81 protein-coding genes and 2 pseudogenes (1 of these 83 running past the window's edge) are annotated in these 115343 nt (G+C 35.3%); 11 read left to right on the forward strand and 72 right to left on the reverse strand.

Annotation, left to right across the window (positions count from 1 at the left end; genetic code table 11):
• A partial coding sequence (locus tag I7822_RS17280) for an IS3 family transposase (protein WP_207978019.1) occupies positions 1 to 88 on the forward strand: 88 nt, incomplete at its 5' end.
• A 74-nt stretch (positions 89 to 162) separates the two neighbouring features.
• Here I7822_RS17280 and I7822_RS17285 read toward each other — a convergent pair.
• From I7822_RS17285 to I7822_RS30480, 5 genes are all read right to left on the reverse strand, one after another.
• A complete protein-coding gene (locus I7822_RS17285) occupies positions 163 to 1839 on the reverse strand; it encodes an ABC transporter substrate-binding protein (protein ID WP_207980365.1) in 1677 nt (558 codons plus the stop codon).
• 72 nt (positions 1840 to 1911) lie between these two features.
• Positions 1912 to 2823: a carbohydrate ABC transporter permease gene (locus tag I7822_RS17290; protein ID WP_207980366.1), complete on the reverse strand. Its 912-nt coding sequence runs from the start codon at positions 2821 to 2823 to the stop codon at positions 1912 to 1914.
• 12 nt (positions 2824 to 2835) lie between these two features.
• On the reverse strand, positions 2836 to 3807 hold the full coding sequence (locus I7822_RS17295) for an ABC transporter permease (protein WP_207980367.1): 972 nt from the start codon (positions 3805 to 3807) through the stop codon (positions 2836 to 2838).
• A 454-nt stretch (positions 3808 to 4261) separates the two neighbouring features.
• Positions 4262 to 5809, reverse strand: a complete 1548-nt coding sequence (locus I7822_RS17300; protein ID WP_207980368.1) for a response regulator transcription factor — start codon at positions 5807 to 5809, stop codon at positions 4262 to 4264.
• Positions 5809 to 7608 (reverse strand): sensor histidine kinase, encoded by a 1800-nt coding sequence (locus I7822_RS30480; protein WP_307847792.1) that lies wholly within the window; start codon positions 7606 to 7608, stop codon positions 5809 to 5811. Before I7822_RS30480 ends, I7822_RS17300 begins: the two co-directional genes overlap by 1 nt.
• Positions 7609 to 8141: 533 nt before the next feature.
• On the opposite strand from I7822_RS30480, the gene I7822_RS17310 reads away from it, so the two are divergent.
• The gene (locus I7822_RS17310; protein WP_207980369.1) at positions 8142 to 9104 is read left to right on the forward strand and encodes a D-2-hydroxyacid dehydrogenase; all 963 of its coding nucleotides are present in this window, start codon (positions 8142 to 8144) and stop codon (positions 9102 to 9104) included.
• A gap of 248 nt (positions 9105 to 9352) precedes the next feature.
• On the opposite strand, the gene I7822_RS17315 is transcribed toward I7822_RS17310, so the two are convergent.
• The 7 genes from I7822_RS17315 to I7822_RS17345 form a co-directional block, all read right to left on the reverse strand.
• Positions 9353 to 15229 carry a TIM-barrel domain-containing protein gene (locus I7822_RS17315; RefSeq protein WP_207980370.1) on the reverse strand — a complete coding sequence of 1959 codons (5877 nt, stop codon included), beginning with the start codon at positions 15227 to 15229 and terminating at the stop codon, positions 9353 to 9355.
• A gap of 179 nt (positions 15230 to 15408) precedes the next feature.
• Positions 15409 to 16605, reverse strand: coding sequence for an ROK family transcriptional regulator (locus I7822_RS17320; RefSeq protein ID WP_207980371.1), 1197 nt, complete (start codon positions 16603 to 16605; stop codon positions 15409 to 15411).
• Positions 16606 to 16843: 238 nt separating this feature from the next.
• Entirely contained in the window at positions 16844 to 17710 is an 867-nt protein-coding gene (locus I7822_RS17325; RefSeq protein WP_207980372.1) for a peptidylprolyl isomerase, read from the reverse strand.
• Between the two features lie 126 nt (positions 17711 to 17836).
• Entirely contained in the window at positions 17837 to 19627 is a 1791-nt protein-coding gene (locus I7822_RS17330; RefSeq protein ID WP_207980373.1) for an endo-dextranase, read from the reverse strand.
• Between the two features lie 200 nt (positions 19628 to 19827).
• Positions 19828 to 20688 (reverse strand): hypothetical protein, encoded by an 861-nt coding sequence (locus I7822_RS17335; protein ID WP_207980374.1) that lies wholly within the window; start codon positions 20686 to 20688, stop codon positions 19828 to 19830.
• A gap of 163 nt (positions 20689 to 20851) precedes the next feature.
• A complete protein-coding gene (locus I7822_RS17340) occupies positions 20852 to 23395 on the reverse strand; it encodes a glycoside hydrolase family 31 protein (RefSeq protein ID WP_207980375.1) in 2544 nt (847 codons plus the stop codon).
• A gap of 63 nt (positions 23396 to 23458) precedes the next feature.
• Complete coding sequence (locus I7822_RS17345) at positions 23459 to 26134, reverse strand: glycoside hydrolase family 31 protein (RefSeq protein ID WP_207980376.1); 2676 nt, start codon at positions 26132 to 26134, stop codon at positions 23459 to 23461.
• Positions 26135 to 26954: 820 nt separating this feature from the next.
• Between I7822_RS17345 and I7822_RS17350 the strand changes: the two genes are divergently transcribed.
• Genes I7822_RS17350 through I7822_RS17365 form a run of 4 tightly spaced genes read left to right on the forward strand, consistent with a single transcriptional unit; the run spans position 26955 to position 31506 of the window.
• Entirely contained in the window at positions 26955 to 28643 is a 1689-nt protein-coding gene (locus I7822_RS17350; RefSeq protein WP_207980377.1) for a cache domain-containing sensor histidine kinase, read from the forward strand.
• Positions 28644 to 28646: 3 nt separating this feature from the next.
• Positions 28647 to 28874: a response regulator gene (locus I7822_RS17355; protein WP_207980378.1), complete on the forward strand. Its 228-nt coding sequence runs from the start codon at positions 28647 to 28649 to the stop codon at positions 28872 to 28874.
• Complete coding sequence (locus tag I7822_RS17360) at positions 28875 to 30221, forward strand: response regulator transcription factor (RefSeq protein WP_207980379.1); 1347 nt, start codon at positions 28875 to 28877, stop codon at positions 30219 to 30221.
• Positions 30214 to 31506, forward strand: coding sequence for an extracellular solute-binding protein (locus I7822_RS17365; RefSeq protein ID WP_207980380.1), 1293 nt, complete (start codon positions 30214 to 30216; stop codon positions 31504 to 31506). The genes I7822_RS17360 and I7822_RS17365 overlap by 8 nt, the downstream gene beginning before the upstream one ends.
• A 551-nt stretch (positions 31507 to 32057) precedes the next feature.
• Here I7822_RS17365 and I7822_RS17370 read toward each other — a convergent pair.
• The 4 genes from I7822_RS17370 to I7822_RS17385 all read right to left on the reverse strand — a co-directional run bounded on the left by I7822_RS17370 (position 32058) and on the right by I7822_RS17385 (position 36331).
• On the reverse strand, positions 32058 to 32681 hold the full coding sequence (locus I7822_RS17370) for a YesL family protein (protein ID WP_207980381.1): 624 nt from the start codon (positions 32679 to 32681) through the stop codon (positions 32058 to 32060).
• Between the two features lie 180 nt (positions 32682 to 32861).
• Entirely contained in the window at positions 32862 to 34409 is a 1548-nt protein-coding gene (locus I7822_RS17375; protein WP_207980382.1) for a type 2 periplasmic-binding domain-containing protein, read from the reverse strand.
• Between the two features lie 17 nt (positions 34410 to 34426).
• Positions 34427 to 35347: a carbohydrate ABC transporter permease gene (locus tag I7822_RS17380; RefSeq protein ID WP_243459520.1), complete on the reverse strand. Its 921-nt coding sequence runs from the start codon at positions 35345 to 35347 to the stop codon at positions 34427 to 34429.
• A gap of 15 nt (positions 35348 to 35362) precedes the next feature.
• Positions 35363 to 36331, reverse strand: coding sequence for an ABC transporter permease (locus tag I7822_RS17385; protein ID WP_307847793.1), 969 nt, complete (start codon positions 36329 to 36331; stop codon positions 35363 to 35365).
• 309 nt (positions 36332 to 36640) lie between these two features.
• Here I7822_RS17385 and I7822_RS17390 point away from each other — a divergent pair, with 309 nt between their 5' ends.
• Both I7822_RS17390 and I7822_RS17395 read left to right on the forward strand, forming a co-directional pair.
• On the forward strand, positions 36641 to 38335 hold the full coding sequence (locus I7822_RS17390) for a sensor histidine kinase (RefSeq protein ID WP_207980383.1): 1695 nt from the start codon (positions 36641 to 36643) through the stop codon (positions 38333 to 38335).
• Between the two features lie 7 nt (positions 38336 to 38342).
• On the forward strand, positions 38343 to 39965 hold the full coding sequence (locus I7822_RS17395; protein WP_207980384.1) for a response regulator transcription factor: 1623 nt from the start codon (positions 38343 to 38345) through the stop codon (positions 39963 to 39965).
• Positions 39966 to 40095: 130 nt separating this feature from the next.
• Here the strand turns inward: I7822_RS17395 and I7822_RS17400 are convergent, their stop codons facing one another.
• The 12 genes from I7822_RS17400 to I7822_RS17455 form a co-directional block, all read right to left on the reverse strand.
• Positions 40096 to 40929 carry an FxLYD domain-containing protein gene (locus I7822_RS17400; protein ID WP_207980385.1) on the reverse strand — a complete coding sequence of 278 codons (834 nt, stop codon included), beginning with the start codon at positions 40927 to 40929 and terminating at the stop codon, positions 40096 to 40098.
• Positions 40930 to 41219: 290 nt separating this feature from the next.
• The gene (locus tag I7822_RS17405) at positions 41220 to 42197 is read right to left on the reverse strand and encodes a sugar ABC transporter substrate-binding protein (protein ID WP_207980386.1); all 978 of its coding nucleotides are present in this window, start codon (positions 42195 to 42197) and stop codon (positions 41220 to 41222) included.
• Between the two features lie 146 nt (positions 42198 to 42343).
• Positions 42344 to 43333: an ABC transporter permease gene (locus I7822_RS17410; protein WP_207980387.1), complete on the reverse strand. Its 990-nt coding sequence runs from the start codon at positions 43331 to 43333 to the stop codon at positions 42344 to 42346.
• Position 43334: 1 nt separating this feature from the next.
• Positions 43335 to 44828, reverse strand: coding sequence for a sugar ABC transporter ATP-binding protein (locus tag I7822_RS17415; RefSeq protein WP_207980388.1), 1494 nt, complete (start codon positions 44826 to 44828; stop codon positions 43335 to 43337).
• Between the two features lie 155 nt (positions 44829 to 44983).
• Positions 44984 to 45988, reverse strand: a complete 1005-nt coding sequence (locus I7822_RS17420) for a LacI family DNA-binding transcriptional regulator (RefSeq protein WP_207980389.1) — start codon at positions 45986 to 45988, stop codon at positions 44984 to 44986.
• A gap of 307 nt (positions 45989 to 46295) precedes the next feature.
• Positions 46296 to 47732 (reverse strand): D-xylose transporter XylE, encoded by a 1437-nt coding sequence (xylE, locus tag I7822_RS17425; protein ID WP_207980449.1) that lies wholly within the window; start codon positions 47730 to 47732, stop codon positions 46296 to 46298.
• A 206-nt stretch (positions 47733 to 47938) separates the two neighbouring features.
• Positions 47939 to 48766 (reverse strand): sugar phosphate isomerase/epimerase family protein, encoded by an 828-nt coding sequence (locus I7822_RS17430; RefSeq protein ID WP_207980390.1) that lies wholly within the window; start codon positions 48764 to 48766, stop codon positions 47939 to 47941.
• 163 nt (positions 48767 to 48929) lie between these two features.
• On the reverse strand, positions 48930 to 49946 hold the full coding sequence (locus I7822_RS17435) for a Gfo/Idh/MocA family oxidoreductase (RefSeq protein WP_207980391.1): 1017 nt from the start codon (positions 49944 to 49946) through the stop codon (positions 48930 to 48932).
• A gap of 441 nt (positions 49947 to 50387) precedes the next feature.
• The gene (locus I7822_RS17440; protein ID WP_207980392.1) at positions 50388 to 51590 is read right to left on the reverse strand and encodes a Gfo/Idh/MocA family protein; all 1203 of its coding nucleotides are present in this window, start codon (positions 51588 to 51590) and stop codon (positions 50388 to 50390) included.
• A gap of 126 nt (positions 51591 to 51716) precedes the next feature.
• The gene (locus I7822_RS17445; RefSeq protein WP_207980393.1) at positions 51717 to 53141 is read right to left on the reverse strand and encodes a sugar porter family MFS transporter; all 1425 of its coding nucleotides are present in this window, start codon (positions 53139 to 53141) and stop codon (positions 51717 to 51719) included.
• Between the two features lie 26 nt (positions 53142 to 53167).
• Complete coding sequence (locus I7822_RS17450; RefSeq protein WP_207980450.1) at positions 53168 to 54145, reverse strand: sugar phosphate isomerase/epimerase family protein; 978 nt, start codon at positions 54143 to 54145, stop codon at positions 53168 to 53170.
• 403 nt (positions 54146 to 54548) lie between these two features.
• On the reverse strand, positions 54549 to 55481 hold the full coding sequence (locus I7822_RS17455; protein ID WP_207980394.1) for an AraC family transcriptional regulator: 933 nt from the start codon (positions 55479 to 55481) through the stop codon (positions 54549 to 54551).
• 845 nt (positions 55482 to 56326) lie between these two features.
• Here I7822_RS17455 and I7822_RS17460 point away from each other — a divergent pair.
• The gene (locus I7822_RS17460; protein ID WP_207980451.1) at positions 56327 to 58036 is read left to right on the forward strand and encodes a GMC family oxidoreductase; all 1710 of its coding nucleotides are present in this window, start codon (positions 56327 to 56329) and stop codon (positions 58034 to 58036) included.
• 250 nt (positions 58037 to 58286) lie between these two features.
• On the opposite strand, the gene I7822_RS17465 is transcribed toward I7822_RS17460, so the two are convergent.
• The 12 genes and pseudogenes from I7822_RS17465 to I7822_RS17515 all read right to left on the reverse strand — a co-directional run bounded on the left by I7822_RS17465 (position 58287) and on the right by I7822_RS17515 (position 70326).
• A complete protein-coding gene (locus I7822_RS17465) occupies positions 58287 to 58592 on the reverse strand; it encodes a hypothetical protein (RefSeq protein WP_207980395.1) in 306 nt (101 codons plus the stop codon).
• 132 nt (positions 58593 to 58724) lie between these two features.
• A complete protein-coding gene (locus I7822_RS17470) occupies positions 58725 to 61085 on the reverse strand; it encodes an alpha-L-arabinofuranosidase family protein (protein ID WP_207980396.1) in 2361 nt (786 codons plus the stop codon).
• Complete coding sequence (locus I7822_RS17475) at positions 61085 to 62005, reverse strand: family 43 glycosylhydrolase (protein ID WP_207980397.1); 921 nt, start codon at positions 62003 to 62005, stop codon at positions 61085 to 61087. Before I7822_RS17475 ends, I7822_RS17470 begins: the two co-directional genes overlap by 1 nt.
• 18 nt (positions 62006 to 62023) lie before the next feature.
• Positions 62024 to 62848, reverse strand: coding sequence for a glycoside hydrolase family 43 protein (locus tag I7822_RS17480; protein WP_207980398.1), 825 nt, complete (start codon positions 62846 to 62848; stop codon positions 62024 to 62026).
• Positions 62793 to 62948, reverse strand: coding sequence for a hypothetical protein (locus tag I7822_RS17485; RefSeq protein ID WP_504739652.1), 156 nt, complete (start codon positions 62946 to 62948; stop codon positions 62793 to 62795). The genes I7822_RS17480 and I7822_RS17485 overlap by 56 nt, the downstream gene beginning before the upstream one ends.
• Positions 62949 to 62970: 22 nt before the next feature.
• Positions 62971 to 63148: pseudogene (locus I7822_RS30695) on the reverse strand (alpha-N-arabinofuranosidase); the annotation flags it as partial.
• Between the two features lie 94 nt (positions 63149 to 63242).
• Positions 63243 to 64445 carry a glycoside hydrolase family 88 protein gene (locus tag I7822_RS17490; protein ID WP_207980400.1) on the reverse strand — a complete coding sequence of 401 codons (1203 nt, stop codon included), beginning with the start codon at positions 64443 to 64445 and terminating at the stop codon, positions 63243 to 63245.
• 159 nt (positions 64446 to 64604) lie between these two features.
• Entirely contained in the window at positions 64605 to 64766 is a 162-nt protein-coding gene (locus I7822_RS17495; protein ID WP_207980401.1) for an aspartyl-phosphate phosphatase Spo0E family protein, read from the reverse strand.
• 108 nt (positions 64767 to 64874) lie between these two features.
• Positions 64875 to 66320, reverse strand: a complete 1446-nt coding sequence (locus tag I7822_RS17500; protein ID WP_207980402.1) for a glycosyl hydrolase family 28 protein — start codon at positions 66318 to 66320, stop codon at positions 64875 to 64877.
• Between the two features lie 1433 nt (positions 66321 to 67753).
• Positions 67754 to 68413 carry a 3-oxoacid CoA-transferase subunit B gene (locus I7822_RS17505; RefSeq protein WP_207980403.1) on the reverse strand — a complete coding sequence of 220 codons (660 nt, stop codon included), beginning with the start codon at positions 68411 to 68413 and terminating at the stop codon, positions 67754 to 67756.
• A gap of 20 nt (positions 68414 to 68433) precedes the next feature.
• Positions 68434 to 69123, reverse strand: a complete 690-nt coding sequence (locus I7822_RS17510; protein ID WP_207980452.1) for a CoA transferase subunit A — start codon at positions 69121 to 69123, stop codon at positions 68434 to 68436.
• Positions 69123 to 70326: pseudogene (locus tag I7822_RS17515) on the reverse strand (acetyl-CoA C-acetyltransferase). The gene I7822_RS17510 and the pseudogene I7822_RS17515 overlap by 1 nt, the downstream one beginning before the upstream one ends.
• 146 nt (positions 70327 to 70472) lie before the next feature.
• Between I7822_RS17515 and I7822_RS17520 the strand changes: the two are divergent.
• Together I7822_RS17520 and I7822_RS17525 are read left to right on the forward strand one after the other, a co-directional pair.
• Positions 70473 to 71348: a LysR family transcriptional regulator gene (locus I7822_RS17520; protein WP_207980404.1), complete on the forward strand. Its 876-nt coding sequence runs from the start codon at positions 70473 to 70475 to the stop codon at positions 71346 to 71348.
• 187 nt (positions 71349 to 71535) lie between these two features.
• The gene (locus I7822_RS17525) at positions 71536 to 73215 is read left to right on the forward strand and encodes a GGDEF domain-containing protein (RefSeq protein WP_207980405.1); all 1680 of its coding nucleotides are present in this window, start codon (positions 71536 to 71538) and stop codon (positions 73213 to 73215) included.
• Positions 73216 to 73368: 153 nt separating this feature from the next.
• Here the strand turns inward: I7822_RS17525 and tpx are convergent, their stop codons facing one another.
• The 32 genes from tpx to I7822_RS17685 all read right to left on the reverse strand — a co-directional run.
• Entirely contained in the window at positions 73369 to 73869 is a 501-nt protein-coding gene (gene tpx, locus I7822_RS17530; RefSeq protein ID WP_207980406.1) for a thiol peroxidase, read from the reverse strand.
• A 126-nt stretch (positions 73870 to 73995) separates the two neighbouring features.
• Positions 73996 to 75276, reverse strand: a complete 1281-nt coding sequence (locus I7822_RS17535) for a TRAP transporter large permease (RefSeq protein WP_207980453.1) — start codon at positions 75274 to 75276, stop codon at positions 73996 to 73998.
• A gap of 9 nt (positions 75277 to 75285) precedes the next feature.
• Positions 75286 to 75759 carry a TRAP transporter small permease gene (locus tag I7822_RS17540; protein ID WP_207980407.1) on the reverse strand — a complete coding sequence of 158 codons (474 nt, stop codon included), beginning with the start codon at positions 75757 to 75759 and terminating at the stop codon, positions 75286 to 75288.
• Between the two features lie 74 nt (positions 75760 to 75833).
• A complete protein-coding gene (locus I7822_RS17545; RefSeq protein ID WP_243459522.1) occupies positions 75834 to 76847 on the reverse strand; it encodes a DctP family TRAP transporter solute-binding subunit in 1014 nt (337 codons plus the stop codon).
• A 112-nt stretch (positions 76848 to 76959) separates the two neighbouring features.
• Positions 76960 to 77985 carry a zinc-dependent alcohol dehydrogenase gene (locus I7822_RS17550; protein ID WP_207980408.1) on the reverse strand — a complete coding sequence of 342 codons (1026 nt, stop codon included), beginning with the start codon at positions 77983 to 77985 and terminating at the stop codon, positions 76960 to 76962.
• Positions 77986 to 78580: 595 nt separating this feature from the next.
• Positions 78581 to 79288 (reverse strand): FadR/GntR family transcriptional regulator, encoded by a 708-nt coding sequence (locus tag I7822_RS17555; RefSeq protein ID WP_207980455.1) that lies wholly within the window; start codon positions 79286 to 79288, stop codon positions 78581 to 78583.
• A gap of 284 nt (positions 79289 to 79572) precedes the next feature.
• On the reverse strand, positions 79573 to 80022 hold the full coding sequence (gene rpiB, locus I7822_RS17560; RefSeq protein ID WP_207980409.1) for a ribose 5-phosphate isomerase B: 450 nt from the start codon (positions 80020 to 80022) through the stop codon (positions 79573 to 79575).
• A 114-nt stretch (positions 80023 to 80136) separates the two neighbouring features.
• Entirely contained in the window at positions 80137 to 80268 is a 132-nt protein-coding gene (locus I7822_RS17565; protein ID WP_207980456.1) for a GapA-binding peptide SR1P, read from the reverse strand.
• Between the two features lie 211 nt (positions 80269 to 80479).
• Positions 80480 to 81238 carry an SDR family NAD(P)-dependent oxidoreductase gene (locus I7822_RS17570; protein WP_207980410.1) on the reverse strand — a complete coding sequence of 253 codons (759 nt, stop codon included), beginning with the start codon at positions 81236 to 81238 and terminating at the stop codon, positions 80480 to 80482.
• 44 nt (positions 81239 to 81282) lie between these two features.
• Positions 81283 to 82233 (reverse strand): transketolase family protein, encoded by a 951-nt coding sequence (locus I7822_RS17575; protein WP_207980457.1) that lies wholly within the window; start codon positions 82231 to 82233, stop codon positions 81283 to 81285.
• Positions 82233 to 83081: a transketolase gene (locus I7822_RS17580; protein ID WP_372442172.1), complete on the reverse strand. Its 849-nt coding sequence runs from the start codon at positions 83079 to 83081 to the stop codon at positions 82233 to 82235. Before I7822_RS17580 ends, I7822_RS17575 begins: the two co-directional genes overlap by 1 nt.
• 168 nt (positions 83082 to 83249) lie before the next feature.
• The gene (locus I7822_RS17585; protein WP_207980412.1) at positions 83250 to 84518 is read right to left on the reverse strand and encodes a TRAP transporter large permease; all 1269 of its coding nucleotides are present in this window, start codon (positions 84516 to 84518) and stop codon (positions 83250 to 83252) included.
• Complete coding sequence (locus tag I7822_RS17590; protein WP_207980413.1) at positions 84515 to 85036, reverse strand: TRAP transporter small permease; 522 nt, start codon at positions 85034 to 85036, stop codon at positions 84515 to 84517. The genes I7822_RS17585 and I7822_RS17590 overlap by 4 nt, the downstream gene beginning before the upstream one ends.
• Before the next feature lie 41 nt (positions 85037 to 85077).
• Positions 85078 to 86076 (reverse strand): TRAP transporter substrate-binding protein, encoded by a 999-nt coding sequence (locus I7822_RS17595; RefSeq protein WP_207980414.1) that lies wholly within the window; start codon positions 86074 to 86076, stop codon positions 85078 to 85080.
• Positions 86077 to 86876: 800 nt separating this feature from the next.
• Positions 86877 to 87617: a response regulator transcription factor gene (locus tag I7822_RS17600; protein ID WP_207980415.1), complete on the reverse strand. Its 741-nt coding sequence runs from the start codon at positions 87615 to 87617 to the stop codon at positions 86877 to 86879.
• Between the two features lie 13 nt (positions 87618 to 87630).
• Positions 87631 to 89445: a sensor histidine kinase gene (locus tag I7822_RS17605; RefSeq protein WP_207980416.1), complete on the reverse strand. Its 1815-nt coding sequence runs from the start codon at positions 89443 to 89445 to the stop codon at positions 87631 to 87633.
• Positions 89446 to 89536: 91 nt separating this feature from the next.
• Complete coding sequence (locus I7822_RS17610) at positions 89537 to 90562, reverse strand: TRAP transporter substrate-binding protein (protein ID WP_207980417.1); 1026 nt, start codon at positions 90560 to 90562, stop codon at positions 89537 to 89539.
• A 62-nt stretch (positions 90563 to 90624) separates the two neighbouring features.
• Positions 90625 to 91920 (reverse strand): TRAP transporter large permease, encoded by a 1296-nt coding sequence (locus I7822_RS17615; protein ID WP_307847794.1) that lies wholly within the window; start codon positions 91918 to 91920, stop codon positions 90625 to 90627.
• Position 91921: 1 nt separating this feature from the next.
• Complete coding sequence (locus I7822_RS17620) at positions 91922 to 92419, reverse strand: TRAP transporter small permease (RefSeq protein WP_207980418.1); 498 nt, start codon at positions 92417 to 92419, stop codon at positions 91922 to 91924.
• A 320-nt stretch (positions 92420 to 92739) separates the two neighbouring features.
• A complete protein-coding gene (locus tag I7822_RS17625; RefSeq protein WP_207980419.1) occupies positions 92740 to 93342 on the reverse strand; it encodes a YesL family protein in 603 nt (200 codons plus the stop codon).
• Between the two features lie 29 nt (positions 93343 to 93371).
• A complete protein-coding gene (locus I7822_RS17630) occupies positions 93372 to 94868 on the reverse strand; it encodes a glycoside hydrolase family 32 protein (RefSeq protein ID WP_207980420.1) in 1497 nt (498 codons plus the stop codon).
• 89 nt (positions 94869 to 94957) lie between these two features.
• Entirely contained in the window at positions 94958 to 96589 is a 1632-nt protein-coding gene (locus I7822_RS17635) for an ABC transporter substrate-binding protein (protein WP_207980459.1), read from the reverse strand.
• A 45-nt stretch (positions 96590 to 96634) separates the two neighbouring features.
• Positions 96635 to 97543 (reverse strand): carbohydrate ABC transporter permease, encoded by a 909-nt coding sequence (locus I7822_RS17640; RefSeq protein ID WP_243459525.1) that lies wholly within the window; start codon positions 97541 to 97543, stop codon positions 96635 to 96637.
• Between the two features lie 18 nt (positions 97544 to 97561).
• Positions 97562 to 98518, reverse strand: coding sequence for an ABC transporter permease (locus I7822_RS17645; RefSeq protein ID WP_207980421.1), 957 nt, complete (start codon positions 98516 to 98518; stop codon positions 97562 to 97564).
• Between the two features lie 296 nt (positions 98519 to 98814).
• Positions 98815 to 99798 carry a LacI family DNA-binding transcriptional regulator gene (locus I7822_RS17650; protein ID WP_207980422.1) on the reverse strand — a complete coding sequence of 328 codons (984 nt, stop codon included), beginning with the start codon at positions 99796 to 99798 and terminating at the stop codon, positions 98815 to 98817.
• 317 nt (positions 99799 to 100115) lie between these two features.
• A complete protein-coding gene (locus I7822_RS17655; protein ID WP_207980423.1) occupies positions 100116 to 105596 on the reverse strand; it encodes a GH32 C-terminal domain-containing protein in 5481 nt (1826 codons plus the stop codon).
• A 445-nt stretch (positions 105597 to 106041) separates the two neighbouring features.
• Entirely contained in the window at positions 106042 to 107070 is a 1029-nt protein-coding gene (locus I7822_RS17660; protein WP_207980424.1) for a LacI family DNA-binding transcriptional regulator, read from the reverse strand.
• 225 nt (positions 107071 to 107295) lie between these two features.
• Positions 107296 to 109521 (reverse strand): GH32 C-terminal domain-containing protein, encoded by a 2226-nt coding sequence (locus I7822_RS17665; protein ID WP_207980425.1) that lies wholly within the window; start codon positions 109519 to 109521, stop codon positions 107296 to 107298.
• A 119-nt stretch (positions 109522 to 109640) separates the two neighbouring features.
• Entirely contained in the window at positions 109641 to 111242 is a 1602-nt protein-coding gene (locus tag I7822_RS17670; protein ID WP_207980426.1) for an ABC transporter substrate-binding protein, read from the reverse strand.
• 595 nt (positions 111243 to 111837) lie between these two features.
• On the reverse strand, positions 111838 to 112680 hold the full coding sequence (locus I7822_RS17675; protein ID WP_207980427.1) for a PRD domain-containing protein: 843 nt from the start codon (positions 112678 to 112680) through the stop codon (positions 111838 to 111840).
• A 56-nt stretch (positions 112681 to 112736) separates the two neighbouring features.
• Positions 112737 to 114137, reverse strand: a complete 1401-nt coding sequence (locus I7822_RS17680) for a sucrose-specific PTS transporter subunit IIBC (protein WP_207980428.1) — start codon at positions 114135 to 114137, stop codon at positions 112737 to 112739.
• Positions 114138 to 114303: 166 nt separating this feature from the next.
• A protein-coding gene (locus tag I7822_RS17685; protein ID WP_207980429.1) for a glycoside hydrolase family 68 protein crosses the window boundary here: on the reverse strand, positions 114304 to 115343 show its 3' portion. 307 nt of this gene lie beyond the right edge of the window; 1040 of the gene's 1347 nt are visible here — the last part of the coding sequence; the start codon falls outside the window, past its right edge; its stop codon occupies positions 114304 to 114306.

Here is a 115343-nt window from a genome sequence, read left to right on the forward strand (position 1 = left end):
TATGGTTTACTATAACAATTACCGTTATCAATGGAATTTAAAAAAGATGACCCCTAACCAATATAGGAATCATCTTCTAGTTGCGTGACTCTTTTTTTCTTGTGTCCTTGACACGGGTGCCAGTTTATAATGCTGGACCCTTGAAATTTCACCCTAAATGAATTATTTACTCCATAATTCAACTATATCTTTAACTATTTTTGTGAATTCATCTTCTGCTTCTTCCACTCCAGCTTTATCTAAATCATCCATAAACTGTTCCCAGACTTCATCAAATTCTTCTGGATCAGCAAGAATTGCCTCTGGAATACGTTTAAAGGTTATATCTATCATTCTTTTATTTGTTACTTCAAGATTTGAACCTGCAGGGATTGCAAGATTGTAGGCTGCTCCCCATGGTTTTACTGAAAAATCTTCGGTTGGTGGGTATAAATCTTTCCATAATTCAGCATCATAATTTTTCAGTACTTCTTTTTCAACATCTGTCAATCCTTCAATCGCTAGTTCACGTGTGTTAACCGTATATGTTTGACCTGTTGAGTCTTCTACACCATCACCATAGCGTGGTGCAAACCTTTGGAAATTATAACCAATCCCTGTTTTCTTTAAATAATCTTTATCATTACGGCGTTTTTCCCATTCATCTTCAGGAATAACTCGCTTGCCGTCTACAATATTATAATGTTCGCCTTCAATTCCCCAATTCAGCATAATTTGCGTTTCTTCTGATACTAAATAATCAAGAAATTTAATGGCGCGAACAGGATCTTCACAATCTACTGAAATTCCAATTCCCCAGCCTACTTGGAAACCATTGCTTTGATAAGCAGTATGTTTATACTTTTCGCTTAATGTAATTGGATAAAATCCATACATTCTTTCATACTTACCTGCATCACGTAAAGCATTTTGTGCATCATAGATCATATAGTCTGGTGCGATAGTAGCTAACGCACGTCCTGTAGACAATTTTGCTAGCCATTGGTCATGTTTTTGAACAAAAGATTCTTGATCTAACAATCCTTCAGCATTCATTTGGTTATACCAACGGTAAACCTCTTTCTCAACTGGACGGCGATAATGTAATGTTGCTTCAAATGTCTCAGGATCAATATAATATTCACCATCATCTGAAGCACCAGTCATCATAAATCCACTATTTAACGTAGAGGCTTGAAAACGCCATCCATCAGATTGAAGGGTTAAAGGAATGGTTGGTTGTCCATCAATTTCAGGATGTAGTTTATAATATTCGCTAATAACATTTTCTAAATCTTCCAGTGTTTTCATTTCTGGGTATCCTAATTCTTTAACGACGTCATGCTGGACAAGTGCTGCAAAACCAGGGGTCATAGCTTCATTATCGACTGCTGTATTAGGTAAAACATAAATAGAAGGATCATCCTTACTCCATTTCATCCGGTTTATTTCATCACCTAGCATTTTTTTAATGTTAGGTGCATGCTCTTCAATCAATGGAGCAAGATCAATTAAGGCACCTGCTTCTACAAGCTGACTAGCGCCCTTAGATGTAATCAGGTCAGGATATTCCCCACTTGCAACCATCAATGGAATCTTTGTTTGTCCACCTTCCATATCAAATTCAGGTTCAAGTGTTACTCCTGTGTCTTCCTTAATTTTTTTACCTACTGGGCTCTCCATATTCTCCCAATCAGGGTTCGCATCAGAATCAAAGACCGTAAAGGTGATTGATCCATTTTCATTAGAAGTGCTATCAGAATCTGTTGAAGCATCTTCATTCGAAGCTTGGCAAGCAACCATAACGGATAAAAGAACTGTTATAAAGACCAAACTAAAAACCTTTTTAAAAGACTTCATATCATGTTTCCTCCCTTTGTTTATGTTCATTTATCGTATAAACAGTTGAATCTGTTGATACCATATGAATGGTTACTGTTTTACTGCTCCTAATGTCATCCCTTGAATAAAAAACCTTTGGACAAATGGATAAACCAACATAATTGGTATAACAGTAACCATGGTGATGGCCATTTTAATCGATTCCGGTGATACCATGTTCGTTTGCTGTTCATTAGGCCGCATTTGATTGGCATTCACATTTCCACCCATCGAGGTATTATCCAAAATTTTCATAAGCTCATACTGTAAAGTTGTTAAATTTTCATTCATACTGTTATATAAATAAGTATCAAACCAACTATTCCACTGTCCGACTGCCACAAATAAGCAGATAGTTGCTAAAACAGGTTTACAGAGTGGTAAGATAATGCGATAAAAGATTGTAAAGTCATTCGCACCATCCATTTTTGCTGATTCTTGAAGTGAAAATGGAAGGCCATCCATGAATGAACGAATGATAATAATATTAAAAGCACTTACTAATCCTGGTAGGATATAAACCCAAAATGAATTCATTAAACCTAAATCTCTTATCAGCATGTATCCTGGAATTAACCCGCCAGAAAAATACATCGTTAATACAATAAACGTAGATATAAATTTTCTACCTTGAAAATCAGCACGACTCAAAGTAAAAGCAACCATTGCTTGTGCAAAAACGCCTAACACGGTACCTATTACTGTTCGTAAAACAGAGTTTACAAAACCAGTTACTAAATTATCGTACTTCATTATTTCTAAATAATTATTCAAGGTAAATTCACGTGGCAATATATAAATACCACCTCTAACTGTATCGGTTGAATCATTTAAAGAAATAGCTAATACGTTTAAAAAAGGATAAAGAGTCACAATCATAACAATTGTTAAAAGCGCATAATTAAAAATATTAAACAGATAATCTTTGTTCGTTAACTTAATCATAGCTCGATTAGATGCCATTAAAATCCCCCCTTACATGACACTTTGATTGGAATATCGCTTAAATATACCGTTAGCTAGAAACAATAAGGTAATACTTACTACAGAATTAAAAATTCCGATTGCCGTTCCGTAAGAGAATTGTCCTAAACCAATCCCGTAATTAAGCGCATACAAATCTAATACCTCAGAATAATCAACAACTAGGGAATTTCCTAGTAGCATCTGTTTTTCAAATCCAATACTAATCAAATGACCTATATTTAAAATAAGAACAACTAGAATAGTTGGTCGGATACCTGGTAATGTTACATGCCAAATTCTTCTTAACCTTCCGGCTCCATCTACTTTTGCAGCTTCATATAGTTGGGGGTCAAGACCTGCAATAGCCGCTAAGAAGATAATGGCATTCCACCCCATCTCTTTCCATATATCTGAAACCGTAACAATTCCCCAGAACCACGTACCTTGAGCCATAAATTGAAAAGGTTTATCAATAAAACCAAATTTTAATAATAGATCATTAACAATACCACCATCAATAGATAACATTTTTGTGACAATACCTGCCACAACTACCCAAGATACAAAATGCGGTAAATAGGTTATTGTTTGCACAGTTCTCTTAAATAAAGAGTGGCGTACTTCATTAAGCAATACAGCAAATAATATTGGAATGGTAAACCCTACTATTAAACCAAGTAAACTCATTGCAAGCGTATTTCTAAGTGCCATGAAAAATCGTTCATCAGTAAACAAAGTGATAAAATGGTCGAGACCTACCCACTCCTGTTCAAAAAACGATCTGCCTGGTCTGAAATTTTGAAATGCCATCGTCCATCCCCATACAGGAAGATAATTAAAAACAAAAACCCAAGCAACAAAGGGTAATGACATCATATAAAGTGTTTTTTGACTTTTAAATACTTTCCAAAAACCGTTTCTCTTTTCTTTTTTCTTCGGTAAGCTTAACTTTGTAATCGCTTTCTCTTTTGCAGTTTCCATTGAGCCTCCTCCTTTTCTGTTACTTTATTTTAAATCAGATATAAACTAAAGGATACCTTAATAATTTTCACAAAATTCATATAATAATTTCAGAAAGCGTTATTATCAATAAATTAATTAGAATTTTTTAGCAAAGTTATCTAATTTCCTTCACAAGAACAAAAGCGCAAGCGCCTTGAACAGCCCCGACAAGCATAAGACGCTTAAGAATAGAAGGTGTTCTTTACCTTCAATTCTTAAGTGGCTTATGACCTCGAGGGGCTAGGCGCTGGAGCTGGATGCCAAGCGCTTATCCACAGTACAAGAATTTTATAATTTCCTAGACAAATAAAAAGTGCCAGAACATATATGGTCCTGGCACTTCTTCTGGTACAACAGCAAAGAAACTTAAATAATTATGAAGACTTTTTATACTTGTTATATAATACTAGATTTTGAGCATAAGCGTATACTGTTAATTCATCATTTTACTTTTGCGATAAGTAGATGGTGACATTCCTTCGTACTTTCTAAATTTACTATGAAAGTAGTCTACATTTGAGAAACCAATTCGTTCTGCAACTTGATATACTTTAAGTCCTTGTAATAACAAATTCTTCGCATTTTCAATTCTTACTTTATCGAGATAAGTATTAAAATGCTCTCCTGTATAGTCCTTGAATAGCTTACCTAAATATGCTCTATTATAATTAAGAACCTTTGATAACGTATCAAGTTTTATGTTTTTGTCATAATTACGCTCTATCAGATTAATCATTTTTTTTACTAGAACATCTGTATTCTTCACGTCCATTTTCCCCAGAATCTCTGCAAGTAGGGAATTCACAAAGGTCAGAAGCTGTCTTATTTTTGGTTGATTTTCAATTTCAAAAACCCTTGAAAACATATTTGATAAAGTTTCTCGTATATCTTGATATTCATACATTAGTTTATTTAATAAGGAAGAAATAATTTGAATAAAGTTCTTCTTAATTAAATTCTCTGAATAATTTTCATCGATCATCCTCATTCCAATTTCATTACATATTCTCTCAATTGCATTTAAATCACCTATCTCCATTGCAAATAATAATTTATCAACTACACTTGTCATTTTGAAATGTTCTGCTTCATACTGAGAATCTTGTATTTCGACCTTTATAGCAGGCTCTGAACTTTCATTCAATAAATAACCTTCATCAAAGAAAAATTGTTGATTAATTAAAGTGGATGTCGATTCATAAGATGCGAAAATATCTGTTATTTTGTCAAAAGTATTAGATATAGCAGCTGTAAAATGGGTGTAGTTATTATGAAACACCTTTCGTAATTCTTTGTATAAATGATCGTCTTGACCACTAAATTCAAGCTCACCATTTAACAAAATACCGATATAAGAATTATAAATAAAAACGATGCCAATATTTCTTTCTTCAAAAAACTCCCTTAAACTATTTTTAAGATTCATTAAGTCAGAGTTACTTTGTTCATCCACACTAATTAATAAAACACGATATTTATTCCATTTTAAAAAATGATCAGAACAATATTCAACTTCATCTATTCTTTCACCCTCAAGCGCAAAATGAATGATACGTTCTTTATTTTCTTCATCTTTTTTTACTTTTATATGATTATATTCTAGCGCCTCTATTAATTTTGTATTTATATCTTGTAAATAACAAATTAATTCGTCTTCCTCGACAGGTTTTAAAAGATAACCTTTCACATTATTACTAATTGCTTTCTTTGCATATTCAAATTCAGCATGTCCACTTAAAATTAAAAACTGAACAGAAGAATCACTTTCCCTTATCCTCTCAATAAGTTCAATTCCTGACATTCCAGGCATTCTAATATCAATGATCATTAAGTTTGGTGAAAGACTACTATATTTTTCAATAGCTTCGTTACCATTAGCTGCCGTACCAACTACCTCAAACCCGTAAGATTCCCATGGGATAAGCATAACTAATCCTTGACGGGTGATCGGTTCATCATCCACAATCAATACTTTAAACATCACAACTCCTCCTCAATAGGTATGATAAAGGATATTTTTGTACCAATCCCTTCCTTGCTATCAATAGTTAAACCAGTTATCTTGCCATATCTAAGTTGGAGTCTTTGATGGACATTTCGTAAACCAATGCGAATTCCTTCTTTTTCTTCTTGTTCATTTAACAATATATTAATAGCCTTTTGTTTCTCTTCACTTATCCCAATACCATTATCTGTTACGTCAACAAGTAATCCTTCTTCTATCATTTTTGTATTAACACATACTTCTCCCCCACATTCATTGTTTTCCAAGCCATGAATCACAGCGTTTTCTACTAATGGTTGGATGATAAGTGGAGGGATAGGAATATTTTTTGAAAGTGTGTCAATCGTTAATTGATAGTTTAACCGATCACCATGTCGAAATTTTTGTATTTCTAGATAGGAACGAACGACTTCCATTTCACTGTTTAGCTTGACATTACCAGTTCCAACCTCAATACTATTACGCATCAATTTACCAAGTAATTTTACAACTTGAGAAATCTCTTTCTCTCCGTTTATATGTGCCTTCATTCGGATCGATTCGAGTGCATTAAATAAAAAATGTGGATTTATTTGACTAGCCATCATTTTAAATTTAATTTCATTCTGTTTCCGCTCCAATAATGTTTTCTGTCTATTAGATTCATATACTTCGTTGAGAAGTTTTCTGGTATTGTTAACCATTAATTCTAGTTGTTTTGATAACTGTCCAATTTCATCTTCTCCATCTATTAATATACGAGTATTAAAGTTCCCTTTTCCTACTAGGTTAATTTGTTCACTTAATTTTATTAATCTGTTTGAAAGTAGTTTTGAAATATAGTAGATCAATAATAAAGCAACACAAACACTTACAGCTGCAACAATTACGCCCATCCTTCTAAACCGATTGGCATTTCCAACAATATCCTCATCTGCAATAATAGATACAATTCTCACTTTATTCAGACTATTCTCCAAAGGTATAGCCTCAACAAAAATGTGTGTAGGTTCTCCTTCTGAATTCCCCTGAAAAATACCAGTTTGTCCATCTAATATATTTTTAGAACTAATCATTGTATTCAATTTCTTCCCTAAATAATCTGGTTGATTCGTGCTGATTATATTATTTTGATCATCCACTAGCATCGTTGGTTGAGATTCTTGTGACAAAATCAAATTTAATGCTTTAGTATTTATATTGATAACTAGCACACCATTTGTATCAAACTCAAGAAAGTCTACCCTACGCACTAAACTTAAATACTTATGATCGTTATTCGTTTCATCCTCTAGATATAACCAACTTGTTAATCCTTTTCCCTCCTTTACAGTGGTATACCAGAACGAATTCTGTACCTGTTGATCAACAGGTATGATTTCCCAATCATTCAGCAATGTTGAATTTTCCATATAAAAACGAATATTAACTATCTCTTTATTATAAATGTTTCGATAATTTTGAAACGTGTTGTATTCTCGGTATGATGAAACAACCTCATAAATAGATTCATATTCTGTGTTAACAATTTGTTTTAAACGTTGATCAAAAAGAATATTATTTGAAATATATAATGGCACATTCATGACTTCTAATGTTCTTTCTTTTACTCTTTCCATATTGGCCGACGCTTGTTTTTTGGCATCCTTCAGCGCAAATTGTCTTAATTCATTTGTTAAAAATCCTCCTACAATGAAGACTGGAATAAACACAACAAAAATAAACGAAATAAGTAACTTATTTCTAAGCTTAATGTCATTGATTTTTTTCTTAATTGTTGAAAGTATTTTCCTCACCACCTTGAGTAACCTTGTAAAATAAGTAATCGTTATCCTTAGAAAAGAACTTGCCCACTATTCTGCACAATAACGCTTTCCACAGAAAATGTATGCCCTTTCATTTCTAATTAAAGTACTTCTCTGTCCTTACCTTAATAGGTATATGAACCTGATCATACATCCTTTAAATTCTCTCTTTCATCCTGTTATTATATTCCATCTTACCATATATTTAAAATTCAAAAAGTTATATTGTAAGCTTCTAAATACTTCTAATGACTTTATTTAATAATAAAGTTAGTAAAAATTCGAACTGGGAATTTTTTTAAACTCAACAAATTTCGCAGCTATCTTACTAACCCTTCTTTAAGATAAGAAATGATAGCCAATCAAGTCGATATTTTGTTTATGTATATTAAGCAATTATTTTTGTAGTTGGTATTATCCTCTAGGTAGACAGGTTTATTAAGATTATATGACCTATTAAGGTAGTGAATCTTTTCAACCAATAATATAATAGAATAAACTGAACATACTTGGGAGTTGGAGAAATGTCAGAAAGAAAGCTTATCATTAGCCAAAATATTGATGATTCATTATTAGGAAAAATAAAAGAACTCATTCCAGATTGGACCATAATCGTCGGGAGTGCTCCAACCATTTGGGAATCGCATGTAGCCGATGCTGAAATCATTGCCGGTTGGAAAAAGGAAATGAAGGAAATTATCAATACTAAAGATGCAAATCTACAATGGCTTCAAACATGGAGTGCGGGAGTTAATACTCTACCACTTAAGCGATTACAATCCACCAATGTAAATATTACAACCGCAAACGGCGTACATGCTTACCCGATTTCAGAAACAATCTTTGCTTTAATGCTTGGATTAACAAGAAAAATTCATACATATGTGAGACAGCAATTAAACCAAACATGGCACCATGCATCGATGAACCAGGAAATTCATGGAAAAACTGTCGGGATCATTGGGGTTGGAAATATCGGCTTCGAAACCGCAAAAATTGCAAAAGCATTTGGAATGACTGTTCTAGGAATTAGAAATTCTGGGCAGGCGGAAGAATATGTCGATGAAATGTTTACACCAGCTGATTTACATACGATTCTTCCCCAATGTGATTATGTCATTGTAACCTTGCCATTGACTCCAAAAACAAAAGGCCTCTTTGGAAAGCATGAATTTCAATTAATGAAGTCTTCTGCTTTCTTTATCAATATTGGGCGTGGAGCGATTGTGGAAGAAAATGAACTAATAGAAGCTCTCGAGGAAAAACAAATTGCTGGAGCTGGGCTAGATGTTTTCGAAATTGAACCGCTTCCACAGAAAAGCCCAATTTGGGAAATGGAAAATGTCATTATTACTCCACACACTTCTGGCAGTACGGAATACTACAATAAACGGGTAATCGAAGATATTTTTGTCCCGAATTTGAAAAGCTATCTCAACGGACAAGTCCCAAGGATCAATTTACTTGATTTTGAAAAGGGGTATTAAATTATTAAACAATATTACTTACATATAAATACCACTAAAAACCAACTTCCCAATTTAGAGACTCGGGAAGTTGGTTCTTAGAGTTTTTTATAAAGATTCCCTCAATAATAGGTCGGCTGTCTCATATTCCCCAGTAAAGATGTGAAAGATAACTACATGTTACTTGGAAAATAGTTATTCCTCAATTACATTCATTTTTTCGAGTCGTATTTTTCACCTTTACTTTGGCTTTATTATTGCTAGTAGCCTTAATATTTAACCTTACCCAATGTTTTTCCCTTAAGATCAGTAGTAATCACTTGTGCTTCGGAAGTAGATACCTCTTCCGTTTTCACATATAACAATTCTGTTTTTGAGTCGTAGTACCAAACATCATTGCCTTTTTCTACTGCTTCTTTGGAATCAACTAATTTTATTTTTTTTCCGTTACGTTTAACAGAGTTAAGTCCCCTATCACCGGCGTTAACTTTTATTTTTGCTGCCCAGGTTCTATTTTCAATATGCCCTTCAAAACTGCCCTTCATCGCTGAAATTTCAAGTGTAACATTCTCCCCATTGGAGGAGGCGGTGATCTCTGTATCAGCTGATTCGCCTTTTTCATATTTGTAGGTTTGCCCATCATCCTCATATAAGTTGAAGCTTGAAGCTTCACCAGTTTGCTTCGGATAAACGTTCAATGTCATCATTGTTGCCGGTTTTTCATTGGTATAATTTTGTATCTCACGCTGTGGAATAATCGCTCCTTCTTTTACAAATACCGGAATCTTAGACAAATCAGCTTCGTATTCAATTGTCTGTCCTCCTACAAATGTTTTCTGAGAACTCCAGTCATACCATGTACCCTCTGGAAGGTAGATGCTTCTTTTAGAAATACCCTCCAAAGAAATAGGCGCGACTAGCATATTTGGACCAAACATCCATTGGTCTTCAATCCCATATACATTTGCATCTGTTGTATAATCCATTACAAGCGGTCTCATTAATGATACATTTCCATCTGTTGTTTGCTTGGTCGCGGAATAAATGTATGGAAGAAGTTTATAACGCTGTTCAATGCTTTGTTTTACAATGCCTTCTGCTTTTTCGCCAAACGCCCATGGCTCTCTTGTGTTCGTTGGATCACCACATTCGCAATTATGAGCACGGAAAATTGGCATAAATGATCCTGCTTGCATCCAGCGTGTATAAAGCTCAGCAGTTGGTTTGCCGTTAAATCCACCAATATCCGTTGTGAAATAAGGCATTCCAGACATCGAGGAGCTTAATCCCAATTGTATATTGTGTCTAAAGGACTCCCAGCTTGCATCGATATCTCCGCTCCATACGGTTGCTCCATATTCTTGAATTCCTGAAAACCCCGATCGTGACAGGCTCCATAGACGGTCATCACTGTAGCTTCTATGACCATTATAGAACGCTTTTGCTTCGTTTAATGCATACACATTTCTAATCTCAGCTGCACTTCCTTTAGAGAAATGGTGTCTTAACGAATCTGTTGCCTTCTCTGGTTCATTTAAATCAATCCAATACCCTTTAACACCAGCATCATGTAAAGATTTAACCTGTGCATTGAACCATTCGACAGCTTTTGGATTAGTGAAGTCCACTAAGCCTGATTTTCCATACCAAGCATCATAAATAATTGTTTTACCTGAAGCATCTTTTACAAAATAACCATTTTGGTCACCTTCGTTAAAGTTGTTTGCCGTTACTTGAATGTACGGATCGACTATCGGCACTGTCTTGATTCCTTTTTTCGTTAACTCCTCCATACTTTCTTTTGGATTTGCAAAAGCTTCAGACCAAGTCATGTCAAAGTAATGATTTTCTTTTGCCCAATAAACATCGAGTATCATTCCATCTATAGGAATTTGCTTTTGGCGGAATGTGTCTACAATCTTATTTACTTCCTGCCAGCTCTTATATCCAAACTTGGACTGGATGTAACCTAATGCCCATTTCGGCGGTATTGGTGGCTTACCTGTTAAATCTGCAAAGCTATTCATTATACCGGTTAGAGTGCTCTCTTTTTCACCAGTCATAAAGTAGTAAATCATTTCGCCGTTTGGTGAATGAAAGGAATACGTCTCTTTGTCTGTCAAACCCATGTCAAAGGTAGCATTTTCATATGTGTTATCAAAGTAAAGACCATACCCCTTCGTACTAGTAAAGAACGTACCAGAAATATCAGATGTATTTCCGCCAAATCCCCCTTTCATTCCATTGTTCATTACAACCTTATGGCCTCTTCGATCAAAGGATTGAGAGTCACGATCCATACCAAGGCCAAAAAAATGCTCTTTTGAATCTAGCTTCAAGGTAGAATATACTCCAGTATCTCCGTCATAACCTAATCCGTTTCCTTCACTATGCTCTGTTAACAACTTAGTATTCCAAGGATCATAGTAAGCAAGCTTAAATGGGGACTTATAAGCTCTCAAACTCATTTTTTCTGTTTGAATTAATACATAATCCTCTTTATTAGTTACCTTTGGAACGATACTTGCTGCCTCTTGATCGACAACAAAGGATGCCTTCTTCTTAAATGTTCCAGTCGGTTCCATCCATATTTTAGCCGTATCCTCTTGAACGAATTCGACCTTAACCTTTTCCTGGTTCGTTGAATTCATCACGACGGATGTTCCATCATTACTTATTGTATAAGGTGTGTCTGCATCCAAACTTTCAATATATGAAACACTTTGATACTCTGATGGGTCTTTTTCAATCATTTTAACGCTATCAAGATCAAGAACACTTTCAGCCTGACCTTCTGCGATCACCCCAACCTTTACAACTTCATCAGCCATTAACTGAATATTTGGGACTCTTACTTCCTTCCAATCATCACTTGCAGGGATTGGAACTTCTTTTGTCCCTCCAGAGTAACTGACATAAAGTGTGGCATTGTTAAAATTTCCAGATTTGCGAGTGTTAATTGATAATTGATAGTTTCCATCAATTGGGGCATTACCAAATTGCCATAGATCAGAAGAATAATCATCCTTGCCCGAAATACGGACAAATGACTTTTCATCTGCTGATTCAATTGATTGGTTGACCATATTTGTACGGCTCCAACCAGTGTATCCTTGTTCAAATTCTTTGTTATACAGATTGACCTCTACCTTCTCAGGTACTTCAGAGTTTGCTGATTGAAGCAGCACATTATCAAGCTGCAAGGATGTATCTGCTTTAGGTGCTCCCATATAGAACTCTAACGTTAATTCACCTTCCGTGACTTTAATCGTATCTGTACTAAATTTTTTATACTCAAAGTCATCAGCGTTCCATTTTTGCTTTATAGGACCATTTGGATCTTTTAGATTAGGTTCAATGTTCACTTCTATCTTCTCTTGGCCAGGCTGGGAAACAATCATTTTAGCAACTCCGCCCGTAAATGTCGGATCCAAATGCGGCATTAGTTTCGCCATTGCTGAAATCGTATACTCGCCATCCTCTAATCCAACAATCTTTTGCTTTGAGGTAACTTTGCCGCCTTCATTAGGAGAATACAAGTATTGCTTATACCCTTCATAAGCATCATTTTTATCTACGCCATGCCATACAGTTGTGCCAAATGTATCAATTGTCCAGCCAGTTTCATTTCCCATTTCAAAATCACCGTTAATGAGCTGACCTGTACTTGAGCTGAACTGAATGGAATCAATTAATGTCGAGCCCGTATCTTCACCTGTAAATTCCATGATGATTAAATTTACCCCTTTGTTCAATTGTACAGATTGTTCGATCGTTCCCCATCTATCGCCTGTAACTGGGAACGACACCTTAGATGGTGCGTCAATTACATTCATTTTTTTATCTTCTACAGAAAGAGATAAGGTACTAGCCTCTGCATTTCCATTCCCGTATTTTATTGATATTGGAAACTGCCCTTCTTCAGGCATTTCAACGACAATTGTTACTTTTGATCCTTTTTTGTTCAAGCCTGTTAGATAACCAAAACCATCATAGCCCATTTGTTCGTTATCAAAGATGGCTCCTCCTTGATAAGAAGCGACTTCTGTTTGATATATTTTCTTTGTTGTTTTTGGAATTAGTTTCAATACTGTCGTATCATGAGGTTCGAGCATTTCAGAATACATCGTGCGGTAGCCGAGATCCTTATGCTCCCATAGATTGCGGGTAAAAGCTTCATCTTTGATTCCAAGGTCTTTTTTGAAATCCATTGATAGCCCTTTGCTTGTGTCACTGCGATTAAAGAGAGAAACGACCCAAGATCCGTCTGGCAACTGTCCAGCCCATCTTTCACTGTCGCGACTTACATTGTTCTTATAATGCTGATTTGAATAAAAAATTGGCTTTCCTGCAAAACCAAGCTTATTCAATTCAATCAATTCAGAGTTTTGATAATATTTGTAATTATCTCCAATAGTGTCATATTGATCTGCAATGGTTATTGGAGAACCTGCCATTGTGAATAATGATATTGCTGTTTTCTTTTCATCCTCAGCATAACGTCCCTTAAACGTGTTTAACTTTAAGAAGTCACCGTCATTAATCAATGATCCACGTCCCGATATATCAGCAAATCCAGTAAATCCTTGGAATGGATTGGCCCATTGAGACCAATTATTTGTCCACTCTTGTCTTCGTCCCGAGATATGCTCCCAACCACCACTGAAGGCATCCTCATCAATTCGAATCATATCTCCGTATTGATATTCATATTCACCATGGTTTTTTAAGTCAGGCATGACTAAGCTAAGGAATACATCATTCTTTTTAGTAGCTTCATCCATCCATTGAAGAGCTTTGCGATACTGTTCTCTTGTGTGACCTGTGCCAATTTGGCCAAGCCCTTTATCGTAACCGCTTTCATACCAAGATAAAAAGTCCACACGTAAATACGAGGCTCCTTGTTCTGCAAAGAAGTCTACATATCCTTTCAAAAATTTTTCGGCATCTGGATGGTCAACATTTAACCAATAAAGCGCTCTTTCGCCACCTTGCCCCCCATCAAAGCGATCTCCTTGAAGTATTTTACCACCGCCAATATCTTGTGGTTCTGTAATAACAAGATCAGCGACTGGTGTATTTGTCCCTTTAACTTTGTATTTATCCGGATTTTTCACAACTTCTGGACTAATCCAAAGCGGATTATAGTAGATTCCAAACTTCATCCCTTTGCTTTTCACATATTCTGCCCAATGTTTCCATGTATGTCCTTCTGGATAACGCTCGTGAGGGTACCCCTGCCAAACTTCTGTTTCGACTTGCTCAAAGCCTCCGTTATCTACTACATTCCCCTCAGGAATTGGAGGTTGTTCAGAATCTACAGCTGTAAATGTAATGTCATCAAGCTGCAATGAAGCATTTCCCTTTTTTGAATCAATAACAAATTCAACAGTCAATTCAGTCCCAACAGATTTCACATCAATTAAATAGTTTTTATATTTTGAACTTAACTCGATTGGTACCTTCTTTATTACTTCTCCATTTTGGCTGACCCGCATTTCAGCATAGCTGCCAATCACCTCATCAGTAAACTGATTTGACCCACTAAAATCCCCTAAAGTTGCCCACGCGGAGAAACGATATGTTTTATCCTTCTCTAGTCCAGTCACGGTTTGACTCAAGGTTGCATCAAACGGAGCATTTTTATAAAAATAAAACTTAAAGTTATTTCGGGCACCAGACTTATCGACTTCAGAATCAGCATTTCCCTTGATATCCCACCCTTCGGTGGTAGCGTATTCGAAATCACCGTTAAATAACTTTCCTGGTTTAATATATGGTTTCTCGCGACCATCCATATATATTGGATCACTCATCCATCGATCATTATGTGAAACGACGTACCCATTTTCATTTAATAGAGTTGCCCCCTCTATCCACCCATCAGTACTAATCATGTCATAACCATATGGTTGGAAGTTTTTAGCCATCCAATCAATGTTTTCTTTAAGACGATGTTCTGGCATAAACACATCTTTTCCATATTGATGCTCATATGTAATCCAGTACATCGGCCCAGCACCTTGTCTAGTAAACTCACTATCTCTTGCAAACCCAGAACGAACCTCAAATGCAGAAAAGACCAAATAAATCATAATTGATAGGATCATGGCTTTCTGAAACAGTCTGTGTTTACTTGTTCGCATATTTACCCTCCCTATTTGTTTTTGTGTGTTAGTACAATTCTTAATAGCTTCTGCCTAAATTACTTAGATGACCACCTCCTTTAAATGTATGCGTTATCATACATAAAACGATCTACAGATACTTTATTCAGTGAATAAAGTAATTATTCCAAAGGATCCAACAGAAGTTGTTTCCCTTGCTATTTGTAAATAGGTACTTTAAATAGATGACTAACCACAAGTGCACAAGCCCCAATCAACCACACATCCTCACCTAGCTTTGAGGTTTTGAACTGAAGTTTACGAGGATGCTTAATGAAAAAGTGGACCTCAAGCTCCTTTTTAATTCCTTTTAGCAGGAATTCTCCCTCTCTTAAACCTTCCCCACCTAAAATTATGGCTTCAGGATTAAATAGGTGCACCAAATTTTTAATTCCTATTGCTAAATTTTCTCCTTGCTTTACCAATAATTCTTGTGCATAAATATCACCGTTTTGGGCTGCCATTACAATACTCTCTGGAGTAATGGGAGTAAATGACTTAATTAAAGTAGGAACACCAATCGAAACCATGCGTTCAGCCTCATTCACTAGGAAAGAATCAGAAGCATATAATTCTAAACAACCTCTCTGTCCGCAATAACAGAGGCGGTCTCCTTGATAAATTGTGATATGCCCCAACTCTCCAGCACCGCCAAACTCTCCTCTAAACAACATATTATCAATAACAATACCTGACCCCACACCAGCTCCTACAGTAACACCAATAAAGTTTCTATACTCTCTTCCCAAGCCTATCCATTTCTCTGCTAGTGCAAATACATTTGCATCATTATCGATCATTAAAGGAACATCAAAATACATTCCGATAGGCTTCAAATCCCCATGGTCCACCTTTAATATAGGTGAATAGATAACTTCATTACTTTCCCGGTCTACTAACCCAGGTGTAGCAATACCAATCCCCACTAATTTGGAAACGCATTCATTTTCTTTAATAAAACACTCGAGTTTGTCAATAATTACTTGTGCTAATTTGTTTGCTTCGGCGTGTGAATATGAAAATTGCTGTTTGTGAAGGATCTTGCCTTCTAAGTTAGATAGGCACATCTTCACTTCCTGCATTTCTATCTTTAATCCAGCGATTACGCCAAAATCTCCGTTAAACTTTAATAAAACCGGCTTTCTGCCACCTTGTGAGTCCCCAGTTCCAACCTCAGAGACAAAATTTTCCTTAATGAGTTCATCGATAATATTCGTAATGGTTGATAAGCCTAATCCTGTTTCTTTTGCTAAATCAGTACGTGAGATATTTCCCTGGAGGCGAACCCTATTAATCACAAGAGAGCGGTTCAGTTCTTTAATAAGCTCCTTATTTCCTTTTCTAAGTAAATTCAATATACTCGTCTCCCCTGCACATATTTCATATGGTAAATTTAACATAATTCACTCAGCGAAACAAGTGATATTTCAGATAATTCAAAAAATAAATAACTCCCTTCATCCATTTTTAATGTCTTGATTAAATGTCTACCAAATGACATAAAAAAAGACATAAAAAGACTCTATGCTTCACAAAGCATGTCAGTCTTTCATGTCTCTTATTTTAATCAACCTAAGTATAATAGGTGTATTATTATTTTATTCCAGCAGATTGTGTTACCTCTAAAGCATCCTCTAACTTTTTATCGTTAATCTTTATGTCAGCTTCTTTTTGTAGCTCGGATAGTACTTGGTTAATAGGCTTCGCATGTTTAGCTATTAACTCTCTTTCAATTGCAGCTTTCTTGTCTTTAAACGTATTTGTTTTCTTATCTGTTACTTTAATAATATGATACCCATATTCTGTTTTTACAGGTTCACTAATCTCATTAACATCCAATGAAAATACAGCCTTATCAAATTCTGGAATCATGATTCCTTTTGGAAAATACCCGAGGTCGCCTCCTTTGTCTTTTGAACCTGGGTCAGTAGAATATTTGCCCGCAAGGGTAGCAAAGTCCTCCCCCTTGTCAAGCATCTCCTTTACTTCCTTCGCTGTTTTTTCATCCTTAATTAGAATATGGCTCGATTTAACTTCTACTTTATACTTTTCCGCAAATTCTTTTTTCACTTCTTCTTCTGAAACCTTCACACCATCTGTTGCTGCTTTTTGTGCCAATAATTCATGTTCTACTAGCTTTTTAAATGCTTTCTCATCTGTTATTCCATTTTGCTGAATAGCCTGTTTAAAACCTTCCTCACCTCCGAATTGCTCCTTATATTCCTTGATTTTTGCAGCAATCTCTTTATCTGTCACCTTGTACTCTTTTTCAAGTAACATAGTTTCAACCATTTGTTTTAAAACTTTTTCACCCGCATGACTCTTTAATTCATTGTAAAATTCCTCTTTCGTTATTTCACCCGACTTAGATTCAACAACTGTTTCCGAAGAACTAAGGTTACAAGCGGAAAGAGATAGGACTCCTGCTACTATACCAAGGGAAACAAACATTTTTTTCATCTAAAACATCTCCTACTCTATTACTATTTTTTTGAACTGCTTACTACTAGATAACAGATCTGCATACTCCGTTCATAAGATACTAATTGAAGCTGTATATATAGGTATCTAGCAAAATTTCTTATCTTATTGTTTATACTCTATAACAACCATATCCCAATATTTAAGACTAGGAAGTGTAAAGATCACCTTGTTTTGGTCCTTGGTGAAAGGAAGAGCCATTGGCACACCATTTTGCTTGTCTGGAGAAGCCATCCAAACATTTTTAATAGGTTTAGTTTCCTCAATCTGGACAGTTAACGGCTTTCTATTTTTAGGCTCTGCTTGATTAGCATTTGTATCACGCCATTCTAATGTTGTAGCATCTAAAAAATTAATAAAGTGAATGACCTTTTTATGACCCTTTTGTTTTGCAAAGCTCCAAATTTTCCCTTGTTCAGGTTGAGTAGAGAACTGAGCCCAATCAGAAGAACCAATGGTTATTGGCACCTCTTGCAGGTTATCTCGAAGCAAATTTTCATATGCTACAAGGAAATCATAATAATTCAAGAGCTTGCTTTGTAAGGCTGTACTCAGCTTCAAATTTTCATGTGGAAAATATTCCTTTGACAGCATGTGTTCCCCTAATTCCAAGTGTGAACCACCAGATGCAAAAATTACACTGTTTGTCAGCAGTATACCTGGTGTATTAAATTCACCCAACTGATTAGAAAACTCGTAATTCATATAGGCGGCTAAGATTGTTTGATATTTTTCTTTTGAGTATTGATTGTTTTCATCAATAATTCGTTTTAAATCACTATAATATTTATCTTGATCCCATACTTCTGTGTATAAAAATTCAACAGGAGCGTCACTAAGTTGTTTTTGGCCGTATTGGCTTACAGCGTTCATGACTATACTTTTGTCTGGTGTTTCTCTTTTAATATGTTCAATAAAAGGTGTGAACGATTCATCAAGCTTTACCAGATTCCCATTATAATCATATACATTTCCCCTTGGCCCAAGTTGATCTATATGCCACCCATCAAAGGGAAGAGATTCATACACTTTTTTTTGCTGTTGAATCATATAGGTTTGCCATTCAGAATTGTCCGGATTGACCAGAAACACATCACTTTTCCATTCCTCTGGTAATGGATGATAATCATGCTCATTTTTATTTTGGTCTTTAAATAAGCGCCATTCTGTTTTGACACCATCCTTTTCAGCCTTAGCAAAAGCGCCGTACAATAGATTATATGCCATCGTTTTCATGTTTCGTTTGTGGGCTAAATCAATATATGTTTTAATTGTCTGCACCGAGGTATGTCGATTGGCGATGTCCTCCCAATGGCTGGCAGACTCATTGTTTTCTAATTTAATAGGTTGGTGGTGTTTATAATGCCAATCATAAAATTGTAATCCATTAATGTGATAACGATTTAGCCAGGAAATAACAGACTCCATGTCTTTGTTCGTCATATCCTCAAACTTTGATAGAAATCCATATCTCGGAAATTTTGACCAATCGCTTGAAACATCAACTGCAATTGTTTGTTGATCCTGATCAGTCTGGGTTTCTAGCTTTACACGAACTAAATACCCTTTGAAATCCTTTTCTGGCGGATTCCATGTCCATTGTATTTCGTTTTTATCCACCTTTATCTGTTGTTTGGAGATCACATCATCTAAATGAAAGTAAGTGATTTCTAACACTCCACCAGCATACTTAGCTGGCAATTTAGTCGTAAAATGAATGGTTTCATTAGGTTGATATGAAGCTTTATCTGTTGTTATACTTTGGATCACTTTTTTTTCTTCTTTTACTGCTGGTTGTTTTTGATAAGAGAGATACTTACTTGCTATCAACGAGACTATTAATAGCAAAATCATCGATAACAAGATGATTTTGATAGAATTCTTCCTTTTTAGCATACAATTTAACTCCTTGTAACAACCGACTAGTTCCTTGCTTTTCCCTGTCAGAATGAATGTACTCATATTCTCCTTACCTATTTGCCTCAATGTAAACAAGACTTAAGAGGGGGAATAGCCATTTCTTTTATGAGAAACCTGACTAAACTTAGTCAGGTTTCTCTCTATTCGTTTGTTAAGCCATTCAAATAAGTAAGTTATCAATTCGTTTTGGGACCATAATCTGCATCAATGATTTTATCGATTGGGTGTCCGCATTCAGTTAATTTCTCAATTTCAGGTCCTATATAAAGATCTGTTTGAAAGGATCCATTAGGTAAATCTACGTGTATTGTATATGTACCTGGGCCGTAGACGTTGGTGACATTATCGAAGCTTATCTGCCCCTCATATGGTTTGCCATCTTCTTGTGGGATCGTTCCATTTGGATAAGAATAGCTTGTGAAACTGATCTCAATTGGATTCATGCCTTCAGGGACAGTAAATGTTGCTGTTCCATTCATCACATCTGAATGAAAAAACTGATCTAACGGTCGCTGTGGATAAGTCTGCTGGTCTAATACAGGTTGTTCTTTTATCGTGATTGACTCACTCCACAATTCTCCCTTCCCTGGATGGTTGGGACGCTGATAAGCTTTAAACATATAATTACCAGCTGCAAGCTGATCAGATGTATAGGTTAATTCCAGTTTCTCTCCTGGTGCTAACGCATTTACTGTTCCGGTTGCAATAACCTCACCATCTTTAGGATTGCCTTTTTCCGACCAATATACCTCATAGGTTACTTCACCCAGCATGGCTTGAGAGTCTTGACCATTTTTTATCGTAGCAGAAATGCCATTGCATGTTACATTTTCAGTAATGAAGGATAATGAGCTTTTGTCCCAAGCTGATGATTTATTCTGCGAGTTACTTTGTTTTACTCCTTTTTGTTGGCTACTTTTTTCAGTTTGTTCATTCTTAATCGGAGCAGCAAATGTTGATTTTCCTGGTGATATAAATGAAATGGAAAGTAATGTGGCAGTTAGAATACAAGCTGTTATTTTCGTTAGCTTTTTCATATGTCATCCTCATTTCTAAAATCTTAAATTACTTTTTTATGAGATTATTCGTTTGATAGAGTAGAGGGTGACTAAAAAGGATCTGCCCTTAGGTTACTAGTCTCCCTCTACTCCCTGCTATTTTTTCACTCGCACATTTGCCCTTTAGATAGGCTAACTCCTATTATCTAATTTGAACTTCTTTCTTCTCTTCAGATGGAATGCTTACATAAAGAACTTTCGTATCTGCATCATAGAAGAAAGTATTTGTTTTCCCTTGTGTTTCTGCAAGAGAACCAACCTCTTGATATTTGCTGTTTCCAGCTTGAATTCTCGATGGTTTATCTGCATTGTTTAATTTTAATGTGTATTGCTCTAATTTTGATTCTTTGAAGTTTTTAATTTCTTGTTTTTGATTAAATGTAATTTTATTGCCCTTACGTTCAACTTCAAATGATGTTTCGTTGTATTCACCTTGTTTGTAGTCCTCTGTTGCACCATCATCTTCATAGAAAACATAAGAAGAGTCATTTTCTATATAAGTATCCAACACAAGATTTGTTAAAGGCTTTTCATCTGTATATTGCTGTACTTCCCTAGTTGGAATAATCGAGTCTTGCTTCACGTAAATCGGTAAATGACCAAGTGGGGCATCTGTGGTAATCGTTTGTCCACCGTTATATTCCTCACCAGTCCAATAGTCTGTCCATTTTACGCCCTCTGGTAAGTAAACGGTACGAGAAGTTTGCCCTTTCGTTATAACTGGTGCGAGCATCATTGAGTCCCCAAACATGTACTGGTCACTGATATCATTTGTTTTTTCATCATCTTGGAATTGATAAACAAGCGGTTGATGTACCGGTTTACCACTCTCAGTTGCTTCCCTGAACTCATTGTATAAGTATAGAAGTAATTGATATCGCAATTCAATGTACTTCTTGCTGATCTTTTCAACTTCCGGACCAAATGTCCAAGGCTCTTGACCTTGTTTAATTTCAGATTTTGCATCACTATCATAATGGATACGTGAGAATGGATAGAAAGCTCCTACTTCCATCCAGCGAGCAAACAGCTCTGCGTCTGGTCGTTTAGCAAATCCGCCAATATCAGTACCAACGAATGATACACCTGATAGACCAATATTAGAGATCATCGGGATGGACATTTGTAAATGTTCCCAGTTCGATTCGGAGTCACCCGTCCATAATGCAGCCCAACGTTGTGTACCTGCATACATGTCACGTGTTAATACAAACGGGCGAGTGCCTGGTTTATGGATTTTAAATGCTTGATGAGTAGCATCTGCTTCATCATGGCCGTATAAGTTATGATACTCCGTATGCATAATTTTGTTATCCTCTGTACCAAAATAAGCATCCAAAGGCATCGTATGGTGCATTTCGGGAGTGTCGATAAATACGGCAGGTTCATTCATATCATTCCAGATGCCGTCAATCCCTTCATTGAATAACGTATCATGGTTATTTGCCCACCATTCGCGAACTTCTTGTTTCGAGAAATCAGGGAAAGCAGAATCTCCAGGCCATACTGGACCGATGAACGGTGTTCCGTCAGCGTTTTTCGCCCAATAATCATTTTTAGTACCTTCCTGATACATGCGATAGTTTTCATCTTGTTTTACAGCTGGATCATTAATTGCAATCGCATGGAAACCTGGCATGGATTTTAATTGTTTTAACGCTTGCTTATATTGTTCATTCCATGTAAATACACGGTAGCCATCCATATAGTCAATATCAAAATGCATAGTGTCCAATGGAATTTTCTTTTCACGGTATGTTTTAGCAACATTTACAATTTCATCTGCTTTATATTCCCACTTACTTTGATGTAGACCCAATGACCACTTTGGCGGAGCTTCCATTTTTCCTGTTAAATCTGTATAGCGGTCAACTACATCGCTGATTTCAGGACCGTATGCAAAGTAATAGGTTAACTTCCCACCATTTGCATAGAAATAGTAGTAATCATCAGATTCAGTCGCCATTTCATAGTAGGAACGATGAGTATTGTCAAAGAAAATACCGTATGCTTTTTTATCCTTTAATCCAATGAAGAACGGGATCGAAGTATACACGTATTTTGTATCTTTATTATAGGCGTATGCATCTGTGTTCCACATGCCAATGCTATCGCCACGTTTGTTGAATTCCAGGCCAGCTTGCTCACCGAAGCCATAAAAGTCCTCGTTATCATCTGTTTTCTTAAATACATAAGGCTTTCCATTTTCATATCCTGAGGTATTATCTTGACTTACATAATCCTCATTGATTACATTTCCTTCCTTATCAAGGAAGCGTACACCAAATGGCTTTAACTTAATTTCAACCGTAAGTTCCTCTGTTTTCAATGTATAAGTATCTGAGTTTTCGTTTGCTTTAAATTTTGGAGTCTTCCACTCGGACTCTTTTTTGGCAATCCCTCTTGATTCAAATTCTTTTTCACCTTTTTTTAATACAGAAACTTTTACTAGATCTTTATCAAATAAACGAATGTACGCTTCATTTGTCCCTAAATCTAATTTGACACCGTTTGATAAAGCCTCAACTCCTTGAACGGAAAGCTTTTGAAGATTCTCCTTCACTAAAGTAGTGTCCGCCTCAGGCTGAGTTACCGCAAGAACATTTGGAGCTGCTGCTGTAATGCTAATAGTAGCTGCAAGTGAAACACTTGCTATCATTTTTAATGATTTTTTCGATAAATTCATGTTTCTCACCTCAATTTAGTTTTTCTGTTACGAATATCCATTCCTTTTCCAACTACGCTTGACTCAACGAATTTGAACTTCTTTCTTCTCGTCAGCTGGGATGCTTATATAAAGAACTTTTTTGTTTGCGTCATAAAAGAAAGTATTTGTTTTTCCTTCTGTTTCAGCAAGTGAATCGACTTCTTTATATTTACTGTTTCCAGCTTGAATTTTATCTGGTTTTTCTGTGTTATTTAATTTCAGCGTATATTTCTCTAGTTTCGATTCTTTGTAGTTGCTAACTTCTTGTTTTTGTTTGAATGTAATTTTATTTGGATTTCGTTTCACTTCAAATGTTGTGAGGTTATATTCACCTCTCTTGTAATCTTCTGTTTTTGCATCGTCCTCATAAAAGCTGTATGACGCTTTTTCGTCAAGATATGTGTCAAGTGTCAAGTTCGTCAGCGGTTTCTCACCTGTATGCTGCTGCACTTCACGGCGTGGAATGATCGAGTCCTTCTTCACATAGATTGGAAGAGTTGCAAGATCTGCTTGTCTGTGAATTGTTTGACCACCTTTAAACTCTTCTCCTGTCCAGTAATCAACCCAATTCGCTCCAGACGGAAGGTATAAGTCACGTGATGTCTTTCCTTCGTGAACTACTGGTGCCATCATTAGCGAATCACCGAACATAAATTGATCTTGGATATTATGTGTTTTCTCATCCTCTTGGAATTGGTACACAAGCGGTTGCTGAATGAGTTTTCCGTTTTTAGTTGTTTCTTTAAAGGTGTTGTATAGGTAAGGCATTAGTTCATAACGCAAGGAAATATATTTTCGGCTGATATCTTCAACTTCCTTGCCGAACTGCCACGGTTCTTGTCTTTGCCATTTTAAGAGATTGCCAGCCTCTGTCTCCATTGGGCTTTTGCCATCATTGTTGTAATGATCCCTAGAGAATGGATAGAAAGCACCAACCTCAATCCAACGCGCAAACAATTCTGACGTAGCTACAACTCCTTCATGAGGTTTTTTCGCAAAGCCGCCAATGTCGTTTCCGACCATCGCAAAACCTGTCAAACCGACATTCGCATTCTGGAAAATTGAAATTCTAAGCATTTCCCATTCGCTCCAGTTATCTCCTGTCCATGTGGCGGTTGCGTACCGCTGAGTTCCTGTAAACGAAGCACGAGTTAAAACAAACGGACGCTCGTTCGGTTTTAATGTTTTGAAAGCCTGATCTGTTGCTTGATTTTCAAGGTGAGCGTAGATATTGTGAGCTTCTTCATGTGTCAGTTTTCCGCCATTATCCGTTTCAAAAACAGTATCCAACGGTAAAGACCAATAGTCTTTCGTACTAAAGTTAGCCGGTTCATTCATATCGTTCCAAATACCATCAATGCCTCTATCAAACATTGTTTTATGCCAACCTGCCCACCAATCACGGGTTTCTTGCTTCAGGAAGTTCGGGAACACCGATAAAGATGGAACACCCCATGGCCAAACTTTCCCCAAATAAGGTGTACCGTCTGGATTTTCAACCCAAAGGTCCTTATTTGTTCCTTCGGTATAAGGTAAATATTCCGGTTGGCCAGGATCAGGTACACGCATTGCTGGATCGACAATCGCGACCGTATGATAATTCTGTTTCTCCAGCATTTCGTTCAATCCGTCCGGATCGGGAAATTTATTCCCAAAAAAGAAAGTTTTATAATCATCCATCCATTCAATGTCGTACCACATACCATCCGCAGGAATTTTCTTTTCACGGTAGGTTTTGGATACTTGCTCAAGGTCCTTTTGATGATAACCCCATGCAGCTTGATGGAAACCCATCGCCCATTTTGGAGGCATTTGCATCTTGCCTGTCAAATCGGTATAACGGTCAACAACATCTTTAATTTCTGGTCCATTAATGAAATAATAAGTAAGTTTTCCACCATCAGCGTGAAAGTAGTAATAGTCATCGCTTTCTGCCGCCATGTTATAGTAGGAACGGTAAGTGTTATCAAATAATATTCCATAGGAATTTGTTCCTTTTAAACCGATAAAGAATGGAACCGAAGAAAAAGTGTACTTCGAAATCGGTTGCCCCAGATTCTCACGGTTCCACACTCCAATTTCCTTACCACGATGGTTTAAACCGGTTGTTTTCTGCCCGAATCCATAAAAGTCTTCGTTTTTGCCGGTTTTCTTAAATACATATGGCTTACCATTCTCGTAACCAACACCTTGCTCCGCGTCCTCGTTGATGACATTCCCGTCTTTATCCAAATATTTGATTCCGAACGGGCTTTTCTTAATTTGTACAGTTAAGCTGTCGGAAGACAAAACGATTTTTTCGGTATCTTCATTCATTTTGAATTTAGGTGTATCCCAATCGGTTTTTGCAATACCAACTGAGGTATACTCTTTTTCACCCTTTTTCAAGATTGACACTTTTGAAATATCTGAAGATAGTAAGCGGATATAAGCATCCATTTCTCCTAAGTTCAGCTTAACCCCGTTTTCTAATGTTTTGACGTCTTGGACAGTCATCGGTTTCTGCAAATTGTTTTTATCGAGAGGTCTTTCTGGATGAACATGTTGCACATTCCCGTTTTCATCTACCATCTGGCCTTCCCACATTTGGGCACCAGGAGGCGCAACATACTCTGCAGCTTTTGATACTAGAGGAGCAATTGTTCCACTAGTGACAACCGTGGCAGCAAGTAACATAGTTGCATAATTCTTTTTTAATTTCTTCTTTCTTAATTGCATCGTTCTCTCCTTCTTCGATAGGAAATAAAAATAAAAAGCGAAATAAATTCAAATCTTAAAATACTTCACAAAAACTTATTCTTATTTAGTCATCTCTCCATTCATATTTGATTTAAGAACCATTATGGTCCTTAGCTTCCCGGGATTACTATCAACTTAGCAACTAAAAGAAGCCTAAACAATCGGGAAAAACTCCTACCAGTTCTTTGAATACGCTATCAAGATGCATCTAAAACTTTTCAAAGGATATGATTAACATTGAGTTAAAGTAGAGTTGATCACGATTTTGGATTGTTTTTACACTACGTCACCAGTGGGGAAATTGAGCCTAATTATTAAGCGGAAATGGATATTACAGGAAATTGATGCTCTATGAGAACTAAAGGACTATTTTCTTTACTGTCCTCCGCACTTGATCGTCAACCTTTTATTTATCGTTGATTTCTTAAAATTAGACGATTGAACAACCTCATTTCCCTTATTAAGGATTAGATTGAAAATTAAGGAAACTACTACACCGCTTCTTTTCGATATTTTGAGAGGGTAAAATATTATCCACTTTATGAAAAATTAGACACTTCACCTATAGAAGACCGAAAAATAAAGGGCTCGACAAATTCTATTACCAAATCCTTCATTGGCAAAGTATGCACCTAACCCTGTACAATAATGATAGAAACCAATAAGGCGGGGGAATATGATCCAAAGTTTTATCTTATTTAGAAGCTTTTCAGCAAAAATAATCATTGCCTTTCTACTTGTGATTTTGATATCGACTCTCTTTATCTCGTTATCTTTTTACTGGGAGTCCAATTCAATCTTGAAGAAAAATGTGAGGGAATCCACTGTTCAAATCACCAAGCAAACGGCAGATTCGCTCTCTTTTATATTAAATGTTGGAATCGATACCTCTGATTTCATTAGTAGCGATCAGAATATTCAACAAGCTGCATTAAAATTAAAGGACAAACCGTCTTACGAACAAAATAGAGATTCTCAATACATAAAAACCTTGCTGAATAATTATGTCTATTCCAACTCTTTCGTCAAAATTGTTTATGTGTTGAAAGAAGAAGGCAGCGGTTGGGGCAGCGGAACTTTTTCTGAAGCTAGACTTAAGAAAATTCGCCTCTCAGAACAAGAATGGGTAAAAGAAGTCAAACGAATGGACGGAGAATTGGTTTGGCAAGGGCTTCAGTATGACTACTTTAGTGGAGGAGGAGTCAGTACGGATTTAATCCTTCCTATTGGAAGGGTATTGAAAGATTTTGACACGCTACGTAATATCGGACTTGTGCAGGTTCATTTGGATGGTAGGTCAATACTTAATACGATTGAGGAATTGAAACTTGGAAAGACCGGAAAGTTTTTCGTTGTTGATAGAAAAGGAAGGATCATGATTGATTCAAATCTAGACATGATCAACAAAAAAGTGAAAAATTCAGATTTGTACAATCATATTGTAGGTAATGATTCGATTGAATTCGAGTTTGCCGCAAAAGGGGTGCCTTATTACGGCGTTAAGCAACCCCTCAGTAACGGCTGGATGCTTGTAGGTACTGTTCCCATCCATGAAATCAGCGGACAATTAGACCGTCTCCAATCCTGGATATTATTTTCATCAGTTGTTTTCTCCTTGCTTGCAATTGCCTTTGGGCTTTTTATTGCAGGTCGAGTAACTAAGCCTGTCAGACAACTGACCAGGACTATGCTGCATGTTCAACAAGGAAACCTTAATGTAAGAGCGGAAGTTAATTCCTCTGATGAGATCGGCTTTTTAAGTAAGAAGTTTAACGAAATGCTTAATGAAATAGTGAATTTGATACAACAGGTGGAATCTGAACAGAGTGAAAAGCATCATGCTGAGCTTCGCGCTGTTGTACACCGGGTTCATCCCCATTTCCTTTATAACACGCTTAGTACACTCCGCTGGCTTATTGATTCAAAACAAAACGAACGAGCTTCTTTAGTATTGTCTGCACTAACCCATCTATTGGAAGCAAATATGAGTAAAAGCGGCAATATTATTACGATAGGAGAAGAACTAGACATCATCAGAAAATATTTGATCATTTTGGAGCTTCGCTACGAGAAAACATTCAACCTAGAAATAGATGTAGAACCAGAAACGGAAAAAATCCTCATTCCTCGCATGTTGTTGCAGCCTTTAGTAGAAAACGCTATATTTCATGGCATCGTGCCTAAAAACATGGACGGACAAATCTCTATTAGGATTCATTCTTATGATGGATATATTGAATTTATTATTAAAGATGATGGTTTAGGAATCAGAGATGATAAGTTGAAGGAATTGAACGATCCTAAAATAGCAGTCGAAAAAGGAAATATCGGGATCGGCCTACGGCATATTTTTGACACGCTGAGGTTGTATTACACTCAAAATTGGGAATGGACCATATCCAACGGTTTAGAGCGCGGTACAACTGTACGCATCTTGTTAAAAAAATTGGACGTTGCTACAAAAGAACAAGGAGAACAGGGGGAATAAGTTATGTATAGAATTCTTATCGTCGATGACGAACCTGTCATCCGCAAAGGAATCACTTCCTTTATTGATTTGAAAAAGGAAGAAATTACAGTCGATGATCAATATGCCAACGGTGCGGAAGCCCTGGCAGCACTAAAAAAACAACCCTATGATATTCTAATTACTGACATCAAAATGCCTTTGATAGGGGGCATCGAACTTACGAAGCAAGCATTAGAGCTCTACCCGTAGTTGAAAGTAATTCTAATCAGCAACTACAGCGACTTTGAATTCGTAAAAGAAGGGCTTAAGCTAGGCGCTGTCGATTATTTGTTAAAGCTAACATTAAAAAAAGATGACCTTCTTTCCGTCCTTCAGCGATGCATTACTATGCTTGTCGAAGAAAGGAAAAAAGCTTTCGAAATGACCAATTACCAGCAAGGAGCTGTCTATCTGGAAAGAAAACGTGTTGAACAGGAAATTAAACGAATGATCGCACAAGAGCAGACCTCCCCTATTCCAGTAGAATGGGCCCCAGAATGGTTGGAAAATTCCTATGCTTGCGTTTATCTTATGCTTGATAATGCGGATGAGTGGAGAGAAAATCACGGCTACCTATATGTGCAGCTCCTATTGGAAGAATGGCAGAATATGTTTTATATGCATATTGAAAAAGGAGCTGCACTGATTGTAGCTGAAAGCAGCTTGTTTATTATCGTACCAGATCGTGATGCGGATATGCATCGTGGTCGACTTTTGGAATGGAAGCAGGCATTGGAAAAGGAATGTCAAGTTTCAACATCAGCAGGCTTAGTGGTAGAACAAGGTATTAGCTGCATTTTTAAAGGATTTATTAATAGTCGTGCTGCTTGCCAAAGACGTTTTTTCGAAGGTCTTGGCGGACTATTCCCTTCAAACAACTCAGAAACCTTTACTGAAAAATTACAAATAGACAATGAAATCCATCATGATTTTAGTCCTTTATTCGAAATAATCCGCAACGGAGATCCGATTTCATCAGCGATTGAATATGCTCTAGAACGTTGGAAGAGTGGGTATCTAACTTCTGAACAAGTGAAGCAAGAGGCGTGCAGTGTTCTTACAGGTGTTTACAATTTGCACGGCGTTGAGGAACCAATGCTTACAGAGCGCCATGATCTGATTTATCAGGCGGAAACAATGGAACAAATGGTATCCCTTCTGATTTGCCAACTAGAAGAAAATAGGACTTCTTTTCTGCCAAAACTGACTAAAGATGGATACGATGAGAACTTAATTACAAAGGCGCTTGAATATATTGCAGCTCATTATACTGAGAACTTAACACTTCAAAATGTAGCAGATACCGTTCATCTTAGCAAAAGTTATTTTAGTCTTTATTTTAAAAAACAAACAGGTCGAAACTTTGTCGATTATTTGATAGAACTGCGTATTAGAGAAGCAAAGCGACTATTAGTGGAAAGTGAAAAACGTATTTACGATGTAGCAAAAGCTGCAGGCTTTAAAGATGTGAAATATTTTAGCAAGGTCTTTAAAAAAATAACCGGACTAACACCAATAGCTTACAGGGAAAAACACCAGGTGACTAAAAGTGTTTAGGGTAAGTAATCGTCTTTTTGTAAAGAGTTTGTGGTGGATACTCTGCTTACTAATGTTATTATTGTTTTCCGGTTGTAAAAATCCTTCCATGATTTCCGACCCCAAAAAGGTTGAAACGCTTAAGAATGAGGAAAAAACGGTCATTACTTTTTGGCACACATACAACGATAGAGAAACCGAACTGCTAGAACTGATGTTGATCCCTGCTTTTGAGCGTGAGAACCCGAACATTCGGATCGAGTCTGTAAACTTTGCTTTCAATAACGAACTTAAGAACACTTTAATTTCACGAGCCTCTTCAAAAAGAGGTCCCGATTTAGTACGAATTGATATTGCTTGGGTTCCAGAGTTTTCATGTAAAGGGCTTCTTGTACCTTTAAACGAATTACCAGGCTTTCAAGGTATCCGGAAGAGATTTAATCCTGATGCCATGGATATTGGCCATTATAAAAATAACTATTATTCCCTGCCGCTTAATATTTACACGAAGGCTGCTATCTTTAACCGTGAACTTCTTAAACGTGCAGGCTATACAAACCCACCGAATACAATGGAGGAAGTCCTAGAGCTAGCACATAAGCATCGCTTTTCAATCGGTCTCGGAGGATTGGAACCATGGGATACGATTCCATATTTATATAGCCTCGGGGGTTCCTTATCTAATAAGAATTTCACAAAGGCTTCAGGCTATTTAAACAGCAAAGAAACAATCTATGCAGTGGAACAGTTAACGGCATTATATAAGGAAAAACTCATTAACCTTCCCGATCAGTCAGGTGACGACAAAAACTTCGAACGAGTAAAATCAGGAAATATTCTTATGACCGATGAAGGACCCTGGTTCTACAGTCTACTGAATAAAGTAGACTTGGAACGTGCTCAAAAGCTGACTACCCCAGTACCCTTTCCACATGGTAAAGACCCAGCTATGATTATTGGCGGAGAAAACCTTGTTATTATGCAGGGTAGCAAACAGCCAGCTGCGGCATGGACTTTTATGAAATGGATGACGGAAAAGGAAGCACAGCTTCTCATGGCGCAAACTGGATTGATGCCAACAAACCTTGATGCAGCAAAGTCGCTGGAAATAACTGAAAATTCTTACCTTTATTCTTATAAGGAGACTGCAGAGCATGCGTTTCTTTGGCCGAAAGTTAAGAATTGGAGTAAAATCGACGAAGTATATACAGACTACTTAAATAAAATATTTGAAGGTAAATTGTCCGTTAAGGATGGATTGGATCGTGCAGCAGCCGAAATAGATAGGCTCTTAGCAGATTCATGATTCAGAACCATGATAGTAATACTTCAATCTTTTGTAATCTGAATCAGAAAAATTCTCAAAATTCTTTCTAACCCTATTAAAAATATTCAAAAAAATTCAGATCAACAATTCCATTTAATATTTCCTAGCTAGTTTATTAATAAGTTTTTGCATGTTACCTATCTCATAGTCGAGACTCAATACTAATAAGGAGGCTAACTTCTAAGTCAGCCTCCTTTCAGATTGTAATAGACACTAAATGTAACACCATATATTAATCATATTCCTGTATTTCGATGTAATTATGAATGTAGAAATTTCTCCTTCAAACCAGCTCCTTCAGTATTTGGATGAAATTTACCACAAAGCATTCCAAGATTACTACCTTCTTAGATTGACAGAAATACATTAGCCTAATGAGCTTTATGCATAATAAAGAGACTCAAAACCTAAGGTTTGAGTCTTAAAATCATTGCTATATTTTAAAATCTTCATATTGAGCCAAACATTCCACCAAGATCGATTACCCAACAGTTACTACTTTAGTACTAACCAGATGTTCACTAGATTTTCTAAGTCTCATACCTTGAAAAAGCTTTATTAAAAATATAAGAATTAATAAAAGAAAGAAATGCAAATCCCCCAAATGTTCCAAAATATAACCCTGATAGGAATCCTATGGATGAAGAAAAAGTAAAAATTACTGGAATTACGGAAAGACTTAATAATAATAGGAGATAAAGGTAATTAGATACACCTATCAATAATGAATTCAATAGTGACTTTTTAATAGTATCTTCATATCTAGCCATGTAAGGAAAAATAAAAAGCAAGATGCAAAGATAAACAAATCCAAACATAATTAACATGCTTACAAAAAATAGCTTAGGTACTCCACTGAGACTTCCCAAAAGTAAGAAATTTGCAAGAAGTAAAAATCCGGCGGCTAACATTATAAACCAAACAATTGTACTTTGAATAAAATTCTTATTAAAAGATAATATGAAACTCTTAACGACATACTTATCTTCATCTCTTACCATTTTTATTAATACAGAATATAAAGCAGTGATTGAAGCACCAATAGTTATGATAGGCATACAAAACAGTAAGAATATAAAGTTTAAAATTACTAAATCAATTACTCGTGATAAAAATCTAAATAATCGTCCATCTAAATTAAATAAATGACTCAATTTTCGCCACCCCTTTCTAGCTATCTATCAATTATCAATCCTTTAATTAGAGTAAAAGTAACATGTTAATTTGTACTCTCACTAATAAATTGGCTTTAAGAAAAACAACAGTCGGCCCCACGAATTAGGAGTAAACCGACTGTCATTTCTGTTAATGAGTTTCAAATTAAAATTCGCAATTTATTTGGTTTCTACAAGACTTTTTTGATATCTGTCAAATGCTTTGTTCTGAATATCCAAATATTCGTCAATACCCATTTGTTTTAATTGAGAATTATATGAATCCCACTCTTCTGTAGCTCCACCTTCAACAACCCACTTTGATTGCATAGAATTCACATAAGAATCAATGTCTGTACTTAGTGTACTTAAACGGTTCATCTCTTCAGTTGTATAAACAACATTAGGATATTGTTCTTTTGCATACTTATTATTTTGTTTGTCTAATTCAAGCTTCAATCCATCTCCACCATTAGTTGGAAGTGTTACTTTTTCATTAAATCCTTCCCCGACATATTTAGGACCAAAATCTCGGAATGAGTTAATCCATGCAAATATATCTGCTGATTCACCTTCAGGAGCATCTAAGACTTTGTATGTTCCGTCTTCTCCTTTTTCAACTCCAACACCGAAAGAACCGTAGAAGGTTTGAATACTTGCATCTTCTGTGTAAAATTTATCTACCCATTTCAATAATTCAGCAGGATTCTCAGCTTTTGTTGTGATCATAAACTCATTTCTAGAATAAACGGGTGCATCAGTCATTACATACCGTTCTCCATCTGGACCTTCTAGTGCAGGTAATTGCGCATACTCACCTGCATTTGGTCCAAATGTGGCGTCCGGGGTCCAACCAGATGATACCCCAACCAAGGAACCTTCTTCACTTTTCCGTTTTGCTTCAGCCATAGAAGTATCTTGTGTAAATAGCTCTTGATCAATTAGCCCTTCTGTATATGCTTTATGCATCCATTCAATCCCTTCTTTATAGGCATCTTCAGTTGGGATATAGATTGGCTTTCCATCTTTAACAGTCATACTAGTTGAATAACTACCTTTAGGTAAACCAAAGGGTAAAATAAACCCCATAACATCACCCTGATAAGCAATTTCATCATTAGGGTCTCCGTTTCCATTTGCATCTTTCTCTTTAAATGCTTTTAAAACGTTATAAAACTCTTCATAAGTCTGTGGCATTGATAGGCCTAAATTATCTAACCATTTTTGATTGATGAACATTGAATTTCCTGCAACTGGTCTTAATGGTAGTTTCTTTGGCAGACTATAAATATGTCCATCAGGAGATGTTACCATAGCACGTAATGTAGGATCTGCATCAAATGCAGCTTTTAAGTTAGGCATATTCTCTTCAATCAAATCTTCTAACGGAATAAACACGCCTGAGTTCTTAGCTATATCTGAATCTCCTAGAGCCAAAGAGCCCCAAAATGCATCAGGTAAATCTCCCCCAGCCATTAATATAGACTTTTTGTCTCCCCATTCACTATTTAGATAAATATCCCAATCAATTGAAATTCCAGCTTCTTTTTCAGTCTCTTCCACAAACCCTTTTAAAAAATCATCTCCCCAGTCTGACCAACGTACTGTCGCAATTTTATAGGTTCCATCTTCTTTGGATTCCGAACTAGATGAGTCCTTACTACACCCCACTATTAAACTAGCTGCTAAAGTAACATTTAATAACAATCCTAATTTTTTCTTAAGCATCTTTTTTCCCCCTATTATTATTCTTTTATTGAGCCAACCATAACACCTTGATTAAAATACTTTTGTAAAAATGGATATAAACACATAATTGGAAGAGTGGAAACGACTATTGCTGCATACTTCATCATCTCTGATAATCTCCTTAATTCTGATGCTAGTTCTCCTGATGCAGTTCCAAGAAGCGACTCATTAGCAATCAAAATTCTTCGTAGTATCAGTTGAAGCGGTTGTAAACTTTCGTTTGAAATATAAATCATAGCATCAAACCAAGAATTCCAGATCCCTACTGCTGTCCAAAGTCCAATGACGGCAAGAATTGCTTTTGACAATGGTAACACCATCGTTAGAAAATATCTGATCGTGCCACAGCCATCAATCTGAGCTGCTTCCCAAAGACTTTCAGGAATACTATTTTTAAAGAATGTTTTTGCAATAATAATGTTAAAAGCTGAAACAGAAAAAGGTAACACCAAAACCCAAAATGTATCTAAAAAGCCAAAATTTTTCACTACCAAATAAGTTGGAATTAAACCACCACCTATGAACATGGGAATAATATAAAAGGTGGAAATCAATTTTCTTCCAAATAAATCTTGCCTTGATAAAACATATCCAGCTGGTATGTTCACAACCAATGCAATAAACGTTCCGACAATGGTGTAGATAATTGTATTTAGATATCCTCTCCAAATCATCTCTTGTTTCAGTAATTCTATATATCCATCTAGTTTCCACTCTTTAGGCCAAAACCACACATTTCCGTTTGCGATATCAGCTGGATTACTAAAAGAAGCGATTACAATAAACCATAGTGGATATATAATCATCACCATCATCAGTATCGCTATTCCATATACCGAAATATCAAAAAATCTATCTTTCCAACTCTTTTCAGTTCTTGATTTTTCAGTAAACTTCTTTTTCATTATCGTTTCCAAATCCTTACCTCCCCTCTAAAACAAGCTTGTTTTGGTTAGTTTCTTAGACATCCAATTCACTAAAAGTAAGATAACAATATTGACCACTGTATTGAATAACCCGATTGCTGTTGACAAGCTATACTGAAAATTTTGTAGCCCTATTTTATAAACATAGGTAGAAATAACTTCACTTCCAGCTATATTTAAAGGATTTTGTAGTAAAAGCACTTTTTCAAATCCTACACTTAAGAGACTGCCTGCTCGTAATATTAATAAAATCATTGCGGTAGGTAAAAGTAATGGTATATCAATATGAAGAATCTTTTGCACTTTACTTGCGCCATCCATAGTAGCAGCTTCGTAATAGGTTGGATTAATTGCTGAAAGAGCTGCTAAATAAATGATACTGTCCCAGCCTATATGTTGCCATACATCACTCCATACATAGATACTGCTAAAAAATGATGATTTTGACAAAACATTTGGCATTTCAATCCCAATTAATCCCAAAAAATTAGAAACTAATCCATTGCTAGGTGACAAGAAGATCAAAATCATTCCGCACATAACCATAGTAGAAATAAAATGTGGTAAATAGGTTGTTACCTGAAAAACCTTTTTAAACATGCCAATACGTAATTGATTACAAAGTATTGCTAATGCAATTGGTAGTGGAAACCCTACCAAAATACTGTATAAACTGATATTTAACGTATTTTTTATTGTAAGATCAAATTGGTAAGAATTAAAAAATTGAATAAAGTGCTTTAACCCTACCCATGGGCTCTCCCAAATACCTAAAGTTGGTGAATAATCTTTGAATGCGATTATTAACCCATACATAGGTAGGTAAGTAAAACAAATTAATAATATAATTGAAGGTAGTAGCAAAACATATAACGGTCCACTTTTCTTTAACTGTTTCAGCTTTTTAGATGTTTTACTATTGTTCGAGATTACTGCTGCATTAGTTATTTTTTGAGTAAAAACTTTATTTTCCAATTTTCCCCCTCCTTTATTTAATATACAAATTATTTTGAAGTGCATTGAATAATAAGCTTTCTTCTCTTTCACTGTATATAATTCATTATATGGTAGCGCATTCATAAATAAATAGAAGGAAACGGTTAAGTCCCTAATACTATTCGGTGATAAAAAGACTATTTATTGAAATCAGAATGAACAGAATAGCACTATTCAGTCTTCGCTTGATAAATCAATCGCTTTCTTGACGGTTTTGTGCTAGAAAATGCTATTTGAATCTATATAATGTAGAGTAAGGTAAGCCTTGGAGGTGAAAAAGAATTGAGGTTGAATACTAGAAAAACTCCTTCACGTTCTGTTAATTATTATTCTAAAGTTCTATTGATCATTTTAATTACTATATTACTTATCAATATTTTCGTTAGTTTCTTTACTATTTCAATTACTAGACAACAAAGTATCGACTACATTACGAATACCGTTGACCTCTACCTAAAAGACGCACAACAAAAATTTAATGCTATCGATCATTTTATGATTTGGACTGTGAAGCACGAGCCTTTAATTAAGAATATTGAAGATGCCAATGATATGTCAGAATTACCTGAAAGCATCAGTAACTTCAGATCAAGAGTGAACGATTTTCAATATTCCACAGGAAAAGAATTTCAATTCTTTTTAGCATTAAAAAAAGAGAACTACTTTTTTAATAGTTCTCCCATTCAAATGGATTATTCTGAATATATTAAAGTGAAAAATTACCTTATATCTAAAAAACCAACTTTGAATAATTATGAGGATATGTATACTTGGCAATCGCTCAAGCTCAACAATAAATTCTATTTATATCACTCATTGGAGTACGAAAATAGAATGTTTATTTCTTTGATTGATGTAAAGGATATTCTTTTGCCTTTACAAGACATCAATTTAGGCAATAATGGAACGATTATAATAGAGAATGATCAACATGGCTTTCTTTCTGGCTTAGATCAAGTAAATTTGTATAAAAAGGAAAAATCGAACGACTTTTTTAGTAGTCACCTTGTATTTAAAGGAGAAAATACCTCTCTACCTTTTACCTTACATGTATCTGTCGACCATTTTAGTGCTTATGAAAGAGTCGTGATTGCTCAGTTTGTTCTTATCTTTGCAACAATAGTTATCAGTTTCATTTTATTCTTAATTGTCCTCTATATGAAAAACAAAGTGATATCACCAATTCAAAGATTTTCGAAAAACCTATCTGATCTCAATCAAAATAATGAAGCAATTGATTTTAAAAGTAGCAGTATAATAGAGCTCGAACAAGCAAATACACAATTCAGAGGTTTGATAAGTGAAATAAAAAAATTAAAAGTTAATATTTATGAGCAAGAAATTGAAAAGAAACAAATTCAAATGGATTTTATGAAACTACAAATTAAGCCACACTTTTATTTAAATTGTTTAACGACCATTTATAGCATGGCGCAAATGGAACTGTATAAAGAAATAAAAGAAATGGCCTTATCCACATCTAAATATTTCAGATATTTATTTCAAACAAATCAAAACTTTGTAATGCTAGAAAAGGAATTAAACCATATTAACGATTATTTAGCAATACAAAAATTAGTACATGGTGACGCTTTTCTTTTTGATATTTTTATTGAGAATGATATTGAAAAAATGAAAATTCCACCTTTAGTGTTACAAACATTTATTGAAAATACGATTAAATATTCAGTTTCTCTAGATGAACTAGTCAAGATATCCTTAAGATTACAATATATAGATAATAAGAAGTTTATCGAAATAACTTTAAAAGATAATGGACCAGGATTCCCTCCTGATATATTGGATAAGCTGAAGAACAATAATCCTTTAACGAATCAACATGGAAAAATGATTGGGATTAACAATGTCGTGCAAAGGCTGAGATTAATGTATAGTGGAGAATTCAAGATAGATTTTTCTAATAATTTAGATGGTGGCGCAGAAATTGTGTTAATTATACCTTATCTTATTTATAAGGAGTGAATTGTATATGAATGTGTTGATTGTTGACGATGATCGATTTGTCGTTTCTGCTTTAGAACAAAAAATAGATTGGACTTCTTCAGGCATCCAACAAATTTACTCCGCTTACAATATTCGTCAGGCGAAAAAAATATTCGATAAAAATAAGGTCCATATTTTAATTTCCGATATAGAAATGCCACAAGGTAGTGGACTTGAATTATTGGCTTGGATAAGATCAGAGGGCTTTAATGTACAAGCTATCTATTTAACTAATTTTGCTGACTTTAACTACGCCCAAAAAGCAATTGAACTTCAAAGTTTTGAATATTATTTAAAACCGATTGAATTCGATAAACTTGAATTAATAATAAAAAAGACAATAAATAAAGTGAAACAAAGTCAAGTAAACGAGGATGCTGTAAAAGTTGGACATTACTGGCAGCAAAACAAGGAAGAAATCTTAGACCATTTTTGGCACACTTATTTAAAAAACAACGACTCCATATCTAATGAAGAACTACAAGCACAACTGAAAATCAAACAGATAGATTATTCTTTACATGATTATTTTGTGCCACTACTTCTTGATTTATTTCCTTATACATTAGTCGATAATAGTGAAATAATTTCGTTATTTGATAAAGAAAACAATTTACAAAATAGGTTAAAATCTGTTATTGCAGAAACTTTCAAAGATGCTTCTTTTCGTTTAGATAGTTTTCTAGAAATAAGTAAAAATAAAGAAGAGTATCTTGCTATTTTCAAATTACTAGATTGTACTTCTGAAGTATCATCTAAGGACTTGCATTCTTCCTGTAATCAGATAATTGCAGCCATTAACAATCAATTAAATTGCGATGTTCAATGTGGGATAGGAGCTATAAGTCCTTTAGACAAAATTCCAACTACTGTTAAGGACATTCAAGTTCTGAGTAAAGAAACGGTCGATTTTCGAAACAAAACCTTCCTATTAGAAACGAATATAAAAGATGTCAAAAAGTATGTTGAACCAAATTTACAACTATTCGAGCATTATCTTGAAACAGAAAATAAATTAAGTTTCATTAATAAATGTTATCAATACCTTACAAACTTATTAGATAAAAATGCGTTGAATCATAGTGTATTGTGCAGTTTTAGATTAGATATTACACAATTAATCTATGCTCATTTAAAGAAAAAAGAAATTCTAGCCAATAAGTTATTCCAAGGGAAGACTGGCGATTTATTACTAGCTCAATCATCAAGATCTATAGATGATTTAATGATTTACATTTCTTATTTAGTGGATGTTTCTCTAGACTATATGGCATTTACTAACTCACAGAAATCTGTCGTCAACACAATTTATGATTATATTGATCAAAATTATCAGGAAAACATTACAAGAACTAGCTTAGCGAAAATTGTATATCTTAGCCCAGATTATATTGCGAGATATTTCAAAAAGGAAACTGGTATATCACTTGTAAATTACATTATAAAAAAAAGAGTGGACATTGCGAAAGACCTACTAAATAATACAGACCTTCCTGTTCATATAATTTCTGATAAAGTAGGGTATGGAAATTATTCATATTTTACAAAGCTTTTTAAAAAAGAAACAAATTATACTCCTGTGGATTATCGAAAGTTGAGCAATTCTTAATGTGAATTTTAATTGAAGTTAATTCTTTCTGATGATGAGCTTAATTTAACTTGGCTTATTAGAAATAAAAAGTGGATTAAAAGACAAAGAGCTGCTTTAATCCACTTTTTTTGTAACGTTTTAAATTATTTTACTCTGCCTCTTCCACATACACACTTACTATTTCAAAGCTTTCTGCATACTCACTAATCGAAGATGAGTTTAAATCCCAAGACATTCCTGGTTTTACATCAAATGCAGATGTTATTTGACTATCTACGATTGCACCTTTTTTATTGTAATATTGAATATCTACACTTATGTAACGATATTCCTTGTCTGAGTTATTCTTAATTATCCCTTTAACTGTTGTATCATACTCACCCTTCTCTATTGCCAAATTAGAGAATTCCAACTGATATTTTTCTTCCCCTTCTTCCTTAGTCAAGGAATCAGTAATAGCTTCATCATACACCTCTACTACATGAAATTGAGGCCCTACTATGTATCCCGTTAGTACTGCAATTCCTATAAATAAAATAAAACGAAGGAATCCGAACCTCTTTTTCTGTGGTTTACCCGTTTTATTTGCAGGATTATAGGTATCTATTTGAAAATTCACTTCGTCCTTAATAGTGTTTGCATCATCTGGAGGCAAATCCATGATTTCAATTTTTGTTCCTACAAAAAACAATTCCATTGCTACATAATGATTTAGCTGTTTTACATGAATATATTCTAATTTTTCATAAGGAACTTCCAAAACTTTAGGCTGACTTATTTCATTATGATAAATAAACAGCACTCGATAAACAGTAGTTAAAAATAAGCCCTTATAACCTTCAACACTACCGATCGTTATATGTATAATTACTTCATCTTCATATAATACATTCTGTAATTCTTCTACTTCACGATAAGAAAGTAACTCATTCGCTTTTGAAAACTCCCGAATCTCTTCAATAATGCTATCTAAATCTCTCAAAAAATATCCCCTACCTTTTTGGAACTATTACCCAATATATTTATCACATTTTATTATAATATCATTAACTCGTACTCTACAGACTGAAAATGGTTCATGTTATATAATTTGGTTGATAATTAATTCTTTTTCACTAGAGAATTGAAGCTTTGTTTTTGGATTAAAAACTATAAACCTAATTCACGGTAATATAAAAAGTCCTTAGTATTTGAGTAATACCAAGGACTTTTTATGATGATCTGAAAAAAATTTGTTCCTTTACTTGTGACTACAAAGTTACTAGATATCTACTATTCAGAAATACTTTTTAAGAAATCCAGTCTCTCTTGAGCATTCTCTTTAGTTATAACCTCTGCACCTGTATCAATTCTCTTTTCCACACTTTCACCTTTGATGGCTTTAATTGCATTTTCTACTCCCTTATATCCCATATCATAAGGATTCTGAGCAACAGTACCAACTGTATTTCCTTTAATAACTGATTCAATCGATTCAACCGTACCATCTAAGCCAACAACTTGAACTTCTACTCCTTTATTCTGTACACCTCTTGAAGCTCCCATTGCCATATCATCACTACTTACAAATACACCTTTTAATTCTGGATTACTTTCAATAATATTTTCCATTACGTTCATAGCTTTACTTTTGTCACTATCAGCAGGTTGTTCAGCAACAACTTCCATACCAGCCGCAACTAATCCTTCTTTTGCTCCATCAAGGCGATCTCTATGAGTTTGACTTCCTAGTACTCCACCAATTAGGGCAACTTTATCCCCTTTTTGAAGCTTTGATGCTAATAACTCCCCTCCTTTTTTCCCTGCAGTGAAATTATCAGTACCAATAAAAGTAACTTTGTCGACCCACTCTACATCTTGGTTGATAAGAAGGACAGGGATATTATTTTCCTTATATTGATTAAATGTTGGAATTGCAGTTTCTGGTTGAGTAGCTGAGACAACTAAAGCATCTGGTCCTTTTGTCAAAGCATCCTGCATCATATTTATTTGTTCCATAACTTGAGATTCTGATGAAGGCCCTAATATTGTTCCATCAACATTAAAATCTTTAAATGCCTGCTTTGCCCCCGCTTGAACAAAATTCCAGTATTCGCTTGTTAAAGATTGTAAAACAACGACTACTTTTGGTTTTTCCTCATTAGAAGACGAATCTGCAGATTCACTTGTTGTATTACTAGTGTTGCAACCAACCAATGTAAACACCAACATTATTAATATGATCATTTGAAATGAAAAAAGTTTTTTCATGCATATCCTCCTAAATTATTATTATGAACATTTAAATTTAATTCACGCCTTGTAAAGTCAGAATTTTCAGTTATTTATATTTACATTATCTCTCTTTTTGCCATTGTCTCCATAATTATCGTAACTGATATCTTAAAATTTTAATATTAATTTTTACTTGGTTTTTGCCTTAAAACGTCGACATAAACAGCGGCAATGATAACAAAACCGATAAATGCTAATTGTAAATCTGCGGGTACTCCTATCAAGTTCAGACCGTTACGTAAGACCGCAATTATTAAGGCACCTATCAACGTGCCCCATACAGTTCCTACACCACCAAATAAACTTGCTCCACCAATTATTACTGCAGCAATTGCATCTAATTCATAGCCCATTCCAGCTAATGGAAATGCAGAATTTACGCGACCTACCATTACCAAGCCAGCTAATCCTGCCATTAATCCGCTCAATACATAAACGATTACAAGAACTTTATTGACATTGATACCCGATAGACGTGCAGCTTCTTTGTTACCTCCAATCGCATAGATATAACGCCCTGTCATTGTTCGGTTCAAAAAGATATGAATTAATACTGCCATGATTAGCACAAGAATAAAACTAAATGGCACTGTTCCTGCAATGTCTCCACTTCCAAAGTATTGAATAAACACTGGAAATCCCGCGATAGGTGCCGCTCCTGTAACAATTAGGGCAAGTCCTCGAGCTATATTCATTGTTCCTAAAGTTGAAATAAATGGATGCGGAAGTCGAAGCTTAGTTAACAAAAGCCCGTTTACTAGACCAAAAAAAGCTCCAGTTGCTAAGCAAACCAGGATACCTACAAAAGGATTTGCTCCAAAATTGACAGTTACAACCCCCATCATCATAATCGAAATGGCTAAAATGGCTCCGATAGACAAATCGATACCAGCTGTTAAAATGGGAAGCAACACACCTAAAGCCAATAAAGCGTTAATAGAGGTCTGATTAGCAATATTCATAAAATTATTGACCGTAAAAAACTGTGCATTTAGAATTGACAATGTTATGACTAACAAAATCAAGCCCAATAAAGAACCAAACTTACTAATAAACTCTTTTTTCGTCATTCCTGTACTAGTATTCTTCTTTTCTAACACTATTCCTGACATGTTACATCCCCCCTGTAGCAGCTTTCATTATTACTTCCTGGTTCGCTTCTTCCTTTAGTAGATCAGCAGTAATTTCCCCTTCATTCATCACTAACACTCGGTCACATATACCAAGAATCTCAGGCAACTCAGAAGAAATAATAATGACTACTGCTCCGTCACTCACTAACGAATTAATTAAACGGTACACTTCAACCTTTGCCCCAACATCTATTCCCCTAGTAGGTTCGTCAAAAATAAATATTTTTGCTTGAGTTGCCAACCATTTTGCAATAACAACCTTTTGCTGGTTCCCACCACTTAAATTCCTAGCATGTTTTTCAGTATTGGACGGTCGAATTTGTAACTCTCCAATGTAATTCTCTGAACTTTTCTTAATTTGTTCCCATTGAATAAATGGACCCTTTTTATAATTTTTCAAGCTGGCGATTGACATATTGTTTTTTATTGACTCATCTAAAATAAGTCCTTCCGTTTTTCGATTTTCCGTAATAAAAGCTAATCCTGCTTGAATCGCATCTTTAGGAGATTTAATTTTCACTTCTTTACCAAAGACAAATACTTTACCTGATTCTACCGGATCAACTCCAAAAATCCCTCTAGCAACTTCTGTACGTCCTGCACCTACTAAACCTGATATCCCTAATATCTGCCCTTGATAAGCAGTAAAACTTACATTAGTTTTCGCTCCTTTTAAGATTAAATTTTCTACTCTAAGACCTTCCTCTCCCAATTGGAATGATTCTTTCGGGAATTTATCCTTTAATTTTCTTCCAACCATTAATTGAACCATTTTGTCTGTACTCGTCTTTTTTACTTCCAATGTGTCAATGGCATTACCATCTCTTAAAATTGTAATCCGATCACCAATTTGTTTCAGTTCCTCTAAACGATGTGAAATGTAAACGATTGCAATATCTTGTTTTCTTAATTCTATAATCGTTTTTAAAAGCTGTTGAGCCTCTGAACCACTTAAACTAGATGTAGGTTCATCCATAATAATTAACTTTGTATCAATAGTAAGTGCTTTAGCAATTTCGACTAATTGCTGTTGCCCCACCCCTAAAGATGAAACTAATGCTTCTGGTGATATTTCTTGTCCCAAGCGCTTTAAATATTCTTTAGATCTCCTAATCATTTCTTTTTTATTGAGAAAAGAATACTTTCCATTCTTTTTTAGCTCTCTCCCAAGAAAAATATTTTCATAGACTGGGAGTTCTGGAATTAGGTTCAGCTCTTGATAAATTGTTGCAATTCCAAGCTTCATTGCATCAGAGGGATTTTGAATATCCACTTTCTTTCCTTCCCAAAACATTTCACCTTCATCTTTTCTATAGGAACCTGTCATGATTTTTATCATAGTAGATTTGCCTGCACCATTTTCTCCAAGTAGGACATGTACCTCTCCTGTCTTAATCTCTAAATCAATATTCTTTAATACGGGAATACCAGAAAAACCCTTACAAATATTTTCAAGCCTAAGTAACTCTGTCATAACTGACCTCCTTTCAATTAATCAAATTCTCTCAGTTCACTTATGTAGATCAGAAGCCCTCTGAGAGAATACGCTTCCAAAAAGTAGACAAATAAATTACCGAGACACTATTAAGGTTTTCTTATGTTCTTAGTTATCGTATCTCGGATTTAGTTCTAGTTGTTCATTTCACTTGCAGTTCCTCGAATGACTAGTTCTGGCGACATAACGATTCGTTGTTTTAATTTTTTTGGATCCTTTATCTCTTCAACTAATAATTCAATTATTTTCTTACCCATTTCTTGTATTGGCTGCGACACAGTCGTTAACTGTGGATAACACATTTCAGCAAGAATTGAATTGTCAAATCCTACTATTGAAATATCCTTTGGAATATCAAAGCCAGATTCACGAGCACCTTGCATTGCTCCAATTGCAAGAGGTTCAGTTGATGCAAAAATGGCTGTGGGAGGTTCCGGTAAATTCAATAGTTTGACAGTCGAATCTAAAGCATCAGTAAAGCTAGTATTATTTATCGAAACTAAATTTTCATTATAATTTTTACCGGCTTGTTCAAGAGCCTGTTTGTAGCCATCTAGTCTAGATTTAGTTACAGGAAAATAGATATCTTCAGTGACAATGGCAATTTTTTGATGCCCTAGTTTTATTAGATACGAAGTAGCTTCGAATGCTCCTAAAAAGTCATTTACGACCACCGTATTAACTGCTAGTGATGGTACTTCCCTCGCTAGCAAAGCTACTGGGATTTCACTACTAATTAATTCTTTTAGTGCAACTGTATTTTTTAATCCGGTAGCAATAATAATTCCATCAATATATTTTTGCTTTAAAATTGAGACATATTCAATTTCCTTATCTAAATCATTATCAGTACTACATATCATTAAACTAAAACCAAACTTCCTCCCATGATCCTCAATTGTCCTTGCGATTTCTGCCATGAAAGGGTCTGCAATATTCGGAATTAGAAGCCCTATTGTTTGAATTCGTTTCTTGACTGATGCTGCAACACTAGGTTGATAATTTAATTTCTGCATTGTCTCTTCAACTTTTTTTCTTGTTTTTGCTCCAATACTTCCTGTATTATTTAACACTTTTGAAACTGTAGAAATAGCAACCCCTGCTTCTTTTGCAACATCATAGATAGTTGGTTGTTTCATTTATTCTTTCTCCTTCCCCTTTGGAACCTACACATATATTTTAATCAATTTTTAGGTAGATTAAAAATATTAGGAAAGGGATTTTCTAGCTTTTGAACTATTACTCTTTAAATAGGATCGAACTATTATTTTCTACGATCCCTCTCAACATTTTATACACACTTAATCTCATGACTTTACAGGTTTAATTTTCACAATCTAACTAAATTTCTTTTATAGTTTTTTAATAACGCTTTCAATAATTACCTAATCACCTCCTTTAATAAGAAAAGAAATGGATGGTATTATTAACGTGATAAAATAAAGTCTATAAATCTATTTTTCTTTGGCTTAAATTAGAAGCCACTTCTTTTGGTTTCCAATGTGTTTCAATCTCTTCAAGTGTCTGTCCTTTTGTTTCAGGAACTAATTTCCATACAAAAATGAATGAAAGAATACACATTACACCATAAAAGCTATAAGCAACTCCAGCACTTATTTCCAGTAAAGAAGGGAATGTCGCCGATATCAATAAATTACTTCCCCAGTTAGCAACAACTGTTATGGCCATCACTTGACTTCTTATTTTATTAGGGAAAATCTCAGCAGCTAGCACCCATACTAGCGGACCAAAAGATAAATTATAAAAAGCTACATATACTAAAATGAATAGTAAAGCACCTAACCCCATCGAATCAACGAACGATAAAGTAGCTACTCCAAACATTCCAACAGCCATACCAACTGATCCTATTAGAAGTAAGGGCTTTCTTCCCAACTTCTCTACAAGTATTAGAGCTATTAATACAAAAATAAAGTTTACTACCCCAATTAGTATCGTTTGAAGCATAGAGCTATCTGCACTTGCTCCCATATTAGCGAAAATACGTGGTGCATAATAGAGAATTACGTTAATCCCTACAAACTGTTGCGCTGCAGCTAATAAAATCCCTACAATAACGACCAACTTCCCATATGAGAAGATACCCGCTTTAGTAGCGTTAGGAGTGTCCAGCGTTTGTTTTATCTCTTGATAAATTTCTTTTGCTACTTTTTCTGATCCATTTATATTCATTAAGATGGTCATTGCTTCTTTATCTTTATTTTTCGATATTAAATAACGAGGAGTTTCTGGCACTAGAAATAGAAGTCCAAAAAATAATATTGCTGGAATTGCTTCGGAAGCAAACATGTATCTCCAACCGATATCATGAATCCAACTTAGACTCTGCCCTGCTGCAATTCTCCAGTTAACAATGTAAACAGCCAACATCCCAAATATAATGGCTAGATTATTTAGAGTTACTAATTTCCCTCTAATATTTGCAGGAGACGTTTCGCTAATATACAATGGCCCTAATCCTGAAGCCAAACCAACACCTATACCACCAATAATTCTATAGATGTTAAACATAATGAAAAGACCAATCGTTGGCTCACCTTTTGTAAAGAATAATAATTCAGGATAGCCAGAAAGTACCGCGGAAATAAAAAATAAAACAGCTGCAACTAGAAGAGAGTTTCTACGACCTATTCCATTAGAAAGCACACCGCTGATTAATCCACCTATAACACAACCAATAAGTGCACTAGATACAGTTAATCCATGGAATAATGTACTTAAACCAAGATTATCTATAAAATACACCTGTAATGATTGTTCTGCACCTGATATTACGGCTGTATCGTAACCGAATAAAAGTCCACCTAGTGCGGCAACTACAGACAGAAATATAATATATCTCATACTTTGTTTCATTTTTATGGCATTCCTTTCATGATCGATTTACTTAAATAAAATAGTTCTAGAAAATTTTCTAGATATTATTTGTAACAAGCCAACCCCTAGATATAGTGCTGCGTTGGCTTGTTTAAGCATATTTTACAAACGCTTACAATTGACAAAATATTTAAACCAATCAATCTACCACTTACTTTTAACACAACCGACCTTTAAGAAGTTAGATTTTCTTATGCATTAAATTTAACCGCATCCCATTCTCTTAGTTGTTTTAGAGATTCCTTATAGTAACTTACAACTATATCTAAATAGTTTCCATCCTTAACCGGTGTGAATGGATTTGGTCCTTCAGCAACCATTTCCATAATAATTGGTCCTTCATATCCAAATTCATGTAATGCTATAATTTGGCCTTCTAGATCAGAATGTCCGTCACCTACACCTTGCCTATTTGAATCGGCAATATGATAAACACCTAACTTTCCCCCAGCATCTTTAAGAGCTTGAATAGGACAAGCTTCTTCAATATTCATGTGATAAGCATCTAATAGGACTTTAAAGTTTTCACTAACAACTTCATCAATTAAGCGTAATGCTTCTTTAGCGGTTACAATTTGATGATTCTCATAACGATTTAGTACTTCAAACACAACCTCGAGACCGAGTTCATCAGCTTTACGCACTACCACTTTCGAGCTATCCACAAGTAACTCCCAATCTTTCAATAAATCTCCACTACCTTGCGTTTTCCCAACATCTCCATGTAAACAAATTCTTTTTGCTCCCAATTCCTTTGCCCAGTCTAATAAGTCTAGAAAATATTGAACCGCTCTAGAACGTACCTTTTCTTCAGCACTTGAAATATCCACATTAGCTGGAGTCACTGATAATACTTTTAAATCATATTTATTTAAAATGGCTTGCAAAACAGCAGGATTTTGTGATAGGTCTCCTTGAACCTCAACTCCATCTACACCAATTTCCTTTGCAAGTTTGCATTTCTCTTCCAATGATATATCTCCGAAAGTCCATAGACAAAGACCATAATCTCTATTCATTTTCTTCCCTCCATGTATTTAATCGTTTATGATATTTTTGTTTTTTAGCATTTAGTATTATGTATAAAATGATAAATGTTGCTACTTTCGCTTAAAAGGGGGAATCATCCCCCCTTCAAATGAATCCTACTCTCATAGTTCATTAAAGCATTTTACTAATCAATTAAATTAATACGTGTTGGTCAAGTTTAATTGGCAAGTTACTTTTCACAGATTCAATACTAGCTAGCGCAATTTTCAACGCCCAGCGAGCATCTTCAGCAGTTGCTAATGCTGGTTTATTATGAATCACACAATCTACAAAGCTTCTTAATTCATTAACGTAAGCATCAAACAATAAATCTTGATCATAGCGACAGGTATCAAAACTTACCCCATTATGGTTATATCTCGTCATACTTGATTCACGGATTCCCCCAGCAGTAATCATACCTTCTGATCCGAAAATCTCTGCTCTAACGTCATAACCATATACAGCCTGGAAATTCGCTTCTGCAGTTGCAATAGCACCATTATCAAATTTTACAGTTACAACAGCAGTATCTAATAAACCACTATCTTTTAGGTCAGGGCGAATTAATGCATCTGCAACCGCATAGACTTCAACAGGCTTTGCACCAGGATTTAAATACATTAGTGTATCAAAGTCATGAATTAATGTTTCTAAAAAGATCGTCCATTCTGGAATCGATTCAGCTCTATTTAACTTAGGATCTCTCGTTGTTGATTTCATTAATTGTGGTGTGCCGATCTTACCAGATGCAATTTCTGTGTGAGCAGAATAAAATCCTTTTTCAAATCTTCTATTAAAACCAACTTGAACCAAAATGTTACTTTCACTTGCTTGAACAATTTCGTTTGCTTCTTTCAAATTAACAGCCATAGGTTTTTCACAGAAAACTGCTTTTCCTTGTTTAATAGCAGCAAGAACATTACTTGCATGTGTACGCGCTGGTGAAGCAATCACCACAGCATCTATGCCCGGATCCTGAATTAATTCCATCGGATTTGTGTAAGCTTTTGCATTTACATCTAATTGATTTATTAATCCTTTAGCAGCTCCAGGTACAGGGTCTGCAACCGCATACAAGTTTGCTTGAGGTAATCTCTGAGCAATCGACTCCCCATGAAAAGCTCCCATTCTTCCAGCACCTATTAAACCAATATTTAGTTTATTCATAACAATACCTCCTGAAATTTATGTAGTTAACAAATTATACATTTTAGGAAAGTTCTTTCCTTACTTTCACATTGTAAGCCGTTACATTTAATTAGTCAAACTATTTTTAATTTAATAATAACTGCAGGAGGATCGGTATTAACTATTAACAAACCTATTATATAAGCATTCGCTATCACCGTTTAATCTAAACTGTACCAAAGGAAACCCTTTTATTATCCCTTCAAAGGAAAGTACTTTCCTCAAAAATAAAAATTTCTTCAGTGGTTGGTAAATAGTAAACGAATGAATAATATTTTAATTAATAAGACAATCTTCTCGTTATGATATGGTAAACAATCTGAACACCATTTACCATCTCCCTTCAAAACGAAAAAACGTAACCTCCAGAAATACTTCTAAAGGTTACGTACGATGGTTACTTATGAATCTAAATAAATTTTAACTTAACGTCTTTTCATATACTTCATTAAAATCTACCCACACAGCACCATTATCAGCTGAACGAACACAATTTTCAATCCAGCGAACTCCTTCAAGTCCAGCATTAATATCAGGGTAAACCAATTTACTTAAAGTCTCTTCATCTTCACGGTTTTTAGCATCAATAGCAATAGCAAACTTCAAATATATATTTGCCCATGATTCAGATAAGCCTTCTACATGTAATGCACCTAATCTCTCATCTGCATTACACATGTCATCCAAGTATGGCATTGCTCGAACTAATGTCTGAATTGGTTCTCCTTGAACTTCATATCTAAGTTCACCTGGATTGCTATCCCACCACTCTAGGCTAGCTTTTGATCCAACAATACGAATTCTATGACCATCCATACATCCTGCATTAATGGAAGAAGTCCACATTGTCCCAACAGCACCATTTTCATAATGCATGATAACGTGGGCATTATCCTCTAGTGGGGCACGACTACTAATAAAGCTTTGGCGATCACATAGTAACTTTTTAATTTTCATATGAGGCATAATTAACTGTGACATATAATAGGTGTGTGTAGAAAGGTCACCTAGAACAAAGCTTGGTCCAGCAATTTTCGGATCTACTCTCCATTTTTGGGCTTCACTGTATTTATCTGCGTCATCAGTAGCATTAAAGCCATGTGTATATTGCAGATCTACTACACGAATTTCTCCAATATCCCCTTTTTCAATCATTGCTCTCATTTGCAGTAACATTTGGTTACCAGAGAATCCATAAGTAACTCCGACGATTTTCCCTTTTTTCTCAGCAAGTTCCTTAATCTCTAAAACCTCTTCACTAGTAAAAAATAAAGGTTTTTCACAAATTACATGTAAATTGGCTTCTAGTGCTGCTTTGCAGATTTCATAGTGAGTTCCATTCGGAGTAGCAATAGAAATAACTTCAATTCCATCCTCACGTGCAGCTTCTTTGTCAAACATCGTTTTATAATCTGGGTAGCAACGATTTTCTTCAACACCTATGTTAGTACCAAAATCTTTTCCTCTTTCAGGATCAATATCAAATGCACCCGCTACTAGTTTAAAAGCAGTATTGTCTCTTAAGGCCCCAATACGGTGTTTATAACCAACTTGCCCATGTCTTCCACCACCAACCATAGCCCAGCGTAATGGTCTTTCAATTTTCTTCTCTCCATTTAACATACAAAATCTCCTCGCTTTCAGATAAATTATCAAATTATTTTTATTACCCCTAAATCCCCACTAAATTATGACATGGTACCGTTTACATAAAAACAAATTAATAGTGTTATATAATGAAAATTAGGATTATAAGTTACTTCTATACTCGACTTCTAATGCTTCTTCTTTATTCTGCTTTCCACTATAGTTACGGAAATAGAGTTCTAATTCCTCAAGTGTTCGATCCTTTGTCTCAGGCAAATACTTCTTCACAAATGCGATAGCAAATACCCCCAATCCCGTGAAGACAAAGAATGTTGTAGATAGCCCAATACTTTCAAGTAATACCGGGAAAGCCAAACCAATAATGAAATTCGTTATCCATAGACAAAACACACTAATTCCCATTCCAAACCCTCTCAAACGTAGTGGGAAAATTTCTGCGAGCATAAGCCATGTTACAGGTGCAATTGCCCCCTGCATAAATGCTAGAAACATAACTGTTAAGCTAAGTACTACATATGGTAATGCTACAGAACCCTCCAGTACTTTAGAGAATATTCCTATAAGCATCAGGGCTGTAGTCGTTCCAATCAATCCAATTATTAACATCGGCCGACGTCGAACCTTCCCTAAAAGCCAAATACCTACACAAACTGCTATAACAGATATTAATCCATTCGCAATATTGGCGATTAGAGCTGCCTCTGTTTTAAAGCCTGCATCTTTTAGGATTTCTGTCCCATAATACATGATTGAGTTTACCCCAGTGATTTGTTGCACGATCGCAATACCGATTCCTAAAAATACGATACGACGTACCCAGGGTATAGCCATATCCTTAAAAGATGCTTTCTGAGTCTCCGATTCTTTAGCAATAGCTGCTTCAATTTCTCTAAACTCTGATTCTGCTCGATCCTCCTCACGTATTTGCCTGAGAATACTTAAAGCACTATCTTTTCTTCCCTTTGATAGAAGCCAGCGAGGACTTTCAGGAACTCTTAACATACCAATAAAGAGAAAAATCGCTGGTAATGCTGCAATAACAAGCATGTACCTCCAAACGTGAGTAGTATCACCTAAGGTATTACCTAAAATGGCATTGAAAACAAAGGCTAATAACTGCCCACCTACAATCATTAATTCATTTTGTGTAACTACACGTCCCCTTCTCTCAACAGGTGACATTTCTGCTAAATAAGTCGGAACTGTTACCGATGATCCTCCTACGGCTAGCCCTAGTAAAAATCGAAAAATAACCATGGTAGTAACGTTTGGTGCAAGAGTACAACCAATTGTTCCAATAAAGAACAGTACCGCAAGATAGAGGATATTTTTACGACGTCCGTTAAAATCAGAAAGCCGTCCTCCAAATACTGCACCTAATGCTGCTCCAAAAAGAAGTGAACTTGCAACTAGACCTTCGGTAAATGAGTTGAGCCCAAGATCCTCAGACATAAAAGGCAAAGCACCATTTATTACACCCGTATCGTATCCGAAGAGTAAACCACCTAATGTTGAAACCAATATAATAGTTCCTAAAAAAGAGTTTTGCTTCAGCTTTCCATCCATAAAAACCATCCCCTTCTTATTGATTTTCACCTGACGTTTATAAGTGATTTGCTTCTTCCCTTCTGAAAATCCCTTGGTAAAGCTTCTTTTAACACATCCATAGACTTTTTAACTCCGGTAAGAGGATCCATCGTTAAGTCCTCCATCTCAAGAACAACTGGCCCTTGATAACCTGTCATCTTAATTACTGTGAAGAACTCCTTCCAATAGCTAACATCATGTCCGTAGCCTAATGCTACATAATTCCACGAACGAGTTTGGAAACTTTCCATTGGTTTCACATCAATAAGACCATTAATATCATGAATACCTCTTTCTATTCGGACATCCTTTGCATGTACATGATAGATAGCATCACCTAATTCCCTTGCTGCTAAGATAGGGTCACCACCCATCCAAAATAAGTGACTTGGATCAAAATTCATTCCAACTATATCACCTACCTCATTTCTTAATTTAAATAGAGTTTCTGGATTATGGACTAGGTTACACCCTAGGTTTTCAATAGCGATCTTTTTCACCCCATACTCTTTAGCAACTTTTACAGCCTTTTCCCAATATGGGAAAGCAACTTCATTCCATTGCCAATCCAGAGTTTTAAAATGTGCAGGTAATATTGGATGTGTCAACCAATTTGGTGTCACATCATTTGGACCTCCACTAGGACAACCTGACATCATAACAATTGTTTCCACTCCTAAAAGTCCTGCAAGTCGAAACGTTTTTTCTACAACTTCTTTATGTGCCTCCCCCTCTTCAGTTGGCTCTAGTTGATTACCTGAACAGTTCAAAGCAGCGATTTCGAGTCCTCTACTTTTAATAGCATCTAGAAACTTTTCCCTTTGAACAGAACTATCAAGTAAAAGATCTAAATTTACATGTGGTGCTTTTGACCAATTTCCACAACCTAACTCTAGGGATTCCACACCATTTTCAACACATGTATCAAGCATTTCTTCAAATGACATGTAACCTAGAATATCAGTTACTAACCCTGTTTTCATCATATCCATTCCTCCTAAAAGAACTTTTATATTATTAAGTGAAACAAAATTAATACCTAACCACGGGTGCCATTGTGAGACAATTAGGAATCAAGTATAAAATACCTATACAACAATATTCCTTTATGTTTTTAGGACACGAAATACTAAATCGCTTTATTACTTAGTCTTACGTGATAACGATTCTTCTCTAAAAAGACACCTAATTTAATATTTTCTTTTATTAGTCATACAAGATCCAAACCTATAAAATCAATATTGTAATCGCTATCATTCATTAGTGGAAAGATAGTAATCTCAATCACTTCTAGTATGATTATATACAGCATTTAGCAAGATGTATTTACACAAAATAGACTACTTTTTTATACTTTTAGGACATATCCAGCGAAATAAAAAAACCTCACTCTGGAAGTGAAGGTTTCTCTTTCTCTGAATATGTCATTTTTTCTTGATTCGTATACAGTGTTCGAAAATTGCCAGGAGGATTTCTCACTGTAGCTGCGAACACACGAGTAAAGTAGTGAACATTTTTAAAACCTGTTTGTTCGCTTATTTCTTTGATACTTAAATTTGTGGTTTTAAGTAACATAGCTGATTTTTGTATCCTCTCTTTTTTCACATACTCAGAATAATTAACTCCTAGCTCTTTCACAAAAAGTCTTGATAAGTGCCGACTAGAAATATGTAAATGTTTAGCTATATCACTGAGTTTTAATGTATCAGATAAATTATCTTGAATATAAAGCTTTGCTTGAGTTAGAATCGGTGAAGTCTCTTCGTTTGATACGTTTTGATTTGAGCTATCAGCATGCATTGGACTGAATCTTTCGAGTAATGAAAGAATCAAGGAGTAAGCTATATTCATAAGTATTTCTTCAAAGAAGGGATGGTCGTTTTTGGAAGCCTGAGAAAGCAAAGATTCCCAAAGTAATGAAAAGGATGCCCCTTCCTCAACATCAATTATGATCTCGGTACATTCCTCAATTTGCTCCATAATCTTTATACATTTGTCATTAGATTCTGACTCTATAAATTCTAATCCAATATAGAGAAGGAATAATCCATTCTCACTCTTAATTTGATGCAAAACATTAGGTCTTGAAAGGAATAAGGTATTTTTTTGTAACTTATAGGTAGAGTTATTATCTATATATTCACCTTTACCATCCACAACAAAACACACCTCAAAAAAAGAATGTTTATGAAGTAAAGTATTATAATGATTGGGCATAACTCCCCAATAATGAACATGAAAAGATATTCCATTATGAGATAAATCATGAACATATTTGTTTAATGACGTTTTACCTGATAATAATTTATTGATATCCAAGAAGTTTACACCCCCCCTATAAAAGCTAGTTATAATAGTATAAATAAATTCTATCCTTATAAATAGCTATGTTATATCGATTAACTAAATATTGCTATGGACATATTCTTGATTTTCTTTCAAAATTCCTTTATACAGTGTGTGAATATCTTACAAAAAAAGCTCCAATCCCCTTTTATACTAAGGAATTGAAGCTTCTTATCTGAAAATATTAACCTATGATTTCTACCATGTCAAAGTCAAAATTAGGTAAGCTCAATTTATTACATTAAATTTCAACTAACATAAGCATTTTATTTTATTAACTCCTATTGTATGTTATTTAACTCCTCAATAAGAGCTCTAACCAAGTCTACTGTAAGGTTTGACTCTGGAAAGTCAGCTAACGCTATCAATGTTTGTGATTTCATTGCAAAGATTCCCGGTTGTTTTGTTATCCCAGGAGCATATTTATCTAAAACCTTTAGTGCTTCTTTTTGGTCAAGGAGATCAATAAGTCTTGTCTCTTTAACAATAACCTACTCAGGCTCAAAATGTCACAAGTAGGTTTTTGAAGAGTTAACTATCTAAGCCTAATCTTCTTTACTTTATTTCTTCTATAGTATTTTCACGTAGTTTGTCTGAAGCTTAATAAAAAGTATAGGGATTGCTGTAAAAAAACAAATAATAGCTCTGTGATGCGAATCCATACTCTAATGTTAAATAATTACATTAATTTAAATACTTACACATATATTTAAAGATGTTGAGGAGTTTTTTTGAAAGGATATATTTTTTATTTAGATGATAATGAGGAAATGATGGAGCTTGTTATTCTAAAATGTCTTATTGAAAGGAATGATAAGATGTCGAGAAAAACGGTCACAAAACAAGGAGGATATTTTGATTATATTGTAATTGGTGCTGGAACTGCTGGAGGGGTAATCGCCAAAGAATTAACGGATAACAAATTTACTTCAGTTCTTGTTCTAGAAGCTGGAACGAATATGATGGAAGAACTAAGCAGTCCTTCTCGTTCAGTATCAAGTGCTTTAGCTTCTGATAATAGGTATTCATTTAATGTTCTTACGAAATCAGAGCAAGTTATTAGACGCCAGCTTAGAATGTCAGGCGGAAGAGCAATTGGAGGAAGCTCAGAACATAATGCAATGTATGCAGTCCGTTGTAGTGGCAACCTTTTTGATGAATGGGCAAGACTCGTCGGGCCTCAATGGAGTTATAACAATCTTCGCACGTTATTTAAAAAAAATGAAACATATACTGGAAAGACTCAAGAACCAAACGAACGGGGAACAGATGGGCCAATTTTTATTAGACAACAAATGATTCCCAAAGGTGGAATTAATGAAACGTTTGCTAAGGCAATATCAGATGTATTAAATATCCCAATTGTTGAAGATTATAATACAGGTATAAGTGATTGTACATTTTACAAATCACAATTTATGAATAAAGAAGTAGATGGAGAGTTCGTCCGATCATCAACTGCAACCGGATATTTAAATGAAGACGTTGTGACACAAGGGAATGAGTTCCGTCCAGATGAGCATGGAGTTGGCCGGAGAAAGTTAGACATTTTCGCAAAGACAACAGTTAATAAAATTTTATTTACACGCAGACAAGGAACTTACATTGCTAGAGGTGTAGATTATGTCAAGGACGGGATATCACAAACAGCGTTTGCAAGAAAAGGAGTCATTGTCTGTGCAGGTAATTTTTCCTCTGTCATTTTACAACGTTCCGGCATTGGAAGATCATCTGATTTGAATAAAGCTGGTATATCGACATTGGTAGAGAGTCCAAATGTTGGCTACAATTTTCAAAATCACTATTATGTTGGAATGGGAATAGAAGTAGAAACATCACGACTTGAGGCTGTCATTTCCGCAGATCCAGATCAGCCATTTCCGTTAGGTGCTTTTAAAGGAGAAGATGGAACAGGCCGCCGCCTTCAATTATATTCAAATCCACACGCAAATTACGTACCTAATCCAGTTGTATTCGCCAATAATTGGGAGTATGACCCGAAAAAGCCAAGCAATGTCATGAGTGTTGCAATTGGTGACCTTAAGCCAACAAGCAGAGGTACGATTATGGTCGCACATAGTGATCCAGAAGCTTATCCATCTATTAACTTTAATGCCCTGGGAGACACTGATGATTTAAACTTTATGGTAGATTACTATATTCAGACATACAAAATTATGAAGAGGGCTCGTAAATTAGATCCAGAAGGGATTTACAAGGTTGTATATCCTCCTGAACATATATTCAAATTAAACGATGAGGAAGAAAAGCGTGCCATTCTTTCTGAATATGTCAAGGCCACTTATACGAACTTCGCTCATTTTTCAGGGCAATGTCGAATGGGAAGGAGCATTGAAGAAGGAGTTGTTGATGGATTCCTTAATGTCTATGGTACAAAAAATCTTAAAGTCGCAGATCTTTCTATCTCACCTATTATACCAGATGGTAACACTTCCATACCTGCTCAGATAATCGGTTTAAATACGGTACGATTCATTCAGGAGGGTGATGAGGAATTTGAGGAATAAAAATGAGAATAAAAAACAAAAGATGCTAGCTTGTATATTCTATATAAATCTAGTTAACACAATCAAATTTTAAGAAGTGATCCAAAGTGCCAAACAAAGTATTTTCAAGGGTTTGGCTCTTTTCTGTTTTTATTCGATTATTCTAAAAACACACCTGTTACTATTAATACGCTTGATAAAGTCACGATATATACCAATCAAGTAGTTATAAAGTTTTTCCATTGTAAAACAAACCTTGCCTATAGGGTGTTTAATTTGTAACAGCCTTGAAAAGTTCTTCTACTTTATCTAACAGATCAGTTGCCAACTTTGAGTCTACTGCATACATAATCTCTTCAAGAGTTATCTGTTCATATTGATTTAGTAAATATGGAGGGATCGCTCTAATATCCGGGATTTCATTTAGAACGATCTCCCTTATCGGTGGAATATCTAGCAATTCCTTAAGCTTTGTATGTCTAGTAAATTCTTTTACATATGAGGTAGTAGGTACATAAGTAAATTGCCATGTTCCACTATTAAATTGAATGATTACTTTATTTTCTTGTTGGACCATTTCTACCGCATCACCAACTATACTTCATGAACCCAAGCGATTTGATTTGTCACTGTTTCTATATATATTTCAATTGTTTTTTTGTAGCTGTGTTCACAAAAATATATATTACAAAGATTCAGTAAGAGGTATTTAAATAGAGCTTTTTTTATTAAATCTAATTATAGTTATAGATTGCTTCGGAAACTCATAATCAATCGTATTAGCTTTAACCGTAATATCATGCTGCTTCGGTACTATTTTTCCAGGTGTTTCAAAGCTATTTTCCTCTTCTAATTCATAGCCCGACATTTCATAAATAGTTCCAGAAAGATCTTCTTCACCTATTTGTTCCAATTCAATTTGTACTTTGACAGGTGTATCTTGAACATTGACGACTTTGACAATGATATCACCTGTTAATGATTCAACACTTGCAGAATAGTAAAGTGGTTCAATCACTGGAAGCTTATCATCTGTTTCATTGATTAACTCACCGTCAATTAATGTACGAATATGTCTTCCAGTCACTTCTAATTCAAGATGATATTCTCTGTCTGTTTCGACAGCAAATAAACTCTGAGTTAAACATGAGTTTCTTCCGTTTACTTCTGAACATAGAACAGCATCTTGATTTTGCCATCCACCAATTTCCCATAACAAACGATTCTTATCATCGCTCTGACCAAAAAAGAGTTTAAATCCTCGAACTCCATCTATTTTTTTAGCCTTTAAAGATAGCTGATAATTTTCCCATTGAATGTTATCAAGTTCAAATTCACTACCATGTTCCAACACGAAATGATCATAGCTCTTTTCTTCTCCAGTATCCATATTTCTTAGTTTAATATCATAATAATTTGCAGTACTATAATCGCCAGCAAACATTACTTTACCAGCTATCGGCTTGGAAGAAGCTGCTTCAATAGTTTGTAATCCATTTGTCTCTACCATCAATGTGTAGTCACCTTGGTGGTGCATAAAAAGCTTTTGAACATAATAGTTGGGAGTTCCATAGACACTATTATTATTAAACCAAATAAGGTCCGGCTTCCAATTCACATAATCGATATTACATAGCATAGGTGCATAACATGCTAATCCTACTGCATGGGCGTTTTTTTCAAGACCTGTCATAAAAGCTGCTTCAACCAAGGCATTATAGTAAGTATTCCCCCAGGAAGCATACTCTCCCAAAAATACCTTTGGGTCATCCTTCTTGAATACATCATAGCGATGATAATTTGCTAAAAACCACTCAGGGGATTGGTAATAATGTTCATCAACAAAATCGGATTTGTTTTCTCTAGCAGATTTCCACCCTCTGTCATATTCGCTACCTTCAGCAAATGGGCCACTTGAATTTATTAATTTAATTTCGGGATGCTTCTCCTTTATGGCCTTATGAAAGTATTCATAGCGTTCAAAAAATGGCTCTCCTACTTCTTCGTTTCCGATTCCTAAATACACTAAGCCAAATGGTTCTGGATGTCCGAGCTCTGCCCGCTTCGTCCCCCAGACTGTAGATGTATCTCCATTGGCAAATTCGATTAAATCAAGGGCATCATCAATCCAAGGCTGCAATTCTTCAATTGGAACAATTCGTTGATGATGAGGATCGTAGCCTGCAGGCAATACAGGAATAGGCTTTGCTCCTATATCCTCACAAAACAGGAAATATTCAAAGTAACCTAGCCCTAATGTTTGATTATATCCCCAGTTGCTTCTACGTGCTGGTCGTTTTTCAACATCACCAATCGTGTTTTTCCAGCGATACATTGAGTCCCTATCATCTGGATTGAGACTGCCATCATGCACAAGGCATCCACCTGGGAAGCGCATAAATTTTGGTTTTAAATCAGCTAGTAGCTTTGCGATATCCTCTCGCATTCCGTTTGGTCGGTTTTTAAAAGTGCGTTCAGGGAAAAGGGAGATCATGTCAAAATATATTTTACTTTGTTCCGTGGTTGTCAAAACAAGACGACTGCTGTAATCAGTTTCGTTTGCCGTTAAAATTGTTTCATATTTTATCCACTCTGAAGAGTTTATTACCACTTCATTTGTTGAATAAACTCTACCATCAGTACTTTCTAATGTAATAGATACTGGTTTAGTAGAATTTGTATCACATCTAGCATAGCAAGAAAAAAGATACCTTTCCCCTTGTCTCACTGGTATACCGGTATTGAATCCCAGATTCATAATACCAGCTCCGTCTCCAGGTTCAATGACCGTAAGGGTGAGGTAATTTGTATTTTTTTCATTAAGCGGATAAGTATCTTCAACAAAAATCTCTGCTTTCGCGTCACCACGTTCCACCTTCTCCCATGCTGTTAATGCATGATAATCCTTACGGTCAATAGGATCAAATTCGAAGGAACGATTTTGGACTAACTCAGCATAAAGCCCTCCATCCGCTGCATGATTTAAGTCTTCAAAAAAAATGCCAAATAAATCTCCTAATTTCTCTCCTCTTTCTTTTGCAAGTACCTTTATTACTTTTTTATCAGACATTATTTTCCACCCCCTCTTCTATTTTTTTCTCTACCGATTTGTATGTCTACATCTACCACAGGCTTTTCATCGATAAAGTTAATTTGACTTATGCAAGTTTCACGTAGTAAAGATGTCTCCGGAGCAATCAGTCGATGATAAACTAAATACCAATTCCCCTTGTATTTGGTCATTGATGCGTGTCCAGTACCAAAGAAATGTTCTGATGGTCTAGTAACCCGATTGTCTTCTGGATTTTCATACGGTCCGTAAATATTTTTACTTGTTGCATAGCAAATTTGATACCTAGGGTCACGTGTATCATAATTACTCCAAGTTAGTAGATAGGTTCCATCAATTTTTTGCATGTGAGGGCCTTCATTATAAACACCGATGTCAAATACATTTGGATCTTTCCTACGGTTCTTATAAAATTGATCTGAAAGTCTTACTGGCTCGGTTTTGAATGTTACCATGTCGTCCTCCAATGGGACAATCCAGCACTTCCCTTGGCCCCATAATAGATAGGGCTGATTGTCATCATCAATAAACAAGTCGGCATCAATGCTTTGACATTGATACTCATACTTTGTAATTAACGGTCGACCAAGCAGATCCCTAAACGGTCCTAACGGTGAATCAGAAACAGCAACCCCAATTTGTGCCTCTGCTGAGAAATACATATAATATTTCCCGTTATATTTATTTACCCCTGGTGCCCATGCTCTTGAGTTTGCCCATTCTACATCATTCAGGTCTAGTGCTAAATATGGGCCATCCCAGTTGATAAGATCTTTACTGTGGAACACGTGAAATTTTTCATAGAGCCAGCCATCACTGTCCTTTGTTGGATACAGATAATAATCTTCTCCATCCTTCAAAACAAATGGATCTGCCCATTCTCCTTTAATAACAGGTCCTTGTTGATTTTTAATCATCATGCTCACTCCTTTTTTGACTTATTTTAAATACACTTTTTGCAACCGGTTGTATTCCTCTTGCGTAACAGGAATGATAGAACCATGTCGTGGCTTAAATGGCATTGAAAAGTCTTTAGGCATTATCCATTTACCTGAAACCAAGTCTGTTGTTTCTAACGGTAAATATCCTCTAAGCCCATATTCATCAATAAATAAATACCATTTCTCCTCCACATTTGACTTAAACACAATCGGTCCTTCACCACGTTCCATAAATGTTTCTTCTATGTTTCCGTTTAAAAGAGTAAAGCTCTTGTCAAAGAACGAATCTCCTTGTTCCTGTACCACATGCTTCCCTTTACTGAATCTATAAATTTGACCTTGATGTTCAATTACAGTGGTGTCTATTATAGAATACCCGTAATCGATGAAGACTTCTGGCTTTGTAAAACGGTAGAAATCCTTTGTCTTCACATAAAACATTCGATGATACCCTTTTTCTTTCCCCCGATCCTTATCAGACATCATAGAAGCCCAAAAAATAATATATTCTTCTAAGGTTTTATCATAGTGAATTTCAGGGGCCCAAGTACAGCCCGCTTCTGGGGGAGCTAATTCTACCATTCTTTGTTTAGACCAACTGATCAAGTCTGTGGACTCCCATATCATAATTGATCGACTACCTTCTGTTACTGATCTATGCCAATTTCCATTTCCATGTATTTTAAGATCGGTTGCAACAAGGTAATATTTATCTCCTTCTGGTGACCGAATAACAAATGGATCCCTTACACCCTGTTCACCTAAATTAGATATAAGGACAGGCTTTCCACCATTTAACTTTTGCTTTAAGTAAAGGCTCATTTCCTTTACTTAAAGCAAAGTAAACCTGTTCACCATCTTGATAATCTTCACCCGTGAAATATACGAATAGATATCCTGCATACTCTTCTTGATTCATCATGTCTTTTAACCTTCCAATCTTTCCAGATATGTGCACTCATCTCTCCTGAAGCATGTTTGGTCCAAATTACTTTTTCCTCTGCCGTGGCGAGTCTCTGTATTGTTTTCTCTCTCCGTAACACAATGCGGTTATATTCGGGCACGGATGCTGTGAAGTAATAATATCCCATCTGTATGCTTGTAAACCCAAGGATCTGCTCGATGATTGGATTATTGAACTGTTCTTTTGTGGCCATAAGGTAGAATTCCTTTCTCTTCGCTTTATTTGCAGTATTATCTCGTTTTCATACTCTAATTACCAATATAAATTCCATGATCTACTTAAGCGAACTAGTGCTTCGAAGTAATAATAATCTCCCCATAGGTTGCTTTCATCGATTCCCATTCCTCGTGGTTTATTATATACTCCATGAAGAAGAAGACCGTGTTCCTGATCTGATTCAGTAGTTGTATAATTTTCTGATAATGATTTTAAAATTGCTAGTGCAGCATGTTCATATAAAACTCTTTCTTCATCTAATATTGGTAAGTGTTTGATCATTTCCAACAAACCACATACAGAAGTTGATGCTGCTGAACTATCACGTTCTTGCTCATCTCCCTCAGTAAAGATTAGGTCCCAAAAACATACATGATCCTCGGGTAATCGATTCAAGAAGTAATTTGTCAGTATTTTACTCAACTCTAGTAAACTAGTATCCTTCGTATATAAGTAATTTAAGGCAAACCCATATATTCCCCATGCTTGCCCTCGTGACCAGCATGAATCATCACTGTATCCTTGATGGGTTTTACCTACAATAGGCTTACCAGTTACAACATCCATAAAATAGGTATGAAAAGTTGAAGCATCATGACGCACTAAATATTTCTTTGCATTTTGAACATGATTTCTCGCTAATGTTGCATAAAGTTTGTCCCCTGTTTCTTCCGTCGCCCAATAAAGTAATGGAAGATTTAAGTTACAGTCAATAATCATTCTTCCGCTTTCTTCAGGATTACTTAAATCACCCCATGCTTGGAGGATACCCGCTTTTTCATGATATCTCTTTATTAGTAAATCTGCTGCTAATAGTGCTGCTCCTTTCGCTTCTTGATTTCCTGTTAGTTTATATGCACTTACACATGATAATGAATATAAAAAGCCTAAATCATGTGTATTTGTTTTAATTTGTTTTTCAATCCGTTCTTTAAAGCGCTTTACTTGAATATCTGCAATCCTTTTATATTTATGATCGTTTGTTATTCCATAGGCTAACCATAGCATTCCAGTCCAAAAACCTTCTGTCCAATCTATATCATCTCCTCTAACTTTTTCATATTTTAAATCCTTTGTAGAGGCAGAAGGAAAGTCTTCACCAAGACGACTCAAATTTTGATCAATTTTTTTAAGAACGTGTTCTATTGCGTTCTCAACCCAGTCTTTATTCGCTATATCCTCATTATTAAAAAATCTTTCGTGATTAATAATACGTTCTTTTTTTATTATGTTAGACATGGTCTTATAGAAAACTCCTTTGTTGCTTATAGCAATTTATATATAATATCGACTGTCTAATTTATTCTATATTGATAAAACTTTCTAATTTAACTAAAGATTCCCTCTTCTACTAAATCAATCCCTTTCAAACTTAAATTTCAGATATAAACTACTTATTCACACATAAGTAAGCTCAACATTAGATTTATTTTGGATATTTAATAACTTGTCGAGTTCCTGACTTACTTTTAGTGTCTCCTTTGATGAAATTCCATATTTCCTTGCACAATTTTCCATTTCTGTACGTTTCATTTCGATTTTAAAGTTTATTAAAAGCATCTTTAGCTTACCCCTTCTCATAAACTATGCCATAACCTATATCCTCCGTAGAATTTAATAAATTGAAAATAGTACATATTCAATTTTGACAAATTTATATAAACATTATCATTTTTCAAACTTAATTTTTTTCGTAAATTCATTGGTAACGATATTGGCTTCATCTCTGTTCGTTACTATTTTTCCATTTATAGATAAGTTTTTAAATGTTACTCCATCTACAATTCTTTCAGTATCAAATCCTAGGATGCGTGATGGCTTATCTGTTACCCCACGATAGGCTATATTATCAAAATGAATATTTGATATATTCGAACCTGGTGAGGGATTATACTTTTCATTCCAAACTACACGCAAATCAAACAATTGACCGAGTTCAAAATGTTCAACTCTAATATTCTTATAAGTCACATTCCTAACTGTATTTTTGTCCCCAGCATTTATTGACATAGCCCCCCAATAATCTGATTGAGGTTCATGGTGTTCAAGAATATCAATATTATCGTATAAGATGTTTTCAATCATATCTCCATTTCCCTGATGGTCACCATGCGTTCCAATCATAAGTGGATGTGCTACATCAGCCCATAATATTGAATTTCTTACGTTAATATTTCTTGCATCTCCATAATAAGCCCAACGACTTCCGTATATGGCGATACAATCATCTGATGTCCTTAAAAATACATCATCTATATCAATATCAGAACTAGACATCATATCAATACCATCAGACCATCCACGAGTGCTAAACGACTTAAAATTAGATATTTTAATATTTTTTGACTTACCGATATAAATACTATAGTGAGGAGGATCAATTGTCATAATTCCATCAATATTAATATTTTTTGAAAAGAGAATCCGAATACCCCGAAAGGCAGAGAAGCGTTCAAAATTAGATAAGTAAAGAATACCTCTCCCACAGATCGTAACATTTTCTACGGAATCACATACTAAGGAACCAACAACAATAGATCCTCCTTCTAAATACACTGTTTTTCCTGAAGGAATTTTAAAAATTGTTTGCTCTATATAGTGCATTCCTTCTCGAAAATATATGATCTCAGGTATCGTACCATCTGTAGAATTAGGCTTCTCGGCTTCAAGTAATAAATCTTCTGGTCGATGAATACCTGGTTCAACAACAAATACATTTGAGCCATCTATATTAGGTCTACTATTCTCGATTGGATTTGCAAATAAATGTAGATTGCGGAACCGTTCTTTATTAAATTCAACAGATAGTTTACAAGGCTTATCCAAGGAAAAAAGAACAGTATTTCCATTTTGAGAGGAGGTTATATTTTTTGATAATGGTCTTATATCTACCTCACTAATTTCATTTAAATAATGGCATGTTACTTCAATATCAACTGCGTCATTCATATCAAATGTTACCATTGATGCTTTACGTACATTATGCATGTCAACCTTTACTTCATATACGAATAATTCCTGCCACTCCCCGGATATCAATCGAATTCTAACAGAAAAATCATTATTTCCAACCGCTTCCGATGGTACTGGATGAATCAATAATTTTTTCTTCATATTATCACCTATAATTTTTATTAGATAGATATTAAATGACTTCTTAAAATCAATTTCTATGTCTAAAAAAATCGACTATAATTCTATTTTGCTTTTGTTACAGAGAAAACTGAAAGAACGGTAAATTCTTTCAGTCCTCTCGTACCAATCGTACCCAAGCTGCTGGTTTACTATATTAGATGGGTATCCGACTCAGCTAGGAAAATATGAATGGAAGAAAAACATATCTTTAATACCCCCCACGAGATCAATTGATAATTTAATTGTAAGTGTTACCAATGCAGTCTGATACAACAAAAAATTAACTTTTGTATTGTTTTATTAACTTCTTTACAAATAAAACCTAGAAAAGATATTATTAGTGAAAATGATTTAACCCCTTCATCATTAGATAACTGGATTAATCAAAGTCAAACAATTTGTTCATTTAAAAAAGGGATGATCAAACACCTGAAGAAAACAAATCAAACTCGAAAAAAACATCGATTATTGATAGAGAATGATCTTTTAAAGCAAGCTGCGCTGATAGTAGGAACAAGTAAATGTGATCAAAAATAAAGAGCACAAATAATCGATATTAAAAATGTGAGAAGTCCTATAGAAGTACCTATTTTTATGGCAATCTAGATGATGAACATAAGTTAAAAAAGATTGGTATGAGTGTATCTAGACGAGGTATTGGCAGAATCATGAAAGAGAATGGATTAGTCGTTGGCATTACATATAACTATTTGTTGATTTCTATAATCGAGAAATTATAGGTTACAGTACAGGTCCAAACAAAGATGAAAAACTTGTCTATCAATTATTATCAACGATTAAAACTGATATAAGGCAAATACAACTTTTTCATATTAGCAGTTTGATTTAACTATCCATTAATAACGCTTGTGAATTTACCTTTAAACTGGTGTCTCTATGACCAATTACAATTTGATCAATATAAATAGGTTTCCCTTATATTAATTACTCTAACTCTTACTATGAAATAGAAACATTAATCCTACCATCACTGTAAGCGCTTTCATATTAATGATACACCTTAAGAATTTTACTTTTTGCTAGCAAAATTAACTTATTAATATGAATAAAGTATCTAATATTATCTTTTGAGCACTCTGATTACATTTGTATAATAAACTCATTATATTAGCACTTAAAAAGAGCATATTACATTTTACTGATTTTCGCCCCATTGTATAATTGTATTCCTAATCTACTCTAGTAATTTCAAGGAAATTACTAGTCGGAAAATCATAAGTAAGAATATAAATTAAAATACTTTAACCCCATATTTAAATAAATATGGGGTTAGTTTCTTCTTTGAATTTTGCATATTGGTTATTTAATTAAAGTTAAGTAGCACTCTAAAAATTGGACGATTTCATTTAAACCCTCCAAGGGTTTATACTCAAATAAACTGTATGGTAGAGTTAATAAGCATCACAAATAACATTCTCTGAAATAATCAACTTTGGTTCAGTTGAATCAATGATATCCTGAACACTATATCCTTTTGCCACTTCTACTAACTTTATCCCACACTTTGTAACATCTAATACAGCACGATCTGTTATAATTCGATCAACTACCCTTTGACCAGTTAGAGGCAAGGAGCACTTTTTCAATATTTTCGGCTGCCCAACCTTATTCACATGTTCCATGATGACAATAATTTTTTGAGCACCGTGCACTAAATCCATCGCACCACCCATGCCTTTAATCATCTTTCCTGGGATCATCCAGTTTGCTAAGTCACCATTTTCTGAAACTTCCATCCCACCTAAGATTGCTAGATCAATATGACCTCCACGTATCATGGCAAATGATTCTGCATTACTAAAGAAACTCGCTCCCTTTATCGCTGTCACTGTTTCTTTTCCAGCATTAATTAAATCAGGATCTACTTCCCCTTTCGTTGGATAAGGACCAATACCTAACAATCCATTCTCTGATTGTAAAACAACGCTTTTTTGTTCAGAAATATAATTGGCAACCATTGTTGGCATTCCAATTCCTAAATTTACGTAAAACCCATCCTGAATTTCTCTTTCAGCCCTTTTTGCAATTTGTATTCTTACGTTATTCGTCATCCTTTAAGCCCCCTTTATACCTAAGATTGAACAGTAAGACGTTCAATTCGCTTTTCATGTTCACCAACAATCAGTCCTTGCACATAAATACTAGGCGTATGAATTCCGTCAGAGTCTAGTTCACCGACTTCGACAATTTCTTCTACCTCAGCGATTGTGATCTTCCCTGCTGTAGCCATTATTGGATTAAAGTTTTGAGCGGTTTTTCTGTAAATCACATTGCCCATCTTATCTGCTTTCCAAGCTTTTATTAAACTAAAATCGGCGGTTAGTGCCTCTTCAAGTAAATATTCTTTACTATTAAACTCTCTTATTTCTCTTCCTTCAGCAATTGGTGTTCCTACTCCTGCAGGGGTATAAAAAGCAGGAATACCCGCTCCACCAGCACGGATTTTTTCTGCTAAAGAACCTTGTGGCGTTAGCTGAACCTCTAATTCTCCACTTAATACTTGTCTCTCAAACTCTTTATTTTCACCAACATAGGATGAAACCATCTTTTTAATTTGCTTATTTTTTAAAAGTAAGCCGAGACCCCAATCATCTACTCCACAATTATTCGAAATAACCGTTAAATCTTTAACATTACTTTCACAAAGGGCTTTAATCAGATTCTCTGGTATTCCAACTAGTCCGAACCCTCCAACCATCAGCGTCATCCCGTCTTTTATTTCTTTGACTGCTTCTTCAAAACTAGTGAATATTTTTTTCATCATTGCACTCCTCTCACTTCATAGTTTTCTATAATGGTTGTGATTCCTTGACCACCACCGATACATAATGTTGCTAATCCATATGTTCCCTTCCGGCGCTTTAATTCATGAATCAGTGTAGTAAGAATTCTTGCCCCACTTGCACCAATCGGGTGTCCTAAAGCTATTGCTCCTCCATTCACATTTAGTTTATCTTGTGAAAATTGAAGCTCCTTCCCAACCGCTAAAGCTTGTGCTGCGAACGCTTCATTTGCTTCAATTAAATCCAAGTCCTTTATACTAAGTCCAGCTTTCTCTAATGCTTTTTTCGTTGCTGGTACTGGCCTATCCCCATAACACTTGGGTCAACAGCTGCACTTGCATTAGCGCGAATAGATGCTATCGGTTCAACACCTAGTTCTTTTGCTTTACGAAGACTCATCATAAGAACAGCTGCAGCTCCATCATTAATTCCCGAAGCATTGCCAGCCGTAACACCACCATCCTTCTTAAAAGCTGTTCTTAACTTCTGTAATTTCTCCACTGTTGTTCCTGGCTTTACATATTCATCTGTATCAAAGTGGATTGGCTCTCCTTTCCTTTGCGGTATTTCAACTGCTACAATTTCATCCATAAATCGCCCTTCCGTAATTGCTTTATCTGCTTTTTCTTGACTCCAAGCAGCAAATTCGTCCTGCTCCTGTCGGGTTAATTCATATTGATCACAAATATTTTCTGCCGTGATCCCCATATGATAATCATTAAATGCACACCACAATCCATCATGAATCATACTATCAACGAGCTTTTGATCACCCATTCTAAATCCATCTCTAGCCCCCATAGATAAATAGGGTGATTGACTCATATTTTCCATTCCACCTGCAATGACAATTTCTGCTTCTCCTGATAAAATGGCTTGAGTAGCTAAATGAACAGCCTTTAAGCCTGGCCACAAACTTTATTTAATGTAAAAGCAGAAACATGTTGAGGCAAACCTGCATGAATAGCTGATTGTCTAGCTGGATTTTGGCCAAGCCCCGCTTAAAGGACATTCCCCATAATGACTTCATCTATTTGATCTCCATTAATTCCCGCTTGCTCTATTACAGCTTTAATAACAATTGATCCTAACTGAACTGCACTAATGCTTTTTAAACTTCCACCAAAATGACCAACTGGAGTTCTTAAAGCGCTTACAATCACTACTTCATTTTGATCCATACTCGAGGTTCCTCCTCTTCTTAGTGCTAATTCTAATTCTGAATTTTCACTATATATTTACTTAATAATTTACAGCATTCTTACTTATGAGTAAAATGAATAATAGTTATAAAATTTATTACATATTAGAATAAAAGGTGATTTCTTTGGAATTGAAGGACCTACGATATTTTACTGAAGTAGCAAATTACAGGAGCTTTACAAAGGCAGCTGCAAATACCTATATATCACAGCCAACATTGAGTAAATCGATTAAAAAATTAGAGACTGAGCTCAAAGTAGAGTTATTTGAGCGCTCTACACGTAAATTAATGCTGACCGATGCAGGAGAAATAGTTTATAAACAGGCAATTAAAATATTAGGTGCAACGGATGAACTCTCTACATTACTAGATGATTTAATGAATTTGCCAACTGGAGATATAAAAATAGGTATCCCCCCTTTAATTGGGACACTGTTTTTTCCTACAATAGCGAAAAACTTTGGAATCCATTATCCAGAGGTTTCATTAGAATTAATTGAACTTGGGGCAAAGAGGATTGAACATTTAGTAGATCAAGGGGAAGTCGATGTAGGGATTATTGTATTACCTACAGATAAAACTAAATTTAATACTCTTCCTTTTATAAAAGAAGAATTTATGCTTTATACATATAAAAAGCATGTTTTGGCAGAAAAAAAAGCAGTCAAGCTCCAGCAATTAGCTGAAGAAAACTTTATTCTGTTTAATCGAGAATTTGCATTACATGAACTAGTCATAAATCAATGCCAGCAAGCCGGCTTTAGCCCAAACATCGTCTATGAGAGCTCCCAATGGGATTTAATAACCGAACTCGTTGGATCTGAATTAGGTATTACTCTTTTACCTAAATCTATTTTTGCAAAAATGGATCAAAACGCAATTAAAATGATTCCACTATCATCTCCACCTATGTGGGAACTTGGAATTATTACTAAGAAGGACCGTTATCAATCATTTGCAGTAAGATCACTACTGCAGTTTGTTACAGAAGTATTTTAGTAGACAAATATTACCTTTTATTAGAGATACTTGCTCTACTAACTAGAATTACTAAACAACATCAATTGGGTAATTATTCTATTTAGCATTGTATTTACGAACTGATATAATAATATAATAATTACAAATCTCATGAATAAAAAAAAAATTTGGAAACTGACGCACTTGAATTAGGGAGGTCTCATTTATGGACAATAGCAAAACAAAAATTGAGACTAACAATAGAAAATATCAGGAGCTTATTGAGGTACCCAACGCCGTTATTTTTCATCTGGATCGTGACTGGAATTACTCCTCATTGAATCTAGAGTGGACGCATTTAACGGCATATAAAGTTGATGAAACTCTAGCGACTCCTTTTTTGACATATGTAAAAGAGGAAGATCGTGTCATGATTAAAGATCAATTTGAATCTTTGATTCAGGGTAAGGACGATGGGATTCATAAAGAATTTATGTTAGTCTCCAAGGATGGGCAGATGGAGGAAGTCCACTTATTTTTAAGAGTAAATTTAGACGAACAACAAAACGTTGAATCATTTTCAGGTACGATTACCTGCTTAACATCTCGAAAAGACAATATTGATGCATACAAAAGAGACATAAAAAACTATCAATTAATCACAGAAAATATGACTGATATGGTTGCGGTTCTTGCTGAAGATGGTTTAGTGTTGTACGCATCCCCTTCTCATACTACTTTTTTGGGAATGGAATTAGATGAGTATATAGGTAGTTACCCGATTAAACATATTCATCCTGATGATTGGGAAAGAGTCTTCCACTTCTTTCATCGAATGATTGAAACGTGGGCAACTCTAGATATAGAATATCGGTGCATGCATAAAGATGGTCATTGGCTTGACTTAGAAATGAAGTGTACTCCAATAAAAGGCCCAAATGATGAAATTCAAATAATTTCAGTTAGCAGGGATATCACTTTAAGAAAAAAAGCTGAGGAAGAACTTAGACAAGCGACCATAAAATTTAAAACCCTTCTTGCATCTCTCCCATATGGAGTAAAGGTGGAGGATGAAACTGGGCATGTTACCCTGATTAATGATGCTTATTTAGATATTTTTTCTCAAGACAAAAATGCAAAGAAACCATTCATTAGCGAAGTTAACCATGTAGTCCAGGATGATGAGTCTTATATTCGTGAAAAGCATGAAATTACAAGGATGTGTCAAAGTCGTCGTTCTGAAGAAATTCATTTACTAAACGGTCGAACAATAGAACGTGATGCTATCCCTATGATGGAAGATGAACATTTTGATGGTTATCTATGGATTTTTCGTGATGTGACAGCCGAGAAGGAAGCGGAACGAAAGCTTCAAAAGGCAAACCAAATATTGAAAGAGCTTTCACTATTAGATGGCTTGACAGGGATTGCCAACCGTCGATGCTTTGACAAAGCATTAGAGAGAGAATGGAATAAACAAATGAATCTTACAGAACCAATATCTTTACTATTGCTAGATATTGATTATTTTAAAGCATTTAATGATTTGTATGGCCACCAAGCTGGCGACACTTGTCTTAAGCAAGTAGGAAGCCTACTTAAAAACATCCCGAAAGAGCCACATGACTTGGTAGCTCGATATGGTGGAGAAGAATTTGTTGTAATGCTTCCAGGTAGTGCAGTAGAGCAAGCAATTGAAATGGCTAAATCTATTCAAGAAGCAGTTAAATACGCTAACATTACCCATGAGGGATCAATGATAAGTGAATCTCTTACATTAAGTATAGGGGTTTCGACACTAATCGTTACGACAATGAATAAACCTTCTGACCTAATAAGGGAAGCTGATAAAGCATTGTATGATGCTAAGAGAAAAGGTAGGAATCGGTTTAATGTACGATCTTGAATGTAATACTTCAATTCCTTAACAACCAGGATTGAAGCTTATTATTTAGATAATCTAAAAGGGATTCCTCCCTCGATCCTAATTAAAAAAGGTGACCGAATCAATACAATTTGGTCACCTTCTTTTGTCTTTAACAAATATCTCTGTCAATATTTATTCTGCAGTTTTAACAGCTTCAATCGCTGCCTCATAATTAGGATGATTCGTTGCTTCACTTACATATTCAACATATGCAATCTTATCATTAGAATCAATGACAAATACTGCACGTGCTAACAAACGTAATTCTTTAATGTGAACTCCATATGCTTCACCAAATGATAGATCACGGTGATCAGAAAGGGTTTTAACGTTTTCAAGTCCATTTGAACCACACCATCTTTTTTGGGCAAATGGCAAATCAACACTAATAGTTAAAACTTCAACATTACTTAAATTAGCAGCGTCTTCGTTGAAACGGCGTGTTTGAGCGTCACAAACCCCTGTGTCGATAGAAGGTACAATTGAAATTAAGCGAATCTTTCCTTTTGAGTTTTCAAGTGTTACCGGAGATAAATCATTATCAAGGACAGTAAAATCTGGTGCTACGTCCCCAACTTTCACTTCATTTCCTAATAATGTAACTGGATCATTTAAAAATGTAATTGATGCCATACCAATTCCTCCTTTATGTCTCTTATTCGTCCACTTGTATACTAAGTAATCCAACAATTAATAGTTTACTTTTACTACTTGTTATTGTCAATATAATAATAGGATAACCTCAATTCTACTTACTCTTTATTTGAAAAAATTTACTAAAAATAGAGATATCTCTGGAATAACTGTTATAACCGTTAAACTTAAGATCATCGCAATAAAAAATGGGACAGTGGCTCTAGCTAAGGTTTCAATCTTCAGTCCCGATATCCCAGAGCCAACAAATAGATTTACACCAACAGGTGGAGTAATAAAACCAATTGCTAAGTTTACAATCATAATGATTCCAAAGTGAATAGGGTCAATTCCTATATTAATTGCAATTGGTAATAAAATTGGAACTAGGATAATAATCGCTGCGACTGTATCCATGAACATTCCAACAAAAAGTAATAAAAGATTAAGCAGTAATAAAATAATCAAAGGATTTGATGATATACCTAATAATAAATCCGCAACCATTCTAGGAATTTGCTCCAATGTTAAGATTCTTCCAAATGCATTTGCTGTTCCAATAATAATTAATATAGTAGCAGATGTTAGCGCTGCATCCTTTAAAACACTAGGAATTGTTTTGAAATTTAGCTCCTTGTAAACAAATAAGCTAATAATTGCAGCATATACAACAGCAACAACTGCTGCTTCTGTTGGGGTAAAAATCCCACCGTAAATTCCGCCTAGTATCAGGATGGGAATAAATATAGCCCATTTCGCTTCATTAATTCCAGAAAGAGCTCTTTTGATGGTGAATTTTTCGCCATTCCCTTTGTAGTTATTCTTTTTAGAATGAATATAGCTCCAGCCCATCATCACTACGCCTATTAGAATACCAGGTAAGATACCAGCTATAAACATGTCACCAATGGATACACTCCCAGATACACCGTAAATAACCATAGGGATACTTGGAGGAATGATAATACCTAATGCACCAGCTGATACCACTACTGCCGTAGCAAATTTCTTATCGTAACCATATCCGACCATAGCAGGAATCATGATTCCTCCTACTGCTGCAACTGTTGCTGGACCTGAACCAGAGATAGCTGCGAAAAACATACAAGTTAAGACTGCTGCCATTGCAAAGCCACCAGTAAAATTACCGACAAAAACATTAGCAAGCTTAAAAAGACGTTCAGATATTCCGCCTTTCCCCATAATCTCTCCCGCTAAAATAAAAAACGGTACAGCCATTAATGGAAAGGAGTCTGTGGATTGAACAAGACTCTGTGCGAGATATTCAACAGAAGTTACGTCAGCAAATAAAATCGTGACAAGTGAAGCCAATCCAAGGGATATCCCAATAGGTACTGTCAGTAGTAAAAAGAATACAAAACTTCCAAATAAAATAAGTGCTGTCATATCAATCACCTACTCTCCTGATTTAAAGATATCAATTTGTATTTTCATTCTCTGGATTACTCTAATCGCTGTCAGCATTAACCCAACCATCGGGGCTGCATAAACCCACTGCATTGGTATATCCAAAGCCGGTGAACTGCGCGTTACTTGAACCACAACTTCAAAACTGAAGTATGTAAGGATAACAGCAAATGTTAAAAATGCTATATTTGCACACAGCCCCAATATGAATTTACCCTTTCTTTTAAACAACAAGGCAACAGCGTCTACACTGATATGCGCTTGCCTTTTCACACCATAACTTACCCCAATATAGATCATCCAAATAAATGCATACCTCGCCAGTTCTTCTGACCATACAAGAGACGAATCTAATATATATCTCATAAACACTTGGGTAAAAACTACTACTACAGTTAGAATACTTAACATAATGAGTAAGATAGATTCTATATTCTCATCTAACCATTTTAAAAATGTCATAAGCTTACCTCCTTTATTTAAAAACAGAACCTACCCAAGGCAACAATTAGGATAGATTCTGCTTTTTTCACTTCCTATTTCTGTTCTTCTAGGATACTATCGATAAGATCTTTACCATAGGTATCTTCATATTCTACATATACATCCTTTGATGCCTCTCTGAAGGATGCAATGTCTGGACGATTTACTTTCATGCCCCCTTCTTCTAACTCAGCTAATAACTTTTCTTCTTCCTCCATAACTAAGTTTCTATGAAACTTAGAAGCCTCTGTTAAGCTTGACTGAACAATTTTCTGCTGTTCAGGTGATAGAGTATTCCAAAATTCATCACTGATAGCTACAGTTGTTGCACTATACGAATGTCCTGTTAAACTTAAATAATCTTGAACTTCATAAAATTTACTTGCATGGATATTTGAGATTGGATTTTCCTGTCCATCTACTGTACCCTGCTGTAAAGCCATGTAAAGTTCACCAAATGCCATTGGGGTTGGATTTGATCCAAGAGCTTCAAAGATGCTTACCAATATAGGCATTTCCGGTGTTCGAATCTTTAGCCCTTCTAAATCTTCAACCTTTTCAATTGGTCTAACATTATTAGTGACATGTCTAAAGCCGTTTTCAAAGTGACCTAAGACACGTAAGTTATCATCAAGCAGTCCTGAAAATACTTCCTGACCGATTGGACCATCGAGTGCTTCCCAAGCTTGTTCATTTGTCTCAAAAAGGAATGGTAATCCAAAAACATCTACTTTTGGCTCGTATTGTGCATACGTACTAGCTGCAACCATTTGAATATCATTAAATGCAACACCTTCAACCATTTGTGGCTCACTACCTAATACTTCATTCGGGAAAACCTCAACAGTAATTTGATTATTAGACTTTTCCTCTACTAAAGATTTAAACTTTAGAGCTGCTTCATGTCTTGAATTCGTTTCAACTGCGCTATGTGCGAATTTAATCTTAATATTTTCTCCACTTTCGGTACTCTTCTCACTGTCGCTAGCTGTTTCTTTACCATTACAAGCTGCTAAAAAGGCTAACATGATAAATAACATTAAAAATAAAGTTGCTTTTCTCATCATTTCTCCCCCTTGAACTCATTTAGTCATATATATTTTAAAAATAGGTATGTTTAAAAAACGAAACGTACCTACTTTCTCACAAAGATTTACACACTACAAAAAACTAAAATTGTTAATTTTTTATATAATCGAGTACGATTTTTATTGGGGAACCGCTTTTAGTTAATGCCACTTCCATTGCTTCATTAATCTGGTCAAAATTAAACCTATGCGTAATTAATGATTCCAGCTTATACTTATGAGAAGCTATAATATCAATTGCGGTTTTAAAATCCTCTTTTACATACATGGAAGATCCAAACATCTGAACTTCGGAAATCATAAATTTGTTTAAATCAATTGATACCTTTTCCTCAAATAATGCAATAGATATAACTTTTCCCTTTCTTTTAATAACTGACAATGCATCGTCTAAAATAGATCCATAGCCAGCAGTAAGGAAAACATGGTCAAATTGACCAATATTAGCCGAGGTATATTTATGTAGGGATTGTACCCTTACGTTCACAACATCTGTAGCACATAATTTTTTACCGATTTCTAAATTGTTATCTATTGCATCTGTCAGACAAATAGTTTCGGCTCCTTTATAATGTGCAGCTACTGATGTAACGAGTCCTATTGGCCCGGAACCAAGAATTGCTACTTTATCTCCCTTTTTAACATCAGCAATATTTACCGCATGAACGCCAACAGCTAAAGGTTCTGTTAAGACTGCCAATTCTGTAGTTAACGTATCTGGGATTTTATATACAGTCTGCTCTGGAGCGACAACATATTCTGCAAATCCTCCATCCCATCTTGTTGTTCCAAGCACAACTTTTTCTTCGCATAGATTATAATCACCTTTTATACATGGTTGGCAATGCCCACAGCCTATTTGCGGTTCAATTGTCACCGTATCCCCATCTTTAACAGTAGTTACTTTATCACCTATTTCTACAATGTTTCCGATGATTTCGTGTCCTAATATACTTGGAGGATTTCGAAAGGGATGCTTTCCCAAAAATGCATGGACATCAGAACCACATATTCCTGCTTTGCTCACTTGAATTAATACTTCATTCCCCTTAATTTCTGGTAACTCTTTTCCTATGATTGTAAAATGTTTAATTCGATCAAATAGCGCTGCTTTCAAGACTTTTCCCCCTTACACTAACTTTTCCCAAAAGAAAAACACAACGAGAAATCGCTTACAATTCTATAGAGAATTGGTCTTAATAATAAAATTAAATATTAAAATTCCGAAAGCGCCTCCTTTCTTGAACCCATTTTCACTCCTCCGCTAACCCTCCTTACATAAACACTTCTAATCTTAGATTCTATTTTGGGTTAACCTTTAAATAATCCAATGTCTCATACTCTGTATAAAAATATGTGTAGCCATAGTTCTTTCTTGATAGCGATTACATTTCAAAAGAAGTACAAATCAATTTATTTAAATAAATTGATTTGTTGTAACCTTGTTAACTTGTATACTAAGTTAACTCATAATCATAGTATATCTTCGACGTGCTTGAGTGTCAATACAAATGATTTAAAGTATTCTGAAAAGTTTCTTATTCATAAGTCTCTTATATAGGTATTGCATGTAATGTTCAAAAATAAAAAATGGAATGCATCAAGTTATATACTTGATGCATTCCATTTTTTTGTTACTATGGAGTATTATAAGCTCGTTAGCAACCACATAAAGCCTATATTTGTGAGAATATGCTATAAAACATGCTTCGTTAATCCTTCCAATACCTGTCATATAAGTTTTGCATATGGAAAGTCATTAACTCTACAGCTTCTTTTTCGTTATGATCTTCTATAGCCTTTATTAGCAACTTATGCTCCTTAAAATTAACTTCTCTATAATCTGGTCGAGTTACCGTGCGATCACGAATAAATTTCCACATTTCCTGTTGTTTCATCGCGTTACTGATTGCAGCCATCATTTTTATAAATAAATCATTATGAGAAGCCTTAGCTATTCCTTTATGAAGTTCTTCATCTGTTTCAGGAACATAAATGCCTGCTTTCGTTTCTTCCTCCATCTTTTTTACCGTCGCGCGAAGTTCTTCAATATCCTTATTAGTAGCCCTTTGTGCTGCATATTTGATAATTAGAGGCTCAATATTCATTCTCGCTTCTACAATATCTTCTGGTGAGGTTGAATCAAATATAAAGGAAGATTCGGAGTTATTAGTAATCTGAGTATTTTTTACGTAAACACCTTCGCCTTGGCGCGAATATATCATACCATTCAACTCAAGGGCACTTAATGCTTGTCTAACAGGAGCACGACTAACTCCAAACTGTTCACACAGTTCTCTTTCCGCTGGTAATTTATCACCTATATTAAATGATCCAGATTGGATTTCTGAAAGAATTTGATTATAAATTTGGATATATAATTTCTCACTAGATACTCGATTAAAGCTAATTTTAATCACTTCTCTCAATATATATTCTTAATAAAGTAAACGTTTTAAAACACATATAATTATAAGCTTTTCCTTTTTAAAGAGCAACACTATTACACTATCTAGATACGTACACTTGTTGATCTTTCATTTTAATCCTATGGTTATTTTTTGAATAAAGCAAGGAATAATCTTAAGCTAGTACAGTCTCTATTATAATAACTTCTGTTTTTTCAAAAAAAGAGTGATGGTTGGCCATCACTCTCTTGAATCATAAAATCATTTTTTCAAATAACTTCATTTTATATATCAGATTATATGGATTGCATTTCAAGTGCAGTTATTTTATTAATTCGATTTTCGTGTCTTCCACCTTCTTCAAAAGGAGTAGTTAGCCATATTTTTGCAACATCACGTGCTAATCCTGGACCAATTACACGCTCTCCCATTGCTAAAATATTGGAATTATTATGTTCTCTTGTGGCCTTAGCACTGAAGGTATCATGTACAAGTGCACAACGAATTCCTCTGATTTTATTGGCAGCAATGCTCATTCCAATACCAGTGCCACAAATTAATATACCCCTGTCTACTTCACCTATAGCCACCTTCTCAGCTACTTGAATTGCATAATCCGGATAGTCTACAGATGTAGTACATTCACAACCTAGATCTATATACTCAATGTTCATCTCTTCCAATAATGAGATAATTTCTTTACGGATCGTTACCCCACCATGATCAGATGCAATGGCTACCTTCATATAGTATCCTCCTCTTAGATAACTTTCATCACTAAATGTCTTTTCTTTAAATGTAAACAACATATTCTAGCAAAACTGAAAACCTTTTCATTCAACGCCATTTAATATCTTAAACTATTTTTCGTTATTTTTATTTTCCTTATTAACGTTATTACAGCAATCACACTTAGAATAAAGAACAGTTACCTTTTCGTCCTCGAAATGATCTATTGTTGCATTACAATGTTTGCAAACTAATGTACCCATCTGTTCTTCCTCCATTCATTAACCTCATACTTGTATACTTATCATACAAGTCACTTCGTATTTAAAGTATACTTTTCGTACTTTCTATTGTCAAACAGGATTAAAATTAATAGTTATTCACTTCTCTCAGGATTTTGTTGATTTTACCAATAGTGGATTTAAATGCTGAAACAGGCAGCCCAAACTGGAATGCCTGCTAATCACTGCCTAATTAATCCATGTGTGAACCACCATTAATATCTATTTCTTCCCCAGTAATATAAGACGCCTCTTCAGAAGCTAAAAACGCTATAGTTGATGCAATTTCCTTCACTTCACCCGGTCTTCCCATAGGTATACTAGCAATAACGTTTCTTGCATCAGCTTCCGGAAGGGATTTCCATATCTCAGTGTTAACAAGCCCTGGTGCAACACAGTTAACAGTAATTCCATCAACCGCTACTTCACGAGCAAGATTTTTTGAGAAGCCTAATACCGCAGCTTTAGAGGCAGAATAATGTGCGCCACCAAATACTCCTCCTCCTCTTTTTGCAGAAACAGAAGATAGGCTGATAATTCTACCAAACTTTTGTTTTTTCATTGTTTCTAGTACTGCTTGAGTACAGAGGAATAATCCAAACATATTTACATTAAATACTCTTGTCATATCTTCAAGTGTCATATCCTGAACTGTTACTTTTTGTGAGATTCCTGCATTATTGACAAGAATATCAATTCTTCCAAATTCAGCAAGCACTTTCTCTACCATTGCGTCAACAGATTCTTTATTCGTAACATTTAATTCTACACCTAACGCTCTCCCACCAGCTTCAGTTATAGCATTTACAGTGTCCTCGATACCTTCTAAATTTAGATCGGCAACAACAACTGTTGCCCCTTGATCCGCTAATGCAAGTGCTATCGTACGCCCGATACCTTTTTTAGAACCACTTCCTGTTACAATTGCTACTCGATCATTTAATTTAAACATGAACCTTCACTCCTAAGTTAGTAGTTTACTTATTTTATATTTTTCTATTGAAGCATTTCTTTAGCAGTCTTAATGATATCGCTAACAGTAATTCCATTAAGTTCCATTAACTTTTCATATGGAGCAGATTGACCAAATTGATCCTGAACCCCGATTCTACTCACTTTTCCTTTACCTTCTTCTGCAACAACTTCACATACAGCGCTTCCAAGACCATTTAGAATATTGTGATCTTCAACTGTAATTAAACGTCCAATGTCTAAACATTCAACGATAGCTTCACGATCTATTGGTTTAATCGTATGCATATCTAAGAGTTTTACAGAAATACCTTCTTTTTCTAGCTCCTTTGTAGCTTCTATTGCTAAATGGACAGTATCACCATTGGCAATGATGGCAATATCTTGCCCTTCTTTAATTTTTTTCGCTTTTCCAATTGTAAACTCTTCGTTCTCATCATAAATTACTGGAATTGTGTCTCTTGTGAAACGAAGATAAACAGGACCATACATTTTTGCTGCTTGCTCTACTAATTTTCTAGTAGAAAAGTAGTCTGCACCCATGATGACAGTCATATTTGGAAAACTTCTTAAAACGCCCATATCCTCTATAGCTTGGTGACTTCCTCCATCATTGGCTGGCGTTAGTCCCCCGTGGGAACAAGCAATTTTAACATTTAAATTTGGATAACAAACTTCTTGTCTAATTTGCTCTGCCATTCTTAAGGAACCAAATACAGCGTAAGTGCTTACAAAAGGGATTTTACCAGTTGTTGCTAGTCCTGCAGCCAAACCAGCAGCATTTTGTTCTGCAATTCCGACATTGATATGTTGCTCAGGTAATTGCTTAATGAAATTGCTCGTTTTACATGATTTTGCAATATCAACATCAATGACATAAATATCTTTATTCTCTTTACCTAACTTTACAATTTCATCCCCAAAAGCTTCTCTCGTTGCTTTTTTTGTTGTTAGCGTTTTCTCTATAATGCTCATCATTTTAACCCCCCTACGATTTCAGCTATTGCCTGTTTGTATTCTTCATCATTAGGAGCAACCCCGTGCCAGTCAGCAACATCCTCCATGTAAGAAACACCTTTACCTTTCACCGTGTCAAGTACAACGCATTTTGGTTTTCCATTTTGCGCAACTCTTATTTCATCTAACGTTTCAATAATTTCTGCCATTGAATGTCCATTGATTCGTTTTGTTTCAAATCCAAATGCTTCAAATTTCTTTTCTAAATCTTGGAGCGGCATAATCTCATCACAAAAACCGTCAATCTGAAGTCGGTTATTATCTACAAATACAACTAAATTGTCTAATTGATACTTCACTGCAGTCTGTGCTGCTTCCCAAATTTGGCCTTCTTGACATTCACCATCGCCTACTAAAGAAAAAACCCGATAATCTTTCTTATCTCTTTTTCCCGCTATTGCCATTCCAACACCACATGAAAGTCCTTGCCCTAATGATCCTGTTGAGATATCGATCCCAGGGCATTTTTTCATATCTGGATGTCCTTGGAAAGGAGAACCGTACTCTCTTAATGTGTAGATTGTGTCATATGGGACATAACCTTTTAAAGCTAAGGCAGAATACTGTATAGGACAAACATGCCCTTTTGAAAGAACAAATCTGTCACGGTCTTCCCAAGTAGGGTTATTTGGGTCAATATTCATTTCTTTAAAATACAAAGCTGTCATAAGATCTGCTGCAGAAAGTGATCCTCCTGGATGACCTGATTGTGCTTTGTGAATCATTGTTATAGCTGTTTTCCTCATCTCAATGGCTATGTCTTTTAGTTCTTCAATACTTATATTTTTCATCTTCTTCACCTCAATTAAAGATTTAATAGAAAGTTAGATTTGTAATGTTGTTCACTTGTAATACAAGTTAACTTATATCTGTAGTATACACACTCAGACTTTACTTGTCTACTAAGTGAACAAACTTTCGTAATATTTTTTTATAAAATTACACAAAAAAAGAGAAGGATCGTATCCTTCTCTTTACAGTAATAACAGTGTTAACTGAGGAATGATGGCTATTATGGTCAAACTAATTAGCATGATAAAAAAGAATGGAACAACACCCCTTACGAGTGAAGGCATACTTAAACCAGAAATTCCTGAACCTACAAATAAATTCACTCCAAGTGGCGGGGTAATAAAACCGATCGATAAAGTAACAATCATGATAATTCCAAAATGGATAGGATCTAGTCCTACTTGAGCTGCTACTGGGAAAAGAATTGGTGTAAAAATAATGACTGCTGCTGATGTATCAATAAAACATCCGATAATTAATAACAATATAATGATAATAAATATAATAGTAATCGGATTTTCTGAAAGCGATAAAAATGATTCTGCAATTGTTTGTGGTATTTTCTCCATTGTTAAAATAGTACCAAATGCATTTGCTGTACCAATAATAATTAATATAGAAACTGAACTCATAGCTGCTTTTGCAAGAATTTCTGGGAAGTGGCTTATTTTGATTTCTTTATGCAAGAATAAACTAACAAAAGCTGCATATACCACACCGAAAACGGCTGCTTCTGTTGGAGTAAAAATACCACCATAAATTCCACCTAAAATAATAATTGGTACTAAAAGAGACCATTTAGCATTATTTAAAGCAGAGAACATCTTTTTAAAATTGAAATTTTCTTTTGTTCCAGAATACCCCTTCTTTTTAGAATAGTAATAACACCATATGATTAAACAAACGCCAATTAAGATCCCTGGGAGGATACCACCCAAGAATAAATCACCGATTGACTGATTACCTGCAATACCATAAAGGACCATCGGTATACTAGGAGGAATGACGATTCCCAAAGAACCTGCTGTTACGATTACAGCAGTAGCAAATTTTCGATCATATCCCTGTGCTACCATCGCTGGGATCATAATACCACCAACAGCAGCAACTGTTGCTGGACCAGAACCAGATATAGCTGCAAAAAACATGCAGGTAATAACTGCCGCTATTGCAAAGCCGCCGGTAAAACGTCCAACGAATATATTAGCTAAATTGAATAGACGCGTAGATATTCCACCTTTCCCCATTATTTCACCAGCTAGGATAAAAAATGGGATAGCCATTAACGCAAAATTATCTGTTGAAGTCACTAATCCTTGTGTCAAAAATGTAATTGAAATATTGGGTGAATAGATAGCCGTAATAAGACCTGCTAAACCTAAAGAAATAGCAATAGGGACAGAAAGGATCATAAACAAGAAAAAGCTACCAAATAACACAAAACTTGTCATACAATTTTCCCCTCCTGAAACTCAGTCTGTTCTTGACACTCGTTGCGATTTAATGTTTTATACTCAATTACCAACCGGGCCATTTTTTGAATAAGACGGATTGCAGTTAAAAGCATTCCTACGACTGGTGCAGCGTATATCCATCCAAGAGGTAACCCTAACGCAGCAGATTCCCTTGTCACCTTTAAGACAATGTCAAAACCATAATAGGTAATGACAACTGCAAAAACAAAAAATGAGAAACTCGCGATCATATCAATGATGATTTTCCCCTTTTTTTCAAACAACATTGGAAAGGCATCCACACCCAGGTGTTCTCCTTTTTTCACTCCATAGCTGACTCCGATATAGATCATCCAAATAAATACGTACCTAGCAACCTCCTCTGACCATGTGAGAGACTCACCTAGTACATATCTCATAAAAACTTGTGTGAAAACAATAATTACTGTGAAAATACTAAGTATGATTAAAATATATTCTTCTAAATGTTTGTCTAACCAAGTGATGACTTTCATTTAAAATCCTCCTCAAAATTAAGTACAAAACCTTCCACTCTTTATTCAACCGCTCTCAAAATAGTATTAACAAAATCTTCACCAAACTTGTTCTTGTAGGATTCATAGACACTTTGGGATTTTTCTCTAAAAGCTTCGCTATCTGGTTGAATAATCTCCATACCAGCATTTTGTAACTCATCTAGCATCGTTTCTTCATTTTCTCTTAATAAATCTCTGTGGAACTGTGCAGCTTCTCTTGCACTTATTTTAATAATGTCTTGCTCCTTAGGTGTGAGTGTCTGCCAAAATTCTTCACTTATTGCTACAGGTAATGGCATGTATTGATGACGAGTCAAATTTAGATAATCTTGAATTTCATTAAATTTACTTGCGTAAATATTTGCAATTGGATTTTCTTGAGCATCAACTGTGCCCTGCTGTAATGCCATATATAATTCTCCGAATGCCATCGGTGTCGGATTGGCACCAAGTGCCTTGAAGGTACTAACTGATAATGGGAACTCTGGAGTTCTAATTTTCAGTCCTGTTAGATCATCAGGACTTTCAATTGGTACATTTGAAGTAACATGACGAAACCCATTCTCGAAATATGCTATTACTCTTAAACCGTCTTCTAATAAAGGTTCTGCTACTCTCTGTCCAATTTCACCGTCCAAAACACTCCAAGCTTCTTCATAGGAATCAAAGAGATATGGTAGTTCAAACACACTTATTCTTTGATCGTATTGACTAAATGCACTAGCAGCTACCATTTGAAGGTCATTGAAGGTGACACTTTCTATCATTTCTGCTTCAGAGCCAAGTTGCTCATTAGGGTATACTTGAACTTTTATTTCACCTTGTGATTTTTCTTCTACTAACTCTTTGAATTTCAAAACAGCTAAATGTCTTTCATTTGATTCTACTGCACCATGACCAAACCTTATCAAGGTAACATCATCTGATCCAACAGCATTACTAGTAGTAAATAAAACTACTAATATACTAAGAGCTAGTCCTGCAGTTACAAAAATCATTATGTTTTGAATCGCTTTCATTTATATCCCCACCCCATAGTTAAAATTCTGTATACAAGTTGAATAGCCTAGGTGATTCATTTTTACTTGTGAAATAAAGTTTTGCTAACTATTTATTTCATAGTTCAAATTATTGGAATAAAGCACTGAAAACCCTTACATTTCATACCATTTACTATCTTAAAAGTTTTTCTTTAATGGTATATCCTGATTGGCTTTTCCGCAACACCCTCACTTAGAAAAAAGTAACCCCTTTCATTTAAAACTGATAAATAATAAATTCCTATGATTACAAACTAATGTACACATTAGTCCATACACACTATCAATCCAAACTTGTTTACTTGTCTACTAAGTCACTCTGTATTTAAAGTGTACTTTTCACGCTTACAATTGTCAATCATTTTTATAAATTTTATATTTTCAACTATGCTCTGTACACTTGTCATGTCAAAAGTATGTTAAATGTGCCTACCGCCCGCCCCGCGGAAAGCTAGCATCTCTCGCTGCAATCAACCACACCGCACTACTAGGTAAATAGTAAAAAGTTTGCGATAATAGAAAAAAAACGCTAGATTAAGTGTTTAAATACTGGACTAGCGTTTTCTTTAATAATTTGTGAGAAGGATTCGAACCCCCGCCCCCATTGAGAGTGCTTTATTTTTTGTTCTTACAGTAAAAATTATACAGGATAAGTTTACACATATAAGGACTTACTAGCCCAAATTGAACAACCTCTACTTATGGAAAGTGGAGGCTAGCAAGCCCTTACGTTTTTATTGATAGGTAGCTGTTCTGCAATAATCGTACTGTACTGCAGATTAATCTGCTGATTTACGAAAAACTGATGGCGAACTACCGGTTATTTTTTTGAAATTGTTACTGAAATACGCTAAATCAGAATATCCCACTCTTTCAGCAATTTCAGATATTCGCAGAGAAGTGTAAAGTAATAACCGTTTAGCCTCTTTCATTCTTATCTCTGTTATATAATCAACAAACTTTTTGTTAAGTTGTTGTTTGAACAATTGACTTAGGTAACTAGGATTCATGTGAACTTTTTCCGCAGCTTCCTTAAGATTAATTTGTGCTAATGGTGTTTTCTCAATATATTGCAGTACTTTTTCTATTGTAGAGGATGGAAGTTCTTCATTTACATCAAATGCATCGTTCTTTTTTTCCTCCTCCCCTTTCCGTTTATTTATCCACTTTTCTAAACAAAATTTCAAATCATTTTCTTCAATAGGTTTAAGAAGATAATCAGTTACTCCATTTCGAATTGCTTTCTGTACAAATTGGAACTCATCATGAACACTAATGACGATAACATCCTGATCTCCATTGTATTGGCGTAGTTCTTTCACAAATGCAAGTCCATCCATGATAGGCATACTGATATCTGTAAATATTAAATCAATTTCATTCTGTTTTATCCAATCAAGAGCTTCTAGCCCATTCGCACATTCATGTGAAATCTGAAATGGGAGGTTTAATTGTTTTATCGACCATTTAAGAGTAGTACGAACCCATTTTTCATCATCTACCAGTAAAATGCTGAACATCAGTATCCCTCTTTTACTCAATAATTGGCATGCGAATCTTCACAACCGTACCTCTCCCGTTAAGGTTGTTCGTCAGTTGTATTCCGTATTCTGAGCCAAAAGATTTTACTATCCTTTGATGAACATTGACAATTCCTATACTCGTTCCACCATCCGTAATCTCTCTATGTTTAAGATTAAAAAGAATGTTTCGGAGTTCTTCTTCTGAGATACCAACACCAGTGTCCCTAACTTCAATGATGAAAGAGGATTCAGTATCTTTATGAACTGAAATGTCGATCTTGATTATGTTGGAATTTGACCGAAAGCCATGTAAAAAGCAATTTTCTAATAATGGCTGCAAAGTAAACTTGACAACCGTTAATTTCTTTGCCCATTTAGGTATATTAAATTCACATTCAAACTGGCTATCGAAACGGAACTTCTGAATTTGCAAGTACATTTCACTAAACTTCATTTCTTCTTGTAATGTAACAATAGTTGAGGTATTTCGTAAATTATAACGAAGTAACTTCCCAAGTGAAGAGGACATGATTGCGATATTTTCTTGTTCTATTTCTAGAGCCATTCCCCTTATCGTTTCTAATGAATTATATAAAAAGTGAGGATTGATTTGAGACTGCAAAACTTTTAACTCAATATCTTTTTGTCGCAATGACATTTCTGTTTCTCTTAATTTAGCAAAATATACTTCCTCAAGCAGTCCAGATAGTTTTTGAACCATATTATTAAACCCTACCGATAATTGACCAATTTCATCATTTGTTTCAACCTTTACCCTTGAATCAAGTTTACCTACTTCAACCTTTTTCATAAATAGATGTAACCTCTTAATTGGCCTAAGAAGACCGGTTGCAAAAACATATCCTACTAAATAAGCGATAATCAATGAAATAACGATTGTCCATAGGATCGTCTGCCTGATCAGGATTGTACCTTTTGTTAAATCGTGATAAGGAATTGCCGTGAAAAATGTCCAACCAAGATCCTTTGATTGGGTATATGTAAAAAAGTCTTTCCTTTCATTTTCCAGCAGGATTGAGCCATTCGTTTCGGATGGTAATTTAGTTAACCCACTCACTTTCACTTTATCACCAAGAATAGACTGATTAGGATGATACACATAATGATCATTAGCGTCTAAAATGAAAAAGTATCCATTATTTCCAGGAGTGACTTTATTTGAAAATTCATTAAATCTCCTAAAGTTAATATCTATAATTAACATGCCAACATGTTGTAATGTTTCAGGATTATAAAGCCGTCTAACAAGTGAAATTACAGGTACTTCTTTGTCTTTTAATTTAAGAGTTCGACTGACCAGAATAGCTAACCCATTCTGAGGAACGGTAGAATACCAATATTCATTCTTCATCTTATAGGTTGGATAATAGTTTTTGTTTCCTAGTAGATCAATGAATTGAGCATTGTTATCCAAATAAACTGTTATATTAGATATGTCAGGTCTTGAATACTGCGCATTTATTAGGAGCTCCCGAACCGATTCTCTAATTTCGCCATCTTCATCCTCATACATCGACTGTAATTTTAAAAAGTTAATTAGATCTGGTGAGTTAACGATTTTAAGGCTTGTTAAATCAAAATCCCTTATATAATCCTCAATTCGTGCTTCTACTTGTTCAATTACTTGCAAGTTATAATGTGTTGCCTCCTCTTTTAGTTCAACGGAAGAAATATAATAGGAGATTAATCCCACTGAAATGATAGGGAGAATAACTAAAAAACTAGAGAAAATAAAAAGCTTCGTCATAAAAGAATGGTTTTTATATTGGATGATTTTTTTAGTATTTTCAATTATATTTTTCATGACATTCCTTTTCTTCCCCCTCATTAAACTACCTTTTACAAAATGAGTAAATTCCAGGCCGAATAGGACCTGGAATTTACTTTCTCCTCATTTATTTACGTGCTTCATCGATCGCACTCATTATTTCCTTGAATTCGCTTCCATATTGCTCAACGACAGGCTTAACAGCTTCTTTCCATGGAGTAAGATCATCTACTTCTGTAATCGTTACACCCGCATCACGTAACGTCTGTTCTGATTCTTTTTCCCATTTATCCCAAGTTTCTCTTTGTGTTTTAACAGAATCAAGAGCAGCTTGTTTAATAATCTTTTGATCTTCTTCTGATAGCTTATCCCAAGCAGCTTTACTAATTAATAGAACTTCAGGCGTTCTTTGGTGAGTATCCAAAATCATATTTTTAGATGATTGAAAATGATTTGATGAAACAAAGCTTGGATAGTTATTCTCGGCACCATCAATAACTCCTGTCTCAAGTGCACTAAAAACCTCACCATATGGCATTGGAGTTGCACTTGCCCCTAAAGCTGATACTAGGTCGATGTTTACTTTACTTTGCTGAACGCGAATTTTTTGTCCTTTCATATCCTCAATACTCTTAATAGGTTTGTTAGAATAAAAACTTCGTGCTCCAGAACTATAATAAGCAAGACCTATCATCTTAGAATCCTCTAGATTATCTAACATTTGACTCCCCATATCTCCCTCTAGAAAGTTCCAGAGATGTTCGTCAGAATCAAATACATATGGCAAACTTAGAACTGACAACTCTTTATTAAACTCTGCCAAAGGACTAGCATTCACTCGCGTAAATTCGATTGCCCCTAGTTGAACTTGTTCAATAACAGCCTTCTCTTCCCCTAATTGTGCGGATGGAAAAACTTCAATTTTGATTCGGCCATCCGTTCTTTCATTCACCAATTCAGCAAATTTCATGTCACCAACTACAGTTGGATAGTCAGGTGGATGTGTATCCGCCAATCGGAATGTATATTCTGCTTTTTTTTCTGATTCAGTATTACCTTCTGAAGATGAACTTGAACTACTTGTGCAACCAGTCAAAATCGAACTTGTAAGAAATAGACTTACCATTATACCCACTGCAAATTTTTTCTTCATCTTAACACACCCCTTAAATAGTTTGATAGTTTTTCTTTTGTTTATTTGATCAATTCCTTTAGTTATTTAGCCAAGAGATTTGGTAACCACAAGACAACCTCAGGAATATACGTAATAATTAATAATACAACCAACATTGCATAGAAGAATGGTAACATGGCTTTTGTACCTTGTTGAACCGAAACTTTACCAATCGCACATCCTACAAACAACACCGTTCCAACTGGCGGAGTTAACAGTCCTAAACCTGCATTGAGTATTAAAATAATGCCAAAATGAATTGGATCCATCCCAAAATTTGTAACGACTGGAAGCAGGATTGGGGTCATGATTAAGATCATAGGTGCCATATCCATCGGCGCACCAAGCAAAAGGAGTAATATATTAATAATTAATAAAATAATAATCGGATGATCTGATATATTCAAAAACAAATCTGTTACCATTCCTGGTATCTGTAAATAGGCTAAAAGCCAACCAAATGCAGCAGATGCAGAAATGAGGAAAAACACCATAGAAACTGTTCGCATCGTTCTTTTCAAAATTGTCGAGATTCTATTAATTTTCACTTCTCGATAGACGCCAAATGCTAATATGAAAGAATACAAGCATGCTAGAGCCCCAGATTCTGTTGCCGTAAACAAGCCGGAGACGATCCCACCCAAAATAATGATCGCCGGTGTGAGAGAAAGTATTCCATGAAAAATAATACCAGCCCATTGTTCTCTAGGAACCGAATCCCCTTTTTTATAACCACGTTTTCTTGCAATGATATAACCTGTAATCATTAGGGTTACTAATAAAAGTAATCCAGGCACAATGCCAGCCATGAACAAACTTGCGATTGAAACTCCTCCCGCTGCAAGTGAGTATAACACTAAGTTATGGCTAGGAGGTACAACTACACCCTGAATCGCAGAAGATATGGTAACACCTACAGAATAATCTGCATCATAGCCTTGTTTCTTCATCATTGGAATCATAACAGATCCGACAGAGGAAGCATCTGCAACAGCAGAACCAGAAATGTTACCGAAAAACATACAGGCAACACTATTTACCATCGCAAGACCACCACGAAATCTTCCAACACATAGGTTTGCGAAGTTTACAAGCCGCAATGCTAGTCCACCTTCACTCATGATATGACCAGTCAAGATAAAGAATGGAATTGCCAGTAAGGAATAGGAATTGACTCCCTGAAACATCTGTTGTCCAACTATAGCAAGAGGAACCTTTACATAAATAATCGTCAAAAGCGATGATGCAATAAGTGTCAGCGCAATTGGAAAACGAAGCAACACTAGACCAATAAAACTTACAATTAAAATCGTAATCGCAATGTAATCAGTAGGCACTTTAATTCCCCTCCTCTATATCTTGGTGACGATTCGTATTAATATTAAAAAACTGTAATACTGCGTATGCACAGATCATGACACCGGCAATCGGTATAATGAGATATTGTACACTCGTAGGTAATTTTGTTGCAGGAAGAGTTGATTCAGACATAAGGATTGCAAAGCCCCAGCCTTGATAAACAAGAAACAAACCAAAGGCAAATATACTCGTATCAATGACTTTATCTAGAACCTTATTAACACCCTTCGAAAAATAGTTCGTGATCGCGTCGATTCCCAAGTGGATATTTTCGCGAAAGCCGATCGCAATTGCCATGAAGGCAAACCAGCTCAGCAATAAAAGGGTGACTTCTTCAGACCAAAAAAAGACAAAGTTAAATAATTTTCGTGTCATTACTTGTGTGGTAACGATAATAACCAATGAAAGTAGTGACAAAAGAGCAAAATTCTCAAAAATTGAATCGATGATTAGCCCAAATTTTTTGACTAATTTCATATGCATCCCTCCTGTAAGAAAGCGTTTTCAATACCTTTATTTTACGTATGATTCAGAATCATTTGAATGTGATTTCTTTAGGAGAATTTGTGTTTTTTTTAGTTTGATGATCAATAAGTTGTTTGAATAGGGCTTACACATAGCCTTCAAAAAAAAAACGCTAGATTCAGTGTTTAATTACTGAACTAGCGTTTTTTTTTCCAGAGGGCTTAAATCCCCACCCCCTTCTCTGAATCTAATTTAATAAATACATATAGGATTGAAGGCTACTGAAATTGGAATAACTATATTTCTAGACAAGCTACCATTATGCACTTAAGCTAATCCATTTCCTTTTTCATCACAACTTGATTAAAAAATATCTGACTCATGTAATAAATCATATACGCTAACGGACTACCTACAATAAATATCATCGCTGGATACGTATATATAATTGCCAAACCTATTGCTGCAATTAGTAATAAAATAATCGTTAAGATCGGATTCATAAGAGAAAAGAAGAAAGCATTTCTTATCACTATTTTCCAGCTTAATTCAAAATGCACCATTGTTGGAAAAAGATAAATAGAGATCGAACAGAACAAAACGAAACCTATTATTAAAACGATATAAAGGATAAGTTGGATGATGGAGTTATCAGGATGAATAACCATATAATCAAAATATAAAAAAATAGCTACTAAACCCCAATAGATAGATATAACCAAACTTTGTTTAAAATTCTCTTTAAACATGGCAAAGTAATCTTTTATAATCCCCTGAGAATCCTTTTGTAACTGTCGTTTTCTGATCACACCAAACATTGCGGTAGTTGCTGGAAAAAACGTAAATAGGGGGATTGAGGTTAAAACCCATAATAAATTCAAAAGAAAATAATCAACAATTGTAGTTAGCGTATTTAATAGTCTATTTTCAATCATTCTTTCATCCCCCTATTACAGATTTTGAATTATTTACTCCAAGTAGATTTTAGTGTATATAGTTCTAAGGAGTTTATTATTACATTTCCACCTTTAGCATACATTTCTAGATCTTGACTGTTCTCATGTGGAAAGATTAAGTCTGTTATCACTAGTTCACCATCATTTCCAAATACTTCGACAGATGACCAATCAACAAATATATGCAATTTAACTTTATTGTCTTTCGGAACTAATTCACCATCATGTATTCCTGCAAACGAATTATTAAAGCTAGAATCTCCAGATTTAGTACGATCCAAAAATAACTTTTTCTTTTCTACATTATATCCAATAATCGTTTCAGCACTATCTGATTTACACACCTTGAACCCAAATTCATGTGCTCCACCTAGTTCAAATTCTACTACTATTTCAAAAGCATTGCCTTTTAAATCTGATAGAAGATTGTCGTTAGGGATGATTGTTTTATTTGTAATCGTGATAGGATTTTCGCGAATTGTTTGTAATTCTTTCACAGGAGTTTGTACTAAATGAACTCCATTTTCTAGCGTTTTTAATGAAAGAACTCTAGGAATCGTCATCGCACTACGCCACTCTTTTGTTGGGGTTACATTTGCATATCTCCAATTACTCATCCAACCAACATAAATTCTTCTCCCATCTTCAATTGGAACATCTGACCAGCTGACTCCTGCATAATTATCTCGGCCTCGATCAATCCAGAGAATGGTATCTGGTGAATGATTATTTGTAAATGTCTTTCCATCAAAGTCACCAATAAAATATTGAGTTCTCGATCCTTCTTCATAAGTTGGATCATCACCAATACTTAAAAATAACACCCATTTTTTATTATTTTGATCTCCATCAATCTCCAATTCAAAAAGGTCTGGACATTCCCAAACACCTTCATGTGAACCATGTTCCTCACCAAACTCACTCGCAAATTCCCACGTTTTCAAATCAACTGATGTATATAGTCTAACGGTCTGACCTGCAGCTAATATCATGATCCAGTTCTTTGTTTCTGTATGCCAGAACACTTTTGGATCTCTAAAATCAGTAATCGTTTCATCTACTAGAACTGGATTTCCTTCATATTTCATCCATGTACGACCATTATCTTGACTATAAGCAATACTCTGTCTTTGTCTTGGACGTTCTGATTCAGGGTATAGATCAGCATGAGTAAAGATTGCAACTAACCCTGACTTCCCGTTGAAAAAACCAGATGTATCATTCCAATCTACAACTGCACTTCCAGAAAAAATGGTCCCATGCTCATCTGGTTTAAGTGCAATATGCAAGTGTTCCCAATGAACAAGATCCTTGCTTACCGCATGTCCCCAATGCATTGGTCCCCAAGTTATTCCATTTGGATGGTATTGATAAAACAAGTGATATTCTCCGTCATAATACACCATTCCATTTGGGTCATTCATCCAGTTAGCTTCAGGTGAAAAGTGAAACTGTGGACGATAACGTTCTGTATAATATTTTTGCTCAATCTCAATGTTGTTCATAGATTTTTTCTTCCTTTCTCCCTAAGTTGTTATTAGTAACGTTTTAAAGGCCAGATAAAAAGAAACATCTGGCCTCTGGAAAGAATACATCATAACTCTTCGTTAAAGCGGTCTAACCCTGTTTGATAAATTTCCATCAATTCATTTAAGCCCATATCTTCTAATTGAGCGACATAATCATCCCACTCTTCTTCAATTCCACCTTCAATTAACCATTGAGCTTCCTTCTGCTTTACAAATTCCTTTATTTCAGGTTCAATTGTGTTAATCTTTTCAAGCTCTTCATTACTAAAGAAGATTTGTGGATAATTCTCCTCTACCATATGTGGTTTATAGTATTCATCAAGTATTTCTAGACGTTCTTTTGCTCTTGGCTCCATATCTACAACCGTGTCAAAATGTTCTTTTAATACGACGAATGGTCCACCTGGAGCCACCTTTTGTCTAAATTCCCCCATAGCCACACCTTCAGGCAATTCTTTGTTAACTAACATACCATTCTCATCTTCTTCATAGATTTCTCCAACAGGCCCCCAGTTAATTTGAGCAGACATTTTCGGTTCATATAATTCATCGACCCAACGCATTGTAATTTCTGGATTGTTGTTTGCTGATGTGATAACAAAAGCATCTCGTCCATACTCTGAATGATTAGAACGTCCAACTCTTATTTCTCCATCTTTTCCTTTTAATGGTGGTAATACAGCATAATCCTTAACTCGATCTGGGCCAACTACCTCTGTATCTTCCCACCAAATAAATGAACCTAACGAAGGATCTTCTGTTTTCCCTTTTGCAAATAATTGTGCAGTATCCTGTGTAACAACCTCAGGGTCAATTAATCCTTCTTTCACCCAATTATGATAATAAGAAATTGCTTCTTTATATTCTGGTTGTGTAGCAGCATAAATCACCTTACCGTCTCGTACAACTCGGTGATCAGCTTCAAATGGTGAATCCGGAAGACCAAATAAACCGATTAAATCTCCTTCATTTCCACACCAGCCATTAAACCAGAACGTTAAACCAATTTCATCTTGCTTACCATTTCCATTTGGATCCTTCTCTTTGAAAGCTTTTAGCACATCATGATATTCTTCCAATGTTGTCGGCATTTCAAGTCCTAGTTTATCTAACCATGTTTGGTTAATATACATGATATTTGGCATACCGACCAAATCCATCTCTTCAGCACGAGGTAATGAATAGATATGCCCGTCTGGTGCTGTTATCATCTGTTTTAATTCTGGTCTTTCTTCAAATAATTTCTTTAAATTTGGTGCGTATTTATCGATCAAATCTTCTAAAGGAATAATGGTTCCGTTTTGTCCATGTTGCATGAGATCTTTATCTGTAAAGCCAGAAGCATAAAAGGCATCTGGTAAATCACCACTTGCTAGTAATAGATTTTTCTTTTCTTGGTATCCATCTGCAGGGATATTATCCCACTTTATTTTCACATTTGTTGCTTCTTGAAGTCTATCAAAAATAACCATTTCAGAGTAATCAGGAGCTAACGCTGCCTTTGGAGAAACAAAATTTAATGTCACCTCTTTTTCAACAATTGGTAACCCTGTTTCATTAAATGTTGCAGCTTCTTCTTTCGCCTTACTGCTTGTATCGTTACTTGAACAACCAGTTAATGCAAGTGCAGTACTTAAACCGATGGCTAAAATTGCTGATGTTTTCTTTTTCTTATTTCTTTCTATACTTCTTTTCATGGATCTAATCATTTCATTTTCCCCCTTAAAGAACTTGCTTATTCATTAACCTTTAATTCCACCAATCATAACTCCCTTAACAAAGTACTTTTGAACAAATGGATACAAGATTAATAGTGGAATTGAAGCTACAATGATCACACCGTATTTAATTAGCTCTGAAACTCTTTGTTTTGCTGCAAGTGAATCAAGATCACTAATCATTTGAGTTGATGCTTCATTCTGAATTAAGATATTTCGTAAAATCAATTGCAGCGGATACAAATCTTCATTATTCAAATAAATTAATGCATCAAAGTAAGAGTTCCAATGCCCAACTGCATAAAATAAAACCATAACTGCAACAATTGGTTTTGATAAAGGCACAACAATCTTCCAAAAGAATTTTGCATCAGAACAACCATCCATTTTTGCGGCCTCTAACAGCTCGTTCGGTATCGAAGTTTGGAAATAGGTTCGAGCAACAATAACGTTCCACACAGCTACAGCTTTAGGTAGAATTAAAGCCCACATCGTATTAAGTAAGCCTAAATCCTTAACTACTAAATAAGTAGGAATTAACCCTCCAGAAAAGAACATCGTAAATAGAAACAAAAACATAATTAAGTTTCTTCCATATAAATCCCTTCGTGACAATGCATACGCTGCCATTAATGTAAAAGTAACATTTACAATTGTTCCAACAAATGTATAAATAATTGAGTTCTTATATCCTAGCCAAATCTTGCTGTCGTTAAATATCCTTTGGTATCCCTCAAACGTGATATCTTTTGGTAAAAACCATACTTTTCCTTCGTATATCATGTTAGGATTACTAATTGAAGCAATGACAATAAAGTAAAGTGGGTAAACAACTAAAATAACCATAATTGCGACGAGGAATATATTGATCAAATCGAAGACTTTATCTTCTTTTGATCGTCTTGTTGTTCTTTTCATTGCTAGTAAACTCATAATCTTTTAACCTCCTTTTTACCAAAGTCCTTGACCAGATAATTTCTTAGCAAACTTATTAACTGCTACCAATAAAATTAAGTTAATAACAGCGTTAAACAATCCAACTGCTGCAGCAAAGCTATATTGAGCTTGCTGTAAACCCATCTTATAAACATATGTTGGAATAATTTCAGCTGCTGGTTGGTTTAAAGGTGTTTGTAATAAGTAAGCCTTTTCAAAACCGATATTCATCATATTCCCTACTGACAAGATTAGTAGAATGACTGCTGTTGGCATAATTGCCGGGATATCAACATGTAAAATCCGATGCCATTTGTTCGCTCCATCCATTACGGCTGCCTCGTGTAGCTCAGGGCTTACACCCGCAAGAGCTGCAAGATAAATAATCGCCGCCCATCCTGTTTCCTGCCATACACTTGATCCAATATATAACGGTTTAAACCATTCTGGTTTAGACATAAAAGAAATGGATTCCCCGCCAAATATCATAATCATATTATTGATAAGTCCATTATTTGAAAAGAAAACATAAATCATACCAGATAGTACAACTACAGAAATGAAATGAGGAGCATATACAACTGTTTGAACAAAGCGTTTATACTTCTCATGCCTAATTTGATTCATCATTAGGGCCAGAATGATTGGAAGAGGAAATCCTATGATTAGCTGTAGGCCACTAAGTCCAAGTGTGTTTTTGATCAAAGTCCAAAACTGGTAAGAATCGAAAAAACGCTCAAAGTGTTTAAATCCTACCCAAGGACTCCCCATAATTCCTTGCGTTGCTATAAAATCCTTAAATGCAATTAATACCCCATACATTGGGTAGTAATGAAAAACGATAAAATAAATAAGAGCTGGCAATAAAAATAAATAGAGCTGGTAATTGTTTAACATTTTTTTGAATTGTAGCTTTTTATTAGCCTTTGCATGAGTATCTAAAGATGGTAGCGTCCTTACCTCAGCTTTCATATCCTTTCCTCACTTTCAAATTGTTTTTTTATTGCTTATTATCTTCATAACTATCGATCTTACAAGAAAGAGAATTACATATAGTAACAGCTTTCCTTATCACCATTTTTCACGCCCTACATGCTTACAAAATGACCTAAGCGTAAAACCTAAAATTTTATGTAATCCCTTACAAAGAATTATATGTCATCCGGTTTCATATGTCAACCGGATGACATATAATTCAAAAAAATTTTATGGGTTTGATTTACTGTTTTATGAGAAAGCTTGAGTGGGATGATTCACCCACTTACTTTCTACGTCGTTTCACTATCAATAAGCTTTACAGGTAAGATCGTTTCTAGTTGAATGTCATCATGCTGACCATCTATTTGTTGGATTAATATTTCAACCGCCTTTTCAGCGATTTCCTTTATGGGTTGTTCCACTGTACTTAATTCAGGTAATAACAATCTTGTTGTCTCAGTACCATCATAACCTATGATTTTCAGATCAGCCGGGATGTTAATCTTCCTTTTTTTAGCTTCTCTTATTACTTTTGAAGCGATTAAATCATCACTAGCAAAAATACCATCAACTTGAGGATTTTCATTAAATAGCCTTATTATTATCTCTTGAACTGTTTCCACAGTTGCTCTATATGGGAATTCATATGTTATAGGGTTCAAGTGATTACTTTTCATCACATCCTCATAAGCCCTTCTTCTCAAGTTTGCTGGAGTCTCTAAAAAGTCTGGACCATTTATGTGAAATATATGTTTACATCCTTTATCAAGTAATAGTTGAGTAGCTTGCTTACCACCATTGTAATTATCACTTGAAACAACAGGGATTGTGCTTGATAAGTAGCGATCAATTCCGACAACTGGCAGTTTTGGTATGTCATATTCCTCAATTCCCCTATTATGTGCTCCAGCAATTATTCCATCAACTTGATTTCTTTGGAGCATTTTTACATAGTTTGTCTCTTTATCTTCACGATTTTGACTGTTGCAAAGTAAAACCTTATACCCTAAAGATGCACATGTATTTTCCAAATGAAAAATAAGCTGACCGTAAAAGGGGTTATTTGTTGTTGGGAAAATAAGACCTATTAAATGTGTTTTCTTAATGAATAGTGACCTCGCAACTTCATTAGGAAAATAATTTAAATATTCCATTGATTCCTGAACCTTTTTTCTCGTTTTTTCACTTATATATCCGCGATTATTTAATACTCTAGAAACAGTTGTTGGTGAGACACCAGCATGTTTGGCAACGTCTTCAATTTTCGGTTTCACATTAAACCTCCTTCCATGTTTCATTTTTAGAAAAGTGATATAAACTTTAAATAATGTAAATATATAGTATTTGAATTCTTTATTTTCCGATAATAATCTTACCATATTTTAAGATGAAAGCGACAATACTATTTTTTAATACTATCTTCTAAGGAAAATGAATAGGTTCTGTAAAACGTTCCTAGCAAGTTTAAACATCTAGAAAATAAATCGTGAATTCCATTTCGAACTAAATTTATAAAAAACCTTTCTGAACTAGCATCAGAAAGGTCATTAAAACAGCATTTATTGAAAACTCTTTTTTATTTTAACGCCATTTATTTCCTATCTCCATCTTTCTTCTCTTTCTTCTCTTTCTTCTTTTTGTCCTTGCTTATTGGTTCTTCTGGATTAGAATCTTCTCCTCCTTCAATATGAACAGGTACATTTACGTCATCTAGATTAATATGGCCCCAGCCTCCAGTATGCTGATCAACTAGTTGAAGATATAGCTCTTCACCTAAAAATTCTGATGCATCCCAGCGTACACGACGATATGCTTCACCATTATGACCAGTTGCTTTTTTCACTATTTCATTTGTTTGCGCATCTACAAGAGCAAAATATAATAGTTGCTCATCAGCACCACCTGATGTTAAGAAATCAATTTGACCATCACCACCAAGTGTGAAGGTTTCTGATTTCATTATTCCTGTTGCAGAATCTCCGCCATGATCTGGATGGAAGCCCCATAGATGGTTTCGATTAGGATCTGTTGAAGTTGTAGCTTGCCCGAATGGACCACCCCAGCCCCAATCATTTTTGTTTGTAATGTGGTCATTTGTAAAGGAATTTCCTTCTACAATTGTCCATCCCGACAAATCACCGGATTGAAAATCGTGATTCGTTAACTCACCATGTGGAATTTCTTCTTGTTCGGACTCATCCCCATAAAATGCTGGTACAACGTTGTCACTATATGCTGAGCCCAGTTCGTGTATCTCCATTGCTACAATCTTAGCTGTACCATTTTGACTCCATAGTTCTATTCCGATAGCATCTGCTCTTGTTGGATATGCTCTTGTCGTTATACTTTTTTTATCATTGGCATAGGCCTCAATCATTGATCGATCTAGGTAAATATGAAGCTTTAGATTTTCACCATCAAGAGAAAGTGTTCCCTTACTACTTGTTTTTGCAATATCAGGGTCTAAACTCATTTTAGTAGCGTCCACTCCAAATTGTTCAGAAGCTTCATCAAAATATAAATTTACTTCCTCTGAAGAATCTGATGATTGACGTACTTTAATACCATATTTTTCATCAGAGTTCGCTTTAACCTCAAGAGTAATTTCTAACATATCACCCTTTATATTAGCTAATTGTTCATTCGCTTTTGAAATCGTTTTATTTTCAAGGTCTAATAGATTTTCACCACGAAGCGTACTTAATTCATTAATTGGCTCTATTCCAAGCTCACCGTTTTCTAATAGAGACAATTCTAATGGCAAACCAGCGTTATGGGCCCATCCAGCATCAAAATGCTGCTCATCTGTTCTTCGGTCTTGAGCAATACTAAATAAAATTGAACGTCCATTTTCATCAATCATCCCACTTGGCCCTGTAAAATGCTCACCATAATCAAATAACTTTGGCTCTTCATGATCAGGTATAAAACGATTGGTTTCTTTGTCCCATGAACCAATCCAATGGTATACATATTTTACGTTATGTTCACTGTAGTTTTTAAACCATGGATTAATAAAAAATGCATATTTTTGTTCACCGTTAGCATCCTTTCCGATCGGCAGAAACACTGGTAATTCCCATACATCACCTGTCTTAGGATGTGCTTTTGAATCACCTACAAAGAAAGGCCCTTTATATTCCCAATTTTCTAGATCCTGAGATGTGTAAAGTAAGGCTGTCCCTCCAACATTCTCAATACCCGAGCCAACAATTTGATACCACGTATCACCGTCTTTCCAAACAAATGGATCACGGAATTGACCATACATAACAGTCCCTTCCTCTGCTGGCAAATTAGGCTCTTGAATTGTTACAGGTTTTGGTAGCATATCCCAATCCTTAAGCATTGGATCTGTTACATCAACTGGTTTTGCTAAACCTGTCATTTGGTTTGGTGTTTTGCTATCATCCCCTGCAGTAAAAAATAGAACGGGATCACCATTTTTATCAAAATGTGCTGCACCTGACCATACACCATCCGGCGAAACTCCTGATGGGGCTAAAGCTACTGGTGCATCTTCCCAATGAACCATATCATCACTTACCGCATGCCCCCAATGAATTTGGTGCCAATAAGGTCCTTGCGGGTTATGCTGATAAAAAATATGATATTTTCCGTTATACTTAAACGGAGCGTGTGGTTCATTCATCCAATGACCAGGTGAAAGAAAATGAAACTGTGGTCTATAACGATCACCATCATATACACTTCGATCAAAAGATAAATCCGGGCTAGGCAATTGCCCCTCATTGTTTTCTATTACTTGATTATAATTTGATTTTATTACTTCATCTGTTAAAGATTTATTATAAATTTTTAATTCATCAATCATTCCGTTAAACATATTCGCAGTAAACGAACTTAATACGGCAGCTGTATTATGTTTACCTATTAACAAATCATTTTCAGTAGCATTTATGGAGGCATTTTCTGGAGTTTCTACTTCTCCAACTAGCTCACCATTTAAAAAGAGCTTCATTTTTTGCTTATCTTGATCAAATGTGGCAACGACATATGACCATTTATCTTTTTCAAGTGGTTTATCATCTGCAGCCCACACCTCTTTCCATTCTCCATTTATACCTGCTTGAAACGACCATTTGCCATGACGGCCCATTCCTAAAATATAGCCTTCGCCTTTAGCCTTGTTATGCTGATTTACAATAGCCGAAAGTTGACCAAGATCACCCCATTCATATGACCGTGGTGCTACCCAAGCTTCTATTGTTAGTGCATCATTAGGCTGTCTTGATTTCGATACAGGTTGTTTAACATAAGTAGAATATCCATCAAATAAAAGCGCATTGTTTATTACCCCTTTTCTCCAAAGTGGATCACTTGATGGTTTATATACTGCATCTGTAAAGACATATTCCACTTTTAGTTCTTCATTTTTGACTACATCACGAATGGTATTACCTTCGTTTTCGTCGAAATTCCAATGGCTTAAAATCCCCCGATTTTCTACTTGAAAATCATCCACATTTATATGACCAAAGCCTCCCGTATGTTGATCAACAACCTTGATATAAACACCTTCACCTAAGTAGTCCGCTGCATTCCAGGTAACACGTTCATATGTTTCTGATTCAGGCCCTGTTGCTTTAAATAACTCTTTTCCATCCGAAGCTCGGACTAGTGCAACATATAAATCATATTTTTTTTCACCATCGACCTCATCACCGCCGCCGACTAAGAAAGAGATTTCTCCATTACCAGATAACTGAAAGGTATTTGATGTTAAACTTCCTGTTCTTTTATCTGCTTCTTCTGGCGCTGCTCCTTGAAAGCCCCATAAATGATAGTTCCCTTTATGTTCAAATGGAATTTTAGTATCCCAATAGGTTGCTTGATCTGTAACAGTTCCAGCAAATGCATTTCCTTCAGCTGTCCAGCCTGTTAAGTCTCCTGTTTCAAACCCTGGGTTTAATAAGTTAATTTTTATTCTTTCTTCATCATTATAAACATGAAAATCATCCACATTTATATGACCGAAGCCACCTGAGTGATAATCAACTACTTTCATATAAAGAGCTTCACCAATATACTCTGAAGCATCCCATTTTACTCTCCGATATTTTTCTGTATTTGCCCCAGTTGCCTTCATAAGTTCCTCACCAGTTGATGCTCGAACAAGTGAAACATACAACTTATTAACATCTTGTCCGCCGCCTACTAAAAAGTCAATTTCCCCATTGCCCTCTAGTACAAAGGCAGATGACCTCATGACACCTGTACGTAAATCTGACTTTTCATCACTTTTTGCACCTTGAAATCCCCAAGCATGATATGTACCTTCATGCTCAAAAGGACCACCCCAAAATTCTGTGGCATTTGAGACAGGTGCTCTAAACGCTGATCCAGTAACTTTCCATCCAGATAAATCACCTGTTTCAAAATTAGGATTTTCGATTGAATTAGGAAGATTACCAACATCTATATCTTCTTGATTAGTAGTAAAGGTAGCTTCTTTCATCGGATAAAAAGCTAGTGAATTTAACGTCACCTCACCGTCTTTAGCAAATAAATCTATTTGTCTACTAGTTTCACTTGGAAAGATTTGATTTGTAAATACAGCTGTTCCTTCATCTGCAAATACCTCAACAGAAGAACGGTCGACTAGTAGTTTGATATTCAGGATTCCATCTTTCACAGTTAAATTTGTATGTTGAATAGAGGGAAAGTCTTTATGAAAATCAGTCTTACCAGATTGAGTCCGGTCTACAGATAGTTTTTCTTCTGCGATATTATAAGAAACCGTTGTACTCTCATTTTCACTTTTACGTACACGAAACCCAAATTCATTCGCTGTTGCATCACTAAGATTAAATTCTGCATCAATCTCAAACATATCTGCTTCAACATCTTTTAAGATATTTTCAGTAGAAATTTTCTTATTGGTTATTTTCACTTCTTTTGCAGTATCTCGTAAACTTTTTAATTCATTTACTGGTTGCTGTTTTAAAAAGATTCCTTCCTCCTTCTCAATTAATGACAGCTCACGTGGGATTGTCATAGCACCTCTCCATGGTGAAGTTGGAATTTGTCCAGCATATTGAGCAGGGTTATTCATCCATCCTAACCATAGTTGACGACCATCTTCAGGTTGATTATATGTGTTGCTCCATGTAACAGCAGCGTAAAAATCCGCTCCGAAATCTGCCCACATAAATTCTTCAGAATTTTCATCAGGGGTAAATGTTTTCCCATCAAAATTCCCAACATAGTAGTGCAAACCTGTTCCACCAGTTGGTGATGGGTTAATACTCACTGTCAACACCCATTTTGAACCTGTTTTGTTACCACTCGTGTCATAAACTGGCAACTCAAAAAGATCTGGACATTCCCATAAACCAAGTTCTGCTGCTTTTGGATCGGAAAATCCACCAACTTTTGTCCATTCTAATAGATTACTAGATGAATAAAAATCAATTTGTTTCCCACTTGTTATAACAAAAATCCATTGGTTACTTTCCTCATGCCAAAAAACCTTCGGATCACGGAATACACCTGATCCACCATTACTTGCCTTCAAGTCATTAGGCATCGTAAGAATTGGATTTTCATTTAATGATGTCCATGTTCGGCCATTATCCACACTATATGTAGCACTTACATGTTGATTATCTCCCCCATTTTCACTAGTATAAAGAGCGACCATTGGTGGATTTTCCTTTGTTCCTAAACCTGACGTATTATCATAATCAACAACAGCACTGCCTGACCAGGCAAAACCATTTTCATCTGGATAAATCGCAATCGGGTAATGCTCCCAGTTCACTAAATCCTTACTAATAGCATGACCCCAATACATTGGTCCCCAAACTTTATCAGTGGGATTATGTTGATAGAACAAGTGATATTCTCCGTTATGGTACACCATTCCATTTGGGTCATTCATCCAATTTTTCAAAGGAGAAAAATGATATCCTGGACGATAATTTTCTTCATTTTCCACTGGAAGCGAAGCGGAGTTTACAGTCGCTAAATACGGGAAAAACAATTGGACCGTCAGTACGAAAATAAGAAACAAATGCAGAGGTTTCGTTCTTTTAATTTTTTGAAACACGCCATCACCTTTTTCTTGAATTTTTGGTAACGCTTTCAATATTGATCAAAAAAATATTTTTCTTGAATAATAATGATCTTGATTTGCTACTAACGACATAAATAAGTTCTAGGATCATCCTTCATTGTTTTCACTATTTACGTAATCGATTACGTAAACTCAGAAAAACAACTTGATTCTTCAAGCTCTAAAGTTCCTACACCTTTCCTTAGATAGGAAACATACCATTAACACCCCCTTTAGTTACACCAATGACTTTATTTCTTGAAAATCTTTCAACTTTTCCTGTTAAACTATCAACCTCACCTAATAATCTTTCAACTTTTGCAATTAATCCATCATTAGACAAGATTTACATTATATAATCGTTTACGTAATCGATTTAATGAAAGATTCAATACTGATATCTTCTTATATCAGTATTGATATGAAAACGTAAATTGGATTAAACAGATTTGCGAATAACGATTTCTGTTGACAGACGGTATTCCTGAAATGACTTTTCAGGATTATTAATTCTCTCTAATAGTGCCTCTCCTGCGGTAACACCTAGTTCAAATGCCGGCTGCTTAATAACAGTTAAAGGAGGAGTAGTAATTTTTGCCCAATCATAATCATCATAACCAATGACAGCTAGTTCCTCAGGAATTTTTGTTTCGCTTTCCTGTAAATATGCCATAGCCCCCATTGTCATGACATTATTTGCAACAAGTAATGCTGTAATCTTTTCTTTTTCCATTAGTTCTTTTGTTAGTTTATAACCTGTATCAAAACTTGCATCTCCGATTTTGATAAGTGATTGCAATACAGGAATGTTGTGTTCTTCTAGTTCTCTTTTATAGCCACAAAGACGTTCATCACTAGTTGAAAGTCCTAATGCTCCCGATATATAGCCTATTTTTTTATGTCCCTTTTGGAAAAGTAACTTAACAGCTTCATTTGTCCCTTGAAAGTTATCAACTACGACACAGTCTCCATCATATCCTTGAGGCTTTCGATCAATAAAAACAACTGGATAAGTTCCACTTAATGTATTCTCTAAATATGATTGATCCGTACCTGTAGGAGCCATAATTAATCCGTCGATTAACTGAGCATTATATGCTTTAATTTGTTCTTCCTCATTTTCCGGTTGTTCATTTGAGTTACTCAAAATCAAATTATAGCCGTGCTCTTTTAATTTATTTTCAATTCCTTGGGCGATTGACATAAAGAAAAAATTTGAGGTGTCTGAACCCATTACTGGAATGAGGAGCCCGATTGTTTTTGATTTAGAACTTCTTAAGCTCCGTGCTGCAGAATTTGGCCGGTAGTCAAGCTCTTTCATCGCTTGGATGACTTTTACCTTTGTTTCTTCGGCAACAAAACGCGTTTGATTAATTACATGAGAAACTGTCGCTGTAGAAACTCCTGCTTTTTCAGCTACATCTTTCATGCTAGCTGCGGGTTTTTCTCCGCCTTTTACACCATACATACTATTACCTCATATAATTAGTTTAGATTATGAAATAGATCTTGTCGGTACATTTCATTCTTTGTTTTGTATAAAGCCTGTGCTAGTTTATACTCTTTAAAAGTAAACTTTCATCTATAAAAAGCAAACGATTACCTACTCGTTTCATTTAACATTATTACAACTTGAAAGCCCTGTCAATAATTAAAGAAATATACTAAATAACGACTATTAAAGGGGTTTAATTTAGTTAGAGTGTATTGATTTTAACTTCCATACCTCCATTGATTTAACTGTAACATTTCCCCATATTTTTAAACCTAGAGAGTCTTTTCTGTTTGGATACACCCTAGTCGTTAAACTTTTTAATCCATTTGCATAAGCCTCTATCATTGATCTGTCCAAATAAATATGTAGTCTTAAATTCCCCCCATTTAGCTCTAGCTTTCCTCCTTGAACCCCTTTTGTCAACTCTTCTTGATTTTGAGTGGTTTTTTCTCGATTCACATTGAATTTTTCATCTACTTGATCATAGTAGATCAGTGTCTCTTCTTCACCCTCAGGAGAGCACCGTACCTTTATTCCATACTGTTTTGCCTTTTCTGAATAAAGTTCCAATTTTATTTCCAGCATATCTCCATTTACATTTTTTAATAATTTATTCACTTCTATAGTAGATTTGTTCACTATACAGATTAGCTTTTCTGTTCGCAGGGATTGAAGTTCTTCAATTGGTTCAACCCCAAGACGACCATCTTCCCTCAATGTTAAATGAACCGGAAGACCGCCATTATGTGCCCAACCAGCTAAATACTCACTTTTAGGTGTACGATTCCCTTGTGTGATCGTAAACAAAATCAACCGACCTGTTTTCGGATCAATCATTGCGCTTGGACCAGTAAAATGAAAATCACCAACATCAATGATCTGAGGCTCATCATCGTCAGGTATGAAGTGATAACTTTCCTTATCCCACACACCCAACCAATAAAAAACCTCTACATCAGCCCCTTTTCCAACTGGGCTAATGATTAAAATATGCTTCCCGCTTCCAATTGGAAGCAAAATAGGAAGCTCCCAAACCTCACCTAGGTATGGAAATTTTTGATTTTGATCTTCGTATAGTAGGCCTTGATAATCCCACTTTATTAAATCAGTTGAAGTAAACACTGTAATTGCACCACAAATTCCCTCAATACCAGAACCAACAATTTGATACCATGTGTCTCCTTCACGCCAAACAAAAGGATCACGGAAACCATCATGATGGAGGTTTCTCCCCTCAGGTTGCACTGTTACTGGCTTAGGATGCTTCATCCACTTTATTAAATTAGAATCATGATCATGTAAAAAAGTGCTCCTGGCTAAACCTGTCATTTGATTTGGAGACTTTTCTAAATTCCCTGCTGTAAAAAACAGAACAGGCAAACCATCTTGATCATAACTAGCATTACCCGACCATATACCATCAGGGGCCAAGCCATCATCTTCAGTTGATAAAGCAATAGGTAGATCAATCCAATGTACCATATCAGTGCTTATCCAATGCCCCCATTGAATATTTCCCCAATAGGGCCCTTGAGGGTTATGCTGGTAAAACAAATGATATTTCCCTTGAAAATATAGTGGTGCATGAGGTTCATTCATCCACTGTCCCGGTGCTGTTAGATGATATTGAGGTCGATGGCGATCATGCTCAAGAATACTTCGATTAATCTTGATATCATCATAAGGAATAGAAGGGATTTCTCCATTAAATGGGAGCAAATAATCATGAAAGCAATCTAGTATTTCCTCTGCAGAGAGTGCTTGATTATGAATCTTTACTTCATCTATTAATCCATTAAACATATTTAAAGAAAAAACATTAGCGACCATTTTTGAATGATTATTCTTTCCAATTAGTAAGTTTTCATGGCAAGAGGCAATAACAGCAGAGGTATGTAGTTTCTTTGCTTCAATTTCTTCCCCATTTAAATACAATTTCATCTCTGCTTCTATACTATTAAAAACCGCCACAATGTACGACCATTGATTTCTAGGTAATGGATGATTATTAGCCCAAATCTCTAGCCAATCATCTTCAATCCCCACTTGAAGCGACCATTTTCCATGTTTATGAACACCTAGTATATACCCCTGTTTTTCTTTCCGATTGTGTTGATTAACAATCGCTGTGAGCTTCTCATCCTCATTGCCACCAAAAGACCTCGGTGCTACCCAAGCCTCAATTGTTAATGCTTTACTACATATTTTACTATTTTTATATTTTCTAGTGACCCAAGTAGAATATCCATCAAATAGTAACGCATGACCAGCTATTCCTTTTCTCCACTGCGGCTCACTTGACGGCTGAAAGTGTGCATGATTAAAAACATAATTTATTGGGTCCTTCAATTTTTGAATGGAATCCTCCACCTCTTTGCCTCTTCCTTCATCAAACGACCAATGAGCAACCAAGCGTTTAGACATACCCTGCCCCCTTGTTTAGATAACGAATTCAATTTACAAATAACCCCTCAAAAAATACAAGCTGGAGAAGCTATATATTTTTTTCCAGCTTGTATTTCTAAGAATTATCTCAAAAGTAGTTATGACTGATTTTGATTAAATCGATCAAGGCCTTCTTGATAGATTTCCATCAATTTTTCTAACCCCATATCATTAAGTTGTTTCAGGTAATCATCCCACTCCTTATCAATACCACCCTCCATTAACCAATGTGCTTGCTTTTGGTTAACAAATTCTTTGATTTCTACTTCAATTTGGTTAATCGTATCTAGATCTTCTGGACTGAAGAAAATTTGCAGGTAGTTTTCTTCTTCTAAATATGGTGCATATATATTCTTAATATTATCTAAGCGTTCTTTTGCACGAGGCTCCATATCAACTACAGTGCCAAAGTCTTCTCTTAGTACAGCAGTCGGTCCATTAGGAGCAACCTTTTGGCGAAGTTCTCCCATAGCTGTTCCTTCTGGAAGCTCTTTATTGACCAACATTCCGTTTTCATCTTCCTCATAAATTTCCCCAATCGGTCCCCAGCTAATCTGTGCTGACATTTTTGGTTCATACAACTGATCAACCCACCGCATTGTAATTTCTGGGTGTTTATTAGATGAGGTGATGACAAATGCACCTCGTTCATACTCAGAGTAGTTTGAGCGCCCTACAACAATATCACCATTTGGACCTTTTAATGGAGGCAGAAGTACATAATCATCCTTACGTTCAGGACCAACAACCTCTTCCGTTTCCCACCAAATGTAAGAGCCTAATGTAGGATCTTCTGTTTTACCTTTTGCTAGATATTGTGTTGCGTCTTGGGTAAAGGATTCTTGATCAATTAGACCCTCTTTTACCCATTTATGATAATACTCAATCGCTTCTTTATATTCTGGCTGGGCAGCTGTGAAAATAACTTTCCCGTCACGTACAATTCGATGATCTACGTTATCTGGCATATTAAAAGCACCAAACATATCACCGAAGTTTCCAGTCCAAAAATTATACATAAAGCTTAACGGTATCTCATCTCGCTTACCATTTCCATTCGGATCTTTCTCTTTAAAGGCTTTCAAAACATCATGGTATTCTTCTAGAGTGGCAGGTACTTCTAATCCTAGCTTATCTAACCACGTTTTATTGATAGAGTGAAAGTTTGGAACAGATGATAACCCCATTTCCTCTGCACGCGGAAGAGAATAGATATGACCATCAGGAGCGGTTACCATGCTCTTGATCTCTGGTCTTCTTTCAAATAGCTTCTGAATATTTGGGGCATACTCCTCAATTAATTCTTCTAATGGAATAAGCGCTCCGCTTTGACCATACTTCACTATATCTTGATCTGTAAAGTCCGCCTTATAAAAGGCATCTGGTAGATCACCACTTGCTAGCATTAAATTTTTCTTTTCTTGATAGCCATCTCCCGGAATATTATTCCATTCAATATGGATATTCGTCATTTCTTCTAACTGTTGAACAATGGCCATTTCATTATAATTTGGTGCAAGAGGAGCTTTTGGTGACACGAACTTTAATGTAATGTTCTCATTAACAATCGGCAATCCTGTTTTATTAAAAGCACTTTTTGATTCCTTTTGTTTGTTTGAAGTTTCATTGGAAGTACAAGCGGTTAACAGAAGAACGGAACTTAACATAACAGCTGAGAAGATCTTTAATCCCTTTTTCATTTACTATATCCCCCTTGTTAATACTTCTATTTAAGCAATGTTTTTTATTCCTATACCTGTAATCACCTCCCTAAGTGAAAATTAACAACAAGCAAAAACACAATAACATTTCATCCAACTAAATGCTTTTCAAAAATGGGTATAAGCGGTCATCAAGGTTAATGTGACATTAAAAAATGTCTGAAAATAGCGGTTAATGATCATGAGTTATCATGGTAGTTTTTGATTTTGGTGAGAACTCGTTAATGGAGGATAAATAGTGAATCTTGTATAAATATCTTTCAGGTAATCGATTACGTAACACTTTCAAAAAGTAAATAAATCCGTTATTCAAATGTTCTCTTATTCTTTTAATAGATTATGTAATCGTTTGCGTAATCGATTAAATAAATAATAATTCATAAAACCATGACATGTCAACTACTAAAAGAAAGCGATTTCAAAATATTGCGAAAATGTTTTTCACTCTAAATAAGTGACTTTTCTTAGATAAACTCAAAAAAGGATGATTCAAAAATAATCACCCTCTATGTTATGTCATTATTACATTGGTACGAATATATTAATTTCTAATACTTTAGATACACATTTGTGATTACGACATAATCACTCGACCATAGAATCTTTGAATATGCATCGATATATACATTAATTCAGCCTCAGGATATTTGATCCTATACTTTTCTTCAAAGAAGTGGCCAACTTCCTGTGCACATGCAAAAGCTTCTTTGTAGTTTTCTTTAATCATATTAACCATTTTTTCGTCATAATCATGGTTCTTCTCATTAGATAATAGACTCTTAACTGAAAAGCGTAAATGAATAATTAATCGTTCATATGACATCGTATCCTCTACAATATTTATTTTCAAAGAGTTTTCAATGATACTCGTAATTTCTTGAATAGTCGTCGTAATGTCTATCGTTTCCTGCATATTACCAGCATTCATTCTAGCAGTATGCATATGCATTGCAATATTACCTACTTCATCTTCTGGAATCTCTACTCCTAGCTTCTCTTTTATTAACTCCTTTGCCCAAAGTCCTATTTCAAACTCTTTTACATATAGAATTTTTATTTGATCGAGCAGAGCATTTTTAATAGAAATGCCATTTGTTAATCGTTCAATAGCAAATGATAAGTGATCAGAAAAAGCTACATGGATATGTTCGTTAATCATGACACCAAATTCCTTTTCTGCATAAGTGATGATCTCTTCTGCAACTTGTATATGCTCTTCAGGAAGAAGTTGTAATATTTCTTCGAATTTTTGATGTTCAGATGGGTCCTTCATGACAAAAACCTTATCAATTTTCGCCTGATTTACCGGATCATTCTTTCTTTTTTGGAATCCTATTCCTTCCCCCATTACAATCTTTTCTCCGTCCCGATCTTTCACTACAACCGCACTATTATTTAAGATTTTTTTTATTTTCATCACTTTCACCTTCCTCTATTGCACTTGCATTAGCTATCATTTTAAATTAACTACTTTTATTCGGTTTCTTCCTTTACCCAAAGAATCCAAGTAGCAAAGAATGCGGTAATTACTGAGATCCCGAGACCAATGAGGTAATGCATTAAATTTGCAATCCCTAATGGAGCTACAATAGCAATCATTGGAATTCCTGTTAAGCCATAAGAGTTTGCGACTACATGAGTAAGGACAACATAACCTCCTCCAAAAGCACCTCCAATGGCTGCACCTATAAAAGGTTTAAAAAGCTTTATATTAACCCCAAAAATAACTGGTTCAATAATACCTAGAAATGCCGAAAAAGCTGAAGGAAGCGCAATTTTTTTGATTCTCTTATCCTTCGTTTTAAAAAATACCGCTAATCCTGCTGCTCCTTGAGCAATATTGGCCATTGACCAAATCGGTAATAAAAAGTTAACACCTATCTCTGGATTTGAAAGTAATAACATTTCGACAGCATGTAAAGTATGATGTAATCCCGTTACAACAATGAGTGAATATAAAGAGCCAAATAAAAATCCAGCTATTACCCCTCCAGACTTATAGACTAGCTCAAAAGTAGATGTCATCATTTCCCCGATGAATAACGAGATCGGACCTATAACTAATATTGAGACAAAACCAATACAAATGATGACTAAAAATGGGATTAAAAATAGATCTAATGAAGTTGGTATAACTTTTCTCAATCCTAATTCAAGCTTACTCATGAAAAAGACAGAAAGTAATATCGGGATCACTGTTCCCTGATACCCTATCAAAGGGATAGCAACTCCAAGTACCTCCATAGATTCCGGCACTTTATATCCAAGCATGGAAGGGTTTAATAGTGAAGGATGTGTTAATATTCCACCAATCACTGCACCCAGGATTTGATTGCCTCCAAATTCCTTAGCTGCACTAAAGCCAATTAAAATTGGCAAAATGATAAATGCTGCACTCGAAAAGATTTCCAACATTATCATGATTGAACTTTCAGGAGGTGCCCACTGAAACACCTTGATCATTCCTATAAGTCCCATTAGTAACCCACTTGCTACAATAGCTGGAATAATAGGAACAAAAATATTAGACAATGTTCTAGCAAATTGTACGAAAGGATTCATTCTCACCTTTGGTGGTTCTGGTTTTAAAATGCTAGAGACAGTTGCTGGGTTTGTGTCAAGGATAGCTCTGTAAACCTTATTGACTATACCGCTACCTAAAATAATTTGAAAAAGTCCCAACCTGAAAAAGGTGCCATGTACACAATTCATTTCATCTATTGCATTTTTATTTACCTGACTTTCATCATGTAGCTCAAAACGTAATCGAGTGGTACAATGGGTAATCTTTACAATATTTTCTTTGCCACCTAAAAACAGTAATAATTCTTTAGCTATATCTTTAGCTTCTTTCCGTTCGTCTTGTATGTTCATCTCCCACCTTATATTTTATCCTTTTTAGAATATTCGTCCGGTTTCACTTATCTTTGTCCAGAGTTACATAGGTAAAAAATACCGAAAAGGTATATAAAATACTGTAGCGCTCAGTAAAATACTGAACGCCATTGCTTGTCCTATTCGTTTTTCCCTGAGCCTTGATTTACTTAAATACTCCTTGCTTTTTTTCATGAACGATCTTTGACTCATTTCGTGTTAAGGATAGTTTTAATGAAGGTGCAAGCATTCCACCGAAATGTTCCATTTGATAATCTGGTGATTGCTCGCCAATTTCATAAATATCTTTTCCATCAACATTAACATAATTGACAAAACTAGTGACAGTGCCATTCGGCATAACCATCCAAGAATATGCTTGATATGGATTATCCGTTGGGTTTGCAATAACTAGACCACTTTCATTCAACGGTTGATAGCCTCCAAAAAGTGAGTCTGAAGTAAATCCATATAATCCTTCCGGTGCATGAAGACCAGTGGCAAATTTCTCACTGTGTGTCTTGGCAAAAAGATAGTAGTTGTTTCCTTTTACAATAACACTTGGTCTCTCCAGTTCATCATTTACATAATTTGCTTCCAACAAGGGTGGCAGGATGTTAAATTTAGACAAGCCTTGATTCGATGCTTTTGCGATTCCAATGCTTCCATTAAAAGCTTTTGAACTTTCGGGATTTTCATGGTTTTGACGAAACTTCACTGAACCAATATATTCATCGTTATATGAACGGTCTTCAAGCTTTCCAGCAGAGTTTGCTTCAAATAATAGATATTCTTCCCCAGTCTTTGGATCTTGGAAAAAATATGGGTCGCGGAAGGCATAAGAAGATTCCTCGGGTCCTGTTTGTTCATTCGTTTGATAGTATTCTCCATCTGGCTCAAGAATAATTTCATGATCTGACCAATTTTCAAATGTCACACTTGTGTTAGTTGTTGTTATATCTGCAGTTGCTGTTGCTACTCGTTGATCATAGCTTAGTTGAGTTTCATTTTTATCACCTGTTGCCGTGTAAAAAATTTGTAATTTCCCATCTTTATGAACGATGGAAGATCCTGCCCATTGTCTAGAGCCCAATGCATCTCCATCCTTAAAAACTGGACCACCTGATTCCCAACTCTTTCCATCCTTTGAAAAGAAATAATGAATTTCAGCTGTATCATGTCGCTTACCTGGAAGCACATCATTAG

Origin of the sequence: Metabacillus bambusae (assembly GCF_017497975.1) — a bacterium.
In the GTDB taxonomy this organism is placed as follows: domain Bacteria; phylum Bacillota; class Bacilli; order Bacillales; family Bacillaceae; genus Metabacillus; species Metabacillus bambusae.

What these genes read in the sequence shown, in the direction of transcription:
- I7822_RS17410 (WP_207980387.1), bottom strand. Translation starts at nt 43,333, where the DNA reads ATGTCAGGAATAGTGTTAGAAAAGAAGAATACTAGTACAGGAATGACG.
- I7822_RS17460 (WP_207980451.1), top strand. Translation starts at nt 56,327, where the DNA reads ATGTCGAGAAAAACGGTCACAAAACAAGGAGGATATTTTGATTATATT.
- I7822_RS17595 (WP_207980414.1), bottom strand. Translation starts at nt 86,076, where the DNA reads ATGAAAGCGATTCAAAACATAATGATTTTTGTAACTGCAGGACTAGCT.
- I7822_RS17405 (WP_207980386.1), bottom strand. Translation starts at nt 42,197, where the DNA reads ATGAAAAAACTTTTTTCATTTCAAATGATCATATTAATAATGTTGGTG.
- I7822_RS17310 (WP_207980369.1), top strand. Translation starts at nt 8,142, where the DNA reads ATGTCAGAAAGAAAGCTTATCATTAGCCAAAATATTGATGATTCATTA.
- rpiB (WP_207980409.1), bottom strand. Translation starts at nt 80,022, where the DNA reads ATGAAGGTAGCCATTGCATCTGATCATGGTGGGGTAACGATCCGTAAA.
- I7822_RS17340 (WP_207980375.1), bottom strand. Translation starts at nt 23,395, where the DNA reads ATGAATTTATCGAAAAAATCATTAAAAATGATAGCAAGTGTTTCACTT.
- I7822_RS17640 (WP_243459525.1), bottom strand. Translation starts at nt 97,543, where the DNA reads ATGAGTTTACTAGCAATGAAAAGAACAACAAGACGATCAAAAGAAGAT.
- I7822_RS17355 (WP_207980378.1), top strand. Translation starts at nt 28,647, where the DNA reads ATGTATAGAATTCTTATCGTCGATGACGAACCTGTCATCCGCAAAGGA.
- I7822_RS17660 (WP_207980424.1), bottom strand. Translation starts at nt 107,070, where the DNA reads ATGTATGGTGTAAAAGGCGGAGAAAAACCCGCAGCTAGCATGAAAGAT.
- I7822_RS17415 (WP_207980388.1), bottom strand. Translation starts at nt 44,828, where the DNA reads ATGACAGAGTTACTTAGGCTTGAAAATATTTGTAAGGGTTTTTCTGGT.
- I7822_RS17645 (WP_207980421.1), bottom strand. Translation starts at nt 98,518, where the DNA reads ATGAAAGCTGAGGTAAGGACGCTACCATCTTTAGATACTCATGCAAAG.
- I7822_RS17535 (WP_207980453.1), bottom strand. Translation starts at nt 75,276, where the DNA reads ATGACAGCACTTATTTTATTTGGAAGTTTTGTATTCTTTTTACTACTG.
- I7822_RS17470 (WP_207980396.1), bottom strand. Translation starts at nt 61,085, where the DNA reads ATGTCTGATAAAAAAGTAATAAAGGTACTTGCAAAAGAAAGAGGAGAG.
- I7822_RS17680 (WP_207980428.1), bottom strand. Translation starts at nt 114,137, where the DNA reads ATGAACATACAAGACGAACGGAAAGAAGCTAAAGATATAGCTAAAGAA.
- I7822_RS17665 (WP_207980425.1), bottom strand. Translation starts at nt 109,521, where the DNA reads ATGTCTAAACGCTTGGTTGCTCATTGGTCGTTTGATGAAGGAAGAGGC.
- I7822_RS17605 (WP_207980416.1), bottom strand. Translation starts at nt 89,445, where the DNA reads ATGAAAAATATAATTGAAAATACTAAAAAAATCATCCAATATAAAAAC.
- I7822_RS17565 (WP_207980456.1), bottom strand. Translation starts at nt 80,268, where the DNA reads ATGGGTACATTAGTTTGCAAACATTGTAATGCAACAATAGATCATTTC.
- I7822_RS17585 (WP_207980412.1), bottom strand. Translation starts at nt 84,518, where the DNA reads ATGACAAGTTTTGTGTTATTTGGTAGCTTTTTCTTGTTTATGATCCTT.
- I7822_RS17590 (WP_207980413.1), bottom strand. Translation starts at nt 85,036, where the DNA reads ATGAAAGTCATCACTTGGTTAGACAAACATTTAGAAGAATATATTTTA.
- I7822_RS17440 (WP_207980392.1), bottom strand. Translation starts at nt 51,590, where the DNA reads ATGTTAAATGGAGAGAAGAAAATTGAAAGACCATTACGCTGGGCTATG.
- I7822_RS17675 (WP_207980427.1), bottom strand. Translation starts at nt 112,680, where the DNA reads ATGAAAATAAAAAAAATCTTAAATAATAGTGCGGTTGTAGTGAAAGAT.
- I7822_RS17485 (WP_504739652.1), bottom strand. Translation starts at nt 62,948, where the DNA reads ATGATGAATCAAGAAGAGTATGCAGGATATCTATTCGTATATTTCACG.
- tpx (WP_207980406.1), bottom strand. Translation starts at nt 73,869, where the DNA reads ATGGCATCAATTACATTTTTAAATGATCCAGTTACATTATTAGGAAAT.
- I7822_RS17620 (WP_207980418.1), bottom strand. Translation starts at nt 92,419, where the DNA reads ATGAAATTAGTCAAAAAATTTGGGCTAATCATCGATTCAATTTTTGAG.
- I7822_RS17500 (WP_207980402.1), bottom strand. Translation starts at nt 66,320, where the DNA reads ATGAAGAAAAAATTATTGATTCATCCAGTACCATCGGAAGCGGTTGGA.
- I7822_RS17570 (WP_207980410.1), bottom strand. Translation starts at nt 81,238, where the DNA reads ATGTTTAAATTAAATGATCGAGTAGCAATTGTAACAGGAAGTGGTTCT.
- I7822_RS17490 (WP_207980400.1), bottom strand. Translation starts at nt 64,445, where the DNA reads ATGTCTAACATAATAAAAAAAGAACGTATTATTAATCACGAAAGATTT.
- I7822_RS17480 (WP_207980398.1), bottom strand. Translation starts at nt 62,848, where the DNA reads ATGAGCCTTTACTTAAAGCAAAAGTTAAATGGTGGAAAGCCTGTCCTT.
- I7822_RS17420 (WP_207980389.1), bottom strand. Translation starts at nt 45,988, where the DNA reads ATGAAACAACCAACTATCTATGATGTTGCAAAAGAAGCAGGGGTTGCT.
- I7822_RS17510 (WP_207980452.1), bottom strand. Translation starts at nt 69,123, where the DNA reads ATGAAAAAAATATTCACTAGTTTTGAAGAAGCAGTCAAAGAAATAAAA.
- I7822_RS17295 (WP_207980367.1), bottom strand. Translation starts at nt 3,807, where the DNA reads ATGGAAACTGCAAAAGAGAAAGCGATTACAAAGTTAAGCTTACCGAAG.
- I7822_RS17450 (WP_207980450.1), bottom strand. Translation starts at nt 54,145, where the DNA reads ATGAAAACAGGGTTAGTAACTGATATTCTAGGTTACATGTCATTTGAA.
- I7822_RS17505 (WP_207980403.1), bottom strand. Translation starts at nt 68,413, where the DNA reads ATGACGAATAACGTAAGAATACAAATTGCAAAAAGGGCTGAAAGAGAA.
- I7822_RS17465 (WP_207980395.1), bottom strand. Translation starts at nt 58,592, where the DNA reads ATGGTCCAACAAGAAAATAAAGTAATCATTCAATTTAATAGTGGAACA.
- I7822_RS17430 (WP_207980390.1), bottom strand. Translation starts at nt 48,766, where the DNA reads ATGAATAGAGATTATGGTCTTTGTCTATGGACTTTCGGAGATATATCA.
- I7822_RS17325 (WP_207980372.1), bottom strand. Translation starts at nt 17,710, where the DNA reads ATGAAAAAAATGTTTGTTTCCCTTGGTATAGTAGCAGGAGTCCTATCT.
- I7822_RS17625 (WP_207980419.1), bottom strand. Translation starts at nt 93,342, where the DNA reads ATGATTGAAAATAGACTATTAAATACGCTAACTACAATTGTTGATTAT.
- I7822_RS17545 (WP_243459522.1), bottom strand. Translation starts at nt 76,847, where the DNA reads ATGATGAGAAAAGCAACTTTATTTTTAATGTTATTTATCATGTTAGCC.
- I7822_RS17445 (WP_207980393.1), bottom strand. Translation starts at nt 53,141, where the DNA reads ATGGATGGAAAGCTGAAGCAAAACTCTTTTTTAGGAACTATTATATTG.
- I7822_RS17475 (WP_207980397.1), bottom strand. Translation starts at nt 62,005, where the DNA reads ATGATGATTAAAAATCAACAAGGACCTGTTATTAAAGGAGAATGGGCA.
- I7822_RS17335 (WP_207980374.1), bottom strand. Translation starts at nt 20,688, where the DNA reads ATGAAAAAGCTAACGAAAATAACAGCTTGTATTCTAACTGCCACATTA.
- I7822_RS17330 (WP_207980373.1), bottom strand. Translation starts at nt 19,627, where the DNA reads ATGCTAAAAAGGAAGAATTCTATCAAAATCATCTTGTTATCGATGATT.
- I7822_RS17575 (WP_207980457.1), bottom strand. Translation starts at nt 82,233, where the DNA reads ATGAGCATTATAGAGAAAACGCTAACAACAAAAAAAGCAACGAGAGAA.
- I7822_RS17300 (WP_207980368.1), bottom strand. Translation starts at nt 5,809, where the DNA reads ATGTTTAAAGTATTGATTGTGGATGATGAACCGATCACCCGTCAAGGA.
- I7822_RS17525 (WP_207980405.1), top strand. Translation starts at nt 71,536, where the DNA reads ATGGACAATAGCAAAACAAAAATTGAGACTAACAATAGAAAATATCAG.
- I7822_RS17495 (WP_207980401.1), bottom strand. Translation starts at nt 64,766, where the DNA reads ATGCTTTTAATAAACTTTAAAATCGAAATGAAACGTACAGAAATGGAA.
- I7822_RS17540 (WP_207980407.1), bottom strand. Translation starts at nt 75,759, where the DNA reads ATGACATTTTTAAAATGGTTAGATGAGAATATAGAATCTATCTTACTC.
- I7822_RS17285 (WP_207980365.1), bottom strand. Translation starts at nt 1,839, where the DNA reads ATGAAGTCTTTTAAAAAGGTTTTTAGTTTGGTCTTTATAACAGTTCTT.
- I7822_RS17600 (WP_207980415.1), bottom strand. Translation starts at nt 87,617, where the DNA reads ATGTTCAGCATTTTACTGGTAGATGATGAAAAATGGGTTCGTACTACT.
- I7822_RS17610 (WP_207980417.1), bottom strand. Translation starts at nt 90,562, where the DNA reads ATGAAGAAAAAATTTGCAGTGGGTATAATGGTAAGTCTATTTCTTACA.
- I7822_RS17435 (WP_207980391.1), bottom strand. Translation starts at nt 49,946, where the DNA reads ATGAATAAACTAAATATTGGTTTAATAGGTGCTGGAAGAATGGGAGCT.
- I7822_RS17635 (WP_207980459.1), bottom strand. Translation starts at nt 96,589, where the DNA reads ATGAAAAGAAGTATAGAAAGAAATAAGAAAAAGAAAACATCAGCAATT.
- I7822_RS17395 (WP_207980384.1), top strand. Translation starts at nt 38,343, where the DNA reads ATGAATGTGTTGATTGTTGACGATGATCGATTTGTCGTTTCTGCTTTA.
- I7822_RS17345 (WP_207980376.1), bottom strand. Translation starts at nt 26,134, where the DNA reads ATGCAATTAAGAAAGAAGAAATTAAAAAAGAATTATGCAACTATGTTA.
- I7822_RS17290 (WP_207980366.1), bottom strand. Translation starts at nt 2,823, where the DNA reads ATGGCATCTAATCGAGCTATGATTAAGTTAACGAACAAAGATTATCTG.
- I7822_RS17375 (WP_207980382.1), bottom strand. Translation starts at nt 34,409, where the DNA reads ATGCTTAAGAAAAAATTAGGATTGTTATTAAATGTTACTTTAGCAGCT.
- I7822_RS17630 (WP_207980420.1), bottom strand. Translation starts at nt 94,868, where the DNA reads ATGAACAACATTGAGATTGAGCAAAAATATTATACAGAACGTTATCGT.
- I7822_RS17315 (WP_207980370.1), bottom strand. Translation starts at nt 15,229, where the DNA reads ATGCGAACAAGTAAACACAGACTGTTTCAGAAAGCCATGATCCTATCA.
- I7822_RS17670 (WP_207980426.1), bottom strand. Translation starts at nt 111,242, where the DNA reads ATGAAAAAGGGATTAAAGATCTTCTCAGCTGTTATGTTAAGTTCCGTT.